The organism is Bradyrhizobium sp. 192 (genome assembly GCF_023100965.1).
Taxonomy (GTDB): Bacteria; Pseudomonadota; Alphaproteobacteria; order Rhizobiales; family Xanthobacteraceae; genus Bradyrhizobium; species Bradyrhizobium symbiodeficiens.
Map to the genome: position 1 here is coordinate 3778139 of NZ_CP064690.1, position 112748 is coordinate 3890886.

The 112748-nt window shown below is 65.4% G+C and carries 105 protein-coding genes, 1 pseudogene and 3 riboswitches (2 of these 109 running past the window's edge); of the genes and pseudogenes, 72 read left to right on the top strand and 34 right to left on the bottom strand.

Annotated elements, in window-relative coordinates:
• The 3 genes from IVB24_RS17110 to IVB24_RS17120 form a co-directional block, all read right to left on the bottom strand.
• Window positions 1–179, bottom strand: the start of a protein-coding gene (locus IVB24_RS17110; RefSeq protein WP_094975043.1) for a VanZ family protein. 199 nt of this gene lie to the left of the window's left edge; 179 of the gene's 378 nt are visible here — the first part of the coding sequence; the start codon lies at window positions 177–179; its stop codon lies beyond the left edge, outside the window.
• 77 nt (window positions 180–256) lie between these two features.
• On the bottom strand, window positions 257–853 hold the full coding sequence (locus IVB24_RS17115; protein ID WP_166469894.1) for a thiamine pyrophosphate-dependent enzyme: 597 nt from the start codon (window positions 851–853) through the stop codon (window positions 257–259).
• Window positions 854–861: 8 nt separating this feature from the next.
• Window positions 862–1416: a thiamine pyrophosphate-binding protein gene (locus IVB24_RS17120; RefSeq protein ID WP_247773839.1), complete on the bottom strand. Its 555-nt coding sequence runs from the start codon at window positions 1414–1416 to the stop codon at window positions 862–864.
• Window positions 1417–1666: 250 nt separating this feature from the next.
• On the opposite strand from IVB24_RS17120, the gene IVB24_RS17125 reads away from it, so the two are divergent.
• Window positions 1667–2716: a hydroxyacid dehydrogenase gene (locus IVB24_RS17125; RefSeq protein ID WP_247773840.1), complete on the top strand. Its 1050-nt coding sequence runs from the start codon at window positions 1667–1669 to the stop codon at window positions 2714–2716.
• Between the two features lie 131 nt (window positions 2717–2847).
• Complete coding sequence (locus tag IVB24_RS17130) at window positions 2848–3060, top strand: hypothetical protein (RefSeq protein WP_247773842.1); 213 nt, start codon at window positions 2848–2850, stop codon at window positions 3058–3060.
• Between the two features lie 3 nt (window positions 3061–3063).
• Here the strand turns inward: IVB24_RS17130 and IVB24_RS17135 are convergent, their stop codons facing one another.
• From IVB24_RS17135 to IVB24_RS17175, 9 genes are all read right to left on the bottom strand, one after another.
• On the bottom strand, window positions 3064–3639 hold the full coding sequence (locus IVB24_RS17135; RefSeq protein ID WP_247773843.1) for a GNAT family N-acetyltransferase: 576 nt from the start codon (window positions 3637–3639) through the stop codon (window positions 3064–3066).
• Window positions 3640–3645: 6 nt separating this feature from the next.
• Entirely contained in the window at window positions 3646–6003 is a 2358-nt protein-coding gene (locus IVB24_RS17140) for an Orn/Lys/Arg decarboxylase N-terminal domain-containing protein (protein WP_247773844.1), read from the bottom strand.
• A gap of 96 nt (window positions 6004–6099) precedes the next feature.
• Entirely contained in the window at window positions 6100–8298 is a 2199-nt protein-coding gene (locus tag IVB24_RS17145; protein ID WP_247773845.1) for a xanthine dehydrogenase family protein molybdopterin-binding subunit, read from the bottom strand.
• Between the two features lie 7 nt (window positions 8299–8305).
• Complete coding sequence (locus IVB24_RS17150; protein ID WP_247773846.1) at window positions 8306–9322, bottom strand: xanthine dehydrogenase family protein subunit M; 1017 nt, start codon at window positions 9320–9322, stop codon at window positions 8306–8308.
• Window positions 9319–9804, bottom strand: coding sequence for a (2Fe-2S)-binding protein (locus IVB24_RS17155; RefSeq protein WP_094975034.1), 486 nt, complete (start codon window positions 9802–9804; stop codon window positions 9319–9321). The genes IVB24_RS17150 and IVB24_RS17155 overlap by 4 nt, the downstream gene beginning before the upstream one ends.
• 139 nt (window positions 9805–9943) lie before the next feature.
• Complete coding sequence (locus tag IVB24_RS17160) at window positions 9944–10651, bottom strand: DsbA family protein (protein WP_247773847.1); 708 nt, start codon at window positions 10649–10651, stop codon at window positions 9944–9946.
• 11 nt (window positions 10652–10662) lie between these two features.
• Window positions 10663–12573 (bottom strand): NAD(P)/FAD-dependent oxidoreductase, encoded by a 1911-nt coding sequence (locus IVB24_RS17165; protein WP_247773848.1) that lies wholly within the window; start codon window positions 12571–12573, stop codon window positions 10663–10665.
• Complete coding sequence (locus IVB24_RS17170; protein ID WP_140478210.1) at window positions 12570–13211, bottom strand: TetR/AcrR family transcriptional regulator; 642 nt, start codon at window positions 13209–13211, stop codon at window positions 12570–12572. The genes IVB24_RS17165 and IVB24_RS17170 overlap by 4 nt, the downstream gene beginning before the upstream one ends.
• Window positions 13208–14701: an AMP-binding protein gene (locus IVB24_RS17175; RefSeq protein WP_247773850.1), complete on the bottom strand. Its 1494-nt coding sequence runs from the start codon at window positions 14699–14701 to the stop codon at window positions 13208–13210. Before IVB24_RS17175 ends, IVB24_RS17170 begins: the two co-directional genes overlap by 4 nt.
• Window positions 14702–14872: 171 nt before the next feature.
• Between IVB24_RS17175 and IVB24_RS17180 the strand changes: the two genes are divergently transcribed.
• The 19 genes from IVB24_RS17180 (at window position 14873) to mmsB (ending at window position 35149) form a co-directional block, all read left to right on the top strand.
• Window positions 14873–16132: an ABC transporter substrate-binding protein gene (locus tag IVB24_RS17180; protein WP_094975028.1), complete on the top strand. Its 1260-nt coding sequence runs from the start codon at window positions 14873–14875 to the stop codon at window positions 16130–16132.
• Between the two features lie 84 nt (window positions 16133–16216).
• A complete protein-coding gene (locus IVB24_RS17185) occupies window positions 16217–17119 on the top strand; it encodes a branched-chain amino acid ABC transporter permease (protein ID WP_094975027.1) in 903 nt (300 codons plus the stop codon).
• On the top strand, window positions 17116–18135 hold the full coding sequence (locus tag IVB24_RS17190) for a branched-chain amino acid ABC transporter permease (protein ID WP_094975026.1): 1020 nt from the start codon (window positions 17116–17118) through the stop codon (window positions 18133–18135). The genes IVB24_RS17185 and IVB24_RS17190 overlap by 4 nt, the downstream gene beginning before the upstream one ends.
• 2 nt (window positions 18136–18137) lie before the next feature.
• Window positions 18138–18893, top strand: coding sequence for an ABC transporter ATP-binding protein (locus IVB24_RS17195; RefSeq protein ID WP_140478214.1), 756 nt, complete (start codon window positions 18138–18140; stop codon window positions 18891–18893).
• Complete coding sequence (locus tag IVB24_RS17200) at window positions 18890–19603, top strand: ABC transporter ATP-binding protein (RefSeq protein WP_094975024.1); 714 nt, start codon at window positions 18890–18892, stop codon at window positions 19601–19603. The genes IVB24_RS17195 and IVB24_RS17200 overlap by 4 nt, the downstream gene beginning before the upstream one ends.
• A 164-nt stretch (window positions 19604–19767) precedes the next feature.
• Window positions 19768–19986 (top strand): hypothetical protein, encoded by a 219-nt coding sequence (locus IVB24_RS17205; protein WP_247773852.1) that lies wholly within the window; start codon window positions 19768–19770, stop codon window positions 19984–19986.
• A 111-nt stretch (window positions 19987–20097) separates the two neighbouring features.
• Window positions 20098–21156, top strand: a complete 1059-nt coding sequence (locus IVB24_RS17210) for a putative sulfate exporter family transporter (protein ID WP_247773854.1) — start codon at window positions 20098–20100, stop codon at window positions 21154–21156.
• A gap of 95 nt (window positions 21157–21251) precedes the next feature.
• Window positions 21252–22424, top strand: a complete 1173-nt coding sequence (locus tag IVB24_RS17215) for a fumarylacetoacetate hydrolase family protein (protein WP_094975021.1) — start codon at window positions 21252–21254, stop codon at window positions 22422–22424.
• Between the two features lie 414 nt (window positions 22425–22838).
• On the top strand, window positions 22839–23804 hold the full coding sequence (gene ytfQ, locus IVB24_RS17220; RefSeq protein ID WP_094975020.1) for a galactofuranose ABC transporter, galactofuranose-binding protein YtfQ: 966 nt from the start codon (window positions 22839–22841) through the stop codon (window positions 23802–23804).
• An 84-nt stretch (window positions 23805–23888) separates the two neighbouring features.
• Window positions 23889–25433 carry a sugar ABC transporter ATP-binding protein gene (locus IVB24_RS17225; protein ID WP_247773856.1) on the top strand — a complete coding sequence of 515 codons (1545 nt, stop codon included), beginning with the start codon at window positions 23889–23891 and terminating at the stop codon, window positions 25431–25433.
• Entirely contained in the window at window positions 25430–26422 is a 993-nt protein-coding gene (locus IVB24_RS17230) for an ABC transporter permease (RefSeq protein ID WP_106950211.1), read from the top strand. Before IVB24_RS17225 ends, IVB24_RS17230 begins: the two co-directional genes overlap by 4 nt.
• The gene (yjfF, locus tag IVB24_RS17235) at window positions 26419–27399 is read left to right on the top strand and encodes a galactofuranose ABC transporter, permease protein YjfF (RefSeq protein WP_247773857.1); all 981 of its coding nucleotides are present in this window, start codon (window positions 26419–26421) and stop codon (window positions 27397–27399) included. Before IVB24_RS17230 ends, yjfF begins: the two co-directional genes overlap by 4 nt.
• A complete protein-coding gene (locus tag IVB24_RS17240; protein ID WP_094975016.1) occupies window positions 27396–28172 on the top strand; it encodes a FadR/GntR family transcriptional regulator in 777 nt (258 codons plus the stop codon). The genes yjfF and IVB24_RS17240 overlap by 4 nt, the downstream gene beginning before the upstream one ends.
• Window positions 28169–29095 (top strand): Gfo/Idh/MocA family oxidoreductase, encoded by a 927-nt coding sequence (locus tag IVB24_RS17245; protein ID WP_094975015.1) that lies wholly within the window; start codon window positions 28169–28171, stop codon window positions 29093–29095. The genes IVB24_RS17240 and IVB24_RS17245 overlap by 4 nt, the downstream gene beginning before the upstream one ends.
• A 2-nt stretch (window positions 29096–29097) precedes the next feature.
• On the top strand, window positions 29098–30174 hold the full coding sequence (locus IVB24_RS17250) for an aldose epimerase family protein (protein ID WP_247773858.1): 1077 nt from the start codon (window positions 29098–29100) through the stop codon (window positions 30172–30174).
• Window positions 30174–31052 carry an SMP-30/gluconolactonase/LRE family protein gene (locus IVB24_RS17255; protein ID WP_247773859.1) on the top strand — a complete coding sequence of 293 codons (879 nt, stop codon included), beginning with the start codon at window positions 30174–30176 and terminating at the stop codon, window positions 31050–31052. Before IVB24_RS17250 ends, IVB24_RS17255 begins: the two co-directional genes overlap by 1 nt.
• A gap of 73 nt (window positions 31053–31125) precedes the next feature.
• Entirely contained in the window at window positions 31126–32199 is a 1074-nt protein-coding gene (gene chvE, locus IVB24_RS17260) for a multiple monosaccharide ABC transporter substrate-binding protein (RefSeq protein ID WP_247773860.1), read from the top strand.
• A gap of 185 nt (window positions 32200–32384) precedes the next feature.
• Window positions 32385–33962: a multiple monosaccharide ABC transporter ATP-binding protein gene (gene mmsA / locus IVB24_RS17265; RefSeq protein ID WP_247773861.1), complete on the top strand. Its 1578-nt coding sequence runs from the start codon at window positions 32385–32387 to the stop codon at window positions 33960–33962.
• Window positions 33959–35149 carry a multiple monosaccharide ABC transporter permease gene (mmsB, locus tag IVB24_RS17270; RefSeq protein WP_247773863.1) on the top strand — a complete coding sequence of 397 codons (1191 nt, stop codon included), beginning with the start codon at window positions 33959–33961 and terminating at the stop codon, window positions 35147–35149. Before mmsA ends, mmsB begins: the two co-directional genes overlap by 4 nt.
• Window positions 35150–35266: 117 nt before the next feature.
• Here mmsB and IVB24_RS17275 read toward each other — a convergent pair whose 3' ends face one another.
• Window positions 35267–35434, bottom strand: coding sequence for a hypothetical protein (locus tag IVB24_RS17275; RefSeq protein ID WP_094975008.1), 168 nt, complete (start codon window positions 35432–35434; stop codon window positions 35267–35269).
• 174 nt (window positions 35435–35608) lie between these two features.
• Here IVB24_RS17275 and IVB24_RS17280 point away from each other — a divergent pair, with 174 nt between their 5' ends.
• The 7 genes from IVB24_RS17280 (at window position 35609) to IVB24_RS17310 (ending at window position 42230) form a co-directional block, all read left to right on the top strand.
• Window positions 35609–36187: a cytochrome c oxidase subunit 3 family protein gene (locus IVB24_RS17280; RefSeq protein ID WP_247773865.1), complete on the top strand. Its 579-nt coding sequence runs from the start codon at window positions 35609–35611 to the stop codon at window positions 36185–36187.
• Window positions 36184–36447, top strand: coding sequence for a cytochrome C oxidase subunit IV family protein (locus IVB24_RS17285; protein ID WP_247773867.1), 264 nt, complete (start codon window positions 36184–36186; stop codon window positions 36445–36447). Before IVB24_RS17280 ends, IVB24_RS17285 begins: the two co-directional genes overlap by 4 nt.
• Window positions 36448–36542: 95 nt before the next feature.
• On the top strand, window positions 36543–36995 hold the full coding sequence (locus tag IVB24_RS17290; protein ID WP_247773869.1) for a cytochrome c: 453 nt from the start codon (window positions 36543–36545) through the stop codon (window positions 36993–36995).
• A 39-nt stretch (window positions 36996–37034) separates the two neighbouring features.
• The gene (locus IVB24_RS17295; protein WP_247773870.1) at window positions 37035–38381 is read left to right on the top strand and encodes a cbb3-type cytochrome c oxidase subunit I; all 1347 of its coding nucleotides are present in this window, start codon (window positions 37035–37037) and stop codon (window positions 38379–38381) included.
• Between the two features lie 63 nt (window positions 38382–38444).
• Window positions 38445–39254, top strand: coding sequence for a CbbQ/NirQ/NorQ/GpvN family protein (locus tag IVB24_RS17300; RefSeq protein WP_094975003.1), 810 nt, complete (start codon window positions 38445–38447; stop codon window positions 39252–39254).
• Between the two features lie 10 nt (window positions 39255–39264).
• Entirely contained in the window at window positions 39265–41181 is a 1917-nt protein-coding gene (locus IVB24_RS17305) for a VWA domain-containing protein (RefSeq protein ID WP_247773871.1), read from the top strand.
• A 113-nt stretch (window positions 41182–41294) separates the two neighbouring features.
• Window positions 41295–42230, top strand: coding sequence for a carbohydrate kinase (locus IVB24_RS17310; RefSeq protein ID WP_247773872.1), 936 nt, complete (start codon window positions 41295–41297; stop codon window positions 42228–42230).
• A 6-nt stretch (window positions 42231–42236) separates the two neighbouring features.
• Here IVB24_RS17310 and IVB24_RS17315 read toward each other — a convergent pair whose 3' ends face one another.
• Window positions 42237–43124: a LysR substrate-binding domain-containing protein gene (locus IVB24_RS17315; RefSeq protein WP_166469866.1), complete on the bottom strand. Its 888-nt coding sequence runs from the start codon at window positions 43122–43124 to the stop codon at window positions 42237–42239.
• Window positions 43125–43245: 121 nt separating this feature from the next.
• Here IVB24_RS17315 and IVB24_RS17320 point away from each other — a divergent pair, with 121 nt between their 5' ends.
• The 7 genes from IVB24_RS17320 to IVB24_RS17350 all read left to right on the top strand — a co-directional run bounded on the left by IVB24_RS17320 (window position 43246) and on the right by IVB24_RS17350 (window position 51525).
• Window positions 43246–44667, top strand: coding sequence for an amidase (locus tag IVB24_RS17320; protein ID WP_247774113.1), 1422 nt, complete (start codon window positions 43246–43248; stop codon window positions 44665–44667).
• 114 nt (window positions 44668–44781) lie between these two features.
• Window positions 44782–45732, top strand: coding sequence for an ABC transporter permease (locus IVB24_RS17325; protein WP_247773873.1), 951 nt, complete (start codon window positions 44782–44784; stop codon window positions 45730–45732).
• Window positions 45729–46622, top strand: coding sequence for an ABC transporter permease (locus IVB24_RS17330; protein WP_247773874.1), 894 nt, complete (start codon window positions 45729–45731; stop codon window positions 46620–46622). The genes IVB24_RS17325 and IVB24_RS17330 overlap by 4 nt, the downstream gene beginning before the upstream one ends.
• Before the next feature lie 2 nt (window positions 46623–46624).
• Complete coding sequence (locus IVB24_RS17335) at window positions 46625–47638, top strand: ABC transporter ATP-binding protein (RefSeq protein WP_247773875.1); 1014 nt, start codon at window positions 46625–46627, stop codon at window positions 47636–47638.
• Window positions 47635–48639, top strand: a complete 1005-nt coding sequence (locus tag IVB24_RS17340) for an oligopeptide/dipeptide ABC transporter ATP-binding protein (RefSeq protein ID WP_247773877.1) — start codon at window positions 47635–47637, stop codon at window positions 48637–48639. The genes IVB24_RS17335 and IVB24_RS17340 overlap by 4 nt, the downstream gene beginning before the upstream one ends.
• Window positions 48640–48694: 55 nt before the next feature.
• On the top strand, window positions 48695–50188 hold the full coding sequence (locus IVB24_RS17345) for an ABC transporter substrate-binding protein (RefSeq protein WP_247773883.1): 1494 nt from the start codon (window positions 48695–48697) through the stop codon (window positions 50186–50188).
• A gap of 362 nt (window positions 50189–50550) precedes the next feature.
• On the top strand, window positions 50551–51525 hold the full coding sequence (locus IVB24_RS17350; protein WP_247773884.1) for a magnesium transporter CorA family protein: 975 nt from the start codon (window positions 50551–50553) through the stop codon (window positions 51523–51525).
• A gap of 41 nt (window positions 51526–51566) precedes the next feature.
• Here IVB24_RS17350 and IVB24_RS17355 read toward each other — a convergent pair whose 3' ends face one another.
• Both IVB24_RS17355 and IVB24_RS17360 read right to left on the bottom strand, forming a co-directional pair.
• The gene (locus IVB24_RS17355; RefSeq protein WP_247773885.1) at window positions 51567–52193 is read right to left on the bottom strand and encodes an alpha/beta hydrolase; all 627 of its coding nucleotides are present in this window, start codon (window positions 52191–52193) and stop codon (window positions 51567–51569) included.
• Entirely contained in the window at window positions 52190–53128 is a 939-nt protein-coding gene (locus tag IVB24_RS17360) for a ring-cleaving dioxygenase (protein WP_094974991.1), read from the bottom strand. The genes IVB24_RS17355 and IVB24_RS17360 overlap by 4 nt, the downstream gene beginning before the upstream one ends.
• 128 nt (window positions 53129–53256) lie before the next feature.
• On the opposite strand from IVB24_RS17360, the gene IVB24_RS17365 reads away from it, so the two are divergent.
• Window positions 53257–54165, top strand: a complete 909-nt coding sequence (locus IVB24_RS17365; RefSeq protein ID WP_162308473.1) for a LysR family transcriptional regulator — start codon at window positions 53257–53259, stop codon at window positions 54163–54165.
• Between the two features lie 4 nt (window positions 54166–54169).
• Here the strand turns inward: IVB24_RS17365 and IVB24_RS17370 are convergent.
• The 4 genes and pseudogenes from IVB24_RS17370 to cobU all read right to left on the bottom strand — a co-directional run.
• A pseudogene (locus IVB24_RS17370) lies at window positions 54170–54524 on the bottom strand (response regulator); the annotation flags it as partial.
• A gap of 102 nt (window positions 54525–54626) precedes the next feature.
• Window positions 54627–55259 carry a 5,6-dimethylbenzimidazole synthase gene (bluB, locus tag IVB24_RS17375; RefSeq protein WP_247773887.1) on the bottom strand — a complete coding sequence of 211 codons (633 nt, stop codon included), beginning with the start codon at window positions 55257–55259 and terminating at the stop codon, window positions 54627–54629.
• 4 nt (window positions 55260–55263) lie between these two features.
• Window positions 55264–56046: an adenosylcobinamide-GDP ribazoletransferase gene (gene cobS / locus IVB24_RS17380; protein ID WP_247773888.1), complete on the bottom strand. Its 783-nt coding sequence runs from the start codon at window positions 56044–56046 to the stop codon at window positions 55264–55266.
• Window positions 56043–56546 carry a bifunctional adenosylcobinamide kinase/adenosylcobinamide-phosphate guanylyltransferase gene (gene cobU / locus IVB24_RS17385; RefSeq protein WP_247773889.1) on the bottom strand — a complete coding sequence of 168 codons (504 nt, stop codon included), beginning with the start codon at window positions 56544–56546 and terminating at the stop codon, window positions 56043–56045. The genes cobS and cobU overlap by 4 nt, the downstream gene beginning before the upstream one ends.
• A 121-nt stretch (window positions 56547–56667) precedes the next feature.
• Here cobU and cbiB point away from each other — a divergent pair, with 121 nt between their 5' ends.
• The gene (gene cbiB / locus IVB24_RS17390; protein WP_247773890.1) at window positions 56668–57609 is read left to right on the top strand and encodes an adenosylcobinamide-phosphate synthase CbiB; all 942 of its coding nucleotides are present in this window, start codon (window positions 56668–56670) and stop codon (window positions 57607–57609) included.
• An 11-nt stretch (window positions 57610–57620) separates the two neighbouring features.
• Entirely contained in the window at window positions 57621–58586 is a 966-nt protein-coding gene (cobD, locus tag IVB24_RS17395; RefSeq protein ID WP_247773891.1) for a threonine-phosphate decarboxylase CobD, read from the top strand.
• On the opposite strand, the gene IVB24_RS17400 is transcribed toward cobD, so the two are convergent.
• Together IVB24_RS17400 and cobO are read right to left on the bottom strand one after the other, a co-directional pair.
• Window positions 58575–60023 (bottom strand): cobyric acid synthase, encoded by a 1449-nt coding sequence (locus IVB24_RS17400; RefSeq protein ID WP_247773892.1) that lies wholly within the window; start codon window positions 60021–60023, stop codon window positions 58575–58577. The two genes, cobD and IVB24_RS17400, sit on opposite strands and share 12 nt — an antisense overlap.
• Window positions 60024–60244: 221 nt before the next feature.
• Complete coding sequence (gene cobO, locus IVB24_RS17405) at window positions 60245–60880, bottom strand: cob(I)yrinic acid a,c-diamide adenosyltransferase (protein WP_247773893.1); 636 nt, start codon at window positions 60878–60880, stop codon at window positions 60245–60247.
• A gap of 40 nt (window positions 60881–60920) precedes the next feature.
• Window positions 60921–61138: riboswitch (cobalamin riboswitch) on the top strand.
• A 93-nt stretch (window positions 61139–61231) separates the two neighbouring features.
• Between cobO and IVB24_RS17410 the strand changes: the two genes are divergently transcribed.
• From IVB24_RS17410 to cobJ, 7 genes are read left to right on the top strand one after another with little or no spacing between them, the layout of a single operon-like run.
• Window positions 61232–61606 carry a DUF1636 domain-containing protein gene (locus IVB24_RS17410; protein WP_140478287.1) on the top strand — a complete coding sequence of 125 codons (375 nt, stop codon included), beginning with the start codon at window positions 61232–61234 and terminating at the stop codon, window positions 61604–61606.
• Window positions 61603–62652 (top strand): cobalamin biosynthesis protein CobW, encoded by a 1050-nt coding sequence (gene cobW, locus IVB24_RS17415; protein ID WP_247773894.1) that lies wholly within the window; start codon window positions 61603–61605, stop codon window positions 62650–62652. Before IVB24_RS17410 ends, cobW begins: the two co-directional genes overlap by 4 nt.
• Window positions 62652–65900, top strand: coding sequence for a cobaltochelatase subunit CobN (cobN, locus tag IVB24_RS17420; protein WP_247773895.1), 3249 nt, complete (start codon window positions 62652–62654; stop codon window positions 65898–65900). Before cobW ends, cobN begins: the two co-directional genes overlap by 1 nt.
• On the top strand, window positions 65897–67060 hold the full coding sequence (gene cobG, locus IVB24_RS17425; RefSeq protein WP_247773896.1) for a precorrin-3B synthase: 1164 nt from the start codon (window positions 65897–65899) through the stop codon (window positions 67058–67060). Before cobN ends, cobG begins: the two co-directional genes overlap by 4 nt.
• On the top strand, window positions 67060–67689 hold the full coding sequence (locus tag IVB24_RS17430; RefSeq protein WP_247773897.1) for a precorrin-8X methylmutase: 630 nt from the start codon (window positions 67060–67062) through the stop codon (window positions 67687–67689). Before cobG ends, IVB24_RS17430 begins: the two co-directional genes overlap by 1 nt.
• A gap of 2 nt (window positions 67690–67691) precedes the next feature.
• The gene (locus tag IVB24_RS17435; RefSeq protein ID WP_247773898.1) at window positions 67692–68423 is read left to right on the top strand and encodes a precorrin-2 C(20)-methyltransferase; all 732 of its coding nucleotides are present in this window, start codon (window positions 67692–67694) and stop codon (window positions 68421–68423) included.
• Window positions 68420–69151, top strand: a complete 732-nt coding sequence (gene cobJ / locus IVB24_RS17440; protein ID WP_247773899.1) for a precorrin-3B C(17)-methyltransferase — start codon at window positions 68420–68422, stop codon at window positions 69149–69151. Before IVB24_RS17435 ends, cobJ begins: the two co-directional genes overlap by 4 nt.
• On the opposite strand, the gene IVB24_RS17445 is transcribed toward cobJ, so the two are convergent.
• Window positions 69148–69876 carry a cobalt-precorrin-6A reductase gene (locus IVB24_RS17445; RefSeq protein WP_247773900.1) on the bottom strand — a complete coding sequence of 243 codons (729 nt, stop codon included), beginning with the start codon at window positions 69874–69876 and terminating at the stop codon, window positions 69148–69150. The genes cobJ and IVB24_RS17445 overlap by 4 nt on opposite strands.
• Window positions 69877–69886: 10 nt before the next feature.
• Here IVB24_RS17445 and cbiE point away from each other — a divergent pair, with 10 nt between their 5' ends.
• From cbiE to cobT, 8 genes are all read left to right on the top strand, one after another.
• A complete protein-coding gene (gene cbiE / locus IVB24_RS17450; protein ID WP_247774114.1) occupies window positions 69887–71068 on the top strand; it encodes a precorrin-6y C5,15-methyltransferase (decarboxylating) subunit CbiE in 1182 nt (393 codons plus the stop codon).
• Window positions 71065–71433: a cobalamin biosynthesis protein gene (locus IVB24_RS17455; RefSeq protein ID WP_094975125.1), complete on the top strand. Its 369-nt coding sequence runs from the start codon at window positions 71065–71067 to the stop codon at window positions 71431–71433. The genes cbiE and IVB24_RS17455 overlap by 4 nt, the downstream gene beginning before the upstream one ends.
• Window positions 71430–72212: a precorrin-4 C(11)-methyltransferase gene (gene cobM / locus IVB24_RS17460; RefSeq protein WP_247773901.1), complete on the top strand. Its 783-nt coding sequence runs from the start codon at window positions 71430–71432 to the stop codon at window positions 72210–72212. Before IVB24_RS17455 ends, cobM begins: the two co-directional genes overlap by 4 nt.
• Window positions 72212–73522, top strand: a complete 1311-nt coding sequence (locus tag IVB24_RS17465) for a cobyrinate a,c-diamide synthase (protein ID WP_247773902.1) — start codon at window positions 72212–72214, stop codon at window positions 73520–73522. Before cobM ends, IVB24_RS17465 begins: the two co-directional genes overlap by 1 nt.
• Window positions 73519–74250 carry a uroporphyrinogen-III C-methyltransferase gene (gene cobA / locus IVB24_RS17470; protein WP_247773903.1) on the top strand — a complete coding sequence of 244 codons (732 nt, stop codon included), beginning with the start codon at window positions 73519–73521 and terminating at the stop codon, window positions 74248–74250. The genes IVB24_RS17465 and cobA overlap by 4 nt, the downstream gene beginning before the upstream one ends.
• Before the next feature lie 33 nt (window positions 74251–74283).
• Window positions 74284–74503, top strand: a riboswitch (cobalamin riboswitch).
• Between the two features lie 36 nt (window positions 74504–74539).
• Complete coding sequence (locus IVB24_RS17475; RefSeq protein ID WP_247773904.1) at window positions 74540–75217, top strand: energy-coupling factor ABC transporter permease; 678 nt, start codon at window positions 74540–74542, stop codon at window positions 75215–75217.
• Window positions 75218–75263: 46 nt separating this feature from the next.
• Complete coding sequence (cobF, locus tag IVB24_RS17480) at window positions 75264–76013, top strand: precorrin-6A synthase (deacetylating) (RefSeq protein ID WP_247773905.1); 750 nt, start codon at window positions 75264–75266, stop codon at window positions 76011–76013.
• Window positions 76014–76023: 10 nt separating this feature from the next.
• A complete protein-coding gene (gene cobT / locus IVB24_RS17485) occupies window positions 76024–77076 on the top strand; it encodes a nicotinate-nucleotide--dimethylbenzimidazole phosphoribosyltransferase (protein WP_247773906.1) in 1053 nt (350 codons plus the stop codon).
• Here cobT and IVB24_RS17490 read toward each other — a convergent pair.
• Entirely contained in the window at window positions 77069–77641 is a 573-nt protein-coding gene (locus IVB24_RS17490; protein WP_247773907.1) for a histidine phosphatase family protein, read from the bottom strand. The two genes, cobT and IVB24_RS17490, sit on opposite strands and share 8 nt — an antisense overlap.
• 72 nt (window positions 77642–77713) lie before the next feature.
• Window positions 77714–77917: riboswitch (cobalamin riboswitch) on the top strand.
• Between the two features lie 116 nt (window positions 77918–78033).
• On the opposite strand from IVB24_RS17490, the gene IVB24_RS17495 reads away from it, so the two are divergent.
• Both IVB24_RS17495 and IVB24_RS17500 read left to right on the top strand, forming a co-directional pair.
• Window positions 78034–80391: a TonB-dependent receptor gene (locus tag IVB24_RS17495; RefSeq protein WP_247773908.1), complete on the top strand. Its 2358-nt coding sequence runs from the start codon at window positions 78034–78036 to the stop codon at window positions 80389–80391.
• 12 nt (window positions 80392–80403) lie between these two features.
• The gene (locus IVB24_RS17500; protein WP_247773909.1) at window positions 80404–81825 is read left to right on the top strand and encodes a PepSY domain-containing protein; all 1422 of its coding nucleotides are present in this window, start codon (window positions 80404–80406) and stop codon (window positions 81823–81825) included.
• Between the two features lie 30 nt (window positions 81826–81855).
• Here IVB24_RS17500 and IVB24_RS17505 read toward each other — a convergent pair whose 3' ends face one another.
• The 3 genes from IVB24_RS17505 to IVB24_RS17515 all read right to left on the bottom strand — a co-directional run bounded on the left by IVB24_RS17505 (window position 81856) and on the right by IVB24_RS17515 (window position 84239).
• Entirely contained in the window at window positions 81856–82524 is a 669-nt protein-coding gene (locus IVB24_RS17505) for a siderophore-interacting protein (protein ID WP_247773910.1), read from the bottom strand.
• 121 nt (window positions 82525–82645) lie between these two features.
• The gene (locus IVB24_RS17510) at window positions 82646–83338 is read right to left on the bottom strand and encodes a class I SAM-dependent methyltransferase (protein ID WP_247773911.1); all 693 of its coding nucleotides are present in this window, start codon (window positions 83336–83338) and stop codon (window positions 82646–82648) included.
• Between the two features lie 106 nt (window positions 83339–83444).
• On the bottom strand, window positions 83445–84239 hold the full coding sequence (locus IVB24_RS17515) for a helix-turn-helix transcriptional regulator (RefSeq protein WP_247773912.1): 795 nt from the start codon (window positions 84237–84239) through the stop codon (window positions 83445–83447).
• Window positions 84240–84877: 638 nt separating this feature from the next.
• On the opposite strand from IVB24_RS17515, the gene IVB24_RS17520 reads away from it, so the two are divergent.
• The 4 genes from IVB24_RS17520 to IVB24_RS17535 all read left to right on the top strand — a co-directional run bounded on the left by IVB24_RS17520 (window position 84878) and on the right by IVB24_RS17535 (window position 90833).
• Entirely contained in the window at window positions 84878–86887 is a 2010-nt protein-coding gene (locus IVB24_RS17520; protein WP_247773913.1) for a hydantoinase/oxoprolinase family protein, read from the top strand.
• Window positions 86884–88464, top strand: a complete 1581-nt coding sequence (locus tag IVB24_RS17525) for a hydantoinase B/oxoprolinase family protein (RefSeq protein WP_247773914.1) — start codon at window positions 86884–86886, stop codon at window positions 88462–88464. The genes IVB24_RS17520 and IVB24_RS17525 overlap by 4 nt, the downstream gene beginning before the upstream one ends.
• Before the next feature lie 10 nt (window positions 88465–88474).
• Complete coding sequence (locus IVB24_RS17530) at window positions 88475–89770, top strand: aspartate aminotransferase family protein (RefSeq protein WP_247773915.1); 1296 nt, start codon at window positions 88475–88477, stop codon at window positions 89768–89770.
• A 130-nt stretch (window positions 89771–89900) separates the two neighbouring features.
• A complete protein-coding gene (locus IVB24_RS17535) occupies window positions 89901–90833 on the top strand; it encodes an N-carbamoyl-D-amino-acid hydrolase (RefSeq protein WP_247773916.1) in 933 nt (310 codons plus the stop codon).
• An 83-nt stretch (window positions 90834–90916) separates the two neighbouring features.
• Here IVB24_RS17535 and IVB24_RS17540 read toward each other — a convergent pair whose 3' ends face one another.
• The gene (locus IVB24_RS17540; protein WP_247773917.1) at window positions 90917–91579 is read right to left on the bottom strand and encodes an aspartate/glutamate racemase family protein; all 663 of its coding nucleotides are present in this window, start codon (window positions 91577–91579) and stop codon (window positions 90917–90919) included.
• Window positions 91580–91635: 56 nt separating this feature from the next.
• Here IVB24_RS17540 and hydA point away from each other — a divergent pair, with 56 nt between their 5' ends.
• From hydA to IVB24_RS17605, 13 genes are all read left to right on the top strand, one after another.
• Window positions 91636–93105 carry a dihydropyrimidinase gene (gene hydA, locus IVB24_RS17545; RefSeq protein ID WP_247773918.1) on the top strand — a complete coding sequence of 490 codons (1470 nt, stop codon included), beginning with the start codon at window positions 91636–91638 and terminating at the stop codon, window positions 93103–93105.
• A gap of 16 nt (window positions 93106–93121) precedes the next feature.
• Complete coding sequence (locus tag IVB24_RS17550) at window positions 93122–94096, top strand: NAD(P)-dependent oxidoreductase (protein ID WP_247773919.1); 975 nt, start codon at window positions 93122–93124, stop codon at window positions 94094–94096.
• Window position 94097: 1 nt separating this feature from the next.
• Window positions 94098–94847: an SDR family oxidoreductase gene (locus IVB24_RS17555; protein ID WP_247773920.1), complete on the top strand. Its 750-nt coding sequence runs from the start codon at window positions 94098–94100 to the stop codon at window positions 94845–94847.
• On the top strand, window positions 94844–96280 hold the full coding sequence (locus tag IVB24_RS17560; protein WP_247773921.1) for an NAD(P)/FAD-dependent oxidoreductase: 1437 nt from the start codon (window positions 94844–94846) through the stop codon (window positions 96278–96280). Before IVB24_RS17555 ends, IVB24_RS17560 begins: the two co-directional genes overlap by 4 nt.
• 116 nt (window positions 96281–96396) lie before the next feature.
• The gene (locus tag IVB24_RS17565; protein ID WP_247773922.1) at window positions 96397–98016 is read left to right on the top strand and encodes an ABC transporter substrate-binding protein; all 1620 of its coding nucleotides are present in this window, start codon (window positions 96397–96399) and stop codon (window positions 98014–98016) included.
• A 31-nt stretch (window positions 98017–98047) separates the two neighbouring features.
• Window positions 98048–99079, top strand: a complete 1032-nt coding sequence (locus IVB24_RS17570; protein ID WP_247773923.1) for an ABC transporter permease — start codon at window positions 98048–98050, stop codon at window positions 99077–99079.
• Complete coding sequence (locus IVB24_RS17575) at window positions 99076–99924, top strand: ABC transporter permease (RefSeq protein ID WP_094974954.1); 849 nt, start codon at window positions 99076–99078, stop codon at window positions 99922–99924. The genes IVB24_RS17570 and IVB24_RS17575 overlap by 4 nt, the downstream gene beginning before the upstream one ends.
• Window positions 99921–101591 carry an ABC transporter ATP-binding protein gene (locus IVB24_RS17580; RefSeq protein ID WP_166469824.1) on the top strand — a complete coding sequence of 557 codons (1671 nt, stop codon included), beginning with the start codon at window positions 99921–99923 and terminating at the stop codon, window positions 101589–101591. The genes IVB24_RS17575 and IVB24_RS17580 overlap by 4 nt, the downstream gene beginning before the upstream one ends.
• Before the next feature lie 139 nt (window positions 101592–101730).
• Window positions 101731–103332 (top strand): ABC transporter substrate-binding protein, encoded by a 1602-nt coding sequence (locus tag IVB24_RS17585; protein ID WP_247773924.1) that lies wholly within the window; start codon window positions 101731–101733, stop codon window positions 103330–103332.
• A gap of 17 nt (window positions 103333–103349) precedes the next feature.
• Window positions 103350–104291, top strand: coding sequence for an ABC transporter permease (locus IVB24_RS17590; RefSeq protein ID WP_094974951.1), 942 nt, complete (start codon window positions 103350–103352; stop codon window positions 104289–104291).
• Entirely contained in the window at window positions 104288–105211 is a 924-nt protein-coding gene (locus IVB24_RS17595) for an ABC transporter permease (protein ID WP_094974950.1), read from the top strand. The genes IVB24_RS17590 and IVB24_RS17595 overlap by 4 nt, the downstream gene beginning before the upstream one ends.
• A 19-nt stretch (window positions 105212–105230) precedes the next feature.
• A complete protein-coding gene (locus IVB24_RS17600; RefSeq protein ID WP_162406375.1) occupies window positions 105231–106220 on the top strand; it encodes an ABC transporter ATP-binding protein in 990 nt (329 codons plus the stop codon).
• Window positions 106217–107209, top strand: a complete 993-nt coding sequence (locus IVB24_RS17605; protein WP_247773925.1) for an oligopeptide/dipeptide ABC transporter ATP-binding protein — start codon at window positions 106217–106219, stop codon at window positions 107207–107209. The genes IVB24_RS17600 and IVB24_RS17605 overlap by 4 nt, the downstream gene beginning before the upstream one ends.
• 91 nt (window positions 107210–107300) lie before the next feature.
• Here the strand turns inward: IVB24_RS17605 and IVB24_RS17610 are convergent, their stop codons facing one another.
• The 6 genes from IVB24_RS17610 to IVB24_RS17635 all read right to left on the bottom strand — a co-directional run.
• Window positions 107301–107588 (bottom strand): YciI family protein, encoded by a 288-nt coding sequence (locus IVB24_RS17610; RefSeq protein ID WP_247773926.1) that lies wholly within the window; start codon window positions 107586–107588, stop codon window positions 107301–107303.
• A 74-nt stretch (window positions 107589–107662) separates the two neighbouring features.
• Window positions 107663–108640, bottom strand: a complete 978-nt coding sequence (locus tag IVB24_RS17615; protein WP_247773927.1) for a sugar ABC transporter substrate-binding protein — start codon at window positions 108638–108640, stop codon at window positions 107663–107665.
• Between the two features lie 44 nt (window positions 108641–108684).
• Window positions 108685–109662 (bottom strand): ABC transporter permease, encoded by a 978-nt coding sequence (locus IVB24_RS17620; protein ID WP_094974945.1) that lies wholly within the window; start codon window positions 109660–109662, stop codon window positions 108685–108687.
• A complete protein-coding gene (locus tag IVB24_RS17625) occupies window positions 109659–110609 on the bottom strand; it encodes an ABC transporter permease (protein ID WP_247773928.1) in 951 nt (316 codons plus the stop codon). Before IVB24_RS17625 ends, IVB24_RS17620 begins: the two co-directional genes overlap by 4 nt.
• Window positions 110602–112125: a sugar ABC transporter ATP-binding protein gene (locus IVB24_RS17630; protein ID WP_247773929.1), complete on the bottom strand. Its 1524-nt coding sequence runs from the start codon at window positions 112123–112125 to the stop codon at window positions 110602–110604. Before IVB24_RS17630 ends, IVB24_RS17625 begins: the two co-directional genes overlap by 8 nt.
• Window positions 112122–112748, bottom strand: the end of a protein-coding gene (locus IVB24_RS17635; RefSeq protein WP_247773930.1) for an FAD-linked oxidase C-terminal domain-containing protein. 768 nt of this gene lie beyond the right edge of the window; only the last 627 of its 1395 coding nucleotides appear in the window; its start codon lies off the right edge, out of view; the stop codon is at window positions 112122–112124. Before IVB24_RS17635 ends, IVB24_RS17630 begins: the two co-directional genes overlap by 4 nt.

Sequence of the window (112748 nt, forward strand, 5' to 3'; positions counted from 1 at the left end):
CCCAGCAGGCGCCGCCGCGGATAGGCGAGGCCGAAGGCTAATCCCACCAGGATGAAGGCGAGCGCGTGCTCGCCGTCCTGGCCGAGGTCGGAGTGGGGCCGCAGGCCGGGGGGACCTAGGGTCGCGAAAGTAACGGCGGCCGCGAGTAGCCAGGCAAAGGAACGTATCAAAATGGACATTCGGGTCGCTTAGCACGGATTGGCAGCGGGCCGGTACGGTCCCTTCATCAGATCGGCGTGTAGTTAATGACGAAAAATTAAAGCGGCTCGCGCACGCCGAGCCCGTGCATGAAGCGTTCCCGGATCTGCACGGGATCGCGCCTCGTGGCGCCGACGCCGGGCTTGTCGTCGATGCGGACCGCGATCAGGCTCGGCTCGGTGGCGGACATCGCCGCCTCGACCAGGCGCTCGAAATCCTCCTCGTCCGCGGCCCATGCGCTGTTTGCAAGGCCGGAGCCTGCGGCGATGGCAACGATGTCCGCGACGCTGGCCGCGGGCGTCGGCTGTGCGCCGGTGATCTGGTAGATGCCGTTGTCCATCACGATCATGATGAGGTTCTTCGGCTTCAACGTCGCGATCGTCGACAGCGCGCCGAGCTGCATCAACAGCGAGCCGTCGCCTTCGAGCGCGAAGACGCGGCGGTCGGGCTGCGCCAGTGCGACGCCGAGCGCGATCGGGAAGGCCAAGCCCATGCTCCCCAGCATGTAGAAATTCTGCGGGCGGTGGCCGGCGGCCCAGAGGTCGAAATTGGTGTTGCCGATGCCGCCGATCACGGCCTCCTCGTGCTTGAGCTTGCCGATCAGGCGCGAGGTGACGTCGAAGCGGTTCATCACCTTTGTGTTGCGATTGTCCATGGCTCGCCTCACTTGTCGAACGTCTTGCCGCCGGTGAGCAGCGGGTTGAGGATCAGCGCCACCGGCGCCTGCGTGGTGACGGCCTGCTTGATCGAGCGGTCGGCGATGAATTCGAGCTCGTCGAGCCGGGTGATGGTGTGATGCTCCAGCGCCAGCGAATCCAGCACCGGACGCATGGTGCGGCAGACCAGCGACTGGCCGTAGTTGAACTCGCCGAGCGTCCCGCGCTCGGACACGAACATGATCAGCGGGATCTGGTAGGGCACCGCGAGCGAGGCGAGCACGTTGGCGAGCGTGGCAAAGCCAGAGGTCTGCATCAGTATCGCGCCGCGTCGACCGCCCATCCAGGCGCCGGAGACGATGCCGACGGCTTCCTCCTCGCGCGCGGTAGCGAAAGTGGTGAAGAACGGATCGGCGTGCAGGTTCTTGATCAGGGGCGTCAGCACGCGGTCGGGCACGTAAGCGACGAGGCAGATCTCGTTCCGCTTCAGGGTTTGCAGGACGATGCCGTGCCAGCTGTTGTCGCCCGCCGCCGGCGTCGCCTGCTGTTCCGCAATCGCCATCGCGTCCTCCCTTGGCGTATTTTCTCGAGCCACGCATGCTTCTTGGTTCTGGCCGTCGCGGCTGTCCGAACTTGACGGAGCGGGTAGGATTGTCAACATGTCCGGGCGGCACCGTGATCTGCGCCAGACGGCCTGCCGTGGCCGGCACCGCCGTGCCATAAGCGGCGACAATTAGAAAACGGGAGGGGGCACGGACGGGCGCGCATCGCGCTGACCTTGCGGATCTCCCTCGATAGCCGGAAGGGTCCTGATGTCCGTCAACAGCAAGCGCGTCTTCTACGTCAAATATTTGGCCAATCCGGTCTATATCGATATCCTGAAGGCGCGGCCTGACGTCCGGCTCGATCGCATCGAGAACGAGAGTCCCGAGGACTTCTACGCGCCGATCATGAGCGCGGCGCATGTCTACCAGATCGGCGCCGCCCGGGACGAACTCGCCCCGCATTTCCATGTCGATGCCGCCTTGCTGAAACGTACGCCGAACCTGCTGCTGGTCTCCAGCAATGGCGCGGGCTTCGACCCCGTCGATGTCGAGGCCTGCACCGACGCGGGCGTGCTGGTCGTCAACCAGTCCGGCGGCAATGCCCATTCGGTTGCCGAGCACGCGCTGGCGATGATGCTGACGCTGTCCAAGCGCATCATCCAGTCCGATCGCAAGCTGCGCCGGGAGCGCGACGTCAACCGCAACGATCTGGTCGGAAACGAGGTCGAACACAAGACCGTCGGCATCATCGGCCTCGGCAATGTCGGCCGGCGCATCGCCGCGCTGTGCAAGGGCCTGCTCGGCATGAAGGTGCTGGCCTACGACCCCTATTTGTCGGCCGAAGTGATGGCCGAGCGCGGCGGCGAGAAGGTCGAGCTCGACGAGCTGTTGCGTCGTGCCGATTTCGTCTCGATCTCCTGCCCGCTCGACAAGGGCAGCCGCAACATGATCAGCACGCGCGAGTTCGCGCTGATGCAGCCGCATGCGTATTTCATCACCACGGCACGCGGCTTCATCCACGACGAGGATGCGCTGCTCCAGGCCTTGCGCGACAAGCGTATCGCGGGTGCCGGCCTCGACGTCTGGTCCAAGGAACCGCCGCCGCCGGATCATCCGCTGCTCCAGTTCGACAACGTGCTGGCGAGCCCCCATACCGCTGGGGTGACCATCGAGGCGCGCCAGAACATGGGCCGCATCGCCGCCGAGCAGGTCCTGGACACGCTCGACGGCAAGCGCCCACCGCGCATCATCAATCCCGAGGTGTGGCCGCGCTATGCGGAGCGCTTCAAGCAGGCGTTCGGTGTGATGCCGGGGTAGGGGCGGCCAGATTGCCATTCCGGGGATAACGACGCGGCGAGGAATCGCCCGACGTTGATCCGCGTCAAAATCTCCTTTCCCGGTCCGGCTTAAATGGGACTAGAGTGCCGCCGGGGGGCGCAGGAGGTCCCATGTCTATCTATGTCGTCAGGTTCATGAAGAACGTGCTCGGTGAGTACGGTCGGCAGAGCGAGGTTTGCCAGGGTACGCTGGAGATCGACGCCGCCGATGAGGACGAGGCCAGGGAGCGGGCGAAGGCCAAGTTCTGCAAGGACCAGGCACTGCATCACTGGTCGCTGCATGCCGACCGCATCCATGTGAAGCCGGCTGATTTTCCGTCGTGAGGCCTAGCGGCCCGGCCCCGCGACGGGCGGGGGCGCCGTGGTCCCCGCGCCCAGCGATCGCTGCACCATGACGGTGTCGGACCAGCGGCCATGGCGATAGGCCACGCCGCAGAGCAGGCCGGCGCGCGCGAAGCCGAACCGCTCGTGCAGCGCCAGTGACGGCGCGTTGTCGGCATCGATATAGCCGATCATCTGGCGGAAGCCGGCAGCCGCACAAGCATCGATCAATTCCTGCAGCAGCAGCCGTCCGACCCCACGGCCGAGCTGCTCGTGGTGGACGTAGATCGAATGCTTGGCCGTGTAACGATAGGCCGGACGCTTGCGGAACAGCACCGCGTAGGCATAGCCGACCACTTCGCCGCGAAAGGTTGCGACCAGATGCGGCAGGCGGGTCTGCTTGAGGTTCTTGCGCCGGTCGCGCAGATCGTCCGGCTCGGGCGCGCCGGTTCCTTCGACCTCGCGCGCCACGCCATTGCGGACGTGATGGCGGTAGATCGCCAGCATCGCCTCGACATCACTCTCGCGCGAGGGGCGGACCCAAACCTGTTCGTCACTTGCGCGCGCAACTGTTTCGTTCATCGGCACCTACTCGGCGACGACGTAAGTATAGAGCCCGATGCGCCCCTGGGCATCGATCTCCTTGTAGACGCCCTGGATTTCCACATCGAAGCCCGGAAAATTGTTGAAACATGCTTCGAACATCTTGAGATAATCGACCATGGGCTTCGCCCGTTCCGTCAGCCGCTCGCCGGGCACGATAGTGGCGATGCCGGGGGGATAGACCACGAAGGGTGTGGTGGCGATGCGGCCCGCGATCGCCTCGATCGGGAGGTAGTCGACATCGTTCTTGAACAGATAGCGCGCGGCATCGCGCGGCGACATCGCAATTTCCGGCATGTGCTCCGGCATGAACTGTCGCGCCTGGAGAGTGCTGACATCGGCCGCGCGGAAGAAGCGATGCATCTCGCCGCAGAGATCGCGCAAGCGCGCGCCGGCGTAGCGGGCCTGCCGCCGCTGGTAAAATTCCGGGATGGCGTCGGCCAGCAGTGCGTTGTCGTCGTGCAGCCTCTTGAACGCGACGAGGCCGGAGATCAACGTGCCGGCCTTGCTGGCTTCGACGCCGGGGGTGAGCAGGAAGAGCAGGGAGTTGAGGTCGTTCTTCTCGGGGACGATGCGGTTCTCGCGCAGATATTGCGCGACGACCGGTGCGGGGATGCCGTGCTCGGCATAGGCACCGGTGGTGCGGTCGAAGCCGGGCGTCAGCAGCGTCAGCTTGTTCGGATCGGTCATGGCAAAACCTTCCGTGAGGTCGGGAAAGCCATGCCAGTTCGCATCGGGCGAGAGCTGCCACAGCGCGGCATTGGTGGCGAGCTCATCGGTGGAGAGGGTTTCCCAGGCGACGTTGTGCGCGGCACCGGGGCGGCCGACATCGGGAATGGCGACGCGGTCGGGAACGAAGGGTTCGAAGAACCAGCGCCGGTCCGGGTTCTGCTCCTTCTCCTCGAACTCCCGGCGCATCGCGCGGATCTTCTTGCGCAACTCGATGCCGAGGCGGATCGTGTCGTCCCACAGCACTTCGCCGGAGCGGCCCTTCATCATCTGGGCGCCGACGTCGAGCGAGGCGAACAGCGGATAGAACGGTGACGTGGAGGCGTGCTGCATGAAGCTTTCGTTGAAGCGTCGGTGCTCGACGCGCCGCTTCTGGCCGCGGATGTGGCGGTCCTTGATGTGGATCTGCGAGGCCTGCGAAAAGCTCGCAAGCTGTTTGTGGGTCGACTGCGTCGCGATGATGCCCGGTGCTTCCGGGGGGAGGTTCGTCAGCCCCATGGCGAAGCGGCCGGCATAGAGCGGGTGAAATTTCATGAATCCGGCCCAGGCCTCGTCGAACAGGATGTATTCGCAGAGATGGCCGATGCGCTTCAGGATCATCTCGGCGCTGTGGATCGTACCGTCATAGGTGCACTGTTCGACGACGGCGACGCGGAACGGCCGCTCCTTGCGCCAGGCCTCCTTGTCCGTGACCAGCGGGTGGTTGCGGATAGCCTCGCGCAGCGCTTTCTCGTCGAGCACGTCCCATCGCATCGGGCCGATCAGGCCCCAGGAATTGCGGATGGTCGGCACGTAAACCGGAACGCCGCCGTTGATCATCAGGGCGCCGTGATGGGCGGCCTTGTGATTGTTGCGGTCGAACAGCACGAGGTCGCCGTCGGTGACGAGGGCGCCGAGCGCGACCTTGTTCGAGGTCGAGGTGCCGTTGAGCACGAAATAGGTCTTCTCCGCGCCGAAAATCGCTGCTGCTTCCTTCTGCGCCTTGAGCGCGGGGCCCTCATGGGTGAGGAGGTCGCCGAGATCGAGCACGGAATTGTCGAGGTCGTCGCGGAACACGGATTCGCCGAGATGCTCGACGAAGACCCGGCCGATTGGGCTGCGGTTGTAGAACACGCCGCCGTTATGACCCGGGCAGGTCCAGAGCTGATTTCCCTCCTCGGCATAGTCGACGAGGGCGCCGAAGAACGGCGTCTTCAGCGTCTCGGCATATTGCTTGAGCCGGCTGATCAGATTCTTGGCGATGAAGGGCGGGGTTTCCTCTGAGAGGAAGACATAGCCGTCGATGAAGTCGAGCACCTCGACCGGCAGATCCTCGAAGCGCTTGCGCCGGATCAGGAGGATGATCGGGAAGTCGAGGCCGCGGCGCCGCATCAGATTGATCAGCGCCGAAGTCTTGCCTTCCAGTCCCTTCTTGCCCCAGTCCACCACCATGCAGCCGATTGCGGCATCGGTCTGCACTGCCATCTCGGCGTCTTCCAGCTTGCGGGCCCGGACCACCTCGAAACCGGAGCGCTGGATCTCCTCGATGATCTGGTTGAAGCGAATGCCCTCGAGGTCATCGGCATCGAATGCGGGTGCGGCGAACAAGAAGTTGAAGCGCTTGAAATAATCCATGATCTGTCCCGAATGTGCAGAAGATACAGCTCTGTGCACAATCGATGACACCTGGATGACAGGCCTCGAGTGCCGCGGCAAGATTGGACTGCCGCTTCACTCCAACAGCTTGTCCAGCGTGATCGGGAAGCGCCGGATGCGCTTGCCGGTGGCATGATAGACTGCATTCGCAATCGCTGCAGGCACGCCGACGATGCCAATCTCTCCGAGCCCCTTGATACCAAGCTTGTTGATCCGCTCGTCCGGTTCGTCGACGAAAATGACATTGATGTCGTGAATGTCAGCATTCACGGGAATGTGGTACTCGGCGATGTTCGCGTTCATGATACGGCCGAAGCGGTGATCGATCTGCGTTTCCTCGTGAAGCGCCATTCCGATCCCCCAGACCACGCTGCCCATGATCTGGCTGCGGCCGGTCTTCGTGTTCAGGATGCGGCCGGCAGCAACCGCGCTCACGACCCGCGTCACGCGGATCACGCCGAGCTCCTCGTCGACCTTCACTTCGGCGAAAACCGCCGAATGCGTATTGCGGGCGTGCGATTTGTCCTCGGCGAACTCGTTCAGCTTCTCCTTTTCGATCCGCTCGATCTTGCCGTGGCGCATAACGTCGGCAATAGAGACAGCAGCCGCGTTCTTGCCATTGCTCGCGATCATGCCGTTGGCCAAGGTGACATTGTGCATCTCGATGTCAGCCAGCGGAGAATCCGGCATCGCCTTCGCAAGCCGCGCGAGCTCCTGGCGAATGTCTTCGGCTGCTGCCAACACGGCGTGCGCGCTGGATGCCGCCATCCAGGAGCCACCTTCGACGGGAGCTTGCGGCAAGGTCGAGTCGGCGAGCCTGACGCTGATGCTCTCAATCGGCAGGCCTAGGGTATCCGCCGCGACCTGCGCCACGATGGTATAGGTGCCAGTGCCAATATCGGACGCGGCGCAGGAGACCTCGGCATGGCCGTTGGCCGTCAGCACGATACGGGCGGCAACAGGCATCTGCAGTGCTTCCCACACTCCTGTGGCCATGCCCCAGCCGACGAGTTCCTTGCCGTCGCGCCTGGAGCGCGGTGCGGGATCACGGCGGCTCCAGCCGAAGGCTTCGGCGCCGCGGGCGTAGCATTCGCGCAGCTGCTTGCTGGTGTAGGGCAGGTCTTCGCTCTGGTCGCGATCCGAGTAGCACTTCAGCCGCAGCTCGATCGGATCCAGCTTGAGCGCGACCGCCAATTCGTCCATGGCGCATTCGAGCGCACAGACGCCCGATGCTGCGCCCGGTGCCCGCATATCGCAGGGCGTCGAAACGTCGAGATCGACCAGCTTGTGGGCAAAGTGGGTGTTCGGGCTCTTGTAGAGCTGCTCGGCCCAGCCCGTGTCGTTGCGCGAAAAATCTTCGTAGCGTGAGGTCATTGCGATAGCTTCGTGGGTGATGGCATCAAGCGTGCCATCCGGCCTTGCCCCGAGCGCAACGCGTTCGATGGTCATGGGGCGATAGCCCAGGCCGTACATCTGCTGCCGCGTCAGCACGACGCGAACCGAACGCTTGAGCGCGAGCGTGGCCATCGTGGCCAGCACGACCTGGTACTGCGGCCGCAGGCCGGAACCGAAGGCGCCACCGACATAGGGCGAAAGTACGCGAATCTCCTCGGGCTTCTTGCCGAACACGCTGCAGAGATACTTCTGCACGTTCTGAACGCCTTGCGTCTTGTCGTAGACCGTGAGCTTGCCGTCCTCCCAGACCGTCGTCGTCGAATAGAGCTCCATCGGATTGTGATGCTCGGTCGGAACGAGGTAATCCGCTTCGTGGCGCAAGCCGGCGACGGCAAGCGCTGCCTTGGCGTCGCCGCGCGGCTTGTGCGGCTTGTCCATCTCGTTGGCACTGCCACGTTCGGCCTCGAGGTCGGTCACGAACTCAAGCTGCTCGTAGTCGATCCGCACGAGCGTAGCGGCGAACTTCGCGGTTTCCCATTCCTCGGCAAGGACGAGCGCAATCGGCTGTCCGTTGAACTTGATCATGTCGTCATAGAGCGGCCGGAACGGCGAGCCCTCCGGAGCCACTTCGTCCTTCCAGGCTTCGTCCTTGTCCGCGAGGGGAGGACGATTGGCGTGCGTGAGCACGTCGAGAACCCCGGCGACTTTCAGCGCCTCGTGAGTGTCGATGCGCACGATGCGACCGCGCGGTATGGTGGCCTCCACCACGAAGCCATGGACCAAGCCGTTGGCGCTGAATTCGCCGGCGTACTTCGCGGCTCCGGTGACCTTGGCCCGGCCGTCGACGCGCGAGGTTGGTGTTCCGACATAGGCGTTCATCCGGCCCTCATGCGATCTTCTTGTGAGCTTGTGATTGCGGCCTGGCACTCGCGGCCTGCATCAGCGTTCGCACGATGGCGCGACGGGCCAGCTCGATCTTGAATTCGTTCTGGGAACGGGCAGTCGCCCCCTGCAGCAGCAGATCGGCGGCGTATCCGAAATGGTCCGGTGTAGCCGCCTTGCCCCGCAATGCTGCTTCGGCCTCGAGGCTTCGCCAGGGCTTGTGAGCCACGCCGCCGAGTGCCAGGCGCGCTTCGTTGATCGCGTTGCCCTCCAGCTCGAGGGCGGCTGCAACCGAGACCAAGGCAAAGGCGTAGGACAGACGGTCGCGGATTTTCAGATAGCTGAAATTCCGGGCAAAGCCGTGCGGCGGCAGCTCAATTGCCGTAATGATCTCGCCGCTGCCGATATTCGTATCGAGATGAGGCTTGTCGTCCGGGAGCCGGTGGAAATCCGTCAACGCGATGGTGCGCTGACCCGAGGGGCCTGCGATGTGGACCAGCGCGCCGAGCGCGGCCAGCGCCACGCTCATGTCGGATGGGTTGGTCGCAATGCAGGACTTGCTGGTGCCGAGGATCGCATGGTTCCGGTTGAGGCCATCGAGCGCCGAGCAGCCTGTGCCAGGGCTCCGCTTGTTGCAAGGTGTGGCCGTGTCATAAAAGTAGGAGCAGCGCGTTCGTTGCATCAGATTGCCGCCGACCGAGGCCATGTTGCGCAGTTGCGCGGAGGCGCCGGCCAGGATGGCGCTGGCGAGGAGGGGGTAGCGCTGCTCGATCAAGGGGTGGTAGGCGAGGTCCGAATTCGGCACCAGGGCGCCGATGCGCAGACCGCCGCCGGCGGTCTCCCTGATGTCGCGGAGCGGAAGGCGGGAGATGTCGATGAGCCGCGAGGGCCGTTCGACATTCTCCTTCATCAGATCGATCAGGTTGGTGCCGCCGGCAATCAGCTTCGCGCCGGGATCGGCGGTGAGCAGGCGAATGGCGTCGGCAACGTCGCTTGCGCGGGAATAATCGAAATTGTTCATGACCGGCTCATTGCCTGCTCGATCGCAGCCACGATGTTGGGATAAGCGCCACAGCGGCAGAGGTTTCCGCTCATGAGCTCCCGGATCTCGTCGGCATCTCGCGCATGACCTTCGGCCAGCAGGCCGGCGGCCGAGCAAATCTGTCCCGGCGTGCAATAGCCGCACTGAAAGGCATCGTGGTCGATGAAGGCCTGCTGCAGGGGATGCAACGTGCCGTCCCTGGCCAAGCCTTCGATCGTCGTGATCTCGGCGCCATCCTTCATGACCGCGAGGGTCAGGCAGGAATTGACCCGTCTTCCGTCGACCAGCACGGTACAGGCGCCGCATTGGCCGTGATCGCAGCCTTTCTTGGTGCCGGACAGCTCCAGACGGTCACGCAGCGCATCGAGGAGCGTGGTCCACGGCACGATTTCGAGCGTGCGCCTTTCGCCATTGACGACGAGGTTGATCGGAATACGTTCGGGGATCGTCGTGTCGGCCATATTCTATTTCCTTGCGGAAGGGCCGGGCTGGGCAAATTGTGGGAGTGACGCACGAATGCGCTGCCACCGCTGGCCGATAGCGCCCAACGGATGACGCGGCGCTTGGTTCCAGACCGATTCTTCCGGCCGGATAGCGAGATCAGCGCTTGGCTCGGAGAGCCTTGGGCTGGAGCTTGCGCCGATGGGGAGTGGGTTGGCCGCGTAAAGGCGGCTCTACCGGCTTGCGGTGCCGGCTGCCAAGAGCGGTTTCGATGGTCTCGGGCCGCTCGATGCGTGCGATCAGCATGTCGATGCGGTCGCCGCCCCAGAACAACTCGCCGTTGAACACCATGGTGGGAACGCCGAACACGCCGAGTGCCTCGGCCTCATCAATGATGCGATCGTGCTCGGCGCGTGCGGAGCCGTTGACATAGGCCTCGAACTTGACGGACGAGCCGCCGCACGATGCGATGATATCCGCGATCGCGGCGAGGTCGTCGATCTCCAGCTCATGACTCCAGAATTTGCGAAATACCATGTCGTGATAGGGCCGGAAGAAGCCGTGGTGTTGGGCGAACAGCATGCCCACGCTTGAATAGAAGGCGTCGTAGATGCGCCGCGGTCCTTTCATGACGAGGCCCTGCGCATTGGCGAAGCGCCGAGCGTCCATATAGGCGTAGCGAACCTTGCGCCAGAAATGCGGCGTGCGCTCCTCGACTGTGCCCATGAACTCGGCGACGCGCAGCGTGTAGGGCAGCCATTCGAGTTCGACACCGTGCGTGTCTTCGAGCTCGAACAGGCGCTTGTTGGCGACGAAAGCGTAGGGGCTCTTGTAGTCGGTATAGACGCGTATAAGTGGCTTCGGCACGGCGAGTTCCTCTATGCTCTCGTCAGCCGGTACTGCCCCAGATCCGGGTCATGGGTCATGCGCCAGTAATCCACGAACCGCCAGGGCATGGCCGAAAACACGCGTCCGCTCGCGTTGCGGTAGTAGGTGCTCATGCCTGGATGGGTCCAGATCATGGTCTCGTGCTCGGCATCGACCTTGCGGACGTAATCGTCGAGCACGTCCGGGCGGACATCGATCGCTGCGACGTCTTGCTCGATCATCTCGGCGAGACACGCCGAGATGTAGCGGCTCTGGCATTCCGACTGGAAGATGACGCTGCCGCCATGCGCGGGGCCGGAGTTCGGGCCGAGCATGCAGAAGAAGTTGGGGAAGTCGGGCACGGTGAGGCCGAGGAACGCCGTCGGATTGTCGTTGGCCCAGGCCTGGCGCAGATCCTTGCCGTCGCGTCCGCTGATGTTGAGGCGCGCCGCCATCTCCGTCACCTTGAAGCCGGTGGCGACCACGATGATTTCGGCGGGACGGTGCTGGCCGTCGGCGGTGACGATGCCGGTCTCGTCGAAATGATCGATCGCGTCGGTGACGAGGCCCACGTTCGGTCGCCTCAAGGTCTTGAACCAGTTGTTGTCGAGCAAAATGCGCTTGCCGTAGGGCGGATAGGTCGGCATGCATTTCTCGATCAGGTCCGGCCGGCCCTGCAGTTCCGACAGGATGAAATCGGTCAGCTCCTGGCGGTGCCGGTCGTTGCCCTTGTTGACGGCGCGCTCGGGATGCGGCCAGGCCGGGTCCTTGCGCAGAAATGGCAAGAGGCCGTCGCCATAGCGCCAGAACATGTTGAAGCGGTACCACTGCACATAGAACGGAAGGTGCGCCAGCAGCCAGCGCGCGCCCTCGCTGATCGGATCGGCATAGCCCTTCACAGGCCGCGCCCATTGCGCGCTGCGCTGATAGACCGTGACCGAGGCGACGCGGTCCGCGATCGACGGCACCAGCTGCATCGAGGTCGCGCCGGTGCCGATCACGGCGACATGCTTGCCGTCGATGTCGATGTCATCGGACCACAGCGCCGAATGCAGGATCGTTCCCTTGAACTCGTCCTCGCCTTTGAACCGGGCGCGCGAGGGGTCGTTGAGCTGGCCGATGGCCGAGACCAATGCGGTGGATTCGAAGGTTTCTTCACCGTTGCTGGTTTTGAGCGTCGAGATCCAGCGCCGCTTGCTTTCGTCCCAGCGCGACGAGGTCAGCTCGGTGTTGACGCGCAGATGCTTGCGGATGCCGTACTCTTCCGCGACCTTCTGGAGATAGCCGAGCAACTCCTCGCGCTGGCAGAAATAGCGGGTCCATGCATTCCCCGAGCCGAACGAATAGGAATAGGAGTGGTTTGGCGTATCGACGCCGCAGCCGGGATAGCGGTTGATCCACCAGGTGCCGCCGAGTTCGGCGTTCTTCTCGACGATGGTGTAGGGAATGCCGAGATGGCCGAGCGCGACGCCGAGCGCGATGGCGCAAACGCCGGCACCGACGATCAGAACGTGCTGCTCGGCGAGCTTGTCGTTCGACGGCTGCTTGGTCCAACGCGGCTCGCGCGCCACAAAGCCCATCTCCTCGCGCATCAGCGGGGCATATTCCGGCGCGACGTTCTCGCCGAGGCAGGCGCGCATCATCGTCAGTAGCAGCTCTTCGCCGGGATCGGCGATGACGGGCTTCGGCGTGCCATCGGCAAAGAGTTTGACGACAGCGGCGCGAATCTCGTCCTGGATTTCATGCGGCACGCCGGCCTCGGGATCGGGGATCAGGCGGATGTCGCGCTTGGGCAAGTACGGCGGCGCGAGCCATTTCTCATCGCCAGTCATGTGCACCAGCACCATCAGGAGGCAGCGGATGTCGCCTTCTGCGATGGTCGAGGCAAGGTCGAGCGGCCTGTGCGGAGCTTCGATATTCATGGCGTGTCCTGGTCTCCGGACGTGGTGAAGAGCCCGCGCGTCATCAGCTTGCGATAGGCGGAGATGACGTGCTCGGGCACGGCGGTGACGCCGTCGGCCGAATAGGAGTAGCGGCGGCTGAGATAGCCGCGCGCGCCCATCAGCATGTGGACGATCGCCTCGAACTCGTCGTCGCTGTAATCCTCGATCGCGCCTGCGCCTCGCGCGCGACGCAAAATGCGGACATAGGCGACCGAGATGTTGTCGAGATGCTTCTGGTAACCGATCGGTGCGAAGAACTCGGCCTCGTTGAGGATGCGCAAGAACTCCGGCACCTCGCGGATGAAGTCGAAGAACGCGGAGAAGCGTGAAATCTCCTGCCGCGCCGCGTCCGCGGTGCCCGTGCGGGCGCGGATGAAACCGACCATGTCGAGGCCGATCTTCGGCAGCAACTGATCGAGCAGCTCCTGGCGGTTCTCGAAATGATTGTAGAAGGTGCCTTGCGCGACGCCGGCCTGCTCGGTGATGCGGGCGACGGAGGCTTCGGCATAGCCATGCTTGCCGACGACCTTGGTGGCGGCCTCGAAGATCTTCTGCTTGGTCCAGGCGTTGCGCTCGACGCGGTTGAGTTTTGTTACCTTCGCATTCACTTGCGTCATTCAGACCTCTCCAGCTCGGCGCGCAGCACGCGCTTGAGAATCTTTCCGGATGGGTTGCGCGGCAGGCCGTCGCGGATGATCAGCTGTTTCGGCACCTTGAAGCTCGCGAGCCGGGCGCGACAATGCTCGGTGAGGGCAGGGAGCTCGAGCCTGGCGCCCTCGATCAGCACGACGATCGCGACCGGCCGTTCGCCCCAGCGTGCGTCGCGCAGGCCGATCACCGCGACCTCGCGCACCTCGGGCAAATCGTAGATGACGCGTTCGACCTCGGAGGAGGCGATGTTCTCGCCGCCGGAGATGATCATGTCCTTCTTGCGGTCGGTGAGGTACAGGAAGCCGTCGTCGTCGAGATAGCCGACGTCGCCGCTGCGGAACCAGTCGCCGAAGAAGGCGGCGGCCGTCTTGTCCGGATCCTTCCAGTAGCCGCGCGTGATCTTCGGTCCCCGCAGGCAGATCTCGCCGTTGACGTTGGCCGGCAACGTATTGCCGTCCTCGTCGCGGATCTCGATCTCGACATGGGCGATAGCGCGCCCTGTCGAGCCGATCTTCTCGATCTCGCGACCGGCCTCCATGAAGGTGTCGCCGCCGACGGTCTCGGTGAGGCCATAGGCATCGATGTAGCGCGCATTGTGGAAATGGTCGGAGAAGGCGCGGATGCGCAGCTCCGGCGTCTTCTCGCCGCCGCCGATCGCCCATTGCAGGCTGGAGACGTCGTAGCGATCACGCGTCGGGCAGGTGAGCATCGCACTGGTCATGACGGGTGCGAACCAGGCGGCGTTGAGCTTGTCCTCGGCAATCGCCGCAAGCGCGGTCTCCGGCTCGAAATTGCGTTCGATGCGGATGAAGCCGCCATGCCAGAGCACGGCGATGCCGGGCAGGTCGAGCGCGCCGACGTGATAGAGCGGGCCGACGACGAGAAGGCGCGTCTCGGCGCTGAGGCCGAGCGCGATCGTCTGGTCGGCGGACTTCCAGTAGAAATTGTCGTATGTAAGCATCACTCCCTTGGGGCGGTCGGTTGTGCCCGAGGTATACATCAGCCGCATCAGGTCGGCTGGCGCGCGGTGATGCATCGGTGCGGGCGGCGCATCGCCTGCAAGATGCGTAGCGCTCTGCTGTGCGGCTTCGTTCAGAACGAGGGTCTTCGCACCCGCTGCATTGGCGGCGAGTTCTTCATCGGCAATCAACAGCCGCGCGCCGGCATTGCCAGCGATGTAGCCGACCTCGTCGCGGGAGAGGCGGAAGTTGATCGGCAGGAACACCGCGCCGAGATGGCTGGTGGCGAAGACGAGCTCCAGGAACGCGGCGCTGTTCTTCATCAGCACCGCCACGACATCGCCGGCGCCGATGCCTTGCGCGGCGAGCCAGCCTGCCACCGTCCGGACACGCGCATCGAACGCCGCGTAGGAAATCTCCTCGCCGCGGTATTTCAGCGCGGGTCGGTCCGGCGTGCGCCGGGCGTGAAAGGCGATGAAGCTCGAAAGATTGATCATTTTGCCGATCTTGGGCCGGTTACCGGCCTTGCTTCCCCCTTGATGAATTCTGACTCGTAATTCATCTTTGGCTTGACGTCACCCCCCGCCCTCTGAAATCCTTGAGAACACGGAGACGACACGATCTCCGACAGGGATTTGGAAACGCCGACCCGACAGAGGGAGGGAAGAATGACGAGGACCCGCACGCCGGGCATCAGCCGCCGTTCAACGCTGGCGCTGATGGGCGCCGGTGCGATGAGTGTTGCCGCGCCCTGGGTGGCGCGTGCGCAAGCCAAGACCATCAAGATCGGCATGCCGACGATCCTGTCAGGCCGCGTGGCGCAGCTCGGCACGTCCTCGCGCAATGCGGTGATGCTCGAGGTCGACAAGGTCAACGCTGCCGGCGGCCTTGCCGGCCGGCAGATCGAGATGGTGATCCGCGACTCCAAGGGCCAGCCGCAGGAAGCCGCGCGTGTCGCACGCGAGCTCGTCAACACCGACGGCTGCGAATTGCTGCTCGACGGTGAGGCGTCCTCCGGATCGTTCGCTGTGCATGAGGTCGCGCGCGATCTCGGCGTGCTCTGCATCCACACCTGCTCGGAAGCGTCCTCGCTGACGGCCGATCCGAAGCAGCACATCCCGAACGCGTTCCGCTGCGTGCGCCAGGGCATCCACGATTCCATCGTCGGCGGCAGCTACGCCGCCGCGATCGCCAAGACCAAGGGCCTGAAGAAATGGGCGACCTGTTCGCCCGATTATGCCTATGGCCGCGACACCACCGGCGAGTTCACGCTGTATTTGAAGCGTTTCGCCCCTGATGTGGAGATCATCAGCGAGTCCTGGCCGAAACTGTTCCAACCCGACTACACCGAGGTGGTGACCAAGATCCTGCAAGCCAAGCCGCAGGCGCTTTATTCCTGCCTGTGGGGCGGCGATCTCACCTCCTATATCGACCAGGCCAACATCTACGCGATGTTCAGCCAGATGGAGGTGTTCGCGGTCAACATGGCCGACTACACCGCGCTCACCGTGGTGAAGAACCTGCCCAAGGGCATCCACTCCGGCAACCGTTACATCAAGACCTTTCCGACCACGCCGGAGAACGCGGCCTGGGGCGATGCCTACAAGGCGAAGTACAACGAGTATCCGACCAACTGGTCGTGGCAGAACGCGACCGCCGTGATGTTCCTCGCCGAGGCCGCCAAGAAGGCGAACTCGGCGGATGGCAAGAAGATCGCGGAGACGTTGAAGGGCCTCACCATCAAGTGCCCGTTCGGCGCCGACGGCACCGTGACGATGCGCGGCGACGATCACACGCTGGTCGGCTACGCCATCGGCTGGGGCACTACGATTCCGCAGGAGCCGTATGTCCCCGAGGTCAAGGCCGGCGACTGGAAGACGATCTTCGAGCTCGAGGCCGAGTGGAAGAAGAGCAAGGGTTACACCTGATCCGATGCGCAGCGGAGACGGGCGACCGTCTCCGCCATCTCGTTTTCCGCGCCCCGTCAGGCGCGCCGCAATGAAAGTGCTCCCGTGGATCTCGACGCGCTTGCCGGTTGCCTCTCCAGCTCCGCCTGCCTGGTGACGCAAACCACCAGCGGGCTGATCATCGGCATGCTGCTGTTCCTGGTCGCGGTCGGGCTGACGTTGATTTTCGGCGTGCTCAAAGTGGTCAATTTCAGCCACGGCGCCTTCTACATGTTCGGTGCCTATTTCGCGATGACCGCCTATCAGTTCACCGGCAGTTTCGCCCTCGCGATGCTGGCAGGCGCGGCCGGCACGGCCATTCTCGGCCTGATCTTCGAGCGCGTCTTCATGAGCCGCGTCTATGGCGCCGACGTATTGATGCAGCTCCTCGTCTGCTATGCCTTTGTGCTGATCTTCGACGATGTCGTGCGCCTGATCTGGGGCCCGGAATTCAAGTCGATGGGCATGCCGTCCGCATTCCAGGTGATGCCGCTGTTCATCGCCGGCGGCGTGGTGCCGCCTTATTATCTGCTGCTGATCGGCGTCGCGCTGGTCGCAGCGATCGTGCTCGGCATCGGGCTGTCGCGCAGCCGCATCGGCAAGGTGATCCGTGCCGCCGCGCAGAATCCAGGCATGGTGTCCGCGCTCGGCATCAACACCGGCCTGATCTATGGCGGCGTGTTCGCGCTCGGCGGCATGCTGGCGGGGCTCGCGGGTGCGCTCGCCGCGCCGGTGCGCTCGCTGACCCCGGGGATGGGATTTTCGGTGCTGATCGAATCCTTCATCGTCACCGTGATCGGCGGAATGGGCTCGATCCTGGGTGCCCTGATCGGCGCGTTGCTGCTCGGCCTGATCAGGTCCTATGGGTCGCTCGGCTTTCCCCTGTTCACGGAAGGCCTGATGTATCTGTTCATGGTGATCGTGCTGGTCTCAAAACCCACCGGCCTGTTCGGCAAGGAGGCGGCATGACCGAGCTCGAGGCCGGACGCGCCGGGACGCTGGCGCCTGTGCACGGCGGCGCCGCGCTTGGGCGCTATCGCGACATCCTTATCGCGCTGATCGCTTTTGCCGTGCTGGCGAGCCTGCCGCTGTTCACGGGCAGCAAGGCGCTGCTCGATTTCGTCATCCGCTGCTCGGCTTACGGCCTGTTCGCGACTTCGCTCAACCTGCTCGTCGGCTATACCGGCCTGACCTCGTTCGGCCATGGCATGTTCTTTGGCCTTGGCGCCTACAGCTTCGGCCTGATCATGCAGAAGCTGGCCGTGCCGATTCCCGTCGCGTTCGTGGCGACGCTGGCGATCACGGCGCTGATCGCGGCCGTGATCGGCGCGATCTGCGTGCGGCTGAAGGAGATCTATTTCGCCTTCGTAACGCTCGCCTTCCAGATGCTGATCCATTCGACCATTTTGTCCTGGGCCTCTTTCACCGGCGGCGACCAGGGCCTGCGCGGCGGCATTCCGCGTCCCGCATTCCTCGGGATCAATCTCGCCAACCACGTACATCTCTACGTTGCGAGCTGCGCGTTGCTGATCCTCGGCCTGCTCGCGATGCGCCAGATCGCGCAATCGCCGTTCGGCTACACCCTGCGAATGATTCGCGACAACGCCGCGCGCGCGAGCTTCCTCGGCATCGACGTCTGGCGCACCAAACTCACCGTGTTCGTGCTGGCGGCGGTGTTCGCGGCGATGGGCGGCATGGTGATGGCGCTGTTCGTCTCCGGCGCCTATCCGGAATTCGCTTACTGGACGATCTCGGGCGAAGCCATCTTCATCAACATGCTCGGCGGCGTCTCGACCTTCCTCGGGCCGATGGTCGGCACAGTGCTGCTCTTGCTGCTCAACGACACCGTAACGCGGTTCACCGAGTACCATGGCATCGTGCTTGGAATCGTCATCCTGTTCTTCGCGCTGGGCCTGCGCAAAGGCCTGCTGGACTTCGTCGCCGAATGGTTTTCGCAGCGGCGCGACGCAGGCGAGGAGCGCTAGGGATGCTCGAGATCCGCAACCTCGCAAAGTCCTTCGGTGGCGTGAAGGCGACCAACGACGTCTCGCTCGAATTTCCGGACGGCTCGCTCACCGCGGTGATCGGTCCGAACGGCGCCGGCAAGAGTACCTTCTTCAACCTGATCACCGGCGCGTTGAAGCCTGACACCGGCCAGGTGCTGCTCGACGGCGTCGATCTCGCCGGCCGCTCGCCGCCCGAGATCGTCCGTCACGGCATCGGCCGTGCTTTCCAGGTCGCCAGCATCTTCAAATCGCTGACGGTGCAGGAGACCATGCTCGCCGCCGTCAGCGCCGACCAGCGCTCCTCCACGGTGCTGCACAGGCGCTTTCCGTTGCCCGAGACGCGTGATCGCGCCGAGCACGTGATGGAGCTGCTAGGACTCGCGGGAAAGCGCAATCGCACCGCCGCAACGCTCTCGCACGGCGATCAGAAGCTCCTCGACATAGCGCTGGCGCTGGTGCTCGAGCCGAAAGTTTTGTTGCTGGACGAGCCGACCGCCGGCATGGGACCTGAAGAGCGCTGGCGCATGATCGACAAGGTGCGCGAGCTCTGGGAGACGCAAAAGATCACCGTCGTCTTCATCGAGCACGACATGGACATCGTGTTCAAGATCGCGCCCAAAATCGTCGTGCTCTGCTATGGCCGTATTCTGGCAACCGGTACGCCCGACGAGATCCGCAACAACAGCGCTGTGATCGAGGCTTATCTGGGTACTGAGCATGCGGGGGCGGCTGCATGAATGCTGTCGTCATCGAGGTCGCCGATCTCGACGTCTATTACGGCACCAGCCAGATCCTGTTCGGCGTCAGCCTCTCGGTGCGGCAGGGCGAGACCATGGCGCTGCTGGGCCGCAACGGCGCCGGCAAGTCCACCACCATGAAGGCGATCATGGGGCTGGCGCCGCCGCGGCGGGGTAAAGTGAGCCTGCGTGGTGCTCTGATCTCCGGCCGGAAGCCGCATCATATCGCGCGCGCCGGTCTCGGCTTCGTGCCGGAGGACCGCCAGATCTTTCCGGAGCACAGCGTCGAGGACAATCTGGTCATTGGCCGCAAGAAGGGACCGGAGGGCCAGGACGAATGGCCGATCAAGCGCATCTACGAGGTCTTCCCGCTGCTGGAGCCGCTGCGCCATCGCATCGCCGGGCGTCTCTCGGGCGGCGAGCAGCAGATGCTGGCGATCGCGCGCACGCTGATGGGTAACCCCGCGCTGCTGCTGCTGGACGAGCCGAGCGAGGGGCTCGCGCCGATCATAGTGCAGCGGATCGGCGAGTTGTTGCGGCAGCTCCGAGGCATCGGATCGACCGTGCTGATTGCCGAGCAGAACATGCATTTCTGCCTGGGGCTCGCGAGCCACGCCACCATCATCGACAAGGGCCAGATCGTCTACGCCGCCGGAATCGACGAGCTGAAAGCCAATGAGGCGATCCGCCGGCGTTATCTGGCCCTCTGAGCCTGGCGGGCGGTGTCCGAATAGTCGAGAAGAAGAAAACTGTTGTCTGGGGTCATTCCGGCGGAAGGAGTTTCCTTGGGCAGGAGCAAAAACGCCAATCGCTTCCATTGCCGTTTGAGCGGGAAACGACGACATTCCCATCAGAAGTTGATGGATTGACGGTCATGGAACGCACTGGATTTGAGCCCTTCGGCGAGCAATTGATGTCCGCAACGGATGCCCAGCCGAAGTCGCGCGCGTCGAAGCTGCTGCTGCGGGTCGGCACCGGGCTGTTCTGGTCGCTTGTGGCCGGAATCGTGCTCGCGCGTGCGGCATTCTTCGAACCAGGCGTCTATGACGGGTTCAGCCGGGTGGCCTCGCTGGCCAAGAGCCTGATCTTCTGAGGCTTGTTATTCCGGGTCGAGGACAGAACTTCTCTCGGCCCTGATATGTCGAAAACTTATTCCCCATTGAGCCGGCGCTGCGTATAAATCTTTCTCCCTTGGGAGAGATTTGTGTCGCAGAATCAAGCATCCAGCCCGGCCGATGCCAAGCCGGCCACCGCCGCGAGCCGTATTTTCGGGCTGATTCCAGGCATCCTCCTCTGTATCGCCGTCGCCGGCGTCTCGGCCCTGCTCGAAAGGGCGGAGCTCGGCGTCTTCGAGCATCCCTATGTCGAGGCGCTGGTGATGGCGATCCTGCTCGGGATGGCCCTGCGCAGCTTCTGGAAACCCGCGCCGCGCTGGCAGGCCGGCATTGCCTTCAGCGCAAAACAGCTTCTCGAAGTCGCCGTCATGCTGCTGGGGGCCTCGATCAGCTTCGCCGCCATCGCGGCTTCCGGCGTCGCGCTGCTGGCGTCGATCGCAGCCGTCGTGGTGATTGCGCTGTGCGTCTCCTTCGGTCTCAGCCGGATGCTGGGCCTGTCGACGCGGCTGTCGATCCTGATTGCCTGCGGCAACTCGATCTGCGGCAATTCGGCGATCGCCGCGGTGGCCCCGATCATCGGCGCCACCAATGACGAGATCGCATCCTCGATCTCCTTCACCGCGATCCTCGGCGTGATGATGGTGCTCGGCCTGCCGCTGCTGATTCCGCTGTTGCAATTGTCTGCCACGCAATACGGCATCCTCGCCGGCCTCACGGTTTATGCGGTGCCGCAGGTACTGGCCGCGACGGTCCCGGCCGGGCTCGTCTCGACGCAGATCGGCACGCTCGTGAAGCTGATGCGTGTGCTGATGCTCGGGCCGGTCGTCGTCGGCCTGTCGCTCGCGGCGTCACGCTGGCAGAGCGATGCCAAGAAGACCAATGTCAGCTTCTTCCGCCTCGTGCCCTGGTTCATCCTCGGCTTTCTGGCGCTGGCGACCTTGCGTTCCCTCGAAATCGTGCCGGGGACGGTGGTTGGTCCGGTGACCAAGATCACGAGCTTTCTCACCGTGGTGTCGATGGCGGCCCTCGGACTCGGCGTCGACGTGCGCGTGCTTGCCAATGTTGGCGGGCGGGTGACGGCCGCGGTGACGCTGTCCCTGATGCTGCTGCTCGGAATCAGCATCGCCTTGGTGCATTGGTTCAAGTGAGGGCCGCGCTCTCTGGACTTCCCCCGCCAGACGTTTATTGGTCTTCGCCAATGTGATCGGCTGCGGCTGATCCGAGAAACAACGAGGGCGCGGCCATGACGACATTGTCGGTGAAAGACCTTCTCCCCGAGGACGGAACACGCGGCACACTCGCCGGCCGCGTCTGGCTGCCGCAGGCGAACGGTCCGGCCGTGGTCGCCGTCCGTGGCGACGGCGTGTTCGACGTCACCGCAAGATTTCCGACCATCAGCGCGCTCTGCGAAGAGGACAACCCGGCCAAGGCCCTTGGCCTGACCAAGGGCGAGCGGATCGGCGATCTCGACGCCATCGTGGCCAACACTGCGCCGGACCAGCGCGATCGCCAAAAGCCCTGGCTGCTTGCGCCCGTGGACCTGCAGACGCTGAAGGCTGCCGGCGTCACCTTTGCCATCTCGATGCTGGAGCGGGTGATCGAGGAGCGCGCAAAGGGCAATCCCGCCTCGGCCGAAGCGATCCGCAAGGAAGTGACGCGGCTGATCGGCGATGATCTCTCCAAGCTCAAGCCAGGTTCCGACCAGGCGATGCATTTGAAGCAGGTGCTGATCGATCAGAACGCCTGGAGCCAATATCTCGAGGTCGGCATCGGCCCCGATGCGGAGGTCTTCACCAAGGCGCCGACGCTGTCCTCGGTCGGCACCGGCATGGATGCCGGCCTGCATCCGAAATCGACCTGGAACAACCCGGAGCCGGAGCTCGTGCTGTTCGTGTCGAGCCGCGGCAAGATCGTCGGCGGCGCGCTCGGCAACGACGTCAATCTGCGCGACTTCGAGGGCCGTTCGGCGCTGTTGCTGTCGAAGGCCAAGGACAACAACGCCTCATGTGCGATCGGACCGCTGCTGCGCCTGTTCGACGACAGCTTTACGCTCGACGACGCGCGCAAGCTCGACATCAGCCTGAACGTGAAAGGAGCGGACGGCTTCGTTCTCGATGGCCATTCCTCGATCAGCAAGATCAGCCGTGATCCCACCGATCTGGTCGAGCAGACCATCGGCAAGGTGCATCAATATCCCGATGGCTTCGTGCTGTTCCTCGGCACGATGTTCGCGCCGGTCAAGGATCGCGACGCGCCAGGGCAGGGGTTCACCCACAAGCGCGACGACATTGTCACGATCGCAGCGCCCCAGCTCGGCAAGCTCGTCAACCGCATGCGCACCAGCGACGAGTGCGAGCCCTGGACCTTCGGCATCGGTGCGCTGATGAAGAACCTGGCGCAGCGAAAGCTGATCTAACGCTTCACGTCTGGCTCTGACCTCCCACGCGAACGTCTACGAGGCCGTCATGCCCGGGGTTGTCCCGCCTGCGCAGCCGAAGCCGCTTCGGCGAGGCGAAGGCCGGGTCATCCACGTTCTCTGTCATGCGAGGTGAGGCGTGGATGGCCGGGACAAGCCCGGCCATGACGGTGTCCGCGTCTGGCCCCTAGAATCTCCCTCATCTTCCCGTTGCATCGCTGGAACAAGATCGCGCCGGGCGTGTCTTAAAACCGCTTGCCACCGCTCGGCGCGTTTTTCCTCCAAATAGTCAAATAATATGACTAGTCGGAACTTATCTTCCGTGAAATAGTCCCTCCCGCCGCCTCAAGGGCCGGCCTGTGGGTGTCATGCTACCAATCGGCGCCCCGGATAACATCTTGGGAGACTCGCCTGATGATCCTCAAAGCCCTCTTTGCGGCCAGCGCCACGGCCGCCTTGCTGCTCGCGCTGCCGGCAAATGCCGCCGAGCTCACCGTCGGCTTCTCGCAGATCGGATCGGAGTCCGGCTGGCGCGCGGCCGAGACGTCGGTCTCCAAGCAGGAGGCCAGCAAGCGCAAGGTCAATCTCAAGATCGCAGACGCGCAGCAGAAGCAGGAGAACCAGATCAAGGCGATCCGCTCCTTCATTGCGCAGAACGTCGATGCGATCTTCCTCGCGCCCGTGGTCTCGACCGGCTGGGACTCGGTGCTGAAGGAGGCCAAGGAAGCCAAGATCCCTGTCGTGCTGCTCGACCGCGATATCGACCCCTCCGGCAAGGAGCTCTATCTCACCGCCGTCACCTCCGACAGCGTGCATGAAGGCGAGGTCGCCGGTGACTGGCTGGCCAAGACAGTCGGGGCCAAGGCCTGCAACATCGTCGAGCTGCAGGGCACGGTCGGCGCCAGCGTCGCCACCAACCGCAAGAAAGGCTTCGACACCGCGATCGCCAAGCACGCGAATCTGAAGGTGGTGCGCAGCCAGACCGGCGACTTCACCCGCGCCAAGGGCAAGGAGGTGATGGAAAGCTTCATCAAGGCCGAGGGCGGCGGCAAGAACCTCTGCGCCGTCTACGCGCACAACGACGACATGATGGTCGGCGCGATCCAGGCGATGAAGGAAGCCGGTCTCAAGCCCGGCAAAGACATCCTCACTGTCTCGATCGACGCGGTCCCCGATATCTTCAAGGCGATGGTTGCCGGCGAAGCCAATGCCACGGTGGAACTGACGCCGAACATGGCGGGCCCGGCGCTCGATGCCGTCGCAGCCTTCAAGGGCAAGGGCACGGTTCCGCCGAAATGGATCCAGACCGAGTCCAAGCTCTATACCGCAGCCGACGATCCGCAGAAGATCTACGACAGCAAGAAGGGCCTCGGTTACTGAGGCGATCCCCCTTCGAAACCGCTGCACGAAACACTAGGCTGGGTGTCCGCTTCGATGGCGGGCACCCGTGGGAGTGAATTTGCCATGCAGAACGGCCCCGATCCTGCTCTGCCCCTTCTCGAGGTGCGCGGGATCAGCAAGAGCTTCGGCGCTGTCCGCGCGTTGCAGGAGGTCGACTTCACGCTGCGCGCCGGCGAGATCCATGCGCTGCTCGGCGAGAACGGCGCCGGCAAGTCCACGCTGATCAAGGTCGTCACCGGCATATTTCCGCGCGGTGCCGGCATCGTCAGGATCGGCGGTGAAGAGATCGCCCCGCGTTCGGCGAAGGCGGCGGTGGCTGCGGGCATCGCCACCGTCTACCAGGAGGTCAATCTGCTGCCGAACCTCTCGGTGGCGCAGAACCTGTTTCTCGACCGCCAGCCGGTGCGCTTCGGCATGGTGCGCGAAGGCGAGATGCGCCGTCGCGCCAAGGCGCTGCTCGCGGATTTCGGCCTCGACATCGACGTCGCCGCGCCGCTCGGCAATTATTCGGTGGCCGTCCAGCACGTCACGGCGATTGCCCGCGCGGTGGATCTCTCCGCGCGCGTGCTGATCCTAGACGAGCCGACCGCGAGCCTCGACCGTCACGAGGTCGAGATCCTGTTCGGTATCATGCGCCAGCTCGCGAAACGCGGCATCGGCATCGTCTTCGTCAGCCATTTCCTCGACCAGGTCTACGAGATCTCCGATCGCATCACGGTGCTGCGCAACGGCCGCCTGGTCGGGGAGCGCGAGACCGCCTCGCTGCCGCGGCTCGAGCTGATCCGGCTGATGCTCGGCCGCGAATTGGCCGAGACCACCAGCGCGCGCGCATCGGTGGGCGAGCACAGAGTGCGCGAGGTCTGCGCGAGCTTCGAGAATTACGGCAAGGCCGGCTATGTCGCCCCGTTCAATCTCGAGCTGCGCCATGGCGAGGTCGTGGGCCTTGCCGGCCTGCTCGGCTCGGGCCGCAGCGAGACGGCGCGGCTGGTGTTCGGCGCCGAGCGCGCCGATGGCGGGAAGGCGAGGGTGGAGGGTTCGCCGGTGCGGCTGCAGTCGCCACGTGATGGCGTCCGCCACGGCTTCGGGTATTGCCCGGAGGAGCGCAAGACCGACGGCATCGTCGCCGAGCTTACGGTGCGCGAGAACATCGTGCTCGCGCTCCAGGCCAAGCGCGGCCTGCATCGCCCCCTGTCACGCCGCGAGCAGGACGAGATCGCGCGCCGCTACGTCAAGATGCTCGACATCCGTCCGCCCGATGCCGAGCGCCCCGTCGGCCTGTTGTCCGGCGGCAACCAGCAGAAGGTTCTGCTGGCGCGCTGGCTCGCGACCTCGCCGCGGCTTCTCGTGCTGGACGAGCCGACCCGCGGCATCGACGTCGGCGCGCATGCCGAGATCATCCGCCTGATCCGCGAGCTCTGCGACGATGGTCTCTCGCTGCTCGTGATCTCCTCCGAGCTCGATGAGATCGTGACCTATTCCGACCGCGTCGTGGTGCTGCGCGACCGCGCCCATGTCGAGGAGCTCGCGGGCGAGGCGGTCGATGTCGGCAACATTCTCGCGGCCATCGCCGCCGACGGCGCCGGCGTTGCACATGAGGCCCACGCATGACAGCGCTGTTGCCGCGCCGCGGTCTCGCCCAGATCCTCGCATTGATCGTCATCCTTGCGGTCGACCGCGTGGTGTCGCCGCAATTCTTCGACCTGCGGCTCCAGGACGGCCGTCTGTTCGGCAGCCTGATCGACGTGCTCAATCGCGGCACGCCAGTGGCACTGCTCTCGCTCGGCATGGTGCTGGTGATCGCGACGCGCGGCATCGATCTGTCGGTCGGTGCGATCATGGCAATCGCGGGCGCGATCGCGGCGAGCCTCGCCGACACTCACAGTCTGGCCGTGGTTCTGGCGGCAGCGCTCGGCGCGGGCTTGATTTGCGGCCTGTGGAACGGCTTCCTCGTCGCGGTGCTCGGCATGCAGCCGATCGTGGCGACGTTGATCCTGATGGTGGCGGGACGCGGCATCGCCCAGCTGATCACCGAGGGGCGCATCGTGACGTTCTCGTCGCCCGATCTGGTCTGGCTCGGCAACGGTGCCATTCTCGGCGTGCCCGTGCCGGTCGCGATTGCGCTCGGCATGCTCATCCTGACCGGCGCGGTGGTGCGCGGCTCCGCGCTCGGGCTGCTGGTCGAGGCGACCGGCGGCAATGCGCGCGCGAGCGAGCTTGCCGGCGTCGGCACCCGTGCGATGATCCTGTCGGTCTATGTCTGGTGCGGCGTCTGCGCCGCGCTGGCCGGCGTGATCGCGGCTGCCGACATCATGGGGGCGGACGCCAACAATGCCGGCCTCTGGCTCGAGCTCGATGCGATCCTGGCCGTTGTGATCGGCGGCACTTCGCTGTTCGGCGGCCGCTTCAGCCTCGTGCTCGCGGTGCTCGGCGCGCTGATCATCCAGACCATGAACACCGGCATCCTTTTGTCCGGCTATCCGCCGGAATTCAACCTGCTGGTCAAAGCGGTGGTGGTGCTCACGGTGCTGTTGTTGCAATCGCCGAAGCTGACCGGTTTTGCCGGCATCGCCGCGCGGCTGCGGAGGACGAAGGCATGAGAGGCCTGCCGCCTGCCCTCATCACGGCGATCGTGCTCGTCGCGGGCTTCGCAGCCTGCGCGGTGCAGTTTCCCAACATCGCCTCGACCCGCGTCGTCGGCAATCTCCTCACCGACAACGCTTTCCTCGGCATTGTCGCGGCCGGCATGACCTTCGTCATCATCTCCGGCGGTATCGATCTCTCGGTCGGCTCGGTGATCGGCTTCACCACCGTCTTCGTTGCGCTCGCGATCGAGCGCTGGGGCATGCCGCCGCTGGTTGCTTTCGTCGCCGTCCTCGCACTCTCGGCGGCCTTCGGTGCGGCGATGGGCGCGGTGATCCATGTCTTCGATCTGCCACCGTTCATCGTGACGCTCGCCGGCATGTTCCTGGCCCGCGGGGCAAGCTTCCTGCTCTCTACCGAATCCATACCGATCACCGCGCCGTTCTATTCCACCGTGTCGGACTTTGCCTTGCGATTGCCCGGTGGAGGACGGTTGACGGCGATCGCGATCATCATGCTCGCGATCGTGACCGGCGGCGCCATGCTGTTGCATCTCACCCGGTTCGGCGCCAACGTCTATGCGCTCGGCGGCAGCCGGGCGACCGCGAGCCTGATGGGCGTTGCCGTCGGCACGATGACGGTGAAGATCTACATGCTGTCGAGTCTGCTCGCAGGTATCGCCGGCATCGTCTTCTCGTTCTACACCAGCGCCGGCTATTCCCTCTCCGCCGTCGGCGTCGAACTCGACACCATCGCCGCCGTCGTGATCGGCGGCACGCTGCTTACGGGCGGGCAGGGTTCGGTGATCGGAACTTTCCTGGGCGTGCTGATCCAGGGCCTGATCCAGACCTACATCAATTTCGACGGCACGTTGTCGAGCTGGTGGACCAAGATCGCGACTGGAATCCTGCTGTTCGCCTTCATTGCCTTGCAGCAGGGACTGGTCGCGCTGGCCCGCCGGCCGTTGACGAAGCGCGCGGGAGCTGCCTCATGACCTCGCGCATTGTCGTCATCCCGACGCGGCGGGCCCACTCCAACCATGCGGAGGTGGCTCGCTCGATCGGCGTCGACATCATCGCGGGCAGATATGCGGAGGGCACGCGCCTGCCGGGTGACGCCGAGATGATCGCGATGTTCGGCGTGTCGCGGCCGGTGCTGCGCGAGAGCGTGAAGACGCTGGTCGCCAAGGGGCTGCTCACCACCAAGGCGCGGGTCGGCACCGTCGTGCGCGAGCGCGGCGCCTGGAACATGTTCGATGCGGACGTGTTGGCCTGGCATCTGGATGCCGGCATCGACAAGCGTTTCCTCAACGACCTCGCCGAGATCCGTCTCGCGGTCGAGCCGCGCGCGGCGATGCTGGCGGCCGCGCAGCGGTCGGAGGAGGATCTGACCGAGCTTCGGCGCAGCATGGAGCGCATGCGACTCGAAGGGTCCGACTCGGTCGGCTTTGCCGATGCCGACCTCGCGCTTCACGTCGCCGTGGCGCGGGCCTCCGGCAATTTGTTCATGCGCTCGATCGGCCACGTCATCGAGGCCGCGCTTCGCGCCTCGTTCCTGCTGAGTGCGCCGGTCGAATTGGAAGACCGCGACACGGTGCTGCTCTGGCACCAGAAGATCGTCGATGCGATTGCGGCCGGCGATGCCGATGCCGCCTCAGAGGCGATGGTCCATGTCATTCACAACGGCATGCGCCGCCACGATGGTACGGTGATCGAGACCGTTCCGGCCGCGGCGTTGCCATCCGTGCAGTCCGGAGAGCGATCGTGACCGAACTTCGCATCGCCATCGTCGGCTTCGGCAAGATCGCACGCGACCAGCATGTCGGTGCGATCGCCGCGGTGCCGGGCGCGACGCTGACTGCAATTGCCAGCCGCAACGCCTCGCTGCCGGGGCTGCCGCATTTCGCCACCATCGAGGAACTGCTGGAAAAGGGGCCGCCGATCGATGCGGTTTCGCTCTGCACGCCGCCGCAGGTGAGGCGCGCCCAGGCCGCCGCGGCGCTCGCCGCCGGCAAGCATGTCATGCTGGAGAAGCCGCCGGGCATCGGTGTTGCCGAGCTCGATCCGCTGATCGCGATGGCGGCAGAGGCAAAGCGAACGCTGTTTGCGACCTGGCATTCGCGTCATGCGCCGGCGGTCGAGCCCGCGCGACTATGGCTCGCGGCGCGACGCATCAAATCGGTGCACATCAGCTGGAAGGAGGATGTTCGCGTCTGGCATCCCGGCCAGAGCTGGATCTGGGAACCGGGCGGCCTCGGCGTGTTCGATCCCGGCATCAACGCGCTGTCGATCCTGACCAAAATCCTGCCCAAGCCCGTGTTCGTCACCGCGGCCGAGCTGGCGTTTCCCGCCAATTGCCAGTCTCCGATCGCAGCGAGCCTGACGCTGACCGACATCGACGGCCTGCCTGTCACCGCCGAGTTCGATTTCCGCCAGACCGGGCCGCAGAGCTGGGATATCGTCGTCGAAACCGAGCAGGGCCGGATGACGCTGTCCGGCGGCGGCAGGCACATGGCGATCGAAGGCAAGACCGTTGCCGAGGCGCCCGACGAGGAATATCGGGAGCTTTACCGGCGCTTCGTCGCGCTCGCGGCCACCGGCGCAAGCGACGTTGATCTGGCGCCGCTTCGCCTCGTCGCCGACGCATTCTTGCTCGGCAGGCGCACCGTCGTCGAACCGTTTGTGGATTAGACATGGCCGCATCAAAAATCACGAAAGACGTTTTTGGAACGCTGCCCGACGGCCGCGAGGTCGAGCGCATCCTGCTGCACGGCGAGGGCGGTTTCGAGGCGCGCATCATCACCCATGGCGCGGTGTTGCAGGCGCTGATCGCGCCCGATGCGAAGGGCAGGCACGACGACGTCGTGCTCGGGCATGACGCGTTCGCCGGCTATCTCGCGGAACGAAAGTTCTTGGGCGCCACCGTCGGCCGGTACGCCAACCGCATCGCGAAAGGACGGTTTTCGCTCGATGGCGAGACGGTGCAGCTTCCCGTCAACAACGGTCCGAATGCGCTGCATGGCGGCCTCGAGGGATTTGATCGCAAGCTCTGGGAGATCGCGGAGATCGACGACGGCGCCCAGCCCGCGGTGACGCTCACCTACACGAGCCCGCATGGCGAGGAGAATTATCCCGGCAAGCTCGACGTCCGCCTGACCTATCGCGTCACCGGCCCGACCGAGCTGTCTCTGACCATGGAGGCGCGGACCGACCGTCCCACCATCGTCAACCTGACCAATCACAGCTTCTTCAATCTGGAAGGCGCGACATCAGGCACGCCCATTCTCGATCACAGACTGATGGTCGCCGCCGAGCATTTCCTCGCCATCGATCCCACCGCCATTCCGCTGCCGGAGCCGCCGCGCCCCGTTGCCGGTACGCCGTTCGACTTCCGCGAACCTCGGCCGGTTGGCGAACGGATCCGGCAAAACGATGAGCAGTTGCGCAACGGCAGGGGTTACGACCACACCTACTGCCTCGCCCGCGACGGCAAGCTCGCGCTCGCGGCGCGGCTGGAGGCGCCGCGCTCCGGGCGGATCATGGAGCTGTTGACCGACCAGCCCGGTCTTCAAGTCTATTCCGGCAATTATCTCGACGGCACGATCTCGGGGAAGGGCGGCAAGCTGATCCGGCAGTCGGACGCGATGTGCCTTGAGCCGCACATCTGGCCCGACGCGCCGAACCGGCCGGATTTCCCGAGCCCGCGCCTCGATCCCGGCCAGGTCTATCGCCATCACACGGTCTATCGCTTTGCAGCGAGGACGCCCTGATGGAACAGGTCCCAACCTCAATTCTCTCGAACGATCCCTGCCATCTCGGCGAAGGTCCGACCTATGACGTGACCACCGATACCGCCTGGTGGTTCGACATCCGCGAGGGACGGCTGTTCGAGGCGCAACTCGGCAGTGGTGCGATCCGTGTCCACGCGCTCGGCCGGATGGCGAGCGCACTTGGGCGCATCGATGCCGAACGGCAGTTGATCGTTGCCGAGGACGGGCTCTATATCCGCACGCTCGCCGACGGCGCGATGACGCTGCTCCTTCCGCTCGAAGCGGACAATCCCGACACGCGCTCCAATGATTGCCGCGTGCACCAGTCCGGCACGTTCTGGATCGGGACCATGGGCAAGAAAGCCGAGCTGAAGGCGGGGGCGATCTACGCGCTCCATCGCGGCACGATCTCGACGCTGTTTTCCGGCATCAGCATTCCCAATTCGATCTGCTTCTCGCCGGATGGCGGCACAGGTTATTTCACCGACACCACGCGCGCCGTGCTCTACGCCGTGCCGCTCAATCCGGCGACCGGTCTGCCGCGCGGCGAGCCGGAGATTCTACTGCGCCACAGCGGTATCGGTGGCCTCGACGGTTCGGTGTGCGACGCCGACGGGAACATCTGGAACGCGTGCTGGGGCGCGAGCCGCATCGACGTCTACTCTCCGCAAGGCGAGCGTCTGCGCTCGCTAGGCGTGCCGGCCAAGCAGGCGAGCTGTCCGGCTTTCGTCGGTCCCGATCTGTCGCGCCTCCTCGTCACATCGGCGTGGCAGGATATGGACGCGGCGGCACGCGCCGCCGACCCGCAAGCCGGTTACACCTTTCTATTGGAGGCCTCCGCCCGCGGTCGCGCCGAGCCCGACGTCAAGCTCGCATAGGAGACCCAAGAGCCGTGTACGACCAAGTTCTCGACGACAGCAAGAAACAATCTGACACCAAAGGGAGTGAAACATGCTGAAACTGAAGACGACATTCCTCGCGCTGGCCCTGGCCGGCGCCGCGACGATGGCCACAGGCCTCACCGCCTCTGCCCAGGACAAGGCGACCGTCGGCATCGCCATGCCGACCAAGTCCTCGGCGCGCTGGATCGACGACGGCAACAACATGGTCAAGGTGCTGAAGGAGCGCGGCTACAACACCGATCTGCAATATGCCGAGGACGACATCCCGAACCAGCTCTCGCAGGTCGAGAACATGGTGACCAAGGGCGCCAAAGCGCTGGTAATCGCCGCGATCGACGGCACCACGCTGTCCGACGTGCTCAAGCAAGCCAAGGCAAAAGGCATCACCGTGATCGCCTATGACCGCCTGATCCGCGGCACGCCGAACGTCGATTATTACGCGACCTTTGACAATTTCCAGGTCGGTGTGCTCCAGGCGCAATCGATCGAAAAGGGACTCGGTCTGAAGGAAGGCAAGGGCCCGTTCAACATCGAGCTGTTCGGCGGCTCGCCCGACGACAACAACGCCTACTTCTTCTACAACGGCGCCATGAGCGTGCTGAAACCCTATATCGACAGCGGCAAGCTCGTGGTCGCCTCCGGCCAGATGGGCATGGACAAGGTCGCGACCTTGCGTTGGGACGGTGCCACCGCCCAGGCCCGCATGGACAACCTGCTCAGCGCCTACTACGGCAACAAGAAAATCAACGCCGTGCTCTCGCCCTATGACGGCATCTCGATCGGCATCATCTCCTCGCTGAAGGGCGTCGGCTATGGCAGCGCCGATCAGCCGATGCCGATCATTTCGGGTCAGGACGCCGAGGTGCCCTCGATCAAGGCGATGCTGCGCGGCGACCAATACTCGACCATCTTCAAGGACACCCGGGACCTCGCCAAGGTGACCGCCGACATGGTCGACGCCGCGCTTGCCGGCAAGCAGGTCACGGTCAACGACACCAAGACCTACGAGAACGGCGTCAAGACCGTGCCGTCCTATTTGCTCAAGCCGGTCGTAGTCTACAAGGACAATTGGGAGAAAGTTCTGGTCGAGAGCGGCTACTACAAGAAGTCGCAGTTCCAGTAGGCTCTTTCTTTGCTTGTCCCGAATGCGGGGAGGGGGAGCTCTTTATGGGACGAAACGGATGTCCACATACTCGTCATGCCCGGGCTTGTCCCGGGCATCCACGTCCTTCCTTGCAGGCAGCGGCACGTGGATGGCCGGGATCAGCCCGGCCATGACGACGCCGAAGAGACCTGGAGTCTGACACGATGACCGCCATGCTGGAGATGCGCAACGTCAGCAAGAGCTTTGCAGGCGTCCAGGCGCTGCGCGACGTCAATTTCTCGGTTCACGCCGGGCAGATCCACGCGCTCGTCGGCGAGAACGGTGCCGGCAAGTCGACGCTGATGAAGGTGCTCAGCGGGGTCTATCCGCATGGCAGCTACGAAGGCACCATCGTCTTCGACGGCGCGGAGCGGCGCTTCCGCGACATCAACGATTCCGAGGCGCTCGGCATCATCATCATCCATCAGGAGCTGGCGCTGATCCCGCTGATGTCGATCGCGGAAAACATTTTCCTGTCGCATCCGCCTTCAAAATTCGGTGTGATCGACCGAGACGAGGTCTACCGGCGCACGCGTGAGCTGCTGGCGCAGGTCGGCCTGAAGGAATCCCCGGACACCCTGATCACCGATCTCGGCGTCGGCAAGCAGCAACTGGTCGAAATCGCCAAGGCGCTCTCGAAGCGGGTGCGGATGCTGATCCTGGACGAGCCGACCGCGAGCCTCAACGAGGCCGACAGCGCCGCGCTGCTCGAACGCCTGATGGCGTTCCGCGAGCAGGGCATCGGCTCGATCCTGATCTCGCACAAGCTCAACGAGGTCGCCAAGGTCGCCGACCACATCACCGTGCTCCGCGACGGCCGCACCGTCGACAGCATAGATTGCCGCGCCGAGCCGATCCAGGAAGACCGCATCATCCGCAGCATGGTCAATCGCGATATGGCTCACCGTTTCCCGGAGCGCAGCGTGAAGATCGGCGAGCCCGTGCTCGAAGTCGCGAACTGGTCGGTCCATCACCCCATCCATCCGGAGCGGCAGGTGATCAAGAACGTCAATTTCGGCGTCAGGCGCGGCGAGGTCGTCGGCATTGCCGGGCTGATGGGCGCTGGCCGCACCGAATTCGCCATGAGCCTGTTCGGCCGCTCCTGGGGCACCAATATCAGCGGCAGTATTCGGCTCGAGGGCAGAGACATGGTGCTCCCGAGCGTTGCGGCGGCGATCGACGCCGGCCTTGCCTACGTCACCGAGGATCGCAAGCAACTCGGCCTGATCCTGGCCGACGACGTCCGCAAGAACATCACGCTGGCCAGCCTCGATCAGGTCGCGCCTAAACGCGTGATCGACGACATCGCTGAACTGAAGATCGCCAGCGACTATCGCACCCGCATGCGCATCCGCTGCTCCGACGTCTACCAGGAGACCGGCCAGCTCTCCGGCGGCAACCAGCAGAAGGTGGTGCTGTCGAAATGGCTGATGACCGACCCCAAGGTGCTGATCCTGGACGAGCCGACGCGGGGCATCGACGTCGGTGCCAAGTACGAGATTTACTGTATCATCAACGAGCTGGCGGAAGCCGGCCGCGGCGTCGTGGTGATCTCCTCGGAGATGCCCGAACTGCTCGGCATCTGCGATCGCATCTGCGTCATGAACGACGGCGCCTTCGTCGGCGAGTTCAAGGGCGCCGACGCGACGCAGGAAAAGATCATGCGCGCCATCATGCGCAATGTAAGAAGCAACGGAAACGGCGTGCCTGAGGCCGCGGAGATGGGAGGATCGCAGCCATGACCGACAAGACCGTATCGCTGCCCGAGGAGCGCCGGCACGGCAGCTTCATCAAGAACAATTTGCGCAACTACGGCATGCTGATGTCGCTGATCGCGATCATGCTGTTCTTCCAGGTCATGACCGGCGGCACGCTGCTGCAGCCGCTGAACCTGACCAACCTGGTGCTCCAGAACAGCTACATCGTCATCATGGCGCTGGGCATGCTGTTGGTGATCGTGACCGGTCATATTGACCTCTCGGTCGGTTCGGTTGCGGGCTTCGTCGGTGCAGTGGCCGCCGTGCTAATGGTGACGTACAAGATCGACTACACGCTCGCCTTCATCGCCTGCCTGCTGCTGGGCGCCGCGATCGGCGCGGCGCAGGGCTATTGGGTGGCCTATTTCAAGATCCCGTCTTTCATCGTGACGCTGGCGGGCATGCTGGTGTTCAAGGGCCTGGCGCTCGCGGTGCTGCAGGGCCAGTCACTCGGTCCGTTCCCCGCGACCTTCCAGAAGCTGTCGTCCGGCTTCATTCCGGAACTGCTGCCCGAAGCCGGCACGCTGCATCCGACCTCGATGCTGATCGGTGCCGTGCTCGCGCTTGGCCTCGTCTATGCCGGCGCCAAGGGCCGCTCGCGCGAGCAATTGCACGGCATCGAGGTCGAGCCGTATGCGTTCTTCCTGGGGAAGAGCGTTTTGCTCGCCTGTGCGGTACTCTATTTCACCTATCTGATCGCTTCGCATCGCGGCCTGCCGAACGTGCTTGTGATCATGACCGCGTTGATCGCACTCTATGGCTTCGTTACCCGGCGTACCGTGATTGGCCGGCAGGTCTATGCTGTCGGCGGCAATGCAAAGGCGGCAAAACTGTCGGGCATCAAGACCGAGCGGCTGACTTTCTTCACCTTCGTCAACATGGGCGTGCTCGCCGCGCTCGCCGGCCTCGTCTTCGCGGCGCGCCTCAACACGGCGACGCCGAAGGCCGGCCTCGGTTTCGAGCTAGACGTCATCGCCGCCTGCTTTATCGGCGGTGCCTCGGCCTATGGCGGGGTCGGGCGCGTCGGTGGCGCCGTGGTCGGCGCCATGATCATGGGCGTGATGAACAACGGCATGTCCATCCTCGGCATCGGCATCGACTACCAGCAGGTCATCAAGGGTCTGGTGCTGCTCGGAGCGGTGTGCATCGACGTGTATAACCAGCGGCGGTAGCCGCATTGACGGTCTCGTAGGGTGGGCAAAGGCGCAACGCGCCGTGCCCACCATGCTTCCGCGATCGTGGACCGAGACGTGGGCACGCGTCTGCCTGTGGCGGCCGCTTTGCCTTCCCTACGGCAGCGGTGATTGCGTCGTGAACAGCACCGTCGCGATCGCGACGGAGAGGCTCACCGCCGATATTGTTGCCACGGTCGACAGCACCCCCATTCGCCGAAGCACGATGGCGAAGACGATGATGATCGGTGTCGCGGTCATCAGCCCGATTTGTGCATCGCTCATCGCATCGCTCGCCGTCTTGCGGAACCGCCGGATGCATCCAGCCTATGACGGTGGGCCGGGCCGAACGTTGCGACAGCACAAACGCGCTTCCGACTGGTTGCACTATTTGTCCGGCGACAAAGTTGGGGCCGGACAAGTGGGATATCTGTTCGGCGAACTTGATGCGGAAGACAGATGTCGGCGACGGATTGCGAACGACGGAGCACCGGCTGGGGAATTCTGGAAGATCTTCCCGGCGACCCCATGATCTGGGTGCTGATCTTCAGCGAACTCGCGGCGTTCGGCTTGTTCCTCGGTGCCTTCGTCGTCGCGCGCGCGCTTCAACCGGCGGTCTTCGCCGCCGGCCAGGCCACGCTTGATGCTCACTTGGCCGGAATCAACACCATCGTGCTCGTGACCAGCGGTTGGGCCGCCGCACGCGCGACGGCCTCTGCACGGGCGGGCGAAAGGGCACGTGCGCGCGGCTGGCTGTTCGGCGCCATGGCCCTTGGCGGTGTCTTCATCGCGGTCAAGCTGTTCGAATATGCCGGCGAGATCGCGTTGGGCAACGGCCTGGAGACTAGCCCGTTCTTTACGCTGTACTTCCTCCTCACCGGCTTCCATCTCCTGCATGTCGGCCTCGGCATCGTGATCCTGGCCGTAGTTTCGCGGAGCGCCCGGGCGGCGGGAGTCGAGACCGGAACCGCGTTCTGGCACATGGTCGACCTGCTCTGGATCGTCATGTTTCCGATCATTTATCTGGTGCACCCGTGATTCCGGATCGTCTCGACGTCGCCTGGATCACGTTGATCGGTCTTGCGCTCGCGACCATTCTGGTCCCGCCGCTGGTGTCGCGCCCCTTGCTCGCCAATGCCTTGCTGCTGACGTTTGCCGCCGTCAAGGGCCGCCGCATCGTGCTCGATTTCCTCGATCTCCGCTCGGCACCGGCACTTTGGCGCGGCATCGTCAGCGCCTGGGTCTTCATCGTGGTGCTGTTCGCCTGGCTCGCATCGGCCATCGTAGCCCTGATCTGACGCGCTCCTTGCGCCTCGACAAAGAGTGATCCGCGCCATTCGGCAATAAATCACAGCATCGCTATTTCGCGGGAATCATACGGAAAGGATTGGCAATGGCTGAACGCCTGACCAAGTCGGCCGCTCGGAACGTCTTCTACGGCGGCTCGGCCTTCTTCTTCGCCATTTTCATAGGGTTGACGGCGCACAGCCATTATTACATGGCCACGACGTCCACGGACGCCACGACGCTGACGTCCGCGGTCGCCCGGGGCAAGCACGTCTGGGAGAAGAACTCCTGCATCAACTGCCACACGCTGCTGGGCGAGGGCGCCTATTTCGCGCCTGAGGTCGGCAACGTCTGGGATCGCTGGGGCGGCAAGGAGGATCCGGCCGCTGCACGCGAGACGCTGAAGGCCTGGATGCAATCGCAGCCCTCGGGCGCAGAGGGCCGGCGGCAGATGCCGCAGTTCAACCTGACCGACCAGGAACTCAACAATCTCGCCGATTTCCTGCAATGGACCAGCACGATCAAGCGTCAGAGCTGGCCGCCGAACAAGGCCGGCTGAGCCTGCCGCATTCCTCTTTCAAGACAGAGAGAACCCGAGATGAAATATCAAACCCAGAAAGTCGCGATGCTGTATTTCTACGGCGCGCTGACCCTGTTCATGGCCCAGGTCCTGTTCGGCCTTCTCGCCGGAACGATCTACGTCCTGCCCAACACACTGTCGACCCTCCTGCCGTTCAACATCGTCAGGATGATCCACACCAACGCGCTGATCGTGTGGTCGCTGATCGGCTTCATGGGGGCGACTTACTTCCTTCTCCCGGAAGAGACCGAGACCGAACTCTATAGCCCGTTGCTGGCGAAGATCCAGTTCTGGATGTTCTTCGGCGCGGCCGGCGTCGCCGTGGTCGGCTATCTCTTCCACTATCACGAGGGCCGCGAGTTCCTCGAACAGCCCTTCATCATCAAGGTCGGCATCGTCGTCGTCTGCCTGATGTTCCTGTTCAACGTCACGATGACGGCGCTGAAGGGCCGCAAGACCACGGTCACCAATATCCTGTTGTTCGGCCTGTGGGGCGTCGCGATCTTCTTCCTGTTCGCCTTCTACAACCCGGCGAACCTCGCCGTCGACAAGATGTATTGGTGGTACGTCGTCCACCTCTGGGTCGAAGGCGTCTGGGAGTTGATCATGGCCTCCGTGCTCGCCTATCTCATGATCAAGCTCAACGGCATCGATCGTGAGGTCGTGGAGAAGTGGCTCTACGTCATCATCGGCCTGGCCCTGTTTTCGGGCATCCTCGGCACCGGCCACCATTTCTACTGGATCGGCGCGCCCGGTTACTGGCAGTGGATCGGCTCGCTGTTCTCCACGCTCGAGGTTGCGCCATTCTTCACCATGGTGATCTTCACGGTGCAGATGACCTGGAAGGCCGGCCGCAAGCATCCGAACCGCGCTGCGCTGTTGTGGTCGGTCGGCTGCTCGGTGATGGCGTTCCTCGGCGCCGGCGTCTGGGGCTTCCTGCACACGCTGTCCTCCGTGAACTATTACACCCACGGCACCCAGGTTACTGCCGCGCACGGCCATCTCGCCTTCTTCGGCGCCTACGTGATGCTGAACCTGTCGGTGATGGCCTATGCGATCCCGCAGCTCAAGGGACGTGCGCCCTATAACCAGTGGCTCTCCATGACGAGCTTCTGGATCATGTGCACGGCGATGATGACCATGACCTTCGCGCTGACCTTCGCCGGCGTGGTCCAGGTCCATCTCCAGCGCGTGCTCGGCCAGAACTACATGGACGTGCAGGACCAGCTCGCGATGTTCTACTGGGTCCGACTCGGCTCCGGTGTGTTCGTTGCGATCTCCGCGCTGATGTTCGTCTGGGCCGTGCTGGTGCCAGGCCGCGAGAAGCAGGCGATCATTCCCGCCGCGCTGCAGCCGGCCGAGTAAACGAGAAAGGGCGGCCGCGGTTTGCCGCGGCCGCCTGCTTCCTGGAAAATCCGGAGAGACCTCATGAAAGCTGCCCTTCATACGGTGACCTCGGCGCCCGAGCTGCCGGCCTATGTTCCATCCGGAAACGAATGCGAGCTTTTCGAGCATGCCTGGCAACGTCACCTGCCGGTTCTGCTCAAGGGGCCGACCGGCTGCGGCAAGACGCGCTTCGTCGCGCATATGGCGGCGCGGCTGGGCCTGCCGCTTCACACGGTTGCCTGTCACGACGATCTCACCGCCGCCGATCTCACCGGGCGCTATCTGCTCCGGGGCGGCGACACCGTGTGGACCGATGGTCCGCTGACGCGCGCGGTGCGCGAGGGCGGCATCTGCTATCTCGACGAGGTCGTGGAGGCCCGCAAGGACGTCACCGTGGTGCTGCATCCTCTGACCGACGACCGCCGCATCCTGCCGCTGGAGCGGACCGGCGAGGAGCTGGTGGCGCCGAACAGCTTCATGCTCGTGGTCTCGTACAACCCCGGCTACCAGACGCTGCTGAAGGCGCTGAAGCCATCGACGCGGCAACGCTTCATCGCCATCGAATTCGGCTTCCTGCCGCCCGAGCAGGAGATCGCCGTCGTGTCCGCCGAGAGCGGGCTGTCGCCGGAGCGCGTGCGGCCGCTGGTGGGGCTGGCTGGCCGGCTGCGCGCGCTCCGGGGTCACGACCTGGAGGAGGGCGTCTCGACCCGGCTCGTGGTTTATTGCGCGACCTTGATCGCCGCGGGCACGCCGATCGCCGATGCCGTGCTGGCGGGCATGATCGAGCCGCTCACCGACGATTCCGACGTGAAGGCGGCCCTGCTGGACGTCGCACGCGCCGTCATCGGGTGAGGCCACGGCCATGCTCGACTTTCTCGAACTGGAGGAGACGGTCGGCCGCGCCTGGCACCGGATGGTCGGCGGGACCGCGAGCTATCCGGTTCACGATGATCACGCCGTTGCACTGACCGAGGTGAAGGGCCGGCTCGCGGTGATGTTCCGCGCGCTTGGCGGTGAGCGTGGGGTGCAGATTGCAAGCGCAGGCGCGCGAAAATCGGGGCACCGTCTCGGCTGGCGCCAGCGCATCGGCCTCGGCGACGAGCGATTGGAGCAGCCCGGCCGTGACGCTGCGGCCATCTTCCTCCCCGATCGCATCTCGATCTTTCCGGACCGCGCGTTGAATGCGGCGCTCTATCGCTGGCTTGCGGCCTGGTTCGCGGCCGCGCCCATCGAGACGATCGCGGAAGCCGATCCGCTGCGACGGGATCTTCTGGTCCTGCGCCGGGCGAGCGAGACGGCGGTCTTCGTGCTCACGCAATTTCCCGGCCTTGTCGCCGATTACGCCCAGCTCGTCGCGGCAACGGCCGAGGCCCGGCCTCGTCGCCCCCTGCCGCGCATCGAGCAGGAGGTCGAGCAGATCGTGCTGGCCTTGCTCGGCGCCGGAAGGGCACCTGCGGGCACATTGTGGCCGGCGATGATGGGGACGGGTCCGCTGCCGGACAAGGCGCCGCCGGGCTATCATTCGATCCTACCGTGCCCGCTTTGGGGGGATTGCTGGACGCGCGAGCTCTCGCCCGCGCATGCCGGCGAGGATGAATGCGCACCGTGCGCCGAGCCCGAGGCCCAGGACAATCGCAAGCGCTTTGCTGTGCGCGAGCGCGAGGACAATGCCAATCGCCGCGATCCCTTCGTGCTCAATCGCTTCGAAAAGATCCTCGCGATGGCCGAGATGGTCAACGTCGACCGTCCCTCGGACGACAGTGAGGACGAGGACGCGCAGAAGGCAGCCGACGATCTCGAGGAGATCACGCTCAGCCGCCGCACCGGCAAGCCGGCGAGCCGGTTCAAGTTCGATCTCGACCTGCCGCCGGAGGCCCTCGATGCATCGCGGCTGAACGCGGACCTCACCTATCCCGAATGGGATTACCGCAGCGGATCCTATCTGCCCGATCATTGCCGCGTGCTGGCGGGTGCGGCCTCCGAGCAAGGTGAGAGCTGGACGCCCGACGACGCCATGCGCCGGCACATCCGCCAGGTGCGCCGCCGCTTCGAGGTGCTGCGGCCGCGCCACGAATTGATGCGCGCCCAGGTCGACGGACACGATCTCGATCTCGACGCGCTGGTGCGTGCGCGCTGCGATCTTCGCGCCGGCAGCAGCAGTGATCTCGATCGCATCCATGTCGCGATGCGCCCGCAAGGGCACGATCTTGCGGTCACGCTGCTCGTCGATGTCTCGCTGTCCACGGACGCCTGGGTCGACGGCTACCGCGTGCTCGACGTGGAGAAGGAGGCGCTGCTGGCGCTCGCCCACGGGATTTCGGCTTGCGGCGACCACCACAGCATCCTCACCTTCACCTCGCGCCGGCGGTCCTGGGTGCGGCTCGAGACGGTCAAGGCTTTCGGCGAGCGGATGAGCCCGACAGTCGAGCGTCGCATCGGCGCGCTGAAGCCGGGCTATTACACGCGGATCGGCGCGGCGGTGCGCCACGCCGCGGCCGAGCTCGCCCACCAGCCGCAGCGCAAGAAGCTGTTGCTCGTTCTCACCGACGGCAAGCCGAACGACGTCGATCATTACGAGGGCCGCTTCGCGCTCGAAGACACCCGCAAATCGGTGCAAGAGGCGCGCCGGCTCGGCATCGCCGCCTTCGGCATCACGGTGGACGCAACCGCGCAATCCTACTTCCCGACCCTGTTCGGCCGCGGCGGCTATGCCATCGTCGGCAACATCAAACGGTTGCCCGCGGCGCTGCCGGCGATCTACCGGCAGGTCGCGCACTGAGCCGGCGCGGATAAAGCGCGTGGTGCGGCTGGATGGTGGCCACACTTGCTGATAGGCTTGCTTCAGACTGATGAAGCAAACGCGCGCTGGAATGATTGCCGAGGGCTGAGCGAATGCTGATATCCTGCGGCGATGCGCTGATCGATTTCGTGCCGACGCGAAACGCCGGCGGTCGCGAAGCGGTGATGCCGGCGGTCGGCGGCTCCTGCCTCAATGTCGCGATCGGCATGGCGCGACTCGGCGCGCCGACCGGCTTCGTCGGCGGCATCTCGACCGATTTGTTCGGACGGATGATCGTAGACCACGCCACAGCCTCGCATGTCGACCTCAGTCTCGCCACCCGCAGCGACCGTCAGACCACGCTTGCCTTCGTCCGTATCGTCGCCAGCGACTCGCACTACGCCTTCTACGATGCCGAGACCGCGACGCGGAACTGGACCTACCGGCGCGAGGCCATTCCATTCGCCGACATCGAGGCCGTTCATGTCGGCTCGACCACGCTTGTCAACGACCGGGGAGCCGCCGAGACGAAGGCGCTGATCGCGGATGCGCGACCCTCATCGACGATCTCCTTCGATCCGAACTGCCGCCCTAATCTGGTTGAAGACAAGCCGGCCTATCTCGCGCGGATGGCGGAGTTCGCTGCCAGCGCTGATCTGATCAAGCTGTCGGACGTCGACTTCGCCTACCTCTTCGGCGACGAGCCATATCGGCAGCGGGCGAACGAACTGCTCATGCAGGGCACGAGCCTCGTCGTCATCACCCGCGGCAGCGATGGCGCCATTGCATGGCACGCGGGGACAGGGCAGATCGAGGTCGCCGCGCCAAAGGTCGAGGTGGCCGACACGATCGGGGCCGGCGACAGTTTTCAGGCGGCGCTGCTGTTTGCTTTGCACAAGCAGGGTCGCATTGCCCGGCGAGCACTGAAGGACATCAGTGCCGATGAGCTCCGCCGCGCACTGTCCTTCGCCGCCGGCTGCGCGGGCCTCACCTGCACCCGCCCGGGCGCCGATCCGCCCTGGGGCCACGAGGTGAGTTGGAGTCTCTAGCTCGCCTCAGATCCGCGCGGCCGCCTTCTCGGCGCATTTGAGGAAGATCCCGATCAGCGGACTTTGGGAATCTCGCCGCCAACAGACTGCAATGTCGAGGGAGTCGGTGACGTCACGCAGCGGTCGGAACGCGATGCCGCGTGGCGCGCCGAGCTGCGCGCAGGCCGGCAGAATGGCGAGACCTTCACCGGCCAGAACCAGGCTCATCGCCGAATGCACCGTCTCCACCCGGCTGGCGATCGGCATCACGATTTGGTGCCGGCGCAACAAGGGGACGACAGCGGAGGAGGCGGGTCCATGGTCCGGATGCGGGAGCGCGATCAGCGGGCGGCCCTGCAGCTTCTCCATCGGCACCGAGCTCAAGCGTGCGAGCGGCGAGCGGATCGGCATCGCCAGCATGAACGGCTGCGCACCGATCCGTGCCACCTGGATCTCAGGATGGTTGATCGCCGGCATGCACAGCGCGACCGTGACGCTGCGGTCGAGCACGCGGGCTTCGCGCGTCGATGCGCTGAGTTCGGCGAAGCCGAGGTCGACGCCGGGAACCGCGCGGCGGAGCTCAGGGATGAGCCGCGGCAGCATCGCGTTCGCCAGCACGAACATGTAGCCTACCGACAGCCGCCCGCGCCGCCCCGAGGCAACCGCGCGCGCTGCTTCGGCGCCGTCGATCGCGAGGGCGAGTGCCTCGCTGGCGCGCGCCAGCAGTGCCTGACCTGCCTCGGTCAGGTCCATGCCGCGGGTGCCGCGCCGGAACAGCGGAGCGCCGATCTCGGCCTCGAGCTTGCGAATCTGGACCGAGAGCGGCGGCTGCGCCATCCGAAGCAGCTCGGCGGCCTTGCCGATGCTGCGGGCCTCGGCGACGGCGACGAAATAGCGGAGCCGGCGAAGATCCATTGGCATACCGAAAATGTATGGGTTAGGGCTCAAAATGGTATTGGACGACGAGTTAACAAAACTGTCATTCTCGCTGTCAATGCCTTGGGCCAACAGGCCAGCTTCGGAGCGTGGTGTGACGATGAACGGCGATCCCTGTCTCTTGTCCGCAACCGAACTTCGCGGCCTCATCGCCACGCGGAAGATTTCCCCCGTCGAGATCGTCAGTGCGGTGCTGGCGCGCGCCGAGGCGCTCCAGCCCGAGCTGAACTGTTTCATCACGCTATGTGGCGACGAGGCGATGACGCAGGCGCGCGCTGCCGAGCGCAAGATGATGGCCGGCGAGCCGCTTGGCCTGCTCCACGGCGTCCCCGTCACCGTCAAGGACATCGTCAACACAGAGGGCGTCAGGACCACCTTCGGCGCTGTTCCCTACAAGGACAATGTGCCGACCGAGGATGCCGTCGCGGTCGCGCGGTTGCGCCGCGAAGGCGCAATCCTGATCGGCAAGACCACGACGCCGGAATTCGGCAGCAAGTGCCTGACGGATTCGCCTTTGTTCGGTCGCACCCGCAATGCCTGGGACGCCCGCCGGTCCTCCGGCGGCTCCAGCGGCGGCGCGGCGGTCGCGGTGGCGAGCGGCATCGCGCCGCTCGCGGTCGCGACCGACGGCGGCGGCTCGACGCGAATTCCCGCTGCCTGCAATGGCGTGGTGGGTTTGAAGCAGAGCAACGGTGTGATCCCGCACAGCCAGGCGCTGGATGTGTTCGGCAACCAGACCTATGTCACGCCGACCACCCGCACCGTCGCCGACACCGCGCTGATGATGCAGGCGATGTCAGGCGAGGATGCCTGCGACCCCTGGTCGATCGGCGTCCCCGTGCCCGATTTCATCGGCGCGACTGCGGCGCGCGGCGATCTGCGCGGGCAGCGGATCCTGTACTGCCTGACGCCGCCGGGCCGCCCGGTGTCCGCCGAGGTCGCAGCCAGCTTCAAGGCGAGCCTCGACCGGCTGGCTGGACTTGGTGCCGAACTCGAGGAATTCTCCGGTGACGATTTTGACATCGAGCCGATCTGGCGCGCCATCAACCACACGGTCTGGCGTACGCGCTTTGCGAAACTCGCGGCCGAGCACGGGAACGAGCTGAGCGAGGCCTTCCTCAAGCAGCTCGCGCTCGCGACCGAGGTCAGGGGCGTCGACTACCAGGAGGCGATGTTCGCGCGCACCGCACTGTTCCGTCGCGTGCAATCGCTGCTTGCGCACGGACATTTGCTGGCGATGCCGACGCTCACGCGCACCGCGCTGCCGATCGAGCAGGATCTGTTCGGCTCTATCGAGATCGACGGAGCGCATTTCGATAGCGTCCGGCCGCACTGGTTCCCCTGGACCATGCCGTTCAACATGACCGGCCATCCCGCAATCAGCCTGCTTTCTGGCTTCGGCCGCGACGGCCTGCCGATCGGGCTTCAGCTCGTCGGCCGCTTCCGGGCCGATGCGGAATTGCTGCGCGTCAGCGCGCTGTTCGAGGCTTCAAGCGATCTCCTGTCCCGCTGGCCAGCTTGAGGAGATGGCCATGCAGCAAAGGCCTCCTGTGCAAGGGACTTGTGTGCAAAGGGCTTGCCTCAGCCGCCCGGACATGTTGATCGTGCCGCATCTGAGCCCTGAAGCCGAGCGCGCATGAGCGTCTTTGTCCTCCGACGAGTGGTGACCTTGCTGGCGACGCTGGTCGGCGCTTCGCTGATCATCTTCCTCGTGCTCGATGCGCTGCCCGGCAACGCCGCGCAGATGCTGATGGGCGCCGATGCCTCGGAGGATGCGGTGCGCGCGCTCACGGTCAAGCTCGGGCTGGACCAGCCGCTGGCGGTTCGCTATCTGCAATGGATCAAGGGGCTCCTCGTCGGCGATCTCGGCAACTCCTATGTCTACGGCACCTCGGTCGCCAGCCTGATCGCGGAGCGGCTGGTGCTGACCGTTCCGCTCGCGATCATGGCGATGACGATCACGGTGACGCTGGCGCTCACGGCCGGCATCTACACCGCCGCCAACCACAACAGGCTCGGCGATGTCGGCGTGATGTCGCTGACGCAGATCGGCATCGCGCTGCCGAATTTCTGGTTCGCGATCCTGCTCGTGCTGTTGTTCGCGGTGCGGCTGCAATGGCTGTCGGCGGGGGGATTTTCCGGCTGGGAGGACGGCGTCTGGCTCGGCGTCAAGTCGCTGCTGCTGCCGGCGATCTCGCTCGCGGTGGTGCAGGCCGCGATCCTTGCGCGTGTGACGCGCTCGGCGGTGCTGGAAGTGCTGCGCGAGGATTTTGTTCGAACGGCGCGCGCGAAAGGGCTCGGCAAGCGGGAAGTGCTGTGGAGCCACGTGCTCCGCAACGCCATGATCCCGGTCATGACGGTGATGGGGCTGCAATTCGCCAATCTGCTCGCCGGCACCATCGTGATCGAGAACGTATTCTACCTGCCGGGTCTCGGCCGGCTGATCTTCCAGTCTATCGCCAACCGCGACCTCATCGTGGTGCGCAATTGCGTGATGCTGCTGGCGACCATGGTCGTCATCGTCAATTTCGTGGTCGACGTGCTCTATGCCTTCATCGATCCCCGCATCAAGGTGCACGATCTGTGAGCGCGCCCCTGACCACTCTGATTGACGCGCCGATAGCGACGCGCCGATTGCCGGCCAGGACCTTCTGGGCCCGCGCGCTGCGCCATCGCAGTTTCGTGCTTGGCGGTTCGCTGAGTCTGTTGGTGCTCGCTTCGGCGCTGCTCTCGCTGGTGTGGACGCCGTGGTCGCCCTACGAGATCGACATCGCCTCGAAGCTGCGGCCGCCCTCGGCTGCGCACTGGCTGGGTACCGATTCCTTCGGCCGCGACATCCTCTCGCTGCTGCTCGCCGGCGCCCGCTCCACCATCATGGTCGGTGTCATCGCCGTCGGCATCGGTCTCAGCTTCGGCGTTACGCTGGGCCTGATCGCCTCGGCCCGGCGCGGCTGGACCGAAGAGATCATCATGCGCTTCTCCGACTTCACCTTCGCCTTTCCGGCCGTGCTCTCCGCGATCATGCTGGCTGCGGTGTTCGGGCCCGGCATGGTCACCTCGATCGTCGCAATCGGCATCTTCCAGATCCCGACACTGACCCGGCTGACGCGCGGCTCGGCCAACGCGATCTGGGCGCGCGAATTCGTGCTGGCCGCACGTGCCGCGGGCAAGGGCGCCTTCCGCATCACCATCGAGCATGTGCTGCCGAATATTCTATCGATCCTGATCGTGCAGGTCACCATCCAGTTCGCGCTCGCCATTCTCGCCGAAGCCGCGCTGTCCTATCTCGGCCTCGGCACGCAGCCGCCGCAGCCGTCCTGGGGGCGGATGCTGAACGATGCGCAGACGCTGCTGTTCCAGTCGCCGATGCTCGCCGTCTATCCGGGCGCTGCGATCGCGATCGCGGTGCTCGGCCTCAATCTTCTCGGTGACGGATTGCGCGACCTACTAGATCCCAGATTGGCGCGGGAGCGATGACGATGGGTGAGCGACAGGCCGTGCCGCTGCTCGACGTCGATAGCCTCGGCGTCGGTCTCAACACCAGCCGCGGGCGTGCGCAGGCCGTGCGCGATGTCCGCTTTACCCTGAAGCGCGGCGAAACGTTGGGGCTGGTCGGCGAGTCCGGCTGCGGCAAGTCGGTCACTGCGCTGTCCCTGATGGGGCTGCTGCCCGATAGCGCAGTGATCTCCGGTAGCATCAAGCTCGATGGTCACGAACTCGCCGGGCTTGCGGACGCGGACTATTGCAAGCTGCGTGGCAATCGCATCAGTATGATCTTCCAGGAGCCGATGACCGCTCTCAACCCGATGCATACGATCGGTCATCAGGTCGCCGAGCCGCTGCGGCGTCACAAGAATTATTCGGCCGCGCAGGCGCGGAAAGAGGCGATCGCCTTGCTCGACCGCGTCGGACTGCCCGATGCTAACAGGCGCATCGACGCCTATCCCCACCAGTTCTCCGGCGGCCAGCGCCAGCGCATCACCATCGCCATGGCGCTGGCCTGCGAGCCGGATCTGCTGATCGCGGACGAGCCGACCACCGCGCTCGACGTCACCATCCAGGGCCAGATCCTCGACCTCATCGCCGATCTCGTCGAGGAGCGCGGCATGTCGATGATCCTGATCTCGCACGATCTCGGCGTCATCGCCGAGAACGTGCAGCGCATGATGGTGATGTATGGTGGCACCGTCGTCGAGAGCGGGCCGACCGACGAGGTGTTCCGCCGCATGGGTCATCCCTATACGCAGGGCCTGTTCCGCGCCCGGCCGAAGCTTGGCGCGCGCAAGGGCACGCGGCTGAAGACGATCTCGGGCACCGTGCCGGAGCTTGCCGATCTGCCTTCCGGCTGCGCCTTCTCCGACCGCTGTCCGCTCGTGATCGACCGGTGCCGCGCCGCGCTTCCGCCGATGATTGACGTCGGACCCGGGCACTTCGTCCGCTGCATCAGGACCGATGTCTCGATGTCGGAACGCGAGGGAGTGCTGACCGCATGACTTCCGTGCCGCTTCTCGACGTGAAGGATCTCGAGCAACGCTACGCCCTGCCGCGCGAAAGCCTGTTTCGCCCGCCGGGGCAGGTGCGTGCGCTCAATGGCGTGAACGTGCGGGTTGCCGCGGGCAGGAGCCTCGGAATCGTCGGCGAGTCCGGGTCGGGCAAGTCGACCTTCGCGCGGCTGATGATGGCGCTGGAGCGGCCGACGTCGGGACAGGTCGCGCTGCTCGGCCGCGATCTCAATCGCATCTCCGCCGACGAGTTGCGTCGCGCCCGCCGCGATTTCCAGATGGTGTTCCAGGACCCCTACGGCTCGCTCGATCCGCGGCAGACCATCGCGCGCATTGTCGCGGAACCGTTGACGGTGCTGGAGGGGGCCGATCGCGCCACGTTCGGTGAACGTGTCGCCGCGGCGCTGCGCCAGGTCGGCTTGCGCGGTGCCGACATGGAGAAATACCCGCACGAATTTTCCGGCGGCCAGCGCCAGCGCATCGCCATTGCGCGCGCGCTGATCACCCAGCCGAAGCTGATCGTCGCCGACGAGCCGGTCTCGGCGCTCGATGTCTCCGTGCAGGCGCAGGTGCTGAACCTGATGCAGGATCTGCAGGAGCAGTTCGGCCTCAGCTACGTCCTGATCAGCCACGACCTCGCCGTCGTCGACTATCTCTGCGACGAGGTCGCGGTGATGTATCTCGGCCGGATCGTCGAGCAGGGCCGCCCCGAAGACCTGTTCGAGCATTGCGCCCACCCCTATACGCGGGCGCTGCTGGAGGCGGTGCCGCGGGCGCGCGCCGCCGGCGGGCGGCGGCGGCGCGGAAGCCAGGCGATCGCCTCGCAATCGGTGGCGGCGACCGGGTGCCCCTATGTCGCGCGCTGTCCGCTCGCCGACCAGCATTGCCGCGAGGCGCTGCCTGCGTTACGCAAGGTGGGCGAGGGGCACCTTGCCGCCTGCCACAGGGCCGAGGCCGTGATGGCGTTGCCGCCGGCAGCCGTGGAAGGTTAGTGTCCGGAGCAGGATTGGCGTAGGCTTAAGAATAGAACAGGCCGGGGAGTTACGCATGTTGAGGAAACTATCGATCGTCGCCTTTGCCGCCGCGCTGGTGGCAGCGCCTTTGCCCGTGCTGGCGCAGAGCAAGAAGGACAGCTTCGTCATGGGAATGACGCTGGAGCCGCCGGGGCTCGACCCCACCAATGCCGCCGCTGCTGCGATCGCTGAAGTCACTCTCTACAACATTTACGAGACGCTGACCAAGATCAACGAGGACGGCACTACCTCGCCGCTGCTGGCGGAGAGCTGGACCGCATCGCCCGATCTGAAGACCTACACGTTCAAGCTGCGCAAGGGCGTCAAATTCCACAATGGCGAGCCGTTCAATTCAGCGGCAGTGAAGTTCTCGTTCGAACGCAACGCGGCCGCGACCAGCACCAACAAGGACAAGAGCCTGTTCCAGGCTTTCGAGAAGGTCGAGACGCCCGATGCCGACACCGTCGTCATCGCGGTGAAACATTCCGAGCCGAACCTGCCGTTCCTGCTCGGACAGGCGAGCGGCTCGATCGTCGAGCCGAAGAGCGCGGCGACCAACGTCACGCAGCCGGTCGGGACCGGGCCCTATCAGCTTGGCGCTTGGGCCAAGGGCTCCTCGATCACGCTGACCAAATGGGCCGATTATCGCAACGCCTCCGCGATCAAGCTCTCGAAGGTGACGATCCGCTTCATCTCCGATCCGGCCGCCCAGGCCGCTGCGCTGCTCTCGAACGACGTCGACGCATTTCCGCGCATCGCGACCCGCGTCGTTGCTCAGTTCAAGTCCGATCCACGCTTCACGGTGCTGATCGGCGGCTCCCGGGCCAAGACGATCGTCGCGATCAACCACCGCAAGAAGCCGCTCGACGACGTCCGCGTTCGTCGCGCCATCCTCGCCGCGATCGACCGCAAGGCCTTGATCGACGGCGCCGTCGAGGGCTTCGGCACGCCGATCGGCAGCTTCTACACGCCGGGATCGCTGGGCTATGTCGACACCACCGGCGTCAACCCCTACGACCCGGAGAAGGCCAAGAAGCTGCTCACGGAAGCCGGCGTCACCGCGCCGCTCGAGCTCTCGCTGAAACTGCCGCCGCCACCTTACGCGCGGCAGGGTGGCGAGATCGTCGCGGCCCAGCTCGCCAAGGTCGGCATCGTCGCCAAAATCGAGAACGTCGAATGGGCGCAGTGGCTGTCGCAGGTGTTCGCGCCCAACGGTCCGCACAATTTCGACCTGACCATCGTCAGCCATGTCGAGCCGTTCGATCTCGTCAAGCTCACCGAGCCGGACTACTATATCGGTTACAACAACGTGGCCTTCAACGCGCTCTACAAGCAGATCGTGTCGACGCCGGATGAAGCCGCCCGCACCAAGCTGCTCGGCGACGCCCAGCGCATGCTGGCCACCGACGCCGTCTCCGCCTATCTGTTCCAGCCGCAATGGCCAACCGTCACCAACAAGAAGCTGAAGGGCGTCTGGAAGGAAGTCCCGCAGTTCGAGAACGATTTCTCGGCGTGGTCCTGGGAATAGCGAGCGCTCGAACAGATCGAAGGTTCGCCTCGACAATGGCCTCCTCCATCGGGAACAGGCCATTGCTTCGACTACTCCAGGCAAAAAACGCGAAAACAACCCCATGCACAGTAGACGGGGCCAGCTATTTCAATGGCTTGCGGGGTCGCTCGGCATCATGCGCCACGGCTGACGCCGCTCGATGCGTCGGGCAAAACACCGGCAAGATGGCAGTATCTTAAGAAGGTCGCCTCGTTTCCTTCGAGCGCAGCTCTCGGTCGATTTCCAGACATTGAACGATCGAAATCCTCATGCGTTAGCTTGACGCAGGATGGCAGCTTGCCGCGCGATCCGCCGCCAGGGGGCACACGGAGTTCGGTTTCTTGCTCAAACTGTATAGATGGCCGTCAAATGACTGGCGAAGCATCAGCACGGAAATGCCCTCTGAGATCATCTGGGCCGACTTACTGAACGCGACCGACGAGGAAAAACAGTTTGTCGAACGGCTGTTGGGAATACGGATTCCGTCCCAGGATTCCCTTAGCGAGATCGAAGCATCGAGCCGACTGATCTTTGATCACGGCACGCTTTATCTGAGCTCTCCTGCGGTCCAGCCCGACGAGGGCGGCGAGGCCGAGATCACGCCCGTGGGCTTCGTCATCGGTCCCCACGTGCTGGTGACGGTGCGTTTTGCCCAACTGCCCATCTTCGAGGCCGTCGGCGAGCGAATCGGCTCCGACGACAGTCTCGAGAACGGCATGTGCGTGTTCACCAGCTTGCTCGAAGCAATGGTCGATCGCGGCGCCGATGTCCTGGAGCATCTTGGTGCGAAAGTCGACGGGCTTTCGCGGGGCGTTTTCAAGGGCGGCCTCCTTCGCACCAAACGGCTGGCCCATTCCAGTCGCAGAATGCGGGAAGCGCTCGAAAACATCGGTGAACTCGCGGACAGATTGGCCAAGGCGCGGGACGTTCTGCTCGGGGTCGGCCGCATCGCATCGTTTGCTGGCGACGTCGGCAGCGAGTGGATCACGGCAGCCTCGAAGAAGCGTCTCGAAGCGGTGTCGAAGGACGTCGTCTCGCTCAACGATTACGAGACGAGATTGTCCGACAAGATCCAGCTTCTGCTTGACGCTGTGCTCGGCTTCATCAACATCCAGCAGAACGAGCTGTTCAAGATCCTGACGATCGTGTCCGTCGTCGGTGTGCCCCCCACCATCCTGGTCGGAATCTGGGGCATGAACTTCAAGCACATGCCGGAGCTGGACTGGACGTTCGGCTATCCGCTGGCATGCCTCGCGATCATTGCAAGCGGCGTTCTGCCGCTGATCTGGTTCAAACGGCGCGGCTGGTTCGAATGAAAAAGCGGCGCACCGTTCGGAAACGATGCGCCGCTCGTGGTTCATGCTGCCTTGGCGTCGACCTTGCCGATCCAGTCGCGGGCGAGCGTCATGTCGGCTTGCGACAATTGATGGCCCGCCGGCAGGACCCTGTGGGTCACGCTCGCGCCCGCTTGCGAGAGCAGAGCGGCAAGCTTGGCCGAATTGCCGGGCGGTACGATCGGATCGGTCTGGCCGGACAGTAGCAGGATCGGCTTGCCTGCAAGATCGGCCGTGGGCGGATCCGACAGCGGCACCATCGCGCGCAGCAGGATTGCGCCAGCCAGCAATTCCGGTTGCAGCAGCAACAGCGCGGCTGCGATGTTGGCGCCGTTGGAGAAGCCGACCGCGACAGGCGCTGCGATGCCATATTGCTTCCGTGCCTCGCTGACGAAATCGCCGAGCTCGAGCGCGCGCCGCCGCACATCCTGCTCGTCGAAGACGCCTTCGGCGAGACGGCGGAAGAAGCGCGGCATGCCGTGCTCGAGCACGCGGCCGCGCGGCGAGAGCAGGGCCGAGCCAGGCGAGATCATCTTGCCGAGCCCGAGCAGATCGTTCTCGTCGCCGCCGGTGCCATGCAGCAGCAGGAGCGGAGGGGAGCCCGCGCTGATCGCGGGCTCGAAGCGATGGATGAAGGCACTCTCGGTCATGACACGCTCTCTTCCAGGCTCGGCAACACGTCCTCGATCTGCTTGCGCTGGGCTTCGAGGAAACTCGGCAGCTTGAGGTCGCGTCCCAGCGTCGCGACGGGTTCATCGACGGCGAAGCCGGGGATGTCGGTCGCGATCTCGAACAGCACGCCCCCGGGCTCGCGGAAGTAGATCGAGCGGAAGTAGTTGCGGTCCCTCTGCTCGGTCGGATGCAGGCCGTGACTGCTCACGAGCTGTTGCGCCATCTTGCCTTGCTCGGCGTCGTCCGCCGCGCGGAAGGCGATGTGATGCACGGATCCACCGCCCTGATGCCCACGCAGGAATCCCTTGGCCTCGTAGATGTCGACGACGCTGCCTTCGGCATCGCCCTGCGCCTTGAAGCGGATCACCGAGCCTTCGCGGCCGGTCTCCTTGAAGCCGAACACGTCGGTGAGGATAGCGGCCGTCTTCGCCGCGCTGTCGAGCAGCAAGGTTACGCCGTGGAAGCCGCGGATCGCATGCTCCGCCGGCACATCTCCGTTGCTCCAGCCAGGCTCGTTCTCGATTCCCGGCACGCCGACCAGCGCGAGGGCCATGCCGTCGGGATCGGTGAATGGCAGCACGGACTCGCCAAAGCGCTTCTCGAGCGCCTCATAGGCAATGCCCTTCTCCGTGAAGCGCTGGGTCCAGTAGCCGAGCGAACGCTGCGGCACGCGGAAGGCGGTCTGATGGGTCTCGCCGACGCCGCGGCGCCCGGCCGGAACGCCGGCCCAGGGAAAGAAGGTCAGGATGGTGCCGGGCCGGCCGGTCTCATCGCCGTAATAGAAATGATAGGTGCCGGGATCGTCGAAATTGACCGTCTTCTTGACGAAGCGCAGGCCGAGATCTCGGGTGTAGAAGCCGAAATTGCGGATGGGGTCGCCAGCGATCGCGGTCACATGGTGCAGTCCAGACATTGTCGTCCTCCAAAGCTCGGGGAGCGTCTTGCTCTGGCCGGAAATATTGTTCCGCTTTGGATTGGAGACAATCCATGCAAATATGACGGCTCTGTCTACGATTTGGAAACAATCGGCGGAAGTAGCCCGTGGATAAGCTCGGCAGCCTTCGGGCCTTCGTGAAAGTGGTCGAAAGCGGCAGTTTTGCCGAGGCGGGCCGCCAGTTGCGGCTGTCGCGCTCGGCGATCAGCAAGTACATCGCCGACCTCGAGGAGAGCCTCGGCGTCCAGCTGTTGAACCGGACCACGCGGCATGCGAGCCCGACCGAGAGCGGCCAGCGCTATTTCGAACGCGCGCTCGTCATCCTTTCGGAGGTCGAGGCGGCCGATCAGGCGGTGACGCAAGCCCAGTCGGCGCCGCGTGGGCTGCTCCGCGTCAACGCACCGATGTCGTTCGGCACGATGCGGTTAGGTCCGGTGCTCGCCGATTTCATGACGCGTCACGGCGAGCTTCAGCTCCAGATCGTGCTCAGCGACGACCTGCTCGATCCCGTGCAGGACGGTTTCGACGTGACCTTGCGGATCGCGGAATTGGAATCGTCGAGCTTGATCGCGCGAAAGATCATGCCGGTGGCGCGCATGATCTGTGCGTCCCCGGATTATCTCGCGCGTCACGGCACGCCAAAACATCCGCAGGATCTGCGCGAGCACAATTCCCTGACCTACGGCTTCCTGCTCACCGGCAATCAGTGGAAGCTTACAGGCAGCGACGGCGACCACTGGATCCAGCCGGCCTGGTCGCTCTGCGTCAACAATGCCGAGGTGCTGCGCGATGTCGCGATCAAGGGCAGGGGGCTCGCGCTGCTGCCGGAGTTCATCGCCGCCGACGCTTTGCGGAAGGGCGAGCTGCGAACGGTGCTGGATAATTATTCCGCACCGCCGCTCGCGCTTTACGCGGTGTATCCGCCGACCCGGCATCTGTCGGTGAAGGTGCGGCTGTTCATCGATTTCCTGGTCGAGCGGTTTGGGCGGGAAGAGGAGCGCGTGCAGGCGCGCTGACGCGAAAGTGCCGGTCGATCAATGCTCCCGTGGACAGTTGCACTGCCGACGGCTTGACGTCCGGTTCGTCCTGGATCGCCTCGCGCACCGCGTTGATCAGGATCGGCTTGCTGACCATTTGAAGGATGCCGGCGCCAGCGAGCCGCTCGCGCGCGCTGGACGACACATCCGCCGTCACGGCGATGATGCGCGGCGTGCTCGGCAGGCCGAGCTTGCCGACCCGCGACGCCGCCTCGACGCCGTCCATGTCCGGCATGTGCAGATCCATCAGGATGACGTCGAATGATGCCGAGCCGGTTCAGAATGGCTTCGCCGACCTCGCGATTGACCGGATCGTCATCGACCAGCAACACGCGGAGCAAGGAGCCGTTGCGACTAAGCAATCCAGAATCTTCCCGGAGAGACTCTGGATTGCTTCGTTTCGCCGTTTCGCTCGCAGAGACGGAGGATAGTGCGGCGTGCTAACGCCGCAGCGTAAACTCCTCGGCACCGCGCCGGTGTTCCCATTTCGCCTGCTCGAGCTCGGGCTGGTCGCATTCGATCTCGGGATAACCGATGCAGAGATAGGAGATGAACTTCCAGCTATGAGGCAAGTCGAGAATCGCGTGGATGCGATCCGGATTCAGGATCGACACCCAGCCGATGCCGATGCTCTCGGCGCGTGCGGCGAGCCACATCGCGGTGATGGCGGCGACGACGGAATATTCGATCGTCTCCGGCATGGTGGCGCGGCCGAGGCCGTGGCCGATGTCGCTGGCCTTGTCGGCGAACACGGCGAGATGGCCGGGGGCCTGTTCGAGGCCAGAGAGTTTCAGTGCGGCGTAGCGAGCCGCACGGTCGCCCGAATAGCAATTCAGTGCCTCGGCGTTACACGCCGTGAAATCGTCGATGATGGCGCGGCGCCGTGCAACATCGTCGACGACGACGAAGCGCCAGGGCTGGCTGAGGCCGACCGAGGGCGAAAGGCAGGCGGTCTCGATCAGGCGATCGATGGCGCCGGCCGGCAGTGGGTCAGTTCGAAAGCGGCGGACGTCGCGGCGCCACACGAACAGCTCGCGCAAGTGCTGACGGAAGCTATCGTCGAACTCGACCATGAAGTCAGCCTCCCATCCGGAAGGATGCGGCTACGAGCAGAATGAGGATCTCGCCGATCTGCTCGAATGCACCGAGGATGTCGCCGGTCTGCCCGCCGATCTGACGCACGGCAAGCCGCGCCAGCAACAGGCCGGCGAGCGACAGCAGGACCAGGCCGACCAGCGCCTTGCCCGGCCCCAACGCGAGAGCCAGCGCGAGCGTTCCAAGAGCCAAGGCGATGGCGACGCTGCGGCCCGGCGGCGATCCCGCGCTCGCCGACAGCCCGTCAGGCCGGGCCGGCGGTACCAGTGCCATGAAGGCCGGCACGCCTGCGCGGGCAGCGGTGTGTGCGGCGCAAAGCGCAAATGCCACCAGCAAGGGATCGGCGATCGCGGCGAGCGCGCTCCAGCGCAGGCCGAACGACAGGATCAGCGCGCAGACGCCGTAGGTCCCGATCCGGCTGTCGCGCATGATCTCGAGCTTGCGCTCGCGCGTGCGGCCGCCACCGAGCCCGTCGGCGGTATCTGCGAGACCGTCTTCGTGCAGCGCGCCCGTGACGAGGGCGGTCGTGGCGAGAGCGAGCAGGGCGGCAAGGTTCGGCGCCAGTCCGAAGCGGGTGGCGACCTCATAGACGAACGCGCCGGCAAGGCCGACCAGCAGTCCGGCCACGGGCAGAGCCCATGACGCACGCGCCACGGCGCCGTCAGCCGCCGGCTTCGACGATGCTACCGGGAGAATCGTGACGAACGAGGCCGCCATCCTGACATCGGCGACGACGTTATTCAGAAATTCGACGCGCGCCATCATTTCAGCTTCATCGGCAGGCCGGCAACGACGAACTCGACCTCGTCGGACGCCGCCGCGATGACCTGGTTCATGATTCCGGCGGCGTCGCGATAGCGCCGCGCCAGCGCGTTGTCGGGCACGATGCCGAGACCGACCTCGTTGGTGACGAAGACGATGGGGCTTTTCAAACTGGGCAGGGCGGCGGCGAGCGCGTTCACCTCGTGCTCCCAGTTGCGCTCCGCATGCAGCAGGTTGGAGAGCCACAGCGTCAGGCAGTCCACCAGTCTTGCACCGCCGCCATCTGTCGCGACCAGCGCGGGGACAAGATCAAGCGGCACCTCGCGTTCGATCCAGTCGGCTTCGCGCCGCGCGCGATGCTTGGCGATGCGCGCCTCCATTTCCGCATCGAGCGCCTCGGCCGTCGCGACGTAGACGGGCTGCCCGGGGAAGGTGCGCGTGCGCATTTCCGCACGCTTGCTCTTGCCCGATCGCGCTCCGCCTGTGATCAAGATGATGGCCATGCAGGTCTCCCGAGAGCCTGACTAATCACCAAACGCGGCCAAAGACAAAGCCGAAATCACGCGGGCAGGGGCTTGCGCTCGGGCCTTGCTTTGCGCAACAGGGGCGAGACAGGAGGCAGGTGTGGGTTTTGCGGGCGCGATGGTGGTGGCGATGGCGGTTGATGCCCTTCTGGGCTGGCCGCCGTGGCTGTTCGTGCGGATGGGCCATCCCGTGACCTGGCTCGGGCGGATCATCGGCGCCATTGATTCCGGGTGGAATCGCGCGTCAGATCCGCCGGCGTTTCGCCGTGGCGCGGGCATCGCCGGCGCGCTCGTGGTGATCGCATTCTCCGTTGCGGTCGGCTGGGTGCTTCAGGTCCTGCTTCCCTCGGGTTGGATCCAGATCGCGCTGCTCGGCGTCATGGCATGGCCGCTGGTCGCGCTGCGCTCGCTGCATGATCATGTGGCCGCCGTCGCGGATCCATTGCTGGCTGGCGATATCGCCGCCGCGCGCGACGCGGTCTCGCGCATCGTCGGTCGCGATCCCGCAGCGCTCGATGAGGCCGGCATCGCGCGCGCGGCGATCGAGAGCCTTGCGGAGAATGCCTCCGACGGCATCGTGGCGCCGGTGTTCTGGGGCGCGCTGTTCGGCCTGCCGGGTATCTTCGGCTACAAGGCGATCAACACGCTCGACTCCATGATCGGCCATCGCAGCGAGCGGCACGAGGCGTTCGGCTGGGCGGCGGCGCGGATCGACGATGTCGCGAACTTCATTCCCGCGCGGCTGACCGGCTTTCTGTTCGTGCTGCTGGCACCGCGGCGATCCGACGCGCTATCGTGCATGACTCGCGACGCACGCCGTCACCGCTCGCCGAATGCCGGCTGGCCGGAGGCCGCGATGGCGGGCGGGCTTGGCGTGCGGCTCAGCGGGCCCCGCATCTATCACGGCAGCACCACGAACGAGCCCTGGCTGAACGAAGGCGCGCGCGATCCGCGCGCCGCCGACATCGCAGAGGCACTGACGGTCTACCGCCACACCATGCTGCTGCTCGCAGGCCTCCTTGCGATCCTGGCTTTCGCGTGAAAGAACGGGGCATGCGCGAGCACGGTGGAAATCTCGATCTGGCCCAGCAGCGTTTTGGCGGACGCGCGGAAGACTGGATCGATCTGTCGACAGGGATCAACCGGCTGCCTTATCCCGTCGGCGAGGTGAGCGCGCGGGCGTGGAGCACGCTGCCGTCGCGAGCCGAGATTGACGCCCTGCATCAAGCTGCGCGGCACGCCTATCGCACGAGCGCGCCGATCGTCGCAATGGGCGGCGCCCAGGCCGTCATTCAAATGCTGCCGCAATTGGCGCCGCGCGGACGCGCACACATCCTCGCGCCGACCTACAATGAATATGCTGGCGTGCTGTCGGCTGCTGGCTGGGATGTGCAGGAGGTCGCGGAGCTCGACGCGCTGGCGGGCGCGAACCTCGCCATCGTCGTCAACCCCAACAATCCCGATGGCCGGTGTCATACACCGAAGGATTTGCTGACGCTGCTGCCACGCGTCGGCCGTCTCGTGATCGACGAGAGTTTTGCAGACACGGTTCCGCAGCTGTCGCTCGCGTCGGAAGCGGACCGGCAGGGGTTGCTGATCCTGCGCTCGTTCGGGAAGTTTTACGGACTCGCCGGCCTGCGCCTTGGGTTCGCCATCGGCAATGCCGCGGACATCGCCAGGCTCATCGCGATGTCGGGCCCATGGCCGGTCTCCGGAACCGCGATCGCGATTGGCAGCCGCGCCCTACGCGACGATGCCTGGGCCGAAGCGACGTCAGCGCGTCTTGTGCGCGATTGTGTCCGGCTCGACGAGATGACGCGAGCGCAAGGCTGGCGGCTTGTCGGCGGTGCGTCACTGTTTCGTCTGTACGAGATGCCCGACGCACTCGCCGCGCAGGAGAAGCTCGCGCGTGGCCAGATCTGGTCGCGCGTGTTCGCGCAGAAGCCGACATGGCTGCGCCTCGGGCTTCCGGGCAGCGAGGCCGAATGGACACGCGTTGCCGAGGTTCTAGCGGGCTAGCGCGAGCAGGCCTTCCACGTCGAGATGCTTTTCGATGTGATCGGCCAGCGCGTCGAGCGCGCTCTCGACCCGGGCGTGATAGGGTTCGTCGCCCGCGGGAATGTCGAGCCTGGCCAGATACGCCTTGCGGAAATCATCCGATGTGAACAGGCCGTGCAGATAGCTGCCCTGCACGAGGCCATCGCGCGAGATCGCACCTTCCGGCTCGCCGTTCAGCTTCGCGAACGGGCGGGCGCGATCCGGTCCGTCGGTACGGCCGATGTGGATTTCGTAGGCCTCGATCGGCTGATGCGTGGCGGCATGCACGGCCGCGACCCGTGTCAGGGTCTTCTGCGGGCTCATCACCGTCCCTACATCCAGCAACCCGAGCCCCGCCGTGTCGCCGGCGGGCCCTTCGATGCCTTCGGGGTCGGCGACGCTGCGGCCCAGCATCTGATAGCCGCCGCAGAGGCCGAGCACGTGGCCACCCCTGCGGTGATGTGCGAGCAGGTCGATGTCCCAGCCCTGCGCGCGCAGGAAGGCAAGATCGCCGCGGGTGGATTTGGAGCCGGGGATGATCACCAGGCGTACATCGCCCGGGATCGCTTGGCCCGGGCGCACCATGACGAGGTCGACGCCAGGTTCGAGCTTGAGCGGATCGAGATCGTCGAAATTGGCGATCCGCGACAGCGCGAGGCAAGCAATCTTGCATTGGCCCGGCTTGCGCGCGTCGCTCAGGCCGAGCGCGTCTTCAGCTGGCAGTTCGCCCGCGCGCGCAAACCACGGCAGCACACCGAAGCCTCGCCATACGGTCTTTTGCGCGATCAGCTGGTAGCCGTCGTCGAACAGTGTGGGATCGCCGCGGAACTTGTTGATGACAAAGCCCTGGATCATCGCGGCATCGTCGGGTTCGATCACAGTCTTGATGCCGACGAGCTGAGCGATGACGCCGCCGCGGTCGATGTCGCCGACCAGTACGACCGGTACATCCGCCTTGCGCGCAAAGCCCATGTTGGCGATGTCGGACTTGCGCAAATTGACCTCGGCCGGGCTGCCGGCGCCCTCGACCAGCACGAGGTCGGCTCGCGCCTTCAGCCGCTCAAAGCTCTCCAGCACGGCGGCCATCAATGACGGCTTCATCGCCGCGTAGTCGCGTGCCCGCGCGGTCGCGATGCGCTTGCCCTGGACGATCACCTGTGCGCCGACATCGGTCTCGGGCTTCAGCAGCACCGGATTCATGTCGGTGTGCGGCTCGACGCCGGCGGCAAGCGCCTGCAGCGCCTGGGCGCGGCCGATCTCGCCGCCGTCGATAGTGACGGCTGCGTTGTTCGACATGTTCTGCGGCTTGAAGGGGAGCACGCGCAGGCCGCGCCGCGTGAAGGCCCGCGCAAGGCCGGCGACGATGAGCGATTTGCCCACGTCCGAGCCGGCCCCCTGGATCATCAATGCGCGTGCCATCGTCGCCTTCTAAAGCGGAATGGGATTGAGTTGAATCAAGCGGCTACGCGCTTGGTGCACCTCTCCCGCTTGCGGGAGAGGTCGGCGCGACGCGCCGGGTGAGGGCTTTCTCCTCTTGGGGGTTCTCGATTGCGGAGACACCCTCTCCCCAGCCCTCCCCCGCAAGCGGGGGAGGGAGCACGCTTCCCTCGGCGCAGCATTTGAATTCAATCTCATCGGCTTCAGAACTCGACGCCGGCCTGCGCCTTGATGCCGGAGCGGAAGGGGTGCTTGACCAGCGTCATCTCGGTGACGAGATCGGCGATCTCGATCAGCTCGTCCTTGGCGTTACGCCCGGTGAGGACGACATGCGTCATCTCAGGCTTCTGCGTCGTCAGGAATTCGACCACTTCGGCGATATCGAGATAATCGTAGCGCAGCGCGATGTTGATCTCGTCGAGCACGACCATCCGCAAGCTCGCATCGCGGATCAGTTCCTTGGCCTTTTCCCAGCCGGCGCGCGCGGCGGCGATGTCACGGGTGCGGTCCTGGGTCTCCCAAGTGAAACCTTCACCCATCGCGTGGAACTGGCAGAGGTCGCCGAAATGGCCGGTGAGCAGGCGCCGCTCGCCGGTGTCCCAAGCGCCCTTGATGAACTGCACGACCGCGCAGGGAAAGCCATGGGCGACGCAGCGAACGATCATGCCGAAGGCCGAGGACGACTTGCCCTTGCCGGCGCCGGTGTGGACGATGATGAGGCCCTTTTCGCCGCTCTTGGTGGCCATGATCCTGTCGCGGGCGGCCTTCTTCTTCGCCATTTTCGTGGCGTGGCGGGCGTCGGTTTCCTCGGCCGTTTTCGTATCCGGTTCAGGCGTCATCGGTCCCGGTCCTTCGGCTTGACAAGTGGCGGCCACCGGCAAATGGTGACCCGGTGTTGGTTCCTGTCCTATGACAGGCGAAGAGGGAATGCGATAGGGTCCGAATCGGCAAGATTTGGCTCCAAAATGCAGCCGCCCCCGCGACCGTGACCGGAGAGATGCCCGATGCCACTGATCCCCTGGGATCGGGAAGGCGGGGATCGAAGGGGAAACCCTGCTCCGCAAGCCGGGAGACCTGCCAGCGCGGACGATTTTTGGACCGGCGGACGGGGTGTTCCGCGACGGGGAAGCGGGCCTTCGGAAGAATGGTCCGTGTGCCTCATCGCCTCCGCCGTTTAATCTGGAAGAGCGATGACCGTCACACTTCACGTTTGCATCACCTGCCGCGCCGGCGAGACGCTGGGCGAGGGCGAGACCACGCCCGGCAAGCGCCTGCATGGCGCGATCCTCGAGGCCGGCGTGCCCGAGGGCGTCCATGTGGTTCCCGTCGAGTGCTTGTCGGCCTGCAATCAGGGCTGCTCGGTCGCATTGAGCGCGCCGGGCCGGTGGTCTTACGTCTATGGCCGCCTCTCAGACGCCAATGCGAAGGACGTGGTCGCGGGCGCTGCGGCCTATGCCGCCGCTCCCGACGGGCTCGTGCCGTGGCGCAGCCGACCGGAAATCTTCCGCAAGCAGTCGCTTGCCCGCATTCCCCCTGTTGCCGTCGTGCCGGAGGCCGCCGAATGAGCTCGCTCGCAAAAGTCCCGGTGACTGTGGTCACCGGTTTCCTCGGCTCTGGCAAGACGACGCTGATCCAGCATCTGCTCAGCAATGCCAACGGAAAGAAGCTCGCGGTGCTCGTCAACGAGTTCGGCAGCGAGGGCGTCGATGGCGAGATACTGAAGTCCTGCGCCGACGCGAACTGCCCGGAGGAGAACATCATCGAGCTCGCGAATGGCTGCATCTGCTGCACCGTCGCCGACGATTTCATTCCGACCATGGAGAAACTGCTGGCGCGGCCGGTGCGGCCCGATCACATCCTGATCGAGACATCGGGCCTGGCGCTGCCCAAGCCGTTGCTGAAGGCGTTCGACTGGCCGGAGATCCGCTCGCGCATCACGGTCGACGGCGTGATCGCGCTCGCCGATGCCGAGGCTGTCGCCGCTGGTCGCTTTGCGCCGGATCCGATTGCTGTCGAAGCGCAGCGCGCGGCCGATGAAAGTCTCGATCACGAGACGCCACTGTCGGAAGTGTTCGAGGACCAGATCGCCTGTGCGGATATCGTGCTGCTGACCAAGGCCGATCTTGCGGGGGCGGCCGGCATCGAAGCAGCCAAGGCGGCGATCACCGCCGAGATGCCGCGACGTGTGCCGATGCTGGCGATCACCGACGGCGCGATCGATGCGCGTGTCATCCTCGGCCTCGGTGCTGCAGCAGAGAATGATCTCGCCGCGCGCCCCTCGCATCATGACGGCGAGGAGGAGCACGAGCATGATGATTTCAACTCTGTGGTGATCGATCTTCCAGAGGTGACCGACGTCGATGCGCTGGTCGCATCCGTCCAGCGTCTGGCGCGCGAGCAGAACGTGCTGCGCGCCAAGGGCTATATCGCGGTTGCGGGCAAGCCGATGCGGTTGCTGTTGCAAGCGGTCGGCGAGCGCGTGCGCCACCAGTTCGACAAGCCATGGGGGGCGGGCATCAGGCAGTCGAAGCTGGTGGTGATCGGCGAGCACGGTGATATCGACGAGGCCGCGATCAAGGCAGGACTTGGTCTTTCAGGATCTGGCATCTGATGCATGTCGTTTTCCGCGAGAGCCGCGGTCTCGAGGAGACCGCGACGCCAAGGGACATCGGCCAGGACCCGGCCGATCTCGTGGTGCTCTCGTATTCGGATTCCGACCTTGCGGCGTTCGCGGCCGGTTGGCGGCGCGGCCGCGACAGCCTGCCGACGCTGCGGCTCGCTAATCTCGCGGAATTGCGTCATCCGCTATCGGTCGACACCTATATCGAGCGCACGCTGTCGCAGGCGCGCGGCATTCTGGTTCGCCTGATCGGCGGCGAGTCCTATTGGTCCTATGGCCTTGCGGTCCTGCAGCAGCTCGCCAAGGATCGCAAGATCGTGCTGGCCGTACTGCCGGCCGACGGCCGCGACGACACGCGGCTCGATGCGTATTCGACGCTGCCGGTCTCGACGCTGCGCCGGCTGAAGGTGCTCTGCGACACCGGTGGCCCGGTGGCTGCGCAAGCGGCGATTGCGCAGCTTGCGCTGGCCTCGGGCCTCTATGCAGGGCCCGTCATCGGCGAGACGACCGTGCCTGAGATGGGCTTTTACGATCCGGCGCGCGGCGGCGTTGCTGCGCCGGTGGGCGGTGACGGCAAGGCGCGGGCGCTGGTGACATTCTATCGCTCCTACCTCACAGCCGCGGATACCAGCCCGGTCGATGCGCTGATTGCTGCGCTGCGTGAGGAGGGATTTGATGCCTGCGGCGCGTTCGTCACCTCGTTGAAGGCTCCAGGTGTCGCCGACTGGTTGCGGGCGCATCTCGCGCAAAATCCTCCGGCCGCAATCGTCAATGCGACGGCGTTCTCAGCCCTTGGTGACGATGGTACGACGCCGTTCGACGCCGCGTCATGTCCCGTGTTCCAGGTCGCGCTCTCGTCGACCCGGCGCGAAGACTGGGTGGAGTCCTTGCGCGGCCTGTCGCCCGGCGATCTCGCGATGCATGTGGTGCTGCCCGAGGTCGACGGCCGGCTGTTCGCGGGCGTGGTGAGTTTCAAATCGGCCGCGCAGCGCGATCCCGATCTGCAATTTTCGCATCTTGCGCACGGGCCGGATGAAGAGCGCGTGAAGGCCATCGCCGCCCGTGTCGCGGCCTGGCAACGGCTCGCCGAGACGTCGGCTGCCGACAAGAGGCTGGCGATCGTGCTCTCGAACTATCCGGGGCGACCGCACCAGATCGCGCACGCCGTCGGCCTCGATGCGCTGGCTTCGGTCGAAGCCCTGGTGTCCGATCTGGCGGCGGCCGGCTACGATGTCACGCCGGTCCACGCACTTGGCGAGACGCTGCTGAAGCAGGGCTTGACCTGGAACGTCGCAGACTATCGCGTTGCGCTCGCGCGCCTGCCACAAGCATTGCAGGACGATCTCGCGCAAGCCTGGGGTACGCCGGAGAGTGATCCGTGTTGCCGCAATGGTGAGTTCCACTTCGCGGCTATCGCGTGCGGCCGGTCGATCATCGCGGTCCAGCCGGAGCGTGGCGATGCCGCCGCGCGCGATGGCGGCTATCACGATCTCACCCGCACCCCGCGGCACGGCTATGTCGCGTTCTATCTCTGGCTCCGAGAGCAGGCCTGTGATGTCGTCGTGCACATGGGCGCACACGGCACGCTGGAATGGCTGCCCGGCAAGTCCGTCGCGCTGTCTTCCACGTGCTGGCCGGAAGCCCTGATCGGCGATCTGCCCGTCATCTATCCCTTCATCGTCAACGATCCCGGCGAGGCCGCGCAGGCCAAGCGGCGCTTAGCGGCCGTCACCATCGGTCATCTGCCGCCCACGCTCGCGAAATCTGCCATGCCCGAGGGATTGCGGCGGCTCGAACGCCTGCTCGACGAATATTCGACCGCTGATGGTCTCGATCCCGCGCGCCGCCAGAGGCTGATTGGCGCGATCCGCGATGAGGCGCGCGCGGCGGGCCTTGAAGACGATCTCGGTCTCGATGCGTCGGCCGCACCGGCCGAAGCGATTCCGCGTATCGACCGCTTCGTCTGCGATCTCAAGGAGAGCCAGTACGGCGACGGCCTGCATGTGTTCGGCCGCGGCGCCTGCGGCGATGCGGAGCGGGATGCGCTATGTGCCGCACTCGCAGGGCAGCGCGTTGCGCCGGGGCCTTCGGGCTCGCCCTATCGCGGCCGTCAGGACGTGCTGCCGACGGGACGCAATCTCTTCGCCGTCGACCCGCGCGCCGTGCCGACGCCGTCGGCGCATGCGCAGGGCATCAAGCTTGCGGAAGAGCTGCTGCGCCGTCACTTGCAGGATCATGGCGATTGGCCGAAGGGGCTCGTGGTCGATCTCTGGGGCTCGGCGACGATGCGCACGGCCGGCGAGGAATTTGCGATGGCGCTGCATCTGGCCGGCCTCGCGCCGCGCTGGGATCACGCCTCCGGCCGCGTCACCGGCTACGACATCATCGCGCCGGCCGAGCTTGGCCGTCCCCGCATCGACGTGACGCTGCGCGTCTCGGGCCTGTTCCGCGATGTCTTCTCGGGCCTTGCGCAACTGTTCGAGGCCGCCTCCGAGGCGCTTTCGGCGCGCGCGGAGGAGGGCGACGAGAATCCGTACCGCCACCGCGCCTCTCGCGTATTCGCCCCGCGTCCCGGACAATACGGCGTCGGCCTCTCGGCGATCCAAGATGACTTCACGGCCGAGACCCGCGACGCCGCAGGCGAAGCCTGGTTGTCGGCATCGTCATGGGCGTTTTCGGCCGACGGCGAGATGCAGCCGAATCGCGCCGGCATCGAGCAGCGCCTCGCTTCGGCCGATGGCTTTGTCCACGTTCAGGACTTGCCGGAAACCGATCTGCTGCTCGCGGCCGACTATGCCGCACATGAAGCCGGTGTAGCGGCGGCGGCTGCGCATCTCGGCGCGGCGCGACCATCGCTCTATCACCTCGACGCGACGCGTCCCGAGCAGCCCCACGCGCGCACTTTGACCGAGGAAATCTCGCGCGTCGTCCGTGCACGCGCGGTGAATCCGGGCTGGATCGCCGGGATGATGCGTCACGGTTTTCGCGGCGCCGCCGAGATCACGGCGACGCTGGAGCACATGGCCGCTTTCGCTCATCTCGCGGACGCTGTGCCGCCGCATCTGTTCGATCTCTACTACGATGCGACGCTCGGCAATGAAGACGTCCGCGCCTTCATGGCGCGTGAAAATCCGTCCGCACTCGCGGCGATGGAAACCTGCTTTGCGCGCCTGCACGATGCGGCGCTCTGGCAAACGCGCCGCAATTCGATTGCTGCAGCGTTGCGGGAGGCCTCATGAGTGCGGCGACGGTCAAGGGCTGGTGTCCCGGCGCGCTGCGCCCGATGCTCTCGGGCGACGGGCTCGTGGTGCGCGTGCGTCCGTTCGGTGGGAGGCTCGAAGCACCACAAATCACAGGACTTGCCGAGCTCGCCGGGCAGCACGGCAATGGTCTGATCGACGTGACGAGCCGCGCCAATCTGCAGATCAGGGGCGTCAGCGAGGAAGGCCATCGGCCGTTGATCGACGGCCTTGCACGATTGGCGCTGCTCGATCCCGATCCGGCCACGGAAGCCCGTCGCAACATCCTCGTCACGCCGTTCTGGCGCACTGGCGACGCGACTCAATCACTCGCCGCCGAGCTCGAAGAAGTGCTCGGGGATAGCTCACTCGCGCTTCCAACGAAATTCGGCTTCGCCATCGACGACGGGACCTCGCGCGTGCTCGCCGGCAATTCCGCCGACATACGGATCGAGCGCGATCGCACAGGCCATCTCCTGGTGCGGGCCGACGGCGCAAAGCTCGGGCGTTCCGTCGCACGTGGCGAGGCGGTGAGCACGGCGCTCGCCCTTGCGAGCTGGTTCCTGGACTCCGGCGGCGCGACGGGCGGGCGAGGGCGCATGGCGGCCCATATCGCCTCCGGCGCGGCATTGCCTCAATCGCTGCGAGGCGAGACCGAGCCCGCGCCGGTGATGGCCGCGTCGCGGCCCGGGCACTATCCGCAAGGCGCCATGGTCGGTGTCGCGTTCGGGCAGATGCTGCATACGACGCTGCAGCAGTTCGCCGGTTGCGGGCACGCGCTGCGCATGACGCCGTGGCGGATGGTGCTGAGCGAAGGCAAGCGCGAGATGCCGAGCGCGCCGGGCCTCATCACCGAGCCCTTCGATCCGGCGCTGCGCGTCATCGCCTGCAGCGGCGCGCCGCGCTGCCGCGAAGCCCATGCCGATACGCGCGCGCTCGCCGCAGCGCTCGCGCCGCGTATCGCCGCCGATATGCGGCTCCACGTCTCCGGCTGCGGCAAGGGCTGCGCCCATTCCGGCACAGCCGCGGTGACGCTGGTTGCGACCCGCGCCGGATTTGACCTCGTCCGTGACGGCTCGATCCGCGACGAGCCGGTGCTGCGCGGCCTGAACGGCGCCGACATCGTCAGCGATCCCTCGATTCTGGTGGGAGGGAATTGATGCCGCATACCTACGAGACCGATGGCACGGCGATCTACCGGCAATCCTTCGCCACGATCCGGGCAGAGGCCGATCTTGGCCGCTTCACGCCGGATGAGGAACCGGTGGTGGTGCGGATGATCCATGCCGCCGGCATGGTCGGCCTGGAGGCGCATATCCGCTTCACGCCCGGCATGGCGACGGCTGCGCGCGCCGCCTTGCTGAGAGGCGCGCCGATCCTGTGCGACGCGCGCATGGTCTCGGAGGGAATTACGCGCGCAAGGCTTCCCGCGGCGAATGCCGTCATCTGCACGCTTGGCGACGAGACCGTGCCTGCGCTGGCGCAATCCATGCACAACACGCGTTCTGCCGCGGCACTGGAACTGTGGCGGCCGCATCTCGACGGTGCGATCGTGGCGATCGGCAATGCGCCGACCGCGCTGTTTCATCTGCTCAACATGCTGGAGGACCGCGATTGCCCGCGGCCCGCGGCGATCATCGGTTGTCCCGTCGGCTTCGTCGGTGCCGCCGAATCCAAGGCCGCGTTGATGGCGAATCCGCCGGTGCCGGCGCTGACCGTCGAGGGCCGCCTCGGCGGCTCCGCGATCACGGTTGCCGCCGTGAATGCGTTGGCGAGCCGGAGCGAATAGCGATGGGACGCATCATCTGCTGCGGTCTCGGCCCCGGCGATCCCGATCTGATGAGCGTGCGTGCCGATCGCACCGTGCGCGCCGCCAGCCACGTCGCTTACTTCCGCAAGAAGGGCCGGCCGGGCCAGGCCCGGCGCATCGTCGAGGGCCTATTGGCGGCCGACGTCACCGAATATCCCATGGAATATCCCGTGACGACGGAGATTGCGTTTGACAGCGCCGAGTACGTGCAGCTGCTTGCCGGCTTCCACGACGAATGGGCCGAGCGCCTGGCGCGGCTTTCGCGCGCGGTCGACGTTGTCGTGCTCTGCGAGGGCGATCCCTACTTCTACGGCTCGTTCATGCATTTGCACACGCGCCTGCAAGGCCGCGTCGAGATCGAGGTGATCGCGGGCATTCCGGGCATGGTCGGCTGCTGGAATGGGGTCGGACAGCCGATCGCGCTCGGTGATGACGTGACGACCGTGCTGATGGGGACGCTGACCGAGGACGAACTCGAGCGCCACATGCGCAATTCCGATGCGCTCGTCGTGATGAAGACCGGCCGCAATCTCGCAAAGGTGCGGCGCGCGCTCGCATCCGCCGGCCGGCTCGACGATGCCTGGCTGGTCGAGCGCGGCACCATGCCGGGCGAGCGGGTGGTGCGGCTCGCCGAGGTCGATGGTGCCGATTGTCCTTATTTCGCGATCGTACTGGTGCACGGCAAGGGCCGGCACCTGGACGCCGCCGAATGACGGGCACGTTGACCATCGCGGGCCTCGGGCCGGGCAGTGATGCGCTGGTGACGCCCGAGGTCACGGCTGCGCTGGCCGCCGCAACCGATATTCTGGGTTACACGCCCTACGTCGCGCGCGTGCTGCCGCGTGCTGGGCTGAAGTTGCATCCCTCCGACAATCGCGAGGAGCTGCAGCGCGCCCGCGAGGCGCTGCGGCTTGCGTCCGAAGGCGGGCAGGTCGTTGTCGTGTCCTCCGGCGATCCCGGCGTCTTTGCGATGGCCTCCGCGGTGTTCGAGGCACTCGAACAGGCGCCGCAATGGCGGGATCTTTCGATCCGCGTACTGCCGGGCATCACGGCGATGCTGGCAGCGGCCGCGCGCGCAGGCGCGCCGCTCGGCCATGATTTCTGCGCGATCAATCTCTCCGACAATCTCAAGCCATGGGCCGTGATCGAGAAGCGCCTGCGGCTGGCGGCGGAAGCCGACTTTTCCATTGCGATGTACAACCCGCGCTCGGCAAGCCGGCCAGAAGGATTCGGCCGCGCGCTCGCAGTGCTGAAAGAGGCAGGCTGCGGTGAGCGCCTCGTGATCTTTGCACGCGCGATCAGCGCTGCCGACGAGAAGATCGTGACCGTGACGCTGAACGACGCGACACCGGAGATGGCGGATATGCGCACGCTGGTGATCGTCGGGAATTCGCAGACGCGCCGTGTCGGCCACTGGGTCTATGCGCCGAGGCAGGTCTAATGACCGAGCCACTGCATCACCTCAATGACGCTCTCGACCCGTCGGCGTTCGGGCAGCTCCGGTCGAGAGATCATGATCACCGGCAGGCCGAGCACGCGGGCCGCGTCGATCTTGGCACGCGCGCCGTCGCCGCCGGAATTGCGGGCGACGATCCAGCCGATGCCGCGTTCCCGCATCATCTCCAACTCGCCGTTCAGCAAGAACGGCCCGCGCGATACGATCACATCGGCGGCGAAAGGCAGGGGTGCGTCCGGCGGATCGACGAAACGCAGCGTGTAGCTGTGCTGCGGCTTCGCCGCGAACGGTGCGATGTGCTGGCGGCCGATGGCGAGAAACACTTTTGCGGGCGTCTCGGGCAGCGCGGCGGCTGCGGCGCTGACATCGGCCACCTCGATCCAGTTGTCGCCGGGCGCCCTCGTCCAGGGCGCGCGCTCCAGCGCGATCAACGGCGTGCTGGTCTGCGCGCACGCCGCGACCGCATTGCGGCTCATCTCCGCGGCGAAAGGATGCGTCGCGTCGATCACATGCGTGATGTTTTCGCTGCGGATGTAGTCGGCAAGCCCGCTCACGCCGCCGAAGCCGCCGATGCGGGTCGGCAGCGGCTGATCGGCAGGCGCGCGGGTGCGGCCGCCATAGGAATACACGGCGCCAAGCCCGGCGCGCGCGACCTGCGCTGCGAGCAGGCTCGCATCGGCCGTTCCGCCCAGTATGAGCGCGCGCGTCATGGCTGATTCCTTGGCTGATCCCTGGCTGACGATCATCGGTATCGGCGAAGATGGCCTCGCCGGGCTGTCCGAGGCAAGCCGGAAGGCGCTTGCTTCGGCAGAAATCGTGTTCGGCGGCGAACGTCATCTTGCGCTCGCCAATGTCGGCAGCCGGGGCCGCCGATGGCCGGTGCCGTTCGATGCGGATGTCGTTCTAAATTGCCGCGGCCGGTCGACGGTGGTGCTCGCCTCCGGGGATCCGTTCTGGCATGGCGCAGGCGCGGTTCTCGCCGAGAAACTCGGTGGCGACGAATGGATCGCGCATCCGGCCCCGTCGACTTTCTCCCTCGCTGCAGCGCGCCTCGGCTGGCGCCTGGAGTCCGTGACCTGCATCGGGCTTCATGCGGCGCCGTTCGAACGTCTGATGCCGCATTTGGCGACAGATGCACGCATCATCTGCCTGATGCGCGACGCAGCTGCGGTCGGAGACCTCGCGAAATGGTTGACTGAGCGCGGATGGGGCGCCTCGCTGTTGTGGACGCTCGAAGCGCTGGGCGGGCCACGGGAATGCCTTGACCAGCATCGCGTCGATCTCTTTGCCGAGGATATGGCCGGAGATCTTGTTGCGGTCGCGTTATTGCTGATCGGGACGCAGGGCATTCCCCGTAGCTCGGGTTTGCCCGACGATCTGTTCATTCACGACGGCCAGATCACCAAGCGCCCGGTGCGCGCGCTCGCGCTCTCGGCGCTGGCGCCGCGTCCGGGCGAACGTCTCTGGGATATCGGCGCCGGCTCGGGATCGATCTCGGTCGAGTGGGCGCTGTGCGGCGGGGCGGCGACTGCGATCGAGGCGCGCGAGGATCGCGTCGCAAACATTCGCAGCAATGCAGCGGCGTTTGGACTTTCGCACCGGATCGCCGTCGTCACAGGGAGCGCGCCCGAAGCTGTTGCTGCACTCGAAGCACCGCATGCGGTCTTCATCGGCGGCGGTCTCGACAGCGCGATGTTCGATGCGATCTGGTCGCGGCTTCCGTCCGGCACACGGCTGGTCGCGCATACCGTGACGCTGGAGACGGAAGCGCTGCTTGGCGAGCTTCACCAGCGCCATGGCGGCGAGCTGATGCGAGTCGAGATCGCGCATGCCGCGCCGCTCGGCCGCTACCGGTCATGGGATGCGGTACGGCCAGTGGTGCAGTGGAGGGCGATCCGATGAAGGTCGCTGGACTCGGCTTCAGGAAGGAAGTCACGCTGGCTTCGTTGCGCGAAGCTTTACTCGCAGCAGGTGGCCCTGAAGGCCTCACAGCGATAGCGACGGTCAGCGACAAGGCCGATGCGGAGCCGTTGCTGCAGCTCGCACGTGAGTGCGGCGTGCCGGTCAAGGCTGTTCCGGCCGACGTCCTTGCGAGCGTCGATACCTTGACGCAGTCGAAATTCGTCACCGAGAAGTTCGGCACCGGATCGGTCGCCGAGGCTGCGGCGCTCGCGGCCGCTGGTCCTCGCGCACGGCTGATTGCGACGCGCGTAGTCTCGCAGGATCGCACGGCGACCGCCGCGATCGCCGAAGGAGACGGCGCATGACGGTGCATTTTATCGGCGCAGGACCGGGCGCGCCTGACTTGCTGACGTTGCGCGCCCGCGACCTGATCGCGGCCTGTCCGGTCTGCCTCTATGCCGGCTCGCTGGTGCCGGAGGGCGTGCTGGCGCATTGTCCGCCCGGTGCGCGTATCGTCAACACCGCGCCACTGTCGCTCGACGAGATCATCGCCGAGATCGCCGCCGCGCATGAGGCGGGCAAGGATGTGGCGCGACTGCATTCCGGCGATCTCTCGATCTGGTCGGCGATGGGTGAGCAGCTTCGCCGCCTGCGCGCGCTCGGCATTCCCTACACGGTCACGCCCGGCGTTCCCTCCTTCTCGGCTGCTGCGGCGGCGCTCGAGGTCGAGCTGACGCTGCCCGGGCTTGCCCAGACAGTGGTGCTGACGCGCACGCCGGGCCGCGCCAGCGCTATGCCTGAGGGTGAGAAGCTGGCGGCATTTGCCGCGACCGGCGCGGTGCTCGCGATCCATCTGTCGATCCATCTGCTCGACAATGTCGTCGCCGAGCTCACGCCCCATTATGGCGCGGCTTGCCCGGTCGCGATCGTCTGGCGCGCGAGCTGGCCGGACCAGCGCATCGTCCGTGCCACGCTTGCAACACTCGATGCTGCCGTTGGCGCGGAGATGGAGCGCACCGCGCTGATCCTGGTCGGCAAGACGCTGGAAGCTGCGGATTTCGACGAGAGCCGCCTTTATGCCGCCGATTACGACCGCCGCTATCGGCCGGTCGGCGCCGAGCCGCGCTTCCCGGAGGCCTCGTGATGGCGGCAGGCCTCGTCATCTCCGCACCGGCCTCCGGCGTCGGCAAGACCACGCTGACGCTGGCGCTCGCACGCGCCTGGCGTCATCGCGGATTGAACGTGCAGTGCTTCAAGAGCGGTCCTGATTACATCGATCCCGCCTTCCACGCCGCAGCCACGGGCCGCGCCTCCGTCAACGTCGACAGCTGGGCGATGGACCGCGGGGCAATCGCCCATCTCGTCAGCCGCGGCGTGGATGCCGATGTCGTGCTCGCCGAGGGCTCGATGGGCCTGTTCGACGGCGTCGCCGCCCGCGGCGTTTCCGGCACCGGCGCCACCGCCGATATCGCAGAGATGCTGGGCTGGCCCGTGGTGCTGGTGATCGACCCTTCCGGACAAGCGCAGACGGCGGCGGCTATCGCCGCGGGCCTCCGCGATTATCGCCCCGGATTGAAGCTTGCCGGCGTTGTGCTCAATCGCGTCGCCAGCCCGCGCCATCAAGATCTCGTGCGGCACGCGCTCAACGAGGTCGGGATTGCCGTGTTCGGCGCGCTGCCGCGCCATGCCGAGATCAGCCTGCCGAAGCGGCATCTCGGCCTGGTGCAAGCCGAAGAGCAGGCCGAGATCGGCAAGCTGATCGACGAGGCCGCGCGCTTCGTCGCCGAGCATGTCGACCTCGATGCGGTGCTGCGATCTGCGGCCAGCTGGTCGCCGCAACCTGCCGTGAACGGCCTGAACGTGGCGCCGCCGGGGCAACGCATCGCGCTCGCCCGCGATGCCGCGTTCTCCTTCGTCTATCCGCATATGCTGGAAGCCTGGCGCGGGGCGGGCGCGGAGATTTCGACGTTCTCGCCGCTCGCCGATGAAGCGCCTGACGCGAGCGCCGATGTGTGTTGGCTCCCCGGCGGCTATCCCGAGCTCCATGCCGGCAAGATCGCGGCCAATGCGCATTTTCGCAGCGGCCTGCGCGCCTTCGCCGAAACGCGGCCGGTGCACGGCGAATGCGGGGGCTATATGGTGCTGGGCACCGCTTTGACCGATGCGGACGGTGTCCGCCACGAGATGACGGGCTTGCTCGGCCTGGAGACGAGCTTTGCCAAGCGCCGCATGCATCTCGGTTATCGTCTGGCCGAACTCGCCGCGCCGATGCCGGGACACCGGCCCGGCGCACGCCTGCGCGGCCATGAATTCCACTATTCCACGATCATCGCGCAGCCTGACATGCCGCTGGCCGTGGTGCATGATGCGACCGGCGCGGTCATTGCCGAAACCGGCTCGCGGCGCGGCCACGCCACCGGTACGTTCTTCCATCTGATCGCGGAGGATCGGTGAGCGGCTTCGTCTCCTTCATCTCCGCCGGACCGGGCGACCCCGAACTGCTCACGCTCAAGGGCGCCGCGCGGCTGCGCGAGGCCGACGTCGTGCTCTATGACGATCTTGCCTCCGGCGCGATCCTCGATCTCGCCCGGCCCGGCGCCAATCTCGTCGCGGTGGGGAAACGGGCAGGACGTCCCTCGACCAAGCAACATCACGTCAACCGCCTGCTGGTCGACTATGCCGCAACAGGGGTGCGCGTGGTGCGGCTCAAGTCGGGCGATGCCGGCATTTTCGGCCGGCTCGAAGAAGAGTTGGAGACGCTGCACGAAGCGGGCATCGGCTACGAGATCGTTCCCGGCGTCACCTCGGCCTGCGCCGCGGCGGCGCAGGCCGGCATTCCCCTGACACGGCGTCACACCTCGCGACGGGTGCAGTTCGTGACCGGGGCCGATGTCACCGGAGAGTTGCCGCCGAATCTGAATTGGGCGGCGCTGGCCGATCCTGAGGCGACCACCGTGGTCTATATGGGCCGACGCACCTTTCCGGCGCTTGTCGCAAAACTGGTCGCGCACGGCCTCGCCGCGGACACCCCGGCGCTGGTCGCCGAGTCCCTCGGCCGTCCCGACGAGCGGCTGGTGCGCACCACCATTGCCGAGCTCGCCGAGCAGCTTGCCCGTGGTGGGGCGCCTTCGACTGCCGCGGTGATCCTGTTCGGCGCGCTGGCGGGGGATTATTCGTCATGAACGGCCCGGCACTTGCGCAGGCTCGACGAAAGGGGCACACAGGAGGGGCATGGTGCTCAACGCGGCGCAAAGCGCCGGAGCATAATCGGGAATGGGGGTGGGCGGACCCAGTTGCGGCGCTCAAAACCCCAGCCGCCCCCGCGACTGTAAGCGGTGAGGGACTCCGATCAGCCACTGGGCCGCAAGGTTCGGGAAGGCCGGAGAACCCAGCGAACCGCGAGCCAGGAGACCGGCCGTGCGCGTTTTGAGGCCAAGGCCGTCGGGTGTGACGGCAGGAAGGAACTGAGCCATGCATATCGAACCCGGTCTAGTGACGGGCGCCAAGCTCGTGTTGAGTTACGCAACCGGCATCGCCGCAGGCGGCGTTGCGCTGAAGCTCGCGGTCGAGACCGTGCGTGAGCAGGGCGTCACGTCGTTTGCGGCGCGGACGCTCGCCACCACGGTCCTCGTCTTCGTCTTCTTCGAGATCCTGCCGCACTTCCCGGTCGGTGTCTCCGAAGTGCACTTCATTCTCGGCTCGACGCTGTTCCTGCTGTTTGGTGCCGCGCCCGCCGCCTTCGGCCTTGCTTTCGGTCTCCTGCTCCAGGGCGTGTTCTTCGAGCCCGCCGACATCCCGCAATATGGCATGAACGTCACGACGCTGTTGGTGCCCCTGTTCGCGATCCAGGCGATCGCCACGCGGACCATTTCGCGCAACACCGCCTATGTTGATTTGAAATATCGACAGGCGCTGGCGCTTTCGACGACCTACCAGGCCGGCGTTATCGCCTGGGTGGCGTTCTGGGCGCTTTACGGTTCGGGCTTTGCGATGAGCAACCTCGCGAGCATCGCGACGTTTGCGGCTTCTTACGCGCTGGTTATCGTGATCGAGCCGCTCGCCGATCTCGCCGTGCTGGCGCTGGCGAAGTCGTTGCGCGGCGTCACCGCGCCCGGCCTCGTCACCCCGCGCCTGCACAACGCGGCCTGAGAGACAAGCGAACGGGCGGCCAGCAGGGCCGCCCGTCGCGTTCGCGATGTTCATGCTCTCCCTGATAGGGATCGGTTGCGGCGATCCCGACCAGCTCACGCGCGCTGCTGTTCAAGCGATCAACGCCGCCGATCTCGTCCTGATCCCGCGCAAGGGAACGGCGAAGTCGGATCTCGCCGATCTCAGGCGGACGATTTGTGCGGACGTGCTCACCAGCGACAAGACAGTCATCGCTGAATTCGATCTTCCCGTGCGCGACGCTGCTGAAGCCGATTACCGCAAGGGCGTGGACGATTGGCACAATGCGGTTGCAGCGACCTGGTCGCAGACGATCGCGAGCCATCTCGAAGGCGAGGGTAGGGTTGCGCTGCTGATCTGGGGCGATCCTTCGCTCTATGATTCCTCATTGCGCATCGCGCGGCGGCTCGATCCCTTGCCTGACATCGAGGTCGTGCCCGGCATCACCTCGATCCAGGCCCTGTGCGCGGCGCATGCGCTGCCGCTCAACGACATCGGCGAGCCCTTTCTGGTCACGACGGGGCGGCGCTTGCGCGAAGGTGGCTGGCCGCAAGGTGTCGATACCGTGGTGGTGATGCTCGACGGCGGCACGGCGTTTCAAGCGCTCGATCCGGAAGGCCTGCAGATCTGGTGGGGCGCCTATCTCGGCATGCCCGACCAGGTCGTCATGTCCGGCGCGGTCGCGGAGGTTGGCCCGCGCATCGTCGCGGCGCGCCAAGAGGCGCGCGAGCGGCACGGCTGGATCATGGACAGTTACATTCTCAAGCGCGCGCGTTGAGTGAGGCAGCATGCTCCCCGAATGGATTACCCAGAACTGCCCTGAGATCTCCGTGGCCCATCGCGCCGCAGCGATCGCGCGGCAGGCGCAACTGACAAAGCCGACCGGTGCACTCGGCCGGCTGGAGCAGCTCGCGATCGAACTCGCCGGTTTGCAGGCGACCGAGCGGCCGCGTGCGGCGCTTGTGCCGATCATCATCTTCGCCGGCGACCACGGCATCGTCGCGCAGGGCGTCTCGGCCTATCCGCAAGGCGTGACCATCGCGATGATGGCGAATTTTGCCTCCGGCGGCGCCGCGATCTCGGTGCTGGCGCGCGAGCTTGGCTCGAGCCTGGAGGTGGTCGATGCCGGCACGCTGGCGCAGGACGAGATGGCAGGAATCGTCACCGACAAGCCGCGCCGCGGCACGCGCGATTTCAGCGTCGAGGCTGCGCTCGCACCCGCAGAGCTGGCGTTTGCGTTCGAGGCCGGCCAGCGCGCGGTCGCGCGTGCGGCAGCCCATCAGCCTGATCTCCTGATCTTCGGCGAGATGGGGATCGGCAACACGACGACTTCGGCTGCGATCGCGGCGGGCCTGCTTGGCGTGAGCGCCGAGGAGATCGCTGGCAGCGGGACCGGGGTCGATGCGGCCGGCCGTGCGCACAAGGCGCGGGTGATCGATGCGGCGATAGCCCGCCACGGCGTTGCGGGTGCCTCGGCCGATAAAATTCTGTGCGCCGTCGGCGGCCTGGAGATCGCCGCGATTTCAGGTGCGATCATCGCGGCCGCGCAGCGCCGCATCCCGGTCTTGATCGATGGCTTCATCGTATCGGTGGCCGCGCTCGCCGCGGCCCGGCTCAATCCGTCGTGCCAGCCGTTCCTGCTGCCGTCGCATCAATCGGCGGAGCAGGGACACCGGCTGGTGCTGCGCGCGCTGAACGTGCAGCCGTTGATCAGCCTCGATCTCCGGCTCGGAGAGGGATCGGGCGCGGCCATTGCGCTGCCGCTGGTTCGGCTCGCCTGCAGCCTCCACAACGACATGGCGACCTTTGCGCAGGCCAATGTGCCTGACAGGCCTAGCTGATCCGCTGATTGACGGAGACGACGCGCCAGCCGCTCGCAAGGCGATCGATCCGGGTCAGCGATAGCGGATCGATCACGAAGCGCAGGGCAGCCTGCGGTGTCAGATCCAACGCGATGCAGAGCGCGGCGCGGATGGTGCCGGAATGCACGACGAGCGTGGCCGATCCGGCGCCGATCCGCGACAGACCCGACCGGACACGCGCGACCTGGTCCGCAAAACTCTCGCCGCCCGGCGGCCGTGCGTTCGCCGGATCATTCCAGAACTGCGCATAGGCATCGTCGCCGGTGGCACTGAGTTCGTCGTGTCGATGGCCGGTCCAGTCGCCGAAATCCTGCTCGCGGAATTCGCTGATCAACTCCGGTTCGAGCCCCAGCGCGCGCGCCGTCTCGACCGTGCGCCGTGAGGGGCTGGCATAGCTCGCGGCATCCGGCGGCAGACGCCGTCGCACGGCATCCAATTGGGCGCGATCGCCGAGATCTGCCGGCGCGTCGGCAGCGTGGATGGTGCCTGTGACGCCCTCGACCGGCGCGTGCCTTATCAGCCAGAGGAAGGTCTCGCCTTCCATGCTCATCTCCAAGGAAGTTGGTCGTTGTGGCAATAACGCCGCAACTGGCACATTGACTCTGTTGTGATGGTAATCCTAGATGCTCGCGACGGTTTCCCCGAGAGGGGATGAAAAGGGAATACGGTGCGGGGATATTGTCCCCAACGCCGTGGCTGCCCCCGCAACTGTAAGCGGTGAATCCTTCGTCAGAAGCCACTGGGGTGCTCGGTCCCGGGAAGGCGACGAAGTGGTGACGACCCGCGAGCCAGGAGACCTGCCGTCAGCCGTGGTCACACGCGAAGATGTCGGTCGGGGAGTACAGACATTCGGCTTCATCGGACGGCCTGAAGGCCAAAAGGTGAGACCTCGTTCGCTGTGACGTGCCACTGACGTCATACCGAGGTCCCAAAACCGTGTCTTCCATCCGTATCGTACGACCGCGTCGCTTTCTGCTCGCGTCCGCCGCGCTCACATCCTTTGCCGCTCTCGATCTGCCCGCCGCGCTGGCGCAGCAGGCCCGTGAGCCCCTGCCGCCGGTCGAAGTGTCGCCGGCCCAATCCCGCAAGCAGGCCAGGCCGGCCGGTCGGGACGCGCAGAGCCCGCGCCGCGCGGGTGCGCGCAGGCCGGCAACCGCAGCAGCGATGCCGAAGCCCGTCGTGCCGACTGAGGCACCCCCGACGCCGCTCAACAGCAACGCCGTGGCCGAAAGCGCCTCGCGGCTCGGCCTGACGGTGCGCGAGATACCCGCGACCGTCGAGGTGATCTCGGCCGAGACCATGCGCGAGCTGGGCTATCGCACCGTGTCGGATGTGGCGCAGGGTGCGGTCGGCGTCACGTCCGGCGACAATCCGGCCGAACCCGCGGCGTTCTCCATGCGCGGCTTCACCAACAGCCAGATCAACACGCTCTACAACGGCATCAAGATCGGTCCGCAGAACATGACCTCGCGGATCACGGACACCGCAAATCTCGAAGCGGTGGAGTTTCTGAAGGGGCCGGCCTCGCTGATATCCGGCGAGGGCGCCGCTGGCGGCGCCATCAATTTCGTCACCAGGCAGCCGCATACTGGACCGATCCGGAACGAAGCTGATTTCTCCTGGGATTCGCTGAATTCGTTCCGCGCGCATTACGGCTCGGGCGGCAGCACCAACGTTCAAGGCCTCGATTACCGCTTCGATATCAGCCGTTCCTCGCTCAACGGCTTTGTCGACGATACCAATACCAAGATGCTCGACGTCTCCGGCCAGCTCAACTATCGCATCTCCGACAGTCTCAAGGTGTGGGGCGCGATCGAGTATCGCGAAGACCGCTCCAAGGCCTATTGGGGCGCGCCGCTTGTGCCGATTGCCTATAGCGGTTCGCATGCGACGAGTGGGATCGTTTCGGGCAATTACGTCTCGAACTACAACAAAACCAACCTCGGCGCGGTGACCATCGACGACCGCACCTTCAACACCAATTACAACGTCCTCGACAACCGTAACGTCGCGCAGGAGGTGTGGCTGCGCGGCGGATTCGAGCTCAAGCTGGCGCCGGACCTGACGCTGAAAAGTCAGGCGTATGGTTACGGCGCGGAGCGCACCTGGTTCAACAACGAAATCGAGGCCTTCAATTCCACCACGAACCTGGTCGATCGCGAGCGCTTCTATGTCGCGCACAGCCAGCGCCTCGTTGGTAACATCACCGATTTGATCTGGGACGCCAATATCGCAGGCTTCGACAATCGCCTGGTCACGACGCTGTCGTCGAGCTATCTCGATTTCGTCAGGCCGGGCGCCGCAAACTTTCCCGGCGACTCCGTTTCGCTGGTCGATCCCAACCGTGGCTTTTACGGCCTGCTGACGACGCAACAGCAGACCGCGCGCATCGACAATGAGGCGCTGTCGTTCGAGGACCGGCTGAAGCTGACGCGGACCTTCGCGCTGGTCGGCGGCCTGCGCGTCGAACATATCGGGCTCGACCGCAATTCGACCGATTCCGCCGGGCTTGTGAGAGCGGGTTTTCCGTTCACGAAAGACTGGGCGCCGGTGACGGGTCGCATCGGTTACACCTGGGAGGCCGTGCCCGGCCTGACCTTCTTCAGCCAGTACGCGACCGGCGCCGACATCTCCGCCAACAATATCTTCCTGCTCGGGCCGACCCAGCCGCTCGACCTGACGACCGCGCGCACCTACGAGACCGGCGTCAAGCACCTGTTCTGGGACAACAGGGCGGAGTGGTCGTTCTCGGCCTACGACATCGTGCGCAAGAACGTCTATGCCGCGGCCGGCGGCATGGCGCTCAATATCGCCGGGCGACAGGAATCGAAGGGCGTCGAGCTTGCCGCTTCGGTCCGTCCGATCGATCCGCTGCGTCTGTGGGGCAACATCGCCTATGTCGATGCGCGCTATGCCGATTACGATTTCGCCGGCGGCTCGTTCTCCGGCAATACGCCGCCCAACGTGCCGCGCATTGTAGCAAATGCCGGCGCGTCCTGGCGATTCTTCACGCCCTGGCCGGTGGAGCTCGGCATCACCGGCCGCCATGTTGGCGACCGCTACAACACCGATGCCAATGTCGTGACGATGAAGGCGTACACGGTGGCCGATGTCTACGCCTTCGTCGACATCCCCAAGACGGTGTTCAACGCGGTCGACCGGGCCCGCCTGACCTTCCGTGTCCGCAACATCACCGACAAGCGCTACGCGATCTGGGGAGATCCGTTCTATCCCGACCAGATCCTCCTGGGCGCGCCGCGCACCTATGAGCTCTCGGCCGCGTTCAAATGGTAGGGCGCTGACCACATGATGAGCGTGATCGTCCTGGTGCACCGCTGGCTCGGGATCGCGTTCTGCCTGCTGTTCGCGATGTGGTTCGCGACGGGGATCGTGATGCACTTCGTTCCGTTTCCGTCGCTGACGGAAGCGGAACGGTTTGCCGGTCTTGCTCCGGTGGATCGCGGAGCGGCGAGGATCCCGGTTGCAGAGGCGGTCGCTGCGAGCGGGGTCGCCGGCGTCGTGCGCGTCCGGTTGATCCAGCGGAGCGATGCCGCGGTCTACATCGTCTCGGGACCGTCGCGCGTGCGCGCGGTGCGCGCCTCCGACGGAGGCGATGCGTCGGTTGCAATTGCCGATGCCGCGCTTGCCATCGCGCGGGAGCACGCGCGCAATCGCGGGCTCGATGCCGCGCGGGCCGCGGTCGTTGCGCGTTCGGACTATGATCAGTGGAGCGTGCCGAACGGCTTCGATCGCCACCGGCCGCTGTTTCGGGTGGCTCTCGGCGATTCTGCGGGGACGGAAGTCTATGTCTCCTCGTCCACCGGCGAGATCGTCCTGGATACAGGGCGGCGCGAACGGGGCTGGAATTGGGCCGGCAGTGTGCTGCACTGGATTTATCCGACCGTCCTGAGAAGCAATTGGTCCCTGTGGGATCGCGTCGTCTGGACGCTGTCATTGCTGGCCTTGATCGCGGCGATGCTTGGTGCGGTGCTCGGGATCGCGCGGGTGAAGCTGCGCGGGCGCCGGATGTCCTCGCCCTATCGTGGCTGGCACGCGTTGCATCACGTCATTGGCCTTGCGGCAACAATGTTCGTGCTGACATGGAGTCTCAGCGGCTGGCTCTCGATGGATCACGGCCGGCTGTTCTCGCGGGGGCAATTGACCGCCGCCGAGTCAGGCGTGACGAACGCATTGCCCGATTGGACGGCTGCCTCCTTGCCTGATCGGCAGCCGATATCACCCTCGGCTCGGGAGATCGAATGGTTTGCCATCAACGGCACTGTCTACCGGCGCGATCGGGTGAGCCTTGACCGTCAAGTCTTGATCAAGGCAGGGGACGCGCCCCGCGACGGACCAGCGGGATTTCTGGATAGGCGTGAGATCCAGAGTCTGGTGGCGCGCCTCGCTGCCGGCTGTGGCGTGCCGTCCGTTCTTGCGGGCAACGACGATTACGCTGCGCAATCGGCTATTCCGGGCGCGCCGGTGTACCGCTCGCGCTGCGGCGACATCTGGTTCGATATCGACGGCGCCGATGGCAGCGTGCTGCAAAGGCTGGATGCCTCGCGGCGGACCTACCGCTGGGTCTATAGCGCGCTCCACACGCTGGATTTTCCGTTTCTGGTGGCGCATCCGCGTCTGCGCGATGTCCTGATCGTCGGGCTATGTGCGTTGGGGCTGGTGTTCTCCGTCACCGGGATCGCGATTGGCTGGCGGCGTCTGCGGTCCTGACCGACGGACTGCGGTCACATCGGCTCCTCTCTAGTCCAGACCGGTCTTGCCCGGTGCCCAATAGGCTTTTGCCCTGATCCGCGATGATGCGACGCCGGCGGCCTTCAAGGCGCGGCCGACGCGCTGGATCGAGGATGCCTTGCCGGTCAGGACGAACTGCGCGCCGTTTGCGCCAAGGCGAAGCAGCTCGGATTCCGCGGATGCAAGATGGGTATCATGGGCACTGCGTGCGATTAATCTGGCCTCGCCGAGGCCGATGGAGTCCAGCACCGGTCTGGACTCCGCGATATCAGTGGTTTCGAACAGATGCAGCGCGCCGCCAGCCTGCAGGCTGGCGCGCAACGCGGCTGCAAGGCCGAACGAGGTTTCATCGCCGAACAGAACGATGGGCGCTCCGAGGTCGGTAAGGTCGAGCGACCGGCGAGGACCAAAGAACTGGCAGGTGTCACCTTCACTCAAACCGCTGGCCCAGCGGCTGCCGGGGCCATCGCCATGGGCAAAGGCGAGCAGCCGCATTCTGCCGTTGCCGGCGTCCCACGACATCGGCGTATAGGTGCGCGCGCTAAGGCCCGAGCCCATCGCGACCTGGATCTTATCGCCGGCCGTCCAGGCGACGTTCCCGAGCGCTTTGCCTTCGAGCTCGACAAGCCGGAAGCGGGACGAGAGCGTCTCGATGCCGGCAACGCGCGCAGGACGCATCAGCCATCGCAGCAACATCCGCGTCAGCCGTCCCTGCGGTGCCCGCGATGGCTCGGACGTCTGTGGCTCGTGAGCTGGCTCGTTCAAGTTTGGCTCCATCGCAGTTTCACCATCGCGCCGATCATCTGGTCCTGATCGTGAATTCGTTGCCACGTCCCGGATCGAACGGTAGAGATAGGGAGAGGTAGCCGTTCTCGGGATCGCGCACGTAGTCGATATAGCCCGAGGCTTCCTCGAGCGCGTTCTCGCCGACGATGACGGCGCCCGGCTTCAGATGTGGTTCCAGCAGCTTGAGAATTGGAAGATAGAGAGTAAATGCTCCGTCGAGCATGACCATGTCGATCTCGCCGCCGAGGCCGGAGCTGAGCGTTTCGCGCGCATCGCCGTGCCTGAACTCGACGAGGTCGGCGAGCCCCGCGGCGGCAACGTTCGCCCGTGCCCGCTCGATCTTGCCGGGTTCGAGATCGGTCCCGATCAGGCGCCCGCCACCGATGTCGCGCAGGCCCGCCGCCATGTAGATCGCGGAAATTCCCATTGAGGAGCCGAACTCGACGATGCGCTTTGCCTTGCGGGCACGGACGCACATGTAGAGGAAGCGTCCGAACTGCGGAGAGACGCTCAGGAAATTGTCCGCAAATCCGCGATAGACTTCGTTCAGATCGCGGCTCTCGGCCGCGATGGCCTTGCTGATGATCTCGTCACGGCTGTTCGCTTCGTTCGCGAAGGCTTGCATCAGGGGGCCGTCGGCGACCTCCGCTTCCTGGTGAAGACGATGGAGGAATTCGGCGACGACGCCCTTGCTGAGTGAATCCATGTCGGTCGGCTCCTTGCAATGCGCCCGCCGGGCGCTTCGGAGCCTGGATACGAGATGGTCCCTCAGACCGCATTCCGCGAACGGGACAATCGATTGCGAATTCCGGTCAGTGTGCGCCGACGCGGCGTTCGGCCAGATATCGCGCCGGCGGCTTGCCCAGCGCCTTGCGGAACATGGTGACGAAGGCGCTGGCCCCCTCATAGCCGAGATCCAGCGCCACGGCCTGGACCGATGCGCCCTGGTCGAGACGTTGAAGCGCGATCAAGATATGGAGCTGTTGGCGCCAGCGGCCGAAGCTCATGCCGGTCTCGCGTCGGAGGATGCGGGTGAGGGTGCGCGGAGCAACGGCCATGCGCCGGCTCCAGTCCTCGATCGTCGCGCGATCGGATGGATCGGTCATCATCGCGCTCGCGATCCGGCGCAGCCTGGCGTCGGCCGGCATGGGAAAGCGCAGCTCTTCGGCGGGCGCAAGAGACAGCTGGTCGATCAGTACCGCGGCGATCCTGCCGTCGGCGCCGTCGGGATCGTACATGACCGGCATGTGGGTGGCATGCACCAGCAAACGCTCGAGCAAGGGCGAGATCGTCAGTGTGCAGCATTGCCGCGGCAACGCAGGCACCGCATCCGGTTCGACGAACAGGCAGTGCATCTCGACGTCGCCGGCGACGCTGACGCTGTGCGGAACATGGCCGGGAATCCACACCGCACAACGCGGCGGGACGATCCAGACGCCGTGTCCAGCCTCCAGCCTGACAAGGCCGCGCATGGTCAGGACGAGCTCGTCCTTGCGATGCGCGTGCATGGCCAGCTCCATGCCCTTGGTGACCATGTGGCCCCCGAAAGCGGCGACGGCGCGCGGCACGGTCTCGGGATCGAAATCCCCGAGATCATCGGGGTTCATCTGGTCATCGTTGATCCTGAAGAAGGGCATGGCAGGCGATGGGGGATCCGCAGAGGACTGGCTGGTCCAGGCAATATCTGGCCCGTGATCGCGACTTTCAACGCAGGTCGCCCGAATCTCGATGGTTTCTAACCAGCTCGTCCCAACGGATGGCTGCGCGTTCGCCCATCGATCGGACCGGACGATATCCTCGCTTACTGACCGTACAATAAAGAAAGGCTGAGCCGCCCGCCGTGCATGGCTCATGGGCATCCGAACCCGGCGCAACGCCGTTCGATCGCCTGCAAATTAGACAGACGATTTTAGTCGCTGGGATCGCAGTGCAACGGCCGTGGCGGTTTGCGCGGAAAAATCCGTGGTGCGATGCACTCTGCCGTCGTCCAGCAGTCCGCGTCTGCATGCTCTCTGCGCGGGCAGAGCTGCACCAAAACGTGCAGCCGAATTCGCTGGCCGCGGCACCGGCCTGGTGGTTTGCGGCAAAGCTGGCCCTATCCCGACCTGACCGCTCTGTCGCACACTCGCGGACAGTGGCAAGACAAGGAATGCATGATGAGCGGTCTCGGTTCGGCAATGGATCTCGCAATGGACGGTAACAGGCCGGCGTGCGGTTCGGGCCTCATCTGTCGCTGCCCCGGCACATGAGCTCCTCCGAACATCACTGGGAGGTCGGCACCGATATCGGCGGTACCTTCACCGATATCATCGCGATCCGACGCGATTCATCGGAGGCGCGGATCGCAAAGGTCCCGTCGCGCCCTGACGCGCCGGTTCAGGCGATGCTGGAGGCGATCGAAGCGGTGGGCCTGCGCAAAAGCGATGTCAGGCGCTTCGTCCATGGCACCACGCGCGTGACCAATGCCATCGTCGAGGGCCGGCTGCCGAAGGTGGCGCTGGTCGCGACCGAAGGATTTGCCGATGTGCTCGAGATCGCGCGTTATCGCCGCCGCGATCTCTACCGTCTCGACATTCCGCCGAAATCGCCGCCGCTCGTGCCGCCTGAGCGCTGCTTCGGGCTCGCTGAGCGCCTCGATCACGAGGGGCAGGTACTGAAGCCGCTGGAGCAAGCGGAGATCGAGCGCCTGGTTGCCTGGCTGAAGCAGACCGGCGTTCAGAGCGTTGCGGTGGCTCTGCTTCACGCCTATGCCAATCCCGTGCACGAGAAGATGCTGGGCGAGCGGCTCAAGGACGTCGTCGCCCATGTCTCGCTGTCGCACGAGGTCAATCCCGAGGCGCGCGAATACGAACGGACATCGGCGACCGTGTTCAACGCCGCCGCGATGCCTATTGCGGTGGAGTATCTCAGCGAGCTCGAGCAGCGGCTGCCGATTGGCCCCGGCTTGCAGGTGTTTCATTCCGCCGGCGCGATGATCCCGATCTCTGCGGTGAAGCGTCGCCCGCTTGTGATGGCGATGTCGGGCCCGGCCGCCGGCGTCTCGGCGTCGGTCAGCATCGCGCGCCAGCTCGGCACGCCGCGCATGCTGACCTTCGACATGGGCGGCACCACGACGGACGTGTGCCTGATCGTCGACGGCCGGGCCGAGATGACCGACGGCCGCATGCTCGGCGACAAGCCGCTGCGCCAGCCGATGCTCGCGGTTCATTCCATCGGGGCGGGCGGCGGATCGATCGTGCGCAACGGTCCGGGTGGCCTGACCGTCGGCCCGGAGAGTGCCGGTTCCGAGCCGGGTCCGGCCTGCTACGGCCGCGGCGGCACCGAACCAACCATCACCGACGCCAACGCCGTGCTCGGCTATCTCAACCCCGAAACGAAGCTTGGCGACCGCATCGGGATCGACGTCCAGGCGGCCAAGCGCGTCATCGCGCCGATCGCGCAGGCGTTGGGACTGAGCCTGACCGAAACGGCGCTCGGCATCATCAAGGTCGCCAACGCGACGATGGCCCGCGCGCTGCGCCGCGTCACGGTCGAGCGCGGTATTGACGGGCGCGACTGCACGCTGCTGGCCTTCGGCGGCGGCGGCCCCATGCATGCCGCAGGGCTCGCCGATCTCTATGGGATTGCAGAGGTCGTCGTGCCCAGCGCATCGAGCGCGTTCTCGGCGCTGGGCTGTCTCACCGCCGATTTCAGCTTCCTGCAGCAGCAGACCTTGCGCGCTGGTCTCGATGGCATCGACCTTGCGCGCGTGTCGGAGCGGATCGGTACGCTGATCGACGATGCCTCGGCGCCGCTGATCGCCAATGGCGTAGCAAAGTCGGAGATCCAGGTCGAACTGGTGGCCTTGATGCGCTACGCGGCGCAGAACGACGCCATTCCGGTCCCGCTCGCGCTGCCGCTCGAGATCGCCAGGCTCAAGCAGGATTTCCTGGCGCGACATCACGAACTCTTCGGCTATGCGACCGGCGAACCCTGCGTCATCGAATCCGTGCGGGTCCAGGCGCGCCGGCCGTCCACGACCGTCGTGCGCCGGCCGGCGACCGCGGTGAGGGCGGTCTCCTCAGGGACGCGCACCTGCTCGTTCGACGGCCTGCATGAGATCGAGACTGCGATCATCGACCGCGCCGCGATGACCGACACCGTCCGCGGCCCGGCCATCATCGAAGACGCCTGGTCCACGGTGGTGGTGCCGCCGGGCTGGCAGGCAAGGCCGGATGTTTCAGGCAATCTGTTCCTGACGCGGAGGGCCGCATGAAGCTCGATCCGTTCGTCGTCGAGGTCATCAGGCACGGGCTCTCGGCTGCGGCCGAGGAGATGAGCCTGGTGATGACGCGCTCGGCGCGCTCGCCGCTGCTGCGCGAGGCCGGCGATCTGTCGTCGGCGATCACGGATGGTCGTGGAGACCTGGTCGGGCAGGGCCGCGACATCCCGATCCATCTGGGCGCGATGGCTTACACGGTCCCCGAACTGCTGAAGGTGGTGCCGCGCGACAGCCTGAACGACGGCGACGTGCTGATCTACAATGTCGGTGCGCTCGGCGGCAATCATCTCAACGACGTCAAGGTCGTGCGCCCTGTCTTCGTCGACGGCGAGATCGTGGCGTTCGCGGTCAGCCTCGCGCACTGGCCCGATATCGGCGGCACCTGGCCCGGCAGCTATTTTGCGAAAGCCATCGACACGTTCCAGGAGGCGATGCGCATTCCGCCGGTGCTGATTGCGACGGCAGCTGGCGTCAACGCGCCGATCGTGCAATTGCTCAAGGCGAATGTTCGGGACGCGGAATCTTGCGAGGGCGATCTGCTCGCGCAGATCGCGGCGACCAAGGCCGGCGAGCGGCGCATCGTCGATCTCTGCCGCGAGCACGGCAAGGCGGTGTTCAAAGCGACGCAGTCGCGCCTGCACGATCTCTCCGAAATCGAGATGCGCGAGGCGTTACGCGCGTTGCCGGACGGGATCTACGAAGGCGAGGACCATCTCGACGACGGCAGCGTGAACGACGCGCCCGCGCGTATCCACGTCAGGATTACCATTGCCGGCGACGAGGCGACCTTTGACCTTTCGGGGAGTTGCGACCGCGTCTCGAATTTCTGCAACACGACGCCGTTTATGGCGCGCTCGGCCGTCGCCTATGCCGCGCGCATCATGAGCGGGCGCGACATGCAGCAGAATGCCGGCGCGCTCCGTCCCCTGACCATCATTACGCGCCCGGGCTCGATCCTGGAACCGGGATGGTCGGCGTCGGTCGCCGCAGGCAACCACGAGACGTCGATGCGCATCGTCGATGCGATCTTCCGCGCGATGCAGGACACCATTCCCGAGCGCTTGTCCGCGGGCGGCGCGACCACCGCGGGCGTCCTGTTCTTTGCGCAGCCGCGGCAGGACGGTTCCTGGAAGATGCTCTACGAGGTCCACGGCGGCGGCGAAGGCGCGCGGCATGACCGGGCCGGCATCTCGGCGACCCGGGTCCATCTGTCCAACACCTCGAACACGCCGGTCGAGGTGATCGAGGCGAACTACGCGATCCGCCTCGAGCAGCAGGCCATTCGCCGGCAATCCGGCGGCGCCGGCGCCCACCGCGGCGGCGATGGCGTCGTTCGTGCTTACCGCATTCTCGCTCCATCGATGCATCTGACCACTTGTATCGAGCGCATGGTGATTCCGCCGTTCGGCATGCAGGGCGGCGAACCCGGCAAGGCCTGTCGCATCTCGCTCGTCAGGCAGGGCGCAAACGTCGCGATCGACGGCAAATCCAACCTTGTGCTGCAGCAAGGCGATCTCGTCACGGTCGAGACTTGCGGCGGCGGCGGCTACGGCGCTGAAGCCGCGGAGTGAGGGGATTACGATGAGTAAATTGTTGCGAACCGGGCTGAACGCGGGCGACAGCGCGCCCATGGCCGTGGTCGGCGGCGAAGGCGTCTATTTTCATCTTGCGGACGGCCGCAAGCTCATCGACGGCAGCAACACCGGTGGCGGTCTCGGCCATCGGCACCCTGCGATGGTGGAGGCGATCCGCCGCGCCGCCGATACACCCGTCGTCAACGAGGGCTGGACCTGGGTCGGCCGCGAGCAGGCCGCCGATGATCTGATGGCGACGGCGTTCGGCGGCGAAGAGGAATGGGTCGGCGCGGTGCGCTTCTGCATCAGCGGCAGCGAGGCCAACGACATGGCGCTGTCGCTCTGCCAGGCCTTGACGCAGCGTTCGGCGCTGGCGACGCGCGAGCGTGCCTATCATGGCATTACGGGCCTGTCGCGCAGCATGACCGTGCAGCCGCAATGGCACGGTGGCCTTGCGGTGCATTCAGGAGGGTCGAGGCTGCCGGCGCCGATGGCGCCGGTGCGCATCCTGCCGGCGCCGGATGGCGCGATCTACGGTGGGCCGGCCAACAACAGGCCGCCGAGCGAATATCTGGCCGACGCCGCGCGCCTGCTGTCGGATACGGCGGCGACGATCATCGACTACACCCAGGGCGGCATCTATTACGACGGCGCCTATCAGGACCAGGTGGCCCGCTGTGCGCGACAGGCGGGCTCGTACTGGATCGCCGACGAGGTCGTCACCGGCGCCGGCCGCGCCGGGCGTTGGTTTGCGTTTCAGGGCGCCGAAACTCGCCCGGACATCGTGACGCTCGGAAAGTCGCTCGGCGGCGGTGCGGCCGCTGTCGCGGCGGTCGTCGTGTCGAAAGAGATCGTCGAGCGATTGAAAGGCACGAGCTGGCAGAACTACGGCACCTTGCGCGGTCATCCGATCAGCATGGCCGCGGTGAGCGCCTACCTGAAGGTCATCAGGGAGGAGAAGATTCTCGATCATGTGAAGAGCCTCGAACAGCTGTTCAGTCGCCGCCTGCTCGCGATCGCGCGGAAACATCACAGCGTGCAGCGCGTGGCGGGGCAGGGGTTGCACTGGACGGTGGAGTTGCACGGACCGGACTGGCGCTCCTGGCATGCCGACACCACCGAAGTGCCGATCGCCTCGCGCGTGGCGGAGCGTGCGCTGGAGGCCGGCGCGGTGATCGGAACCAGCGGCGAGCAGACCTCGCTGTTCCTGGCACCGCCGCTCGTCATCTCCGAGCGCGAGGCGGACAAGCTTCTGGACGCGCTCGACCATGGCCTCGATGTTGCCGACGAGGAGCACCGATGAGCGCCGGTCACGCCACGCAGACTGTCCGGCCTATCCGGCTGGAAACCTTCGGCGATGCTGCGTTATGCTGCACGCGCCGGCAAATCGTTGAAGCTTTCGCTTCGTCCAAGAGATCACCGGGAAATCGCTGATGCGTATCGTCAATGTTGCCGCCGCCCAGATGGGCCCGATCCAGAAGGCCGACAGCCGCGAGGTCGTGGTCAAGCGCATGATCGCGCTGATGGACGAGGCGAAAGCAAAAGGCGCCGACCTGATTGTCTATCCGGAACTGGCGTTGACGACGTTTTTCCCGCGCTGGTATTCGGAGGATCGCGCCGAGGCCGACATCTGGTTCGAGCGCGAGATGCCGAACGCGGCAACCAAGCCGCTGTTCGAGCGCGCGGCGCAGCACCAGATGGCCATGAACTTCGGCTATGCGGAGCTGACACCGGACGGTCACCACTTCAACACGGCAATTCTCACCGACAAGTCCGGCAAGATCGTCGGCAAATATCGCAAGGTCCATCTGCCGGGCCATGTGGAGTACGACACCGGGCGCTCGCACCAGCATCTCGAGAAGCGCTATTTCGAACCCGGCGATCTCGGCTTCAATGTCTGGCGCGAGCTGGGTGGCATCATCGGCATGGCCATCTGCAACGACCGGCGCTGGCCGGAAACCTATCGCGTGATGGGCCTGCAGGGCGTCGAGATGGTGCTGATCGGTTACAATACGCCGTCCGTGAATGCGGAGAAGAGCGAGGAGGGTGTCGAGAAGCGCCTGTTCCACAACCGCCTCTCCGTGCAGGCCGGTGCCTATCAGAATTCGACCTGGGTCGTCGCGGTGGCCAAGGCCGGCAACGAGGATGGCCACCCGCTGTTCGGCGGCAGCCTGATCGTCGATCCCAACGGCGAGATCGTCGCTGAAGCCCTGACTGAGGACGACGAGCTTCTGGTCCATCCCTGCGATCTCGATGCCACAAATTTCGGCAAGACCACGATCTTCAATTTCGCGCAGCATCGCCGGATCGAGCATTACGGCCTGATCACCAGCCAAACCGGTGCGGTGCCGCCGCCGGAGAAATGACGCCGATGGGATGTTTTTTCGCTGACGCGCGAGAGCCATGCGCAATGGCGTGCGCGGCAGGCCGCCAAAGAGCTGAAGGACGCCTAGTGAGCCGAGAACTGCACCGTTCCCAGCGCCATGGTGACGGCCGCCTGTGTCGGGTCGATCACGGGAATGCCGAGCGCGTCCTCCAGCGGACGGCGATGGCGCGCCATGCCGGCGCAGCCCATCACGATGGCGCGGGCGCCGTCTTCGTCGCGCAGCGCGCGGCCAACCTCGATCATTCTTGCCAGCGTGCCTTCGCCGGACGCGGTTTCCGCGACGCTCATGTTGAGCGGGCGTTCGCCGGAGAGGCGATTGGTCAGCCCCATCTGTCGGAGATAGCGCATGTGGCGCGGGATCGAGCGCTGCGCGATTGCGATGACGCCGAAGGTTTCGGCGCGGGCCAACGCCGTCAGCACGCCGCACTCTGCGATGCCGAACACCGGACGGTCGGTGCCCTCGCGACAGACCTGAAGGCCGGGATCGCTGTAGCAGGCGATGACGAAAGCCGCCGAACTGTTGTCGCCCTCGACCAGTTTTCGCAGCGGCATCGCGACGCCGTCGACATCGGCCTGGCTTTCAATGCCGAACGGCCCCTCGGCCAGCGACCGGCAGACCAATTCGGGGCCGCCCTCGAAGCCGAGCGGCTTCAGCGCGTCCTCCAGCCCTTGCGTGACCGCAGGGTTGGAGTTCGGATTGATGATGAGAATGCGCGGCCTGGGCATGGTGGTCTTTCCACGAAGTTGCGATCACGTGCTGCCAGCCTATCACGGAGTGCCTCATGACTGAACCAGTTTGCGACCTGATCATCCGCGGCGGACGCGTTGCGACCACGACCGATGTGTTCGAGGCCGACGTCGCCATCTCCGGCGAGACCATCGCAGCAATCGGCCGCGGGCTTCCGGCGGCCAAGCGCGAAATCGACGCGCGCGGCAGACTGGTGCTGCCCGGCGGCGTCGACAGCCACGCCCATATCGAGCAGCTGTCGGCTGCCGGCATCATGAACGCCGACACCTTCGAGAGTGCGACCGTCTCTGCCGCTTTCGGCGGCACCACCACGGTGATCCCGTTCGCGGCGCAGCATGTCGGGATGAAGCTGCCGCAGGTGGTGGAGGATTATCACGCGCTGGCAAAGAAGGGCGCGGTGATCGACTATGCCTTTCACATGATCATTGCGGATGCGACCAAGGAGACGGTCGACGAGCACATTCCGGCGCTCGTGAAGCAGGGCCACGCCTCGATCAAGATCTTCATGACCTATGACCGGCTCAAGGTCGATGACGAGCCGCTGCTCGACATCCTCCTCGCCGCGCGCCAGTCCGGCGCGATGCTGTGCGCCCATGCCGAAAATCACGGCATCATCGCCTGGATGGTCAAGCGTCTGCTCGCACGCGGCTACACCATGCCGAAATACCACGCCGTCAGCCATGCCCGTGTCTCGGAAGCCGAAGCCTTCACCCGGCTGATCGGCATGGCGGCGCTGATCGACCAGCCGATCATGATCTTCCACGTCTCGACCGCCGAAGGCGCCAAGGTGATCCGTGACGCCCGCGGGCAGGGGCTGAAGGTGTTCGCGGAGACCTGTCCGCAATATCTGTTCCTGACCGCCAACGATCTCGACAAGCCCGGCTCCGAAGGCGCCAAATGGATGTGCAGCCCGCCGCCGCGCACGCACGCGGACCAGGAGGCGCTGTGGCAGGCGCTGTCGCTCGGCGATCTCCAGACCATCTCGTCGGATCACGCGCCATATCGCTACGACGAGACCGGCAAGCTACGCGCCGGTCCCAATCCGAATTTCAAGCAGGTTGCGAACGGTCTGCCCGGACTGGAGCTGCGGCTGCCGCTGCTGTTCGACGCGATGGTGTCGAAGGGGCGACTCGGCCTGGAGAAGTTCGTCGAGCTGACCTCCACAGCGCCGGCCAAGATCTACAATCTGCACCCGCGCAAGGGCTCGATCGCGGTCGGCGCCGATGCCGATATCGCGATCTGGGATCCCGATCGCGAGGTCACGATTGCGGACGAGATGATGCACGACCTCACCGGCTACACGCCGTTTGCGGGCCGCAAGCTGAAGGGCTGGCCGGTGTCGGTGCTGTCGCGCGGCCGGGTGGTCATCGATGGCAACAAGTGCCTCGCGAGTGCAGGCAGCGGAAAGTTCCTGGCACGCAGCGGCGGCGAGGCGGCAAAGCCGACTGGACGGCTCGTGGCCGACATGGATCCGGAACGGAATTTCGGAGCAAAGCTGTTGTGACGGCGGATCGCGCGCGATGAAGATCATCATCTTCGGCGGCACCGGCTTTGTCGGCCTCAATGTTGCGGAGGCACTGCTTGCGCGCGGGCACGAGGTGACGCTGTATGATCGTGCGCCGCTGCCGCCGTCCGCGCAGCGATCTCTTGCCGATTACGGAGCACGGCTCAAAACCCTGCAGGGGGACATCACGGACGGAGAGGCCATCGACGCCCTTATCGCAAAGGGCTGCGATGCGATCGTGCTGGGCGCCGCGGTTACCGCGGGTGACGACCTCGAACGGGCATCGCCGGCGCACGTTCTCGAGATCAACGTCATGGCCCAGATTCCGGTCCTGCAAGCTGCGATCCGCCATGGCGTTCGCCGCGTCGTCAATCTATCGTCGGCGTCGGCCTATGGCGCTGCGGGCCAACGCGTTTCGGTGCTGGATGAAGAAACGCCCTGCGATCCCGTCTCGTTTTACGCCATCAGCAAGTTCACTTCGGAGCGCTCCGTAGCGCGCCATGCCGAACTTTTCGGCGGCGATTTTCTGAGCGTGCGACTGAGCGCGGTGTTCGGTCCCTGGGAACGGGCCACGTCGGTGCGGGACACGCCGAGTCTCCAGTTCCAGATCCTCGCCGCGTTCGCACGCGGCGAGCCCGCCCTTCTCCCCGCGCCTGGCATCAAGGATTGGACCTACGCGCCCGACGCCGCCGAGGCCGTGGCACTGCTGATCGAAGCCGAGCGGCCGCGCCACCGGCTCTACAACATCTCCAGCGGCGCGGCCTGGTCTGCGCTGCAATGGGGCGAGGCTTTTGCGGCTCTGCATCCCGGCCTGCAATGCCGGCTGGCGGCACCTGGTGAAAGTACCTCCATCAAGCTTCACGGTGGGGATCGGGCGCCGATGTCGGTCGCGCGGATGGCCGATGAGTTCGGCTGGCGCGCGCGGTTCGGCTGCACCGAGTCGGCGGCTGCGATGAGCGCCTGGTGGATGCAGCAGAAGGAGGCGATCTGACATGCGGCTGCAGGGGCGCACGGCCATCATCACCGGCGCGGGCTCGGGCATCGGCCGGGCCAGTGCCAAGCTGTTCGCGGAAGAGGGGGCGCGACTTGCTCTGGTCGATCGCGACGCCGCGGGGCTCGAAGAGACGCTGCGCTTGGTGGGCGAGGGTACGACGCATATCGGCGATGTCGGTGAAGCCAGCTTCGCTGAAACCGTTGTCGGCGATGTCGTGTCCCGGCTCGGCCGGCTCGACATCCTGATGACCGCGGCCGGATTCTCCGTCGGCGGCACGGTGCTGACGACGAGCGTGGACGACTGGGACGCGGTGTTCCGCACCAATGTCGGCGGCACCTGGCTATGGGCGCGGGCTGCGGTGCCGCAGATGCAGCAGCAGGAGCGCGGATCGATCATCACGCTGGCCTCGCAGCTTGCGATCGCCGGCGGCAAGGGCAACAGCGCCTACATCGCCGCCAAGGGCGCCATTGTCAGCCTGACGCGGACGATGGCGGTGGATTTCGCCACCGACGGTATTCGCGTCAACGCCATCGCGCCGGGCGCAATCGATACGCCGATGCTTCGCCGCAGCTTTGCCCGGCATGCCAATTCGGACGAGGTGCGCGAAGCCTCGCGCAACCGGCATGCCATGAAGCGGTTCGGCGTGGCTGAAGAGATCGCGCAGACCGCATTGCATCTGGCGAGCGATGCGTCTTCGTTCACGACCGGCACGGTGATGGTGGTCGACGGGGGGTGGCTCGCGGCATGAGTGATGCGCTGACACATCTCGAAGCGGACGTTCGCGCCGATCTCGCCATGATCGCGCATCCCCACGCCGCCTGGCTCGAACCGAAGATCGGGCCGGATGGCAACGCTGCGCTGGACGTGCTCATCGTCGGCGCCGGCCAGTCCGGCATCGCCATCGGCTTCGGCCTGATGCGCTCGCGCGTCGGCAACATCCTGCTGCTCGACAAGGCCGAGGAGGGGATGGAGGGTCCGTGGCGGACCTATGCCCGCATGCCCACGCTGCGCAGCCCGAAGGACTATACGGGGCCCGACCTCGATATCCCGAGCCTGACCTATCAGTCCTGGCATGAAGCCCGCTTCGGAAAGGAGAGCTGGCAGACGCTGAACTTGATCCTCCGAGAGCATTGGGCGGACTATCTGCTCTGGCTGCGGCGCACGATCGGCTTGCCGGTGCGCAATGCTTGCGAGCTTCTGGAGATTGCGCCGGCGGCCGATGGCCTGCTCGCCGCGCGCGTGAAGCGGGCCGACGCGATCGAGGTGCTCTATGCCCGCAAGATCGTGCTGGCGACGGGGCAGGAAGGCATGGGCGGTTGGATGATCCCTGAGCCGCTTCGTCAGCTTCCGTCCAGCCTTGTCGCAACCGTCGCCGACGACATCGATTTCGAAAAACTCCGCGGCAAGCGTGTTGCCGTGATCGGTGCCGGCGCATCGGCCTTCGACAATGCGGCAACTGCGCTCGAGGCCGGCGCCGCAGAGGTGCATCTACTGTGCCGCCGCGCGCAGATCCAGGTGATCCAGCCCTATCGCTGGCTGACCTTTCGCGGCTTCCTTCGCCATCTCAGCGATCTCGACGACGCCTGGCGCTGGCGCTTCATGCGCACAATCCTCGAAATGCGTGAAGGCTTCCCGCAAGCAACCTATGACCGCTGCGCGCGCCACGCCAATTTCACGTTGCACGAGGGGGCGCCGCTCGAAGCCGCGCTCCAGACCGCCGACGGTGTTGAACTGCAGACGCCGCGCGGCACCATCGCCGCGGACTTCGTCATCTGCGGCACCGGCATCGACATGAACTTTGCCGCGCGCGGCGAGCTCTCCAATTTCGTCGGAAACATCGCGACCTGGGCCGACCGCTATCAGCCGCCGGACAACGAGCGTAACGCGCGGCTCGGCCGCTTTCCCTATCTCGCCGACGATTACGCATTCACCGAGCGCGTAGCAGGCGAGACGCCGTGGATCTCCGACATCCATCTCTTTGCCATCGCCTCGACCATGAGCTTTGGTCCGTCGGGATCGTCGATCAACGCGATGACGACGGCTGTGCCGAAGCTGGTCCACGGCCTGACGCGCGGCCTGTTCCGCGCCGATGTCGAACGGCACTGGGCCTCGCTCAGCGCCTACGACGTGCCGCAGGCCGTGGTCACGCGGCCTGCGCGAAACAGCGGGGAATTGCAATGATGATCCATGCACTGCCGCAACGAAGCGCCGCGACGGCGCCCATGAGACTGGCGCGCAACTTGCTTCCTTCTGGATCTGCCTTGCTGGCGTTGTTGTCGAAAACTTGGGGAAAACGAATGCGTTTTGTGTCTTTCAGGCTGGCGCCCCGCGTCCTCGCCACCACTGCGTTGTTGCTCATTGCCGCCGCGCCTTCGCAGGCGCAGACCAGGGCGGAAACGCTGCGCTATGTCACCGGCGCATCCGTCAACACGCTCGATCCCAACATCCCAGGCTCGACCCGCGAATCCTTCGCGCTGAGCATGAGCACCTATGACCGGCTGGTGGCGTTCGGCCGCAAGCAGCTCAATGGCAAATGGGTGTTCGATCTCGACAAGATCACCGGCGAACTCGCCGAATCCTACGATGTCAGTCCCGACGGGTTGAAGCTCACCTTCCGCCTGCGCAAGGACGCCAAGTTTCAGGACGGCTCGCCTGTCACGGCCGAGGACGTCAAATGGTCGCTCGATCGCTGCGTCACCGCACCGATCCTCGGCAAGGCGCAGTTGCTCACGGGCTCGCTGACGTCGGCCGATCAGTTCAAGGTGATCGATCCTCTCACCATCGAGGTGACGTTGCCCAAGCCCGACAAGCTCGCGCTGCCGAACCTCGCCACCGTCTACCCCATGATCATCAATTCGAAGCTGGCGAAGCAGCACGCCACCGCAGATGATCCCTGGGCCACCGCCTGGCTGAAGGAGAACACCGCCGGGAGTGGCGCCTATATGATCGAGACCTTCAAGCCGGGCGAGCAGGTGATCGTCAAGCGCAACGAGGCCTGGAACCGCGGCTCGCCCGGCAAGCCGGCCTCCTTCAAGCGCGTGATCATCCAGTCGGTGCCGGAGCCGGCGACCCGCGCCAATCTGGTCGAGCGCGGCGATGCCGATCTCGTGGTCGATCTCCAGGCCAGCGACGTGCAGTCGCTGGAGGCCAAGGGCAAGCTCAAGGTGATCTCGACGCCGCAGTACAATTCGATCACGTTCGTCTCGATGAACAACCAGATCCCGCCCTTCGACAACGTCAATGTCCGCCGCGCGATCGCCTTTGCGCTGCCCTATGACGACATGTTCAAGGCCGCTCTGTTCGGTCGCGGCGCGCCGCTGTACGGCGCGAGCTGGCCGGACGGCAAGCCGCTGAACGGCATCTATCCGTTCCAGCAGCCGGTGAAGCTCGATCTCGACAAGGCCAGGGAATATCTCAAGGCCGCCGGGCTCCCCGAAGGCTTCTCGACCACCTTCAGCTTCAATGTCGGCCAGGCCTCGACCGCCGAACCGATGGCCGCGTTGGTGAAGGAATCGCTCGGCAAGATCGGCATCAAGGTCGACATCCAGAAACTGCCGGATGCGCAGATGTCGACGCAGATCAACGAGAAGAAGCTGCCCTTCTTCACCGAGGGCATTGTCGCCTGGCTGCCGTCCACGGACTATTTCTACCGCAACTTCTACACCGGCAATCAGCGCTGGAACTACTCTTCGATCAACAATCCTGATCTCGCCGCGATCGCGCAAGAAGCCCGGTTCGAGCCGGACAAGGCCAAGTACGAAGAGGACGGTCGCAAGCTCAACGCGATGCATGCCGACCTGATGCCGCAAATCATGCTGTGGCAGCCGAACCAGGATGCGGTGATGGCGTCGTCGATCGAGGGTTACACCTACGAGTTCCACCGCCAGGTCGACTATCGCGACATCAGCCGCAAGTGATGGCGTCAGCCGAAGGGAGCTCTGGAAGGTCATGACTGGTCTTGGTGCAACAATGGTGCGGGCGGGCAGGCGGCTTCTGTCGTCGCTGCCGGCGCTGTTCGGTGTGCTGGTCTTCACCTTCTTGCTGATGCGCGTCCTGCCCGGCGACCCCGCGGTGTTCTTCGCCTCGGGGCCTAATGCCGGCAAGGAGGAGATCGAGCAGATCCGCAAGCAGATGGGGCTCGACAAATCGGTGCCGGAGCAGCTCGTGTTCTATCTCTCCGATATCGGCCGCGGCAATCTCGGCCGTTCCATGATGACCGGGCAGCCGGTGTTGAAGGATCTGCGCGAGCGGTTGCCGGCCTCGCTCGAGCTCACCTTCACCGCGCTGTTGATCGCGCTGATTGCGGCGGTGCCGCTCGGCGTGCTCGCGGCCTTGCGGCCGGGATCGGTCGTCGATCACGGCGTGCGGCTGTTCTGCGCGCTCGGCGTCTGCGTGCCGACCTTCGTGTCGGGCCTGCTGCTGGTCTATGTCTTCTACTATCTGCTCGGGCTCGCACCCGATCCGACCGGGCGGATCGACGTCTTCACCTCGCTGCCGCCGCAGCGCACCGGTTTTCTCTCGATCGATTTCCTGCTCGCCGGCGATATCGAGGGCTGGTGGACGGCCTGTCGGCAGCTGATCCTGCCGGCGGTGAGCATGGCGCTGTTCGTGATCGCGCCGTTGGCGCGGATCACGCGGGCCTCGATGCTCGTCTCGCTCGGCAGCGACTTCGTGCGCACCGCGCGCTCGGTCGGATTGTCCTGGCACAAGGTCGTCGTCACCTATGCGCTGCGGAACGCCATCCTTCCCGTCATCACCATCGCCGGCATCGTGTTTTCGACCATGCTGGGCGCCAACGTGCTGGTGGAGAAGGTGTTCTCCTGGCCCGGCGTTGCCTCCTATGCGCTCGATGCGCTGCTGTCCTCCGACTATGCGCCGGTGCAGGGGTTCGTGCTGCTGATGGCTGGCATCTTCGTGCTGGTCAATCTCGTCGTCGATATCTGCTACGGCATCGCCGATCCCAGGGTGTCGATCGGATGACCAGCGCAACGCTCCGCCATTCGGTCTGGATTCTGCGCGGCAACCCGCTCACCGCAATTGCGGCGACCGGCGTGCTCCTGTTCGTGCTGGTTGCGATCGTCGGGCCGTGGATCGTGCCTTACGATCCCGTGGCTTCCAACGTCTCGGAAGCCCTGCTGCCGCCCAGCGCGGCGCACATCGCCGGCACGGATCAGCTCGGACGCGACGTGTTCAGCCGTCTCATCATCGCCGCGCGTCTCGATCTTGCGATTGCGGTCTCGGCAGTCGGCATCTCCTTCGCGATCGGTGCTGTGGTCGGCTCGTTCTGCGGCTATGCCGGTGGCCGGCTCGATCGTGGCGTCGGCCGCTTCGTCGACGTGATGATGGCCTTTCCGCTGTTCGTGCTGGCGATGGCCATGGTCGCAGCGCTCGGCAACCGGATCGAGAACATCGTGATCGCGACCGCGATCATCAATCTTCCCTTCTACATCCGCTTCGCGCGGGCCGAGGTCAATGTCCGCCGCAATGTCGGCTGGGTGGAGGCGGCGCGCGCCTGCGGCGAGAGCCATTTCTCGGTGGTGCTGCGCTTCCTGTTGCCGAATATCCTGCCGGCGATGGCGGTGCAGATCTCGCTCAACCTCGGCTGGGCCATTCTCAATGCCGCGGGCCTGTCCTTCATCGGTCTCGGCGTCAAGCCGCCGACACCGGAATGGGGCATCATGGTCGCGGAAGGCGCGCGCTTCATCTCGACGGGGCGATGGTGGCTGGTGGCCTTCCCGGGCCTGGCGCTAATGATGGCCGTGCTGTGCTTCAATCTCCTCGGGGACGGGATGCGGGACATTCTCGACCCCCGCATGCGCACATGAGCGAGGCCCTGCTCAGGATCGACGACCTCCACGTCGCGTTCTCGACGCGACGCGGCATGGTCGAGGCCGTGCGCGGCGTGACGCTCACGGTCGAGAAGGGCGAGATGCTCGGCCTCGTCGGCGAGAGCGGCTCGGGCAAGTCGGTGACCGGCTTTGCCACGACGCGGCTGCTCGACGCGGCCGGCCGCGTCACCGGCGGCAAGATCGTGTTTCGCGGACAGGACGTGACAAAGCTTGGGGGAGACGACCTCCGTCAGCTCCAGGGCGCCGCGATGTCGATGATCTTCCAGAACCCGCGGGCCGCGCTGAATCCGATCCGGGCGATCGGCTTGCAGATCGCGGACGCGATCCTCACCCACAAGCGCATCTCGAAAGAGGCCGCGCGGAGCGAAGCTCTGGACCTGCTGCGCGCCGTTCAGATCCGCGAACCGGAGGCGCGGATGAACGCCTATCCGCACGAGCTGTCCGGCGGCATGTGCCAGCGCGTCATGATCGCGATCGCGATCTCCTGCAATCCGGCGCTGTTGATCGCGGACGAACCGACCACCGGCCTCGACGTCACCACTCAGAAAGTTGTGATGGATCTGCTGGCGGACATTGCCGCCGCGCGCGGCATGGCGACGATTCTGATCACGCACGATCTCGGGCTCGCGGCGCGCTATTGCCGCCGCATCGCCGTGATGGAACGCGGCCGCATCGTCGAGGAGGCCAGTTCCAGGACACTCTTCAGCACGCCGCAGCACGCTTATACCAGGCGCCTGGTCGCGGCGTCGCCGACGTCGACGTCGCGGATCGAAGACCTCGTGACGGAGGAGGAGCGGGAGGGCTACGCGGCAGTGCTCGGCAAGCCGAGGCAGGAGCCTGCGTATGGGACGCCGCCGCTGCTCGAGGTGCGCAAGCTCGCCAAGCGCTTCGATGAGGGCTCGGCGGCGGTCGCGGATTTCTCGATGACGATGGCCGGCGGCGAGAGCGTCGGGCTGGTTGGCGAATCCGGCTCCGGCAAGAGCACGACGTCGCGGATGATCTGCCGGCTGATCGATCCCAGCGAAGGCGACATCGTGTTCGACGGGCAGTCGATCGGCCATATCGCGTCGCGCGACTTTCACCGCTCGCGCTTGCGCAAAGACATTCAGATGGTCTTCCAGGACCCGAACGAGAGCCTCAATCCGCGCTTCACGGCGTTCGACTGTATCGCCCATCCGCTGCTGCGGCTCGACGGAATGCGGGCCGGCGACGCGCTACGCAAACGGGTGGAGGAATGCGCCGAGCGGGTGGGATTGCCGTTGGATCTGCTGCCGCGCTTCCCACATCAGCTCTCTGGCGGCCAGAAGGCGCGCGTCGGCATTGCCCGCGCTATCGCGTGCCGGCCCCGGCTCCTGGTGCTGGACGAGCCGACCGCCGCGCTCGACGTCTCGGTGCAGGCGGTGGTGCTACAGCTGCTCGACCGCCTCAGGCGCGAGAACGACATCGCGCTGCTGTTCGTCAGCCACGACCTCAATGTCGTGCGCATGCTCTGCGACCGCACCATCGTGCTGCGCAACGGCGGAATCGTCGAGCAGGGCGAGAGCCGGGCGCTGTTCGACAACCCGAAGACCGATTACACGCGCAAGCTGGTCGAGGCGATCCCGCATATCGACACCGGGCCGGCGCTGGCGGTTGCGCTTTGAAGCCTGGGCCGGTCGAAATCCCGATGAGAACCCGCTGGAAGGCCCGGTTAGTGGCATACCATTTGCACGCTAATGGGCTCTGGTTTCACCTGCTCTTGGCCAAATACGGCCGGCATCACGGCACTACTGGGAGGATTTCATGGATCGCAGGACCGTATTGAAGGGACTGGCCGGCGCGGGCGGTCTGGCATTGACCGGCGTCTCGGCCCCGGCGATCGCGCAAGGCGCTTCTGCCCGCACCCTGCGCTTCGTGCCGCAGGCCAATCTCGCCAATTTCGATCCGATCTGGGGCACGCAATATGTCGTGCGCAATGCTGCGGCGCTGGTCTGGGACACGCTTTACGGCATCGATTCCTCGCTGCAGCCGCAGCGCCAGATGGTCGAGTCCGAGCAGGTTAGCGACGACGGCACGACCTGGACCTTCAAATTGCGGCCCGGCCTCAAGTTCCACGATGGCGAGCCGGTGCTGAGCAAGGATGTCGTCGCGAGCCTGACGCGCTGGGCGGTGCGCGATCCAATGGGCCTGATGATCAAGGCGCTCCAGCAGGAACTCACCGCCGTCGACGACCGCACCTTCAAATGGGTTTTGAAGCAGCCCTTCCCGAAAATGCTCTATGCGCTCGGCAAGAACAACTCGCCGTGCGCCTTCATCATGCCCGAGCGCATCGCGCAAACGGATCCGTTCAAGCAGATCGGCGATTATGTCGGCTCCGGCCCGATGAAGTTCGCCAAGGCCGAGTGGGTTCCGGGCGCGAAAGCCGTGTTCGAGAAATTTGCCGACTATTCGCCGCGGCAGGAGAAGGCGTCATGGCTCGCCGGCGGCAAGCAGATGCTGGTCGATCGTATCGAATGGATCGTGATGCCGGATGCGGCCACCGCGGCCGCAGCGCTGCAAAACGGCGAGATCGACTGGTGGGAGAACCCGATCGCCGACCTCGTTCCGGTTCTGAAGAAGAACAAGAACATCAGCGTAGATATCGGCGATCCCCTCGGCAATATCGGCTCGTTCCGTATGAATTTCCTGTACCCGCCCTTCAACGACGTGCGGGCGCGGCGTGCGGTGCTGATGGCGATGAGCCAGGAAGACTACATGCGCGCGATCGTCGGCGACGATAACTCGCTCTGGAAGCCGCTGCCCGGTTTCTTCACGCCGGACACGCCGCTCTATTCCGAGGCGGGCGGCGAGATCCTGAAGGGCAAGCGCGATCTCGACGCGGCCAAGAAGCTGCTCGCCGAGAGCGGTTATTCAGGCCAGCCGGTGACGTGCCTCGTCGCGCAGGATCAGCCTATCACCAAGGCGCAGGGCGACGTGACCGCGGACCTGCTGAAGAAGCTCGGCATGAACGTCGACTTCGTCGCGACCGACTGGGGCACGGTCGGCTCCCGCCGCGCACTGAAGACCCCTCCGGGGCAGGGCGGCTGGAACATGTTCCACACCTGGCACGCGGGCGCGGACTGCACCAACCCCGCGCCCTACACCGCAATACGCGCCAATGGCGACAAGGCCTGGTTCGGCTGGCCGACCAGCGCAGGTACCGAGAAGGAAGTCACGTCATGGTTCGAGGCCAAGAACCTCGACGAGGAAAAGGCCGCCATCGGTCGCCTCAACAAGGCGGCGATGGACGACGTCGTCTATGCGCCGACCGGCTTCTTCCTGAGCTACACGGCTTGGCGCAAGAACGTCTCCGGCATCGCCAAGGGGCCGTTGCCGTTCTTCTGGGGCGTTTCGAAATCCGCATGACCTTGCACTGAAGCCAGATGCTCTCCTACATCCTCCGTCGCATCGTCTCGACATTGCCGGTGATGGCGATCGTCGCTCTGTTCGTGTTCAGTCTGCTCTATATCGCGCCGGGCGATCCGGCCGTGGTGATCGCGGGCGACCAGGCGAGCCCGGAGGATGTGGAGCGCATCCGGCAGAGCCTCGGTCTCGACCGTCCGTTCCTGATCCAGTTCGGAGGTTGGGTCTGGCGCATCCTGCACGGCGATCTCGGCACCTCGATCTTCACCAACCTGCCGGTCTCGACGATGATCGGACAGCGCCTCGGACCGACGCTGTCGCTGATGACCGTCACGCTGCTGCTCACGATCGTGGTCGCGGTGCCGCTCGGCGTGGTGGCGGCGTGGAAAGCGGGCAGCCTGATCGACCGCGTCATCATGGGCTTTGCCGTGTTCGGCTTCTCGCTGCCCGTCTTCGTGGTCGGCTATATGCTCGCCTACGTCTTCGCGCTCGAATTGGAATGGCTTCCAGTGCAGGGCTACACGCCGCTGGCCCAGGGCTTCTGGCCCTGGTTGGAGAATTTGATTCTTCCGGCGGTCGCGCTTGGCTGCGTCTATATCGCGCTGATCGCGCGCATCACCCGCGCCACCATGCTCGAAGTGCTGCAGCAGGATTATATCCGCACCGCGCGGGCCAAGGGCCTCGGGCAGGGCGGCATCCTGTTCGTTCACGCGTTGAAGAACGCGGCGGTGCCGATCGTCACCGTGATCGGGATCGGTATCGCGCTCCTGATCGGCGGTGCGGTCGTCACCGAAAGCGTGTTTGCGATTCCCGGCCTCGGCCGGCTCACGATCGATGCGATCCTGCGCCGCGACTATCCCGTCATCCAGGGCATCGTGCTGCTGTTCAGCTTCGTCTACGTCCTCGTCAATCTGATGATCGACGTCATCTATACGCTCGTTGACCCGAGGATCCGCTATTGACCGACACCACCGTCAATCCGCAGGCGCTTCCGGCCGGATTCGTCCTCGCGCCGCAACTGCCGGAGATCCTTCGGCCGGTCAAGATCCGGCGCGGCTTCATCGGCTTCCTGCGCGGTCATCCGACGGTCGCCATCGGCGGCGCGCTGCTGCTGACGCTGGTCCTGATCGCGATCTTCGCACCCTATCTCGGAACGGTCGATCCGACGGCGCTCGCGCCTGCCAAACGCACGCGCGCGCCTTCGGCGGACTACTGGTTCGGCTCCGACGTGCTCGGCCGCGACATCTATTCGCGCGTGCTGTTCGGCGCGCGGGTCTCGCTCACGGTCGGCCTGTCGGTCGCGATCTTCGCATCCGCGGCCGGCCTTGCCATCGGCATGGTCTCCGGCTTCATCCGCTGGGCCGACGGCATCCTGATGCGCTTCATGGACGGCTTGATGTCGATCCCGCCGATCCTGCTCGCCATCGCGCTGATGGCGCTGACGCGCGGCAGCGTCGGCAACGTCATCCTGGCGATCACTGTTGCCGAGATCCCGCGCGTCTCACGCCTCGTGCGGAGCGTCGTGCTGTCGCTGCGCGAGCAGCCTTATGTGGATGCCGCGGTCGCCTGCGGCACGCGCACGCCGATGATCATCCTCCGCCACATCCTGCCCAACACGGTGGCGCCGATGCTGGTGCAGGCGACCTACATTTGCGCCAGCGCCATGATCACCGAGGCGATCCTGTCCTTCATCGGCGCGGGCACGCCGCCCACCATTCCGTCGTGGGGGAACATCATGGCCGAGGGCCGCGCGCTGTGGCAGGTCAAGCCCTACATCGTGTTCTTTCCGGCGGCCTTCCTGTCCGTCACCGTGCTCGCGGTGAATTTGCTCGGCGACGGCCTTCGCGATGCGCTCGACCCGCGCATGGCCAAGAGCCTCTGATGGTGCGGGGCTGATCGCGATGGCATTGCTCGAAGTCGAGAATCTCCAGACCCATTTCCGCACCCCCAGCGGCATCAACCGCGCGGTGGACGGGGTGTCGTTCCATGTCAACGAGGGCGAGACGCTTGCCATCGTCGGCGAATCCGGCTGCGGCAAGTCGGTGACCTCGATGTCGTTGATGCGGCTGATCCCGGAGCCGCCGGGCAGGATCGCAGGCGCGATCCGCTTTGCCGGCAGGGACCTGCTGCAATTGTCCGATCGTGAGATGCGCGCGATACGCGGCAACGACATCTCGATGATCTTCCAGGAGCCGATGACGAGCCTCAATCCGGTGCTCACCGTCGGCCGCCAGATCCGCGAAACGCTGATGATCCATCAGGGCCTGGACAAGGCGGCGGCGGAGGCGCACGCAGTCGAAATGCTGACATTGGTCGGCATTCCCGAACCGGGGCGCCGGGTGCGCGAATATCCGCACCAGCTCTCCGGCGGCATGCGTCAGCGCGTGATGATTGCCATTGCGCTCGCCTGCAATCCGAAACTTCTGATTGCCGACGAGCCGACCACCGCGCTCGACGTGACGATCCAGGCGCAGATTCTGAAGCTGATGCTGGATCTCAAGAGCCGGGTCGGCGCCGCCATCATCCTGATCACCCACGACCTCGGCGTCGTCGCCGAGATCGCCGAGCGCGTCATGGTGATGTATGCGGGCCGCAAGGTCGAGGAAGCGCCGGTCGCCGAGCTGTTTCGCGCGCCGCGGCATCCCTATACGCAGGGACTGCTCGGTGCAGTGCCACGGCTCGGCTCGTCGCTGACAGGCACGGCAAGACGGCTCGCCGAAATTCCCGGGCAGGTGCCCGATCTCAGAAAGCCGATCATCGGCTGCGTCTTTGCCGGCCGCTGTGCGCTTGCGACCGATCTGTGCCGCCAATATGCGCCGGGGCTCGAAGAGAAGGGCCCTCGTCACGTCGCCGCCTGTCACTATGCGGCCAAGGGAGCCGTCGCGGCATGAGCCCTCCGTTGCTCCAGGTCAACGACCTCAAGAAGCATTTTCCGGTCAACAAGGGCTTTTTCGGGCGAAAGACCGAATTCGTCTATGCGGTGGACGGCGTTTCGTTCGAGATTGCGCGCGGCGAGACGTTGTCGCTCGTCGGCGAATCCGGCTGCGGCAAATCGACGGTCGGCCGCGCCATTCTGCGGCTGTTCGACATCACCTCAGGCCAGGTCATCCTCGACGGTCAGCGCATCGACGATGCCGCGCCGAGTACGATGCGTCAGATGCGCCGGCGTGTGCAGGTGGTGTTCCAGGATCCGTTCTCCAGCCTCAATCCGCGCATGCGCGTGCGCGACATCCTGGCCGAGCCAATCCGGAATTTCGGCCTCGCCAAATCCGCCGAAGACCTCGAGGTCCGCGTCACGTCCCTGATGGACACCGTGCGCCTGCCGCGCGAGGCGCTGAACCGCAGGCCGCACGAGTTCTCCGGCGGCCAGCGCCAGCGCATCGGCATTGCCCGCGCGCTCGCGGCCGAACCCGAGCTGATCGTGTGCGACGAGGCGGTCTCAGCGCTCGACGTCTCGGTCAAGGCGCAGATCGTCAATTTGCTGCAGGATCTCCAGAGCGAATTTGGCCTCGCGCTGCTGTTCATCAGCCACGACCTCGCCATCGTCGAGCACATGACCCATCGCGTCGCGGTGATGTATCTCGGCAAGATCGTCGAGGTGGCGCCGCGCCGCGAGATCTTTGCCGCGCCAAGGCATCCCTACACCAAGGCGCTGCTCTCGGCGGTGCCGCTGCCCGAGCCTGGCGCCCAGCGCAATCCCATTATCCTCAAGGGCGACGTGCCGAGCCCGATCAATCCGCCGAAGGGCTGCCGCTTCCACACCCGCTGCCCGCTCGTGTTTGATCGCTGCCGGGTCGAAGAGCCGGTGCTTCGCGCCGCCGGGGCCGAGCAGTGGGTGGCCTGTCATATCGAGGACGGCGCTGCGGCGATGAGCAGCTGAGGGGCGAGATTTACGTCGGAAATTCGCCAGCAAAAACAATCCTGTTCTACTGTGCATGGGGTTGTTTTCGCATTTTTTGGTGGGGCCGGCCTCAACCCTGCCGGCGGAGGAAGCCCGTGATCGTGACCTTGTCCCAGATGCCGGCCGCGGCGAAGGGGTCGGCGCGATTGAAAGCCTCGACGTCGCCACGGCCTGGCGCCTCGATCAGGAACAGGCTGCCGATCATCGTTTGACCATCGTCGGAGACGAGCGGCCCCGACATCACGATCTTCACGCCGAAGCGCGAAGTGTCGCTCAGGAAAGCCTTGTGGGCATCGTAATTGGCGAGCCGGGTCAGCAGCGCGCCGGCGCGGTCGACGGCGTGAATGGCGAACAGCATGGTGGTCTCCGTTTCTTCGGCTTCAGTTCTTGGGACGGCCGCCGTGGCGACCGTCCGAACGTGATGGGGTGGACTTACTTGGCGCTGAGCTTGCCGGCTTCCTCGAAGGTCGGGCAGGTCCGTTGCTCCAGCGGCACGTCGAACGGCTTGTAATTGTCCTTGGTGATGACGGTCGGTTTCAGCACGATCTCGCTGATGACCGGCTGGTTGCGCAAGGCGCGGATCGCCATCATGGTGCCGAGGCAGCCTTGCGCAAATCCGTTGTAGTCGCCGCTGGCGAGCAGCTTGCCGGACTTGATCGCGTCGATCGCCTCCTTGGTGCCGTTGATGCCGATCACCTGGGCCTTGCGATTGGCACCGTCCAGCGCCTCGATTGCGCCGACCGCCATGGCGTCGTTGGCAGCGAGCACGCCGTCGATCTGCGGGTTGGACTGCATCAGGTTTTCCATGACCTGAAGCGCCTGCAGCCGCTGATAGTTGCCGGGCTGCGAGGCCAAGAGCTTGGCGCCCGTGTTCTCCTTGAGTGCATCGTTGAATCCGCGGACGCGGTCGACATTGGTCAGCGAGCCCTTGACGCCCTCGATGATGACGATGTTGCCCTTTCCGCCCAGCGTCTTCAGGAGGAAGCGCGCGGTCTCGAGTCCCAGGCTGTAATCGTCGGCACCGACGAAAGACAGGAACTTGCCACCGGCGGAGCGGTCGGTGATGTTGACGACGGGGATCTTGGCTTCGTTGATCTTCTCGACGCCCGGCACCATCGCCTTGTAGTCGACCGGCGTGAACACGATCGCGCTCGGTTTCTTCACCACCACGTCCTCGATCTGGCTGAGCTGCTCGGGGATCGAGTCCGGCTTGGTCGGGATGTACTGAAGCGTCTTGGCGTTCAGCGTCTTCGCCATGTTGTCGGCGCCGACCCGCACCGTCTGGAAGAACGGGTTGGTCTGATTCTTGGTGAAGACGGCGATGGTCTCGCCGTCGGCACGTGCTTGTGCCGTGAATGCCGCCGCTGTCATCAGCACCGGCAGCGTCAGGTAACCCAGTTTCCGTTTCATGTTGCCTCCATCCCTCGTTTTGCTTGTTGGACTTTCTTGAGAACTCATTGCGCGCGGCGGCGGGTCTTCATGTCGAGCCAGACCGCGAGAATGACGATGATGCCGGTGACCAGCGGCTGCCAGTTGGCGCTGACCGAGAGCAGGTTCATGCCGTTCAGCACCAGTGTCAGGATCAGCGCGCCGATGAAGGTGCCGAACACGGTGCCGACGCCGCCGAACAGAGAGGTGCCGCCGATCAGCACGGCCGCGATCGCGGGAAGCGTCAGGCTTTCGCCGATGTCGGCCTCGGCCGAATTTAGCCGCGACAGGAAGATGATCGAAGCGAGCCCCGCCATGGTGCCGGAGACCGCGTAGACCAGCAGCAGGCGGCGCGCGACAGGAATGCCGGAGAGCCGGGCGGCGACCGGATTGGCGCCGATCGCATAGATCTCCTGGCCCCAGATCGTCCGCTGCGCGAAGAACGTCCCGATCCCGAGGAACACCAGCAGTAGATAGACTGGGATCGGCAGGCCGAACAGATAGCCGCTGCCGATCTGGCGGAAGCCGGCGGGGAAGCCGTGAAGCGTTTCGCCCGCCATGTACCAGTAGGTGAGGCCGTTCAGCACCCAGAGCATGCCGTAGGTGGCGATGAAGGAGGGGATGCGCAGCGCGGTGACCATGATGCCGTTGAGCAGGCCGACGAGGCCGCCGCAGGCAAGCCCGGTGAGGATGCCAAGCGCCGGCGAGCCGGTCTTGTGAATCACGGTGCCGGCGATGCAGGCCGACAGCGCGACATTGGCCCCGACGGAGAGATCGAGGCCGGCGGTCAGCACCACCAGCGTCAGGCCGGACGCGATGAAGAAGGTCAGGCTCGCCTGCCTGAGCACGTTGAGGATGTTGCCGAGGCTCAGGAAGGAATCGCTGAGCACGGCAAGCACCGCGCAGATCAGCAGGGCCGCGAGCAGGCGATAGAACACCTGGATTGCATCCTGCGACAGGAAGGAGCGGGGCGGCATCATGGCGTCTTTGGTGATGTCGGTCATGCCCGGCTCCTGAGACCATCGAGGAACAGCGCGACGATGACGAGCACGCCGACGCTGGCGACCTGCACCGAGGATGGCAGCGAGATCAGGTTCAGCCCGTTGCGGAGCACGCCGACGGAAAGGACGCCCAGCAGGGTGCCGAGCAGCCAGCCATTGCCGCGCTCGAACGAGGTACCGCCGACGGCGACGGCTGCGATGGCGTCGAATTCGAGGCCGAGGCCGGCCGTGGGATGGCCGGAGTTCATGCGCGCCGTCATCAGCAGCCCGGCGATGCCGGCCATGGCGCCGCCGATCGCATAGACCGCGATCAGCAGCCTGTTCGGCGACAGACCGGCATAGCGCAGCGCCTCGCGATTGCCGCCGAGCGCGAAGATGTAGGTGCCGAAGCGGGTGTGATAGAGCAGGCCGTGAAACGCCGCATAGGTCACGAGCGCCATCACGATCGGCACGGGCACGCCGAGCAGCGTCGACGAATAGATGTCGCGCACGCTGTGGGGAATGCCGACCACGCTCTGGCCGTCGCTGACGATCAGCGACAGCCCTTGCGCCATGCCGAGGGTGCCGAGCGTCGCGACGAAAGGTGGAATGCCTAGGATGGCGACCAGCCAGCCGTTGGCAACGCCGAAGGCTACACCCACCAGCAGGCCGGCGCCGAGGCCCAGGAGCATCGAGTGGGTTGCGAGAGAGACGATCGCAACGCAGAGCGAGGTCAGCGTCAGCACTGCGCCCATCGAGAGGTCCAGACCCTCGGTCATGATGATCAACGTCATCGGCAGCGCCAGCATGGTCAGGATGGTCGACTGCACCAGCACGTTGGAGAGATTGGCGACCGAGAGGAAGCCGGGCGCGATCGCGCTGAACAACGTGATCAGCAGCACCAGCACCATGGCAACGCCGGGAATGCGTTGCAGCGGGTTGGACCCCGAGACGACCGCGGCTTCACGCATGATGCATCCCCAGTCGCACGATGTTCTCCTCGGTCAGTTCGTTACGCGTCAGGTGCCCGGCGATGCGACCCTCGCGCATCACATAGGCGCGGTCGCAGACATGGCAGATCTCGATTTGCTCGGACGAAATCATCAGCGCCGCAGCGCCTTCCGCGACGAGGCGGTCGATCAGCGCAAAGATCTCCGACTTGGCGCCGATGTCGATGCCGCGCGTCGGTTCGTCGAAGATGAAGAGCTTCGAGCCGGCCGCCAGCCATTTGCCGATCACGACCTTCTGCTGGTTGCCGCCCGAGAGCAGGCCGACGGTCTGACGCGCGCTGGGCGTTGCAATGCGCAATTGCCGGATCAGGGCGTCGGAAGTCCGTTGCGCGCCTCGAGAATCGAAGAGTCCGCTCGGGAACAGCTTTCGCAGCGCGGATACCACGAGGTTGTCGCTGACCGAGCGCAGCAGCGCGAGACCCTCGCTCTTGCGGCTTTCCGGGATCAGCGCAATGCCGCGGCGGGCGGCAAGATCAGGCTCGCCGGAAATGGGCTTTCCGTCGAAGATGATCTCGCCTGATGTGACCGGATCGGCGCCGAAGATGGCGCGCGCGACTTCGCTGCGGCCGGAGCCGACCAGGCCGCACAGGCCGACGATCTCGCCCCGGCGCACCTCGATATTGATGTCGGAGATACCGGTCGCCGCGCTCAGGCCCTTGACTTCCAGCAGCAGCTCGCCGGGCTTGTCGGCGAAATTCCGGGGATAGGTCATGTCGACGTTGCGGCCGACCATCATGCGTACCAGCTGGTCCGGCGTGACATCGGCCGGTTTGACGCCGTCGATGCGGCGGCCGTCGCGCAGCACGGTGATGCGGTCGCCAAGCGCGAACACCTCGGCCATGCGGTGCGAGATGTAGACGATGGAAACGCCGTCGGCCTTCAGCCGCGCGATCAGCGCGAACAGCAGCTCGGTCTCGCGGTCGGATAGCGCCGCGGTCGGCTCGTCCATCACGAGAATGCGGGCGTTCTGGCTGATCGCCTTGGCAATCTCGACCATCTGCTGCTGCGCGACGCCGAGCTTGTCGACGGTCGTGGAGGGATCGATGTCGAAGCCGATCGTGTCGAGCACACGCTTCGCATCGGCCAGGATCTTGCGGCGGTCGATGGTGCCGGGGATGCGTCCCCCGGGTTCGCGGCCCAAGAAGATGTTCTGGGCGATATCGAGATGGGGAACCAGCGAGAATTCCTGGAAGATCACGGCAATGCCGAGCTTCTGTGCATCCGCGGTCGACGAGATCGCGACCTTGTCGCCCTTGTAATGGAACTCGCCGGCATCGGCGCGATAGGCACCGCACAGGACCTTCATCAGGCTCGACTTGCCGGCACCGTTCTCACCCAGCAGCATATGGACTTCGCCGGGGTAGACGGCAAAGGACACGTCATCCAGCGCCTTGACGCCGGGAAACTCCTTGCTGATGCCGCGCAGCTCCAGGAGCGGCGCGGGGGAGGTGACCTCGACCGGAAGTGCGTCGCTCATGCTTTGGCTCCGCTCGCAAAGATCTTTCCAGGGTTCATCAGACCATCAGGATCGAGCGCGGTCTTCATGGATCGCATCACATCGACGGCTTCGCCGAGTTCATCGGCGAGGTAGTCGATCTTGCCGAGCCCGATGCCGTGCTCGCCGGTGCAGGTGCCGTCCATGGCAATGGCGCGGGCGACCATGCGGGCCTGCAGCGCCTTGGCGCCTTCGCTCTCCTCCGGCCTTGCGGGATCGATCAGGATCAGCATGTGAAAGTTGCCGTCGCCGACATGGCCGACGATCGGCGCCGTGAAGCCATGCTCGTCCGCGTCGCGCCGTGTCTCGGTCAGGCATTCCGCCAGTCGTGAGATCGGCACGCAGACATCGGTGATCACGGCGCGCGCACCCGGCCGCAGGCCCAGCCCGGCATAGAGGGTGTTGTCGCGGGCATGCCAGAGACGGCTGCGGTCCTCCGGTGCCTTCGCCCAGGCAAAGCCATGGCCGCCATGGTCGGCAGCGATCGCCTGCGCGGCTTCGGCCTGCTCGGCAACGGAGGACTCGGAGCCGTGGAACTCAAAGAACAGGGTCGGAGCTTCGCGGTAACCGAGCTTGGCATAGGCATTGATGCCGCGCATCATGAC

What these genes read in the sequence shown, in the direction of transcription:
- IVB24_RS17120 (WP_247773839.1), bottom strand. Translation starts at nt 1,416, where the DNA reads ATGGCGATTGCGGAACAGCAGGCGACGCCGGCGGCGGGCGACAACAGC.
- IVB24_RS17525 (WP_247773914.1), top strand. Translation starts at nt 86,884, where the DNA reads ATGAAGCTCGATCCGTTCGTCGTCGAGGTCATCAGGCACGGGCTCTCG.
- IVB24_RS17315 (WP_166469866.1), bottom strand. Translation starts at nt 43,124, where the DNA reads ATGGATCTTCGCCGGCTCCGCTATTTCGTCGCCGTCGCCGAGGCCCGC.
- IVB24_RS17205 (WP_247773852.1), top strand. Translation starts at nt 19,768, where the DNA reads ATGGAACGCACTGGATTTGAGCCCTTCGGCGAGCAATTGATGTCCGCA.
- IVB24_RS17115 (WP_166469894.1), bottom strand. Translation starts at nt 853, where the DNA reads ATGGACAATCGCAACACAAAGGTGATGAACCGCTTCGACGTCACCTCG.
- IVB24_RS17215 (WP_094975021.1), top strand. Translation starts at nt 21,252, where the DNA reads ATGACGACATTGTCGGTGAAAGACCTTCTCCCCGAGGACGGAACACGC.
- IVB24_RS17540 (WP_247773917.1), bottom strand. Translation starts at nt 91,579, where the DNA reads ATGCCCAGGCCGCGCATTCTCATCATCAATCCGAACTCCAACCCTGCG.
- IVB24_RS17465 (WP_247773902.1), top strand. Translation starts at nt 72,212, where the DNA reads ATGGCGGCAGGCCTCGTCATCTCCGCACCGGCCTCCGGCGTCGGCAAG.
- IVB24_RS17455 (WP_094975125.1), top strand. Translation starts at nt 71,065, where the DNA reads ATGAAGGTCGCTGGACTCGGCTTCAGGAAGGAAGTCACGCTGGCTTCG.
- IVB24_RS17605 (WP_247773925.1), top strand. Translation starts at nt 106,217, where the DNA reads ATGAGCCCTCCGTTGCTCCAGGTCAACGACCTCAAGAAGCATTTTCCG.
- IVB24_RS17435 (WP_247773898.1), top strand. Translation starts at nt 67,692, where the DNA reads ATGGGACGCATCATCTGCTGCGGTCTCGGCCCCGGCGATCCCGATCTG.
- IVB24_RS17625 (WP_247773928.1), bottom strand. Translation starts at nt 110,609, where the DNA reads ATGCGTGAAGCCGCGGTCGTCTCGGGGTCCAACCCGCTGCAACGCATT.
- IVB24_RS17620 (WP_094974945.1), bottom strand. Translation starts at nt 109,662, where the DNA reads ATGACCGACATCACCAAAGACGCCATGATGCCGCCCCGCTCCTTCCTG.
- IVB24_RS17355 (WP_247773885.1), bottom strand. Translation starts at nt 52,193, where the DNA reads ATGACCGAGAGTGCCTTCATCCATCGCTTCGAGCCCGCGATCAGCGCG.
- IVB24_RS17360 (WP_094974991.1), bottom strand. Translation starts at nt 53,128, where the DNA reads ATGTCTGGACTGCACCATGTGACCGCGATCGCTGGCGACCCCATCCGC.
- IVB24_RS17200 (WP_094975024.1), top strand. Translation starts at nt 18,890, where the DNA reads ATGAATGCTGTCGTCATCGAGGTCGCCGATCTCGACGTCTATTACGGC.
- IVB24_RS17565 (WP_247773922.1), top strand. Translation starts at nt 96,397, where the DNA reads ATGCGTTTTGTGTCTTTCAGGCTGGCGCCCCGCGTCCTCGCCACCACT.
- IVB24_RS17475 (WP_247773904.1), top strand. Translation starts at nt 74,540, where the DNA reads ATGCATATCGAACCCGGTCTAGTGACGGGCGCCAAGCTCGTGTTGAGT.
- IVB24_RS17290 (WP_247773869.1), top strand. Translation starts at nt 36,543, where the DNA reads ATGGCTGAACGCCTGACCAAGTCGGCCGCTCGGAACGTCTTCTACGGC.
- cobD (WP_247773891.1), top strand. Translation starts at nt 57,621, where the DNA reads ATGCGCGAGCACGGTGGAAATCTCGATCTGGCCCAGCAGCGTTTTGGC.
- IVB24_RS17140 (WP_247773844.1), bottom strand. Translation starts at nt 6,003, where the DNA reads ATGGATTATTTCAAGCGCTTCAACTTCTTGTTCGCCGCACCCGCATTC.
- IVB24_RS17500 (WP_247773909.1), top strand. Translation starts at nt 80,404, where the DNA reads ATGATGAGCGTGATCGTCCTGGTGCACCGCTGGCTCGGGATCGCGTTC.
- IVB24_RS17520 (WP_247773913.1), top strand. Translation starts at nt 84,878, where the DNA reads ATGAGCTCCTCCGAACATCACTGGGAGGTCGGCACCGATATCGGCGGT.
- cobN (WP_247773895.1), top strand. Translation starts at nt 62,652, where the DNA reads ATGCATGTCGTTTTCCGCGAGAGCCGCGGTCTCGAGGAGACCGCGACG.
- IVB24_RS17300 (WP_094975003.1), top strand. Translation starts at nt 38,445, where the DNA reads ATGAAAGCTGCCCTTCATACGGTGACCTCGGCGCCCGAGCTGCCGGCC.
- IVB24_RS17170 (WP_140478210.1), bottom strand. Translation starts at nt 13,211, where the DNA reads ATGACGCAAGTGAATGCGAAGGTAACAAAACTCAACCGCGTCGAGCGC.
- IVB24_RS17410 (WP_140478287.1), top strand. Translation starts at nt 61,232, where the DNA reads ATGACCGTCACACTTCACGTTTGCATCACCTGCCGCGCCGGCGAGACG.
- IVB24_RS17275 (WP_094975008.1), bottom strand. Translation starts at nt 35,434, where the DNA reads ATGAGCGATGCACAAATCGGGCTGATGACCGCGACACCGATCATCATC.
- IVB24_RS17340 (WP_247773877.1), top strand. Translation starts at nt 47,635, where the DNA reads ATGACTTCCGTGCCGCTTCTCGACGTGAAGGATCTCGAGCAACGCTAC.
- IVB24_RS17490 (WP_247773907.1), bottom strand. Translation starts at nt 77,641, where the DNA reads ATGGAAGGCGAGACCTTCCTCTGGCTGATAAGGCACGCGCCGGTCGAG.
- IVB24_RS17255 (WP_247773859.1), top strand. Translation starts at nt 30,174, where the DNA reads ATGGAACAGGTCCCAACCTCAATTCTCTCGAACGATCCCTGCCATCTC.
- IVB24_RS17165 (WP_247773848.1), bottom strand. Translation starts at nt 12,573, where the DNA reads ATGAATATCGAAGCTCCGCACAGGCCGCTCGACCTTGCCTCGACCATC.
- IVB24_RS17515 (WP_247773912.1), bottom strand. Translation starts at nt 84,239, where the DNA reads ATGAACCCCGATGATCTCGGGGATTTCGATCCCGAGACCGTGCCGCGC.
- IVB24_RS17345 (WP_247773883.1), top strand. Translation starts at nt 48,695, where the DNA reads ATGTTGAGGAAACTATCGATCGTCGCCTTTGCCGCCGCGCTGGTGGCA.
- cobW (WP_247773894.1), top strand. Translation starts at nt 61,603, where the DNA reads ATGAGCTCGCTCGCAAAAGTCCCGGTGACTGTGGTCACCGGTTTCCTC.
- IVB24_RS17180 (WP_094975028.1), top strand. Translation starts at nt 14,873, where the DNA reads ATGACGAGGACCCGCACGCCGGGCATCAGCCGCCGTTCAACGCTGGCG.
- IVB24_RS17125 (WP_247773840.1), top strand. Translation starts at nt 1,667, where the DNA reads ATGTCCGTCAACAGCAAGCGCGTCTTCTACGTCAAATATTTGGCCAAT.
- IVB24_RS17505 (WP_247773910.1), bottom strand. Translation starts at nt 82,524, where the DNA reads ATGCGTCCTGCGCGCGTTGCCGGCATCGAGACGCTCTCGTCCCGCTTC.
- IVB24_RS17535 (WP_247773916.1), top strand. Translation starts at nt 89,901, where the DNA reads ATGCGTATCGTCAATGTTGCCGCCGCCCAGATGGGCCCGATCCAGAAG.
- IVB24_RS17600 (WP_162406375.1), top strand. Translation starts at nt 105,231, where the DNA reads ATGGCATTGCTCGAAGTCGAGAATCTCCAGACCCATTTCCGCACCCCC.
- IVB24_RS17175 (WP_247773850.1), bottom strand. Translation starts at nt 14,701, where the DNA reads ATGATCAATCTTTCGAGCTTCATCGCCTTTCACGCCCGGCGCACGCCG.
- IVB24_RS17230 (WP_106950211.1), top strand. Translation starts at nt 25,430, where the DNA reads ATGACAGCGCTGTTGCCGCGCCGCGGTCTCGCCCAGATCCTCGCATTG.
- IVB24_RS17430 (WP_247773897.1), top strand. Translation starts at nt 67,060, where the DNA reads ATGCCGCATACCTACGAGACCGATGGCACGGCGATCTACCGGCAATCC.
- bluB (WP_247773887.1), bottom strand. Translation starts at nt 55,259, where the DNA reads ATGGTCGAGTTCGACGATAGCTTCCGTCAGCACTTGCGCGAGCTGTTC.
- IVB24_RS17225 (WP_247773856.1), top strand. Translation starts at nt 23,889, where the DNA reads ATGCAGAACGGCCCCGATCCTGCTCTGCCCCTTCTCGAGGTGCGCGGG.
- IVB24_RS17145 (WP_247773845.1), bottom strand. Translation starts at nt 8,298, where the DNA reads ATGAACGCCTATGTCGGAACACCAACCTCGCGCGTCGACGGCCGGGCC.
- IVB24_RS17155 (WP_094975034.1), bottom strand. Translation starts at nt 9,804, where the DNA reads ATGGCCGACACGACGATCCCCGAACGTATTCCGATCAACCTCGTCGTC.
- IVB24_RS17555 (WP_247773920.1), top strand. Translation starts at nt 94,098, where the DNA reads ATGCGGCTGCAGGGGCGCACGGCCATCATCACCGGCGCGGGCTCGGGC.
- chvE (WP_247773860.1), top strand. Translation starts at nt 31,126, where the DNA reads ATGCTGAAACTGAAGACGACATTCCTCGCGCTGGCCCTGGCCGGCGCC.
- cobJ (WP_247773899.1), top strand. Translation starts at nt 68,420, where the DNA reads ATGACGGGCACGTTGACCATCGCGGGCCTCGGGCCGGGCAGTGATGCG.
- IVB24_RS17615 (WP_247773927.1), bottom strand. Translation starts at nt 108,640, where the DNA reads ATGAAACGGAAACTGGGTTACCTGACGCTGCCGGTGCTGATGACAGCG.
- IVB24_RS17575 (WP_094974954.1), top strand. Translation starts at nt 99,076, where the DNA reads ATGACCAGCGCAACGCTCCGCCATTCGGTCTGGATTCTGCGCGGCAAC.
- IVB24_RS17560 (WP_247773921.1), top strand. Translation starts at nt 94,844, where the DNA reads ATGAGTGATGCGCTGACACATCTCGAAGCGGACGTTCGCGCCGATCTC.
- cobU (WP_247773889.1), bottom strand. Translation starts at nt 56,546, where the DNA reads ATGGCCATCATCTTGATCACAGGCGGAGCGCGATCGGGCAAGAGCAAG.
- cobM (WP_247773901.1), top strand. Translation starts at nt 71,430, where the DNA reads ATGACGGTGCATTTTATCGGCGCAGGACCGGGCGCGCCTGACTTGCTG.
- IVB24_RS17630 (WP_247773929.1), bottom strand. Translation starts at nt 112,125, where the DNA reads ATGAGCGACGCACTTCCGGTCGAGGTCACCTCCCCCGCGCCGCTCCTG.
- IVB24_RS17150 (WP_247773846.1), bottom strand. Translation starts at nt 9,322, where the DNA reads ATGAACAATTTCGATTATTCCCGCGCAAGCGACGTTGCCGACGCCATT.
- IVB24_RS17280 (WP_247773865.1), top strand. Translation starts at nt 35,609, where the DNA reads ATGTCGGCGACGGATTGCGAACGACGGAGCACCGGCTGGGGAATTCTG.
- IVB24_RS17135 (WP_247773843.1), bottom strand. Translation starts at nt 3,639, where the DNA reads ATGAACGAAACAGTTGCGCGCGCAAGTGACGAACAGGTTTGGGTCCGC.
- cobO (WP_247773893.1), bottom strand. Translation starts at nt 60,880, where the DNA reads ATGACGCCTGAACCGGATACGAAAACGGCCGAGGAAACCGACGCCCGC.
- cobG (WP_247773896.1), top strand. Translation starts at nt 65,897, where the DNA reads ATGAGTGCGGCGACGGTCAAGGGCTGGTGTCCCGGCGCGCTGCGCCCG.
- mmsB (WP_247773863.1), top strand. Translation starts at nt 33,959, where the DNA reads ATGACCGACAAGACCGTATCGCTGCCCGAGGAGCGCCGGCACGGCAGC.
- IVB24_RS17320 (WP_247774113.1), top strand. Translation starts at nt 43,246, where the DNA reads ATGAACGGCGATCCCTGTCTCTTGTCCGCAACCGAACTTCGCGGCCTC.
- mmsA (WP_247773861.1), top strand. Translation starts at nt 32,385, where the DNA reads ATGACCGCCATGCTGGAGATGCGCAACGTCAGCAAGAGCTTTGCAGGC.
- IVB24_RS17130 (WP_247773842.1), top strand. Translation starts at nt 2,848, where the DNA reads ATGTCTATCTATGTCGTCAGGTTCATGAAGAACGTGCTCGGTGAGTAC.
- IVB24_RS17400 (WP_247773892.1), bottom strand. Translation starts at nt 60,023, where the DNA reads ATGGCACGCGCATTGATGATCCAGGGGGCCGGCTCGGACGTGGGCAAA.
- IVB24_RS17195 (WP_140478214.1), top strand. Translation starts at nt 18,138, where the DNA reads ATGCTCGAGATCCGCAACCTCGCAAAGTCCTTCGGTGGCGTGAAGGCG.
- ytfQ (WP_094975020.1), top strand. Translation starts at nt 22,839, where the DNA reads ATGATCCTCAAAGCCCTCTTTGCGGCCAGCGCCACGGCCGCCTTGCTG.
- IVB24_RS17590 (WP_094974951.1), top strand. Translation starts at nt 103,350, where the DNA reads ATGCTCTCCTACATCCTCCGTCGCATCGTCTCGACATTGCCGGTGATG.
- IVB24_RS17585 (WP_247773924.1), top strand. Translation starts at nt 101,731, where the DNA reads ATGGATCGCAGGACCGTATTGAAGGGACTGGCCGGCGCGGGCGGTCTG.
- IVB24_RS17250 (WP_247773858.1), top strand. Translation starts at nt 29,098, where the DNA reads ATGGCCGCATCAAAAATCACGAAAGACGTTTTTGGAACGCTGCCCGAC.
- IVB24_RS17445 (WP_247773900.1), bottom strand. Translation starts at nt 69,876, where the DNA reads ATGACGCGCGCGCTCATACTGGGCGGAACGGCCGATGCGAGCCTGCTC.
- IVB24_RS17510 (WP_247773911.1), bottom strand. Translation starts at nt 83,338, where the DNA reads ATGGATTCACTCAGCAAGGGCGTCGTCGCCGAATTCCTCCATCGTCTT.
- IVB24_RS17530 (WP_247773915.1), top strand. Translation starts at nt 88,475, where the DNA reads ATGAGTAAATTGTTGCGAACCGGGCTGAACGCGGGCGACAGCGCGCCC.
- IVB24_RS17610 (WP_247773926.1), bottom strand. Translation starts at nt 107,588, where the DNA reads ATGCTGTTCGCCATTCACGCCGTCGACCGCGCCGGCGCGCTGCTGACC.
- IVB24_RS17190 (WP_094975026.1), top strand. Translation starts at nt 17,116, where the DNA reads ATGACCGAGCTCGAGGCCGGACGCGCCGGGACGCTGGCGCCTGTGCAC.
- IVB24_RS17295 (WP_247773870.1), top strand. Translation starts at nt 37,035, where the DNA reads ATGAAATATCAAACCCAGAAAGTCGCGATGCTGTATTTCTACGGCGCG.
- IVB24_RS17570 (WP_247773923.1), top strand. Translation starts at nt 98,048, where the DNA reads ATGACTGGTCTTGGTGCAACAATGGTGCGGGCGGGCAGGCGGCTTCTG.
- cobF (WP_247773905.1), top strand. Translation starts at nt 75,264, where the DNA reads ATGTTCATGCTCTCCCTGATAGGGATCGGTTGCGGCGATCCCGACCAG.
- IVB24_RS17240 (WP_094975016.1), top strand. Translation starts at nt 27,396, where the DNA reads ATGACCTCGCGCATTGTCGTCATCCCGACGCGGCGGGCCCACTCCAAC.
- IVB24_RS17550 (WP_247773919.1), top strand. Translation starts at nt 93,122, where the DNA reads ATGAAGATCATCATCTTCGGCGGCACCGGCTTTGTCGGCCTCAATGTT.
- IVB24_RS17310 (WP_247773872.1), top strand. Translation starts at nt 41,295, where the DNA reads ATGCTGATATCCTGCGGCGATGCGCTGATCGATTTCGTGCCGACGCGA.
- yjfF (WP_247773857.1), top strand. Translation starts at nt 26,419, where the DNA reads ATGAGAGGCCTGCCGCCTGCCCTCATCACGGCGATCGTGCTCGTCGCG.
- cobT (WP_247773906.1), top strand. Translation starts at nt 76,024, where the DNA reads ATGCTCCCCGAATGGATTACCCAGAACTGCCCTGAGATCTCCGTGGCC.
- IVB24_RS17580 (WP_166469824.1), top strand. Translation starts at nt 99,921, where the DNA reads ATGAGCGAGGCCCTGCTCAGGATCGACGACCTCCACGTCGCGTTCTCG.
- IVB24_RS17305 (WP_247773871.1), top strand. Translation starts at nt 39,265, where the DNA reads ATGCTCGACTTTCTCGAACTGGAGGAGACGGTCGGCCGCGCCTGGCAC.
- cobS (WP_247773888.1), bottom strand. Translation starts at nt 56,046, where the DNA reads ATGATGGCGCGCGTCGAATTTCTGAATAACGTCGTCGCCGATGTCAGG.
- IVB24_RS17325 (WP_247773873.1), top strand. Translation starts at nt 44,782, where the DNA reads ATGAGCGTCTTTGTCCTCCGACGAGTGGTGACCTTGCTGGCGACGCTG.
- hydA (WP_247773918.1), top strand. Translation starts at nt 91,636, where the DNA reads ATGACTGAACCAGTTTGCGACCTGATCATCCGCGGCGGACGCGTTGCG.
- IVB24_RS17335 (WP_247773875.1), top strand. Translation starts at nt 46,625, where the DNA reads ATGGGTGAGCGACAGGCCGTGCCGCTGCTCGACGTCGATAGCCTCGGC.